The organism is Saccharospirillum sp. MSK14-1 (genome assembly GCF_003054965.1).
Classification (GTDB): Bacteria; Pseudomonadota; Gammaproteobacteria; order Pseudomonadales; family Natronospirillaceae; genus Saccharospirillum.
Genome location: NZ_MIES01000002.1, coordinates 1 through 113614, shown reverse-complemented (window position 1 = coordinate 113614; position 113614 = coordinate 1). Strand labels below are relative to the sequence as shown.

The window sequence follows — 113614 nt, the reverse complement described above, 5'->3', positions numbered from 1 at the left end:
ACCTGGTGGTTTTCAAACTGTCTGAAAGCAGTCGATCGGCGGGGGTTTTTACAACGAACGCCTTTTGCGCTGCGCCGGTACATGTTGCCAAGGCGCATCTGCAAGCGCAGGCTCCTCGATTGTGGCTGGTCAACACCGGTAACGCCAACGCTGGAACCGGTGCTCGTGGTATGACAGACGCTCAGGCCAGCTGCACCGAACTGGCTCATCTGGCGAGTTTGCCAAGTGAGTCGGTGCTGCCATTTTCGACCGGTGTGATTGGCGAATATCTGCCTATGGACCGTCTCTTGGCCGGTTTGCCTGCGGCTCTGGAAAATCTCCAGTCTGATAATTGGCAGGCGGCAGCCAGCGGTATCATGACAACCGATACACGCCCCAAAGGGTTATCACACCAGCTTGAGCTTGCGGGTGGTCACACCGTCAGTATTACCGGCATCGCTAAAGGTTCGGGCATGATCAAGCCCAATATGGCAACCATGCTGTCTTTCGTGGCAACAGATGCCAAAATCGCTCCGGCATTGCTGGACAGTTTGTTGCGCCAGGCCACTGAGGCCAGCTTCAACCGGATCACCGTCGACAGCGATACGTCAACGAACGATGCGTGTATGCTGGTCGCGACCGGCGAATCTCAAGCCGATGAAATAGATTCAGCACTACATCCGTCCTATCAGCCATTTCTGGAAGCCTTAACGCGAGTCATGCGTGGCTTGGCACATGAGATTGTGCGTGACGGTGAAGGCGCTACCAAATTTGTTGAAATTGCCGTTGAGCAAGCAGGTTCCACCGAAGAAGCATTGGCGGTTGCTTATACCATTGCACATAGCCCGCTGGTGAAAACCGCCCTAACGGCCTCGGATGCAAATTGGGGCCGTATTTTGGCCGCCGTTGGGCGCAGTGGCTTAAAAGAACTGGACGTTAGTCAGATCGATATTTGGCTGGATGAGGTTCAGATCGTGGCCCAGGGTGAGCGTGCAGCGGATTACACCGAAGCGGCGGGCAGCCAAGTCATGCAGCAGGAAGAGCTGAGCATTCGTGTTTTGCTCGGTCGTGGAGAGGTTGCTGATCGGGTTTGGACGACGGATTTGTCCTACGAATACATTCGCATCAATGCTGAATACCGGACTTAAGAGATGACCAAGCGAATTGTTCATGTCGCTGTCGGGATGGTGTTAGATGGCGACAATGTCTTAATTGCCAAGCGTGGCAATCATCAACATCAAGGCGGTTTGTGGGAGTTTCCTGGTGGCAAGGTTGAGCCCGGCGAAACCACTCCTCAGGCATTGAAGCGGGAGCTCGCTGAGGAGGTCGGATTGAATGTCGACCCCGTTCGGATGATCGAATTAACCTGCCTGGAATTTGATTACGGCGATAAGGCCGTACGCTTGGACACCTGGATTTGTCGGCAGTTTTCCGGTCAAGCAAGTGGGCTGGAAGGCCAGTCGGTACGTTGGGTGCCGGTTGCAGAGCTAGCGCAGTATGACTTTCCACAAGCCAATCAACAGATGATTGAACAACTGCAGGCCTATCTGGCCAAATAACGCTGACGTATATTAATCGTTCTCACCGTTATCCGGCGGCAGATCATCGCTGAGCAGCTCTTCAGCAGCCGGTTTTCCAGCAATTCGATGCCCTTCACTCGCCCATTCACCCAAATCGATCAGCCGGCAACGTTCGCTGCAGAATGGACGGTGGGGGTTAGATGCATTGTATTGAGTGACCTTGCGGCAGGTCGGGCAAGGAACTTCAGTCGTCATGACGTTTGCCTGTTTCGGAGCTTGGGGTGGGGAGTTTTGCCATAATTTCCTGGTGCAATGCAACAAGGGCGTTTTCCAGATCAGCCAGCGTGCCACTGTTGTCGATGACGTAGCTGGCACGAAGTCGCTTATCAGCACGGCTCATCTGGCGTTTAATGATGGATCTTGCCTGTGCCTCGTCGCTGTTATCACGCGCCATGACGCGACTCACCTGAATCTCTTCTGGAACATCGATCAGGATGCTCGCCTCACAGCCCTTATCCAGATCGTTTTCAAACAATAAAGGAGCAACCAGGATTGCGTAAGGCGATGTTTGAGCCGCAAGCTGCTGTGTCATTCGCTTGCGTATCAATGGATGCAGCAAAGCTTCTAGCCAGAGTCGCTCCGGTTCGTTGGTAAAAATACGCTCGCGCAATCGACCCCGGTTCAGTGTGCCATCCGCCATCAACAGATCCGGTCCAAAATGCTCAACAATTGATGCTAATGCGGGTTCGCCAGGCTCCACTACTTCCCGGGCGACGTGATCAGCATCGACACAGCCGATGCCCAAACGTTCAAAAATGGCGGTCGCCGCCGATTTTCCCGAACCAATGCCGCCGGTCAGACCAATGATCATACTAAGGTACCCAAATACCACTGGCTGAGTGTTTCACCCCAAAACACATAGACCAAAGCGGCTCCGCAAAGATAAGGGCCGAATGGAATGGGCAGTTGTCGGTCACGTCCATGCACGACGATGGCGCTAACCCCAATGATGGCGCCGACGATGGCCGCCAGCATGATGATCAGTGGCAAACTCGCCCAACCAAACCAAGCGCCAAAGGCGGCGAAAAGTTTGAAATCACCGTAACCCATACCGTCTTTGCCGGTCAGTAGCTTAAAGGTCCAGTACAAACACCACAGCGATAAGTAACCAGCAGCAGCACCGATGACTGCATCTTCCAAAGGCACAAATGCATGGTTGATGTTGATCAGCAGGCCTGCCCAAAGCAATGGCAGCGTGAGGCTGTCAGGCAACAGTTGGTGATCGATGTCGATCGCCGTCAGTACCAGCAATACCCAGAAAAACGCCATCAAAAACAGTGTCTGTGCACTGGCACCGAAGTGCCAAGCCACCGCCACCGCTAACAGACTCGCGGCGGCTTCCAGCAATGGATAGCGCACAGCGATGGAGGCTTTGCACTGAGAACAACGGCCTCTGAGTATGAGGTAACTGAGCAGCGGAATGTTTTCCCAAGCACGAATGACATGGTTGCAATGAGGACAGTGTGACGCTGGCTGCATCAGGTTGAAGGTTTCGCTGGGTGACGATTCCCGACCCTCCATCTGCGCTGTTTCACGTGCCCAAACACCTTGCATCATGATTGGTAGGCGGTGAATAACAACGTTTAAAAAACTGCCAAAAATCAAACCGGCTATCCCGGCAAATACCAGCAATACGGGTGTGCTGGCTTGTAAAATATCTAACAGATTCATTAGCCGATGACCGCTCCCATGCGGAAGATGGGTAGATACATGGATACTACCAAACCACCGACCAACAGTCCCAGTACGGTCATAATTAAAGGTTCCATAATGGCGGTCAGAGCCGACACTTGTTGGTCAACATTGTCCTCATAGATGGCAGCCGTCCTGGCGAGCATGCTATCCAGAGTGCCCGATTGCTCTCCGATGCCGACCATTTGTATCAGCAGTACCGGAAAGCACGTGTTTTGTTGCATGGCGACGGCTAACTCAGTGCCGGTTTCGACGGCTTTGGCCGTGTTATTGATGGCTTGGGTGTAGACTACATTGGTCGACGTTCCAGCGGCCGACTGCAATGCCTGAACTAAAGGAACTCCTGCCGCAAAGGTGATCGACAGTGTTCGTGAAAATCGCGCCATCGCCGCCTGATGCAATAATGGGCCGAAGACGGGCAATTTTAAGCTGAGCTGTTGCCAGACATGGCGAAAGCGCGTTGATCGATGCATGAGCAAACGAATAGCACTCACAGCAGTAACGGACAGTAGTGTCAGTGCCAGCCAGTAGGATTGGAGTCCTTGTGAAAGGTTCATCACGATGCGTGTTGCCGTCGGTAACGGCGCACCAAAACTGGTAAACAGATTGGCGAAGGTGGGTACTACTTTAAGCAACAACAGTATGGTTATGGCCACAGCAATGATCAGAATGGTGGCCGGATATGCTAGGGCACTCCGGATTTTTTTTCGCAGTTGTTCGGTTTTTTCCTGGTGCAAGGCGAGGCGCTCCAGCATGACATCGAGCGCACCTGCCAGTTCACCCGCTTCGACCAAAGCGCAATAAAGTGAACTGAAATGATGCGGGTGTTGGCGCAAAGCAGCAGAAAGTCGGTTGCCTGCGGCAACCTCATGGCTGATCTGACTCACCACTCGAATTAAGCGCTTGTTGCCCAGACCATCCAGGAGAATATCGAACGCTTTCATCAACGGAACGCCGGCCTTTAATAAGGTGGCGAGTTGACGCGTCAGGGCAGTAATGTCACTCCCTTTGATCGACGATCGAAACGCGGTCAGATGAGCGTTCTGTTTGCGCAGGTGAATCAGTTTGATCAGACCTTGTCGTCTTAATTGAGCTCTGGCCATAGCGGCTGACGAACTGGTGATGATGCCTTGTTGCTGTTTGCCTTGGCGATCAATACCCAAGTAATCAAACTGTCGAACCGGTTGTGTCGAGGTTGCCATTCTACCTCCGCTCAATCATTGAGAGTCACTCGATAGACCTCTTCCAAGCTGGTTTCACCCGCCAGTGCTTTACTGAGTCCAGCCTGTCGTAACGTTCTGAAACCAGCTTTTGCAAAGGTCCTATCGATATCGGTTGTGTGGTTGATAGACAACAAATGTTGTGCGAGTTCGGCAGAAAAATTCACCACCTCGTAGATCCCTGTTCGTCCTTTGTAGCCACCATTGCAGTGGTCGCAGCCAACGGCACGAAACAGTTGATCAGAGCTGAATTGATGATCATCAATGCCCGCGTCGAGAAGGTGTTGTGAGTCGAGTGATGCCGGCTTTTTGCAGTGATCACACAACTTTCTAACTAAGCGTTGCGCGATGATCATGCGAATACTGGATACAAGATTAAAAGGGGCAACGCCAATATTGAGCAGCCGAGTAAAGGTATCGGCAGCGCTGTTGGTATGCAAAGTGGACAACACCAGGTGGCCGGTTTGAGAGGCTTTGATGGCGATGTTTGCGGTTTCTAAATCGCGGATTTCACCGACCATGATGACGTCAGGGTCTTGACGTAAAAGCGCTCGCAGAGTCGAAGCGAAGTCCAAACCAAGTTTAGTATTCACATTGACCTGGTTGATCCCATCCAAATGAATTTCGATGGGGTCTTCCGCCGTAGAAATATTGATGCTTTGCTGATTAAGAATATTCAGGCCGGTATAGAGTGAGACGGTTTTCCCAGAACCGGTTGGTCCAGTGACCAGTATCATTCCCTGTGGTTTCTTTAAAGCGGAGAGAAACGAGTGTTGTTGGTTCTCTGTCATGCCCAGTGTCTCGATATTCAATCGGGTCTTAGATGAATCGAGAATGCGCAGAACCACTTTTTCACCAAAGAGAGTGGGCAGTGTACTGATGCGAAAATCCGTGGTGCCTGAAGCCTGAGTGGTTAAGCTAATACGACCATCCTGCGGCAGGCGCCGCTCAGAAATGTCTAAGTTGGATAGTATCTTTAGCCGCGCCGCCAGCTTGGGTCCGAATGCCGATGGTGGATGGGCGATATCTTGAAGCACACCGTCTATGCGAAAGCGAATCCGGTAATCGTTCTGATAAGGTTCGAAATGCAGGTCAGAAGCACCCTGTGTAATTGCAGCTGTCAGCATTTGATGGATGAATCGAACAACCGGTGCATCGTCTTTATTTTCAAATCCACGATGATCGGTCTGATTGAAATCGGTTTCTTGGGTTTGGGTATCTTCGAGTAATACATCGGTTGTTTTGTTTAAACTGCGCTGCAGCATCTTCTCAAGGCGATCACCTGCCATGACAAATGCGCGGACAGGCAGGCCTGTATGGAAGCGAACTTCCTCTAACGCTTGAAAGTCGGTTGGATCAGCGATGGCAAGGCACAGTTGTTCATCGCGCAATGCCAATGGAAAAACGGTGTGCTTCTCTAATAGAGGGGCGGAAATTAATTCGAAAGGTGCTTGATCCAGATCGAATTCAGCAAGGTTGCACAGAGGTAAACCGAATTCTTCAGCGGCAATCTCCGCCAGCTGTTGAGCGGGTACCTGCTGTTTTTTAAGAAGGTAAGACATCAGGCTGAGTTGTGTTTGACGGGCTTGCTCCAAAGCCGCCAGCGCCTGAGGCTCATCCAGCAGATGCGCCTGCACCAGTCGATGTGCTAAACCATTGAGTTGATTCATCATAGACAATCCTTTGTCCGGGTATGAATAAACCCTTTACCTACTGTTATTCCAGTATCGTTCAGTCAGTAAACGGCTAAGGGTTTTATATCCGATGACGAGAGGGGAATTGAATTCGACAGGGCAACTTATTTTAAGGATGTGATCCAGTGCACTCTTTATTGGCGAGAGCGGCGTTTACCTCTTTAAGTAAGCCTTGGCATGATCAAGGACTTGAAACTGTCACGTCGCAATGGACGCAATGTGATGCCTAGCTGTTCAAGGAGAAACCAATGCATAAGCAACAGGGATTTACGTTAATCGAGTTGATGATCGTCGTTGCCATCGTCGGTATTTTGGCGGCGCTGGCGGTACCCACTTACCAAGATCACATTGCTAGAACACAAGTTAACCGAGTGTATGGTGAGCTGACGGCGCTGAAATCGAATGTCGAAGATCGGTTGATGCGCGGCGACACCGAATTTGAAACGCTGGATGAGATTGGCGGGCAGGTATCGTCGTTGGTCGGGGATGACAATTACGATATTGATTTTAATGCGCTGGGTGACGGATCCGGGTATTTGAGAGCGACCATGGGGGGTGATACCTCAGTAACAATCAATGGCACTGTTTTGTCGCTGGAGAGAGCGCACGACGGTTTTTGGGAGTGTGTGATTTACACTGCTGATGTACCTGGCTGGAAGGATGATTTCGCACCAGGTAGCTGTAACACTGAGAAAGAATTGCCAGTGTGAAGGAATAGAAAGCCGCTGTTGAAAATCATCGCGGCTTTTTTGAAAAGGTTATTTATCCGCGGGTTGCATGATTAGCCTCAAACTCAGATCCAGTGCCTGAACATGTTTGGTAATAGCACCAACAGAAATAAAATCGACCTGAGCACCCGCCGCTAAATCAGCGTTCAGTCGGTCCAGATCGAAGTTCCCTGAGCTTTCCAGTTTGACACGACCCGCCGCGCGTTCGACGGCTCGACGTGTTGCGTCGGTGTCGAAATTATCCAGCATGACAATGTCCGCACCGGCGTCTATGGCTTCATCCAATTGAGTCATCGTTTCCACCTCAACTTCTACGGCAACCTCAGCATGCAACGCCTTGGCGTACTCAATGGCCGGTCGAATACCGCCACAGGCCATGATGTGGTTTTCCTTAATTAAAAACCGATCATAAAGTCCCAGCCGATGATTCTCACAACCTCCCACTAAGGCGGCGTACTTTTGCGCCAGCCGTAAACCTGGCAGCGTTTTTCGGGTGTCGAGAATAGTGACCGGTGTCTCGGCAACACGGCTGGCGTAATGATGGGCGGCGGTGGCTGTGCCGCTCAAGGTCTGCAGAAAATTCAACGCGCAACGTTCGGCGGTTAAAATGCTGCGCGCACTGCCGCTTATGTCGACCAGAGTGTCGTTAGGCTGCACGTGGTTGCCGTCTTCGACATACCAGCTGAGCTGGATCTGATCATCAATCTGACGGAAGGTTTCGGTAAACCACTCCCGGCCACATAACACACCCGCTTCTCGAGTAATGACAGAGGCTTTAGCGGCCGTTTCCAGAGGAATCAATTGCGCGGTGATGTCACCGTTACCGAGGTCTTCTTCCAGTGCAAAACGAACGGTACGGTTCAGGTGGTCCTGAAGTGTGGCGGCGTATGAAGTATCGGCGATGAACATCGTATTTCCGCGGTTGTCGAGTGTGGCGGCATTATAGAGATGGCAGTGAGCGCTTCGCAATCGGCTGACGCCGGTGTTAATCTGACGCCCATGTTTGCAATCGGGAGCTTTGCAAGATGACCTTTGTGGCAGCGTTGCTGGCCTGGCTGGTGTCACTGAGTGTGACCGCCCGGCGCTTGCCTGGTATCGATTCCATGCACTCTACTCTGGCCATATTGGTACGCCGCCTAGGTGGTAGTACAGCGGCCTTATTATTGATTGTATTTTTACCAGCCGTTCTCGTCTGGCTTTTGTTGTGGTGGGCGCACCTGTGGTGGTTAACCCCTCTGCTGGGGTTTGTGGTGCTGGTGCTTGCGTTTGGCCCGGGCGATCAGGCTGATCAACTGCAGGCTTATCGAACCCTTCAGGACGAAGGTGACCATGAAGGCGCTTATCAGTTGGCGGTTTCAACGCTTGGAATGCCCGAGGGGCTTTATGAACGCGGGCCCAAGCAGATGGATCAGGGGTTGAAGCAGGGCATTGCTTATCAGCTCTTCCAACGCTTTTTTGTCAGTCTGTTCTGGTACGTCGCCTTTGGCGTGCCGGGCGTCATCATGTCTTCTTTGTTGACCTTGGTTCAGCCGATTTTCCGCGGTGAGCCAGGTGGTCCGCTGGCATTACAACTCAGTCATGCCGTGAATTGGATACCGGTGCGTTTGTTGACGCTGAGTCTTGCGCTGGTAGGTAACTTTGCCCAAGGCTTCGCCATTTGGGTGCGTCGGTTGAGAGAGTTCGAATACGCTGATCGCGCTTTGCTGGCCTCGGCTGTCCGGTCGTCGCTACCGGGAGAACCTCATGAGCAAAAACCCGAGGATTTGCTGTTACTGATCAAACGGGCTCAGGTGCTTTGGCTGGTGGTTCTGGCCGTCTTCATTATCTTTTCTTGGTAATTCACGAAGGTTTGTCAGTCTGCTCGATGCGCCACAGAAGGCTCATTGGGCAGAGTGCCCCCTTTTGATATTAGTCAAAAACAATCACGGTTATAGCAAGGCAAGGCTTGATTCAATCGATAAAGCCGCCATCCTATGCGCCAGTCGAATTTCTCCCACGCTTTTAAATGGACGGATACTCCGCTATGAGCACTCAACACCATGAACTGATCATTCTTGGTTCCGGCCCGGCCGGCTATACCGCTGCTGTCTACGCGGCTCGAGCTAACCTGAAGCCGGTGGTTATTACTGGCATGCAGATGGGCGGTCAGCTGACCACCACGACCGAAGTGGAGAATTGGCCGGGCGGTCATGCTGAGTTGCAAGGGCCGGAGTTGATGGAGAAGATGAAGGAGCACGCTGAGCGCTTCGATACAGAGATCATCTTTGACCATATCCACTCCACCAACTTGAGTGAAAAGCCGTTCCGTCTGGAAGGTGACCAGGGTGTCTACACCTGCGATGCGCTGATCATTACCACCGGTGCCAGCGCGCGCTACCTGGGTTTGGAAAGCGAAACCGCCTTCCAGGGTAAAGGTGTCTCTGCCTGCGCCACCTGTGATGGATTCTTCTACCGTGGCAAAGAGGTTGCGGTGGTTGGCGGTGGTAACACGGCGGTAGAAGAAGCGCTGTACTTGGCTAACATCGCCAGCAAAGTGCATCTGATCCACCGTCGTGATGCCGTTCGTTCCGAAAAAATCCTGGCTGACCGACTGATGGAAAAAGAGAAGGAAGGCAAGGTAGTGTTCCACTGGAACAACACCCTGGATGAAGTGCTGGGTGACGAGATGGGCGTTACCGGTGTTCGTCTGAAGAATACGCTCGATAGCTCAACGTCAGAGCTGACGCTGGATGGTGTCTTTATCGCCATCGGCCATACGCCAAATACTCAGATCTTCGACGGCCAGTTGGATATGGAAGGGGGTTACATTAAGGTCAATTCCGGCCTTTCCGGTAACGCTACCCAGACCAGCGTCCCCGGTGTTTTTGCGGCCGGTGATGTCATGGATCATATCTATCGCCAGGCCATTACCTCAGCCGGTACCGGCTGTATGGCGGCGCTGGATGCGGAGAAATACCTTGATAAGCTTAAGCACGCTTGAGTGGATTCGGGAATAAAAAACGCCGGCTGATGCCGGCGTTTTTTATGGGCGTAAGACGGCGCTTACTTCGGCAGATTGACGTTCACTTCCAGCACCGAGTGACTGCCATCGTCGTTTAGATCGACTTGGACCTGATCCGGATCGACCTGAACGTACTTCTCGATGACCGCCAGAATGTCACGCTGCATTGCAGGCAGGTAAGCCGGTGCATTGCGTTGACGGCGTTCGTGGCTGACGATCACCTTGAGGCGATCGCGGGCGACATCCGCCGACCGGGCCTCTTCCTTGTCGCGAAAGCGGTCGAAAAATGCCATCTCAGCCTCCGAAGACCCGTTTGAAGAAACTCTTGCGCTGAGCTTCCAGGAAACGGTGCGGTTTGTCCTCACCGAGAAAACGATCGACGGTATCCAAGTAGGCTTGGCCAGCGTCACTTTTTTCGTCCAGTACAACCGGCATGCCTTTATTGGAAGCATTCAAAACCGACTGGCTTTCCGGGACCACACCGAGCAGTGGCACCGCGAGGATTTCCTCAATGTCCGGAATGGTCAACATCTCACCACGAGCCACGCGTTCGGGATCGAAACGGGTGATCAGCAGGTGTTCTTTTACTGGATCAGCCCCCGTTTCTGCCCGCAGACTCTTGCTTTGCAAGATGCCCAAAATACGATCGGAATCGCGGACCGATGATACTTCCGGGTTGGTTACGACAATGGCCTCATCGGCGTAATAGAGCGCCATCTGCGCACCCTGTTCGATACCGGCTGGGGAGTCACAGATGATGTACTCAAACTGCTCGGCCAGTTGGTCGAGAATGGTTTTGACGCCATCGCGGGTGAGCGCATCTTTATCGCGCGTTTGTGACGCCGGCAGGATATACAGCTGATCGCAGCGTTTGTCTTTGATCAGTGCCTGGTTGAGGCTGGCATCACCCTGGATAACGTTAACGAAATCGAACACCACGCGGCGTTCGCAGTTCATGATGATGTCGAGGTTGCGCAGGCCGATGTCAAAATCGATGACCACAGTTTTGTGGCCTTTCAGAGCCAGCCCCATGCTGATGGCAGCACTGGTGGTGGTTTTGCCCACGCCTCCTTTGCCGGAGGTTATGACGACGATCTTGGCCAAGATGCGGGTTTCCTGTTTCCGTTGATTCCATAAATAAGGATGCATTCACAAACGGCGGGGAATGCATCCTTGCAGTGCTCAGAGACTACCAAGGAAAAGCCGAGGCTTCAGTAGCTATCGACCCTCAGTTCGTCGTCGAGACGGTAAATTCGTGCGGCACTGCCCGATTCCGGCAGATCATCTCGCACCCGATAGACACCAGCAATAGCCACCAGATCAGCATCCAGGTGCTGACACACAATTTCGGCGCTGGTCAAACCCTGAACGCCCGCCAGAGCGCGTCCACGCAAGGCACCAAAAATATGAATGTTGCCATCCGCAATGACTTCCGCGCCGGCACTGACCTGACTCATCACCAGCAAGTGGGCATCGCGCGCATAAATCTGCTGACCAGAACGCACCGGCTGAGTTATCACCTGAGTGGTTAAGGCCGGTGTCGCCGAGCGTGTTTTCGCCGGCTTGTCCTGTTCGTCCTGCCAGGCCAGGTTGTAGTGATCACACCAAGGCAACAGCGCCGCTTTGGGACCGGCGAGCGCAAACACCACCAAGCCTCGTTCTCGGGTTTCGGTCAGCAGCATCGACAGTGCGGTTTCGTCCAATTGCTCAACGACATTGCTCAGATCCAGCGCCACCGGCGCTCGCTGAAACAATGCCGGCGCCTGCGTTAAGGTGGCACTGAGCCGTGCGTTCAAATCCGCTTTATCCAGGCTTTCGATGCGCAGTCGCTGCACCGGCAGCATGCGAGCGCGAACGTGCAGTGGTTGGGCGGTGGTCATGCGTGTTGGTCCAGATAGTCTTGTAAGGCCACTTCACGTTGGCGTTGGTGTTGACGATCAAGCAGCAAAGTGGGCTCGGCAGCGCGGCTGTCACAGTCGGTGAGCGGACAGCGTTCACAGCTTTCATGAACATCCATTTCCGGTACATCGGCATCGCGCCAAAAGGCGGCGACATCGCGGAAACGATCGTCGATCAAAAAGCCTAAAGCCATGGCGGTGTTGCTGTTCTGTTCCAAGGACAACGGCCTGACCACCGCAAAATTAAAGAAGGTCTGGTCCTGATGAATAAAGCGACTGCGTTGCGCCGCCACCAGTAATTGAGGTGTTTCACCGCTGCGCTGACGGTCGCTGACTTCTTCAAGCAACTTCATCGCCACCCAGCGCCGGCAGTGGTGCTCATTGGGGCCAAAGCCGCGCGGTGAAAACACATTGGTGGTGTTGAGTTCTTTAGCAATGTTGTAGCGACGGCTATCCGCTGGATTGTGCAGGCGCATGTAGTGCATCTGGTGCAGACCAAACTGATGCGGCATCAATTGTGACATCCGGTACAGGAACATTTCCGGCGTGGCGTCGTAACGCTGCATCAAGGTGACCAGCGCGGCGCCATCAAAACGCGGTTGGGCCAGCCAGGTACGCAGGTCTTCAATCAACGGCGCTTCGGGAATCAATAAAGCACTGGCGAAGTAAGACGCTTTAAAGTTGTTGAAGACCTGTTCGAAAGATTCAACCTTGATCCATGACGAGGTCAGTGAGCGCTCGGCCATGGCCAGGTAGCGGAAGCCGAGCTCTTTGGCGAGCAGGAATTGGCGCTGCTGATTAGACAGACGTTCATTAACCACCAGTAAACGCGGCGAAACACAGATCGATCGAAGCCCAGTCAGTTCTGGGCGGGCTTCGAAATGGTCGTATTCAACGGCACAGCGATAATCGTCGTGCAGACGTTGAGTGAGCCAATCCAGATCCAGACGCTGATCTGCGCTCAGTTGGTGATCAGCCCGGAATTGCTGCGCCTGTTCTTCCAGGTCCGCAAAATAATTCAGATGCATTTTCTGATAGGAGCGCAGCGCCGCCAGCAGAAAGTGCTCGACCTGCATGTCGTAACCACGACCAATTTCCAGCAAAGTCCGCACAAAAGCCCCGGCTTTGGACGGTGAGTCGGTGACCAGATCGAACAGGTCGGACAGGCCGATGCCAAACTGCTGCAGCGGAAAGTCTTTGAATAAGGGAGAGTCGAGCAGGGCGGTGATGGGGTTCAGTTCTTCATCAAGCTGCATCGACACCAGATCGTCGTAGCTTTTGCCCAACCCTTCGGCCAACAGGATGATTTTTTCGGGTTTGGGGTATTTTTTGCCTTTCTCAATTTCGCTGAGATAGGAAATCGACAGCTCAGTCCGCTGCGCCAATTGTTTCAGCGATAAACCCGCCGCTTGGCGGTATTGTTTGACCTTGATGCCCAGAATGAAGCGCAGGCTCTCGCTATTGATCGTCATCTAAAAGTTCGCTGCTGGCGAAAGGTGGCGTGCATTTTAGAGTCCCGTTCGACGTAAGTGAACCATTGTGACACCGCGATGACGCTCTTTACGCCACAACATTTCGTAACATAAGCCTGTTCAGGCTGAACTAGTCTCATAGAAGCGTGTCACCGCCTGCGGGCAGCGGGAGGGTCGCTATGGGCTATTGGTGTTGTTTGGGGTTGCTGCGCTGGTGGCATTTCTGGCGGTTGCCGGAAACGCCTCATTCTCGGCGGGTGCAAAGTGCTCGTCATCAAATTAAGGTTGACTGGGTCCGACGCCTTTGGTTGCTCGGTTTGACGCTGGTCTGGCTGAACCCCTCACCGCCCTTTGCAGTGTTCGCCTTTCTGGTCCTCACCTTTCTGTCCTTCGTCGTCCTGGATGAAACCGCCTGACGCTCAACTGCGTATAGGTCGGCCAATAGCCATTTTCCGCATGAGAGGTTGTGATGCCTGAGTCCCGGGTTCGTGCCGATGAGCGCTGTGCGCTGTTTCCACTGGACGCGCTGTTATTACCCGATGCTACTTTGCCTTTGCAGATTTTCGAACCGCGATATCTGATGATGGTGTCGCGCTGTATGCGTGAAGACGACGGTTTTGTGGTGCTGCTCGGTGAGCCTGAGCCGGGACACAAGGTGATCGGTTGCTGGGGTAAAATCATCGATTTCGGTCAGCTCGACAACGGCCTGTTGGGCATAACCGTGGCGGGCTTGTGTCGGGTACAGGTGTCTGACGTTGATAAAGACGCCACTGGGCTTTGGTGGGGAAGCGTGCAGCCGTTAGAAGAAATCGCGGCTGACGAGCATGCCGTCGCCGACTGGCAGCAACATTATCAGCCGTTGCTGGAGGCGTTGCTCGACCATCCTTATCTGGCCAATCAAGTGGGGATTGATCTGCAGCGCCCGTTAAGTGCACTGCACCAATTGATGGGGTGGTTGCCATTGGAGCGGCGTATGAAACAACGGTTGCTGGATGAGAACGATCTGGTCGAGCGCTGTGTGCAACTCGACCGGATGTTATCAGACATGGCGGGCGTCGATGTCTAACCCAGTGCGTAGTTCTGGCTCGCCGATGGAAAAACCAACACCAGATAGGCTGTGAACGTCAGAACAATCAACCACCAAAAAGCCGCCGTGCCCGGCAAGTGGAATCGACGGGTACTGACTTGGGCATAGGCCAATCGTCCCAGTGCCGCGCAAAACAGTGCCAGAGCCAGACCGGCTAAGACATCAGATAACCAATGCACACCCAGCCAGACTCGCGAAAACGCCATAATCAACATCATGACGCCAGCCGGCAGATAAAACTGCCAGCGCTTTTCCATGGGGCGACTTTCATTGGCGATCGCCGACATCAGTGCTAGATAAAGCGCAAAACCAGAGGCGTGCCCGGATGGGAAAGAATCGCCTGGCGGTAAAATGGCCACCCAGTTCGGGCGCGGCACATCGAAAAACGCTTTGAGCTGAAAAATACCCCATTGCGCGAGCGTGATGGTGATCAGCAGTTGTGCCGGTAGCCAATAAAAACCTTGTAAGAAGAACCAGAGCGCAAACATCAAGCCGGTGATTGCCAGAATTTGCGGATCACCGAGCAAGGTAAAGCCAATAAAGAAATTGTCAGCGATCCCACTGCGCCAGGTCGGTACCTGGAGGTTGAGCAGACCATCCCAGACCAGGGGCCGTGCCAGCACCAGCCACAACAGTGCACTGCCTGCGGTCAGGGCGAGCATCACGGCAGGAAAGGGCAGGCGGGGCGACAGCTGGTTTAACCAGGGCCAACGCTGCAACACTCTGGGGTGCTGGGGGTGAAAGTGATGATACAGCACCATAAAGGCGAGGAGTCCAACTGTCGCGAGTAGAACCAGCACGATCAGACTGCGTTCTGCCAATGACCGGTGCTGCACCAGCTCGACCACTTCTCCGGTTATAAAGCCGGGCAGCATGTAGGCTGGTGCCCAGGCTAGAACCGAGCCTAACGACAGCAATACAAATTGCCGGGGTGGCATGTTCAGCGTGCCGGCAATCAACGGTACAACCGGCCGCAATGGGCCTACAAAGCGACCGATCAGTACGCTGAGCCAGCCCCAGCGACGAAAAAACCATTCGCCTTCACGCAGCCATTCGCGATGGCGCTGCACCCATCGAAAGTGGTCCATGCGATGCTGCAATCGGTGACCGATAAAAAAACTCGACAGGTCTCCGGCGCAGGCACCCATGCCGGCGGCAATCAGCACCAGCCAGAGTGATATATCGTTGCTTTGTGCCAGAGCGGACAGGCTGAATAACACCACAACGCCCGGGACGATGACGCCAATCAGCGCAAAGGATTCGATGAATGCGGTGACAGAAATGGCCGCCAGAATCAGCCAGGGACTTGCTTGCAACCAAACAGTCATGAGTGTCCTTATCAGTAAGCGGGCAATGGTTCCGGTGACTGACGCGTCTGTGGTCAGTGAAGGACCGGGTGCGGGCTACACAATGAATATCCTTGTAACTAGCGTCGCCCGGGTGGTGATTGGGCGGCTCTAGTCGCTATAATGACGGCATTGTTATCCTGGACTGTCAAGCACGCACGGCGATTGCGCCAGGAATATCATTAATCGACTTAATGATTGAAAACCTAAGTCCGAAAATCACAGTGTGAAAATCAGAATTTAGAAACCAGAGTAACGTCCTCATGAATGTCAGCCAATATATGCACGACCTGGGTCGTAATGCGCGAGCCGCTTCTGGTGCTCTGGCGCGCGCCAATACCGGTCGAAAAAATCAGGCGTTACTGGCCACCGCCGAAGCCATCGGTCAGCAGCGCCAGGCACTGCAGCGGGCCAACGCGGCAGACCTCGCCGCCGGTCGCGAGCGCGGTCTGGATGCCGCCATGCTTGATCGTCTGGAACTGACCGACGCGCGTTTGGACGCCATGATCGAAGGGTTGCATCAGGTCGCGGCGTTACCCGATCCGGTCGGTGGCATCACCGATCTCAACTATCGGCCCAGCGGCATTCAGGTTGGCAAGATGCGCGTGCCTTTGGGTGTTATCGGCATCATTTATGAGTCGCGTCCGAACGTCACCATTGAAGCGGCCAGCCTGTGCATCAAATCCGGCAACGCCGTTATCTTGCGCGGGGGCAGTGAAGCCATTCAGTCCAATCAAGCGCTGGCCGGTTGTATCCGTGCCGGCTTGGCGGCTGCCGGGCTGCCGGAAACACTGGTGCAGGTGGTGGAAACCACCGACCGGGCCGCTGTGGGTGAATTGATCACCATGCCCGACTACGTCGATGTCATCGTGCCACGCGGTGGTAAAAGCCTGATCGAACGTATCAGTCGTGATGCTCGGGTGCCTGTGATCAAGCATCTCGATGGCATCTGTCATGTCTATATTGATGATGAGGCCGATGCCGAAAAAGCACGGGCTATTGCTGTGAATGCGAAGACGCATCGTTATGGCGTCTGCAATGCCATGGAAACGTTGCTGATCGCAAAGTCGCGCGCGGCAGAGTTGTTGCCTGCGCTGGCGGATGCTTTTAGCCGCCATGGTGTGGAATTGCGCGGCTGTGAGCAGACGCGTGCGCTGATCGATTGCACCGCCGCCAGTGAAGACGACTGGTCTACGGAATACCTGGGACCGATTCTGGCGGTGCGTATTGTCGAAGACCTGGATCAAGCGATTGAACACATCAATACCTATTCCAGTCAGCATACCGACAGCATCGTGACTGAGAATTACACTCTGGGTCGTCGCTTTTTAACGGAAGTGGACTCTGCTTCGGTGATGATCAATGCCTCAACCCGTTTCGCCGATGGCTTTGAATACGGTCTGGGCGCAGAGATTGGTATTTCCACCGATAAGATTCACGCTCGCGGACCGGTTGGTCTGGAAGGGCTGACCTCACAAAAATACATCGTGCTTGGAGACGGCCAGATTCGTGAGTAATCGGCTCATGGCTGTCTTTGGCGGCACCTTCGATCCTTTTCATCGAACGCATGAATGGCTGTGCCAGGCGGTGCTGGCGAATACCGACGTCAGTCAGTTACGGCTGGTGCCTTGCCAATTGCCGGCCTTAAAGGCGGCTGCTCAGGCGTCGCCAGAAGACCGGTTGGGTATGCTGCATGCCTGGGCAAAAACGCAACAGGCGGGCGACCGCTTGGTGATCGATCGGCGCGAGCTGGACCGACCGGGTCCCAGCTACAGTCGCGATACGCTGGCGGCGTTGCAACAGGAGTTTCCCACTTGGCGCCGAGTCTTCGTCATGGGCGCGGATGCCTTTGCATCGCTGGCGCGCTGGGATGGCGTCGACGATCTGATCCGAAGTACGCATTTCTGGGTGTTTCCGCGCGGCAACGAGCCCATCATTGTGCCTGAACTGCCGCTGCAGCAGGTGCAGCAACTCAGCGACCTCGATTTGGCAGGCGGCTGTTGGTTGGCTGGCCCGGCGACGGGCTCGGAACTCTCATCGACCAGCCTCCGTCGAGGCGAAATGGACTGGCAGGCAGAATTGCCTGAACCGGTTTATCACTACATCAAGACGGCGGGTTTGTACCGTCCGTCCTTTCATTGAATCGTCAATCCTCCTTGCGAGATTGCAAACTGGAAAACCGCATGACCGAAACCAAAACCGCCAACGCTCAACCAGAAGGCCTGATTGAAGCTGTGGTCGAAGCGCTCGAAGACATCAAAGCACAGGACGTTCAGGTGATTGATGTCGCCGAAAAAACCAGCCTGATGGACACTCTGATCGTCGCCTCTGGTACCTCACGTCGTCATCTTTCGGCGGTGGTCAATTCCGTGGCTGAAGATTTGAAAAAGAAAGGCTTCATTGCTCGAGCCCAGGAAGGCAGTGGTGCCGGTTCAGACTGGGTACTGCTCGATTTCACCGACCTGGTGTTGCACGTTATGCTGCCAGAAACACGCGCTTATTATGATCTGGAGCGGCTGTGGTCCGGTGCTGGTCCGCAAAGTTCTGAATCGCCTGAATGAAATTACGCGTGTTGGCCGTTGGGCAGAAAATGCCGGCCTGGGTGAAAGACGGCGTTGCTGAATACAGTAAGCGCCTGCCCCCGGAAATGCCGTTGGAATGGGTCGAGCTCGCGCTCGGTCAGCGTGGTAAGAACCGGCCGGTTGAGCAAGCCATGGCACAAGAAGGTGACGCCATGCTGGCGGCCATCCGTGCCGATGACTGGGTTGTGGCGCTGGCAGTGGATGGTAAATCCTGGTCAACGCCCGACCTGGCTCGGCAATTGGAAAACTGGTGGCAGGAAGGCCGCGATATCTGTCTGTTAATCGGTGGTCCGGATGGGCTTGATCCCCGTGCGCTGGCGCGCTCTGATCAACGTTGGTCCTTGTCGGCACTGACGTTACCGCACCCTTTAGTGAGGGTGTTGTTGAGCGAGCAGTTGTATCGAGCCTGGACCATCACCCGTAACCACCCGTACCATAAGTAAGCTTAACTTCAGCGAATGATTGGTAGTCATGAGTAATAGCCGCCCATGTTGAATACATCACTCGACAACCGGGAACAGGAACGTCGGTTGTTTTTAACCAGGATGTCGGCGGCAGCCATTGGCGTCTGTCTGATGATGCTGATTCTGATCACCCGTCTGTTTTATCTGCAGATTATTGAGAACGAGCAGCACGAAGCACGCTCGGAAAATAATCGTCTTGAGGTGCTGCCCATTGCGCCAACCCGGGGTCTGATTTACGACCGCAATGGCGATTTGCTGGCACGCAATCAGCCCAGTTATACGCTCAGTGTGGTGGTTGAACGCACACAGAATATCGATGCGCTGATGCAAGAAGTCAGTGAGTTAGTGGACATCACTGACGATCAGAAAGAGCGTTTTTATCAGCGTTTGTCATCCTATCGCCGTCCGTTTGAACCCATTCCGTTAAAACTGAATTTGAATGAGCGTGAGATTGCCATTCTGGCGGCCAATCGGGTTTTCCTTGAAGGGGTTCAGGTTCAGGCGGAATTGATTCGGCATTACCCCTATGGTGACGCCTTTGCCCATGTACTGGGTTATGTCGGTCGGATTAACGAAGAAGAACTGCGCTCGGTGGATCTGGGGCGCTATGCCGGTACCCGCTATATTGGTAAGCAAGGGGTGGAGCGGGAATACGAATCTTCCTTGCTGGGGTCGCCGGGTTTTCAGCGGGTAGAGACCAATGCACGTGGTCGTATTTTAAGTGTGATGGAGCGCCAGTCGCCGGAGCCGGGTTCCAACCTGCACTTGTATCTGGATCGTCGTTTACAGCAGAAAGCAGTGGAATTGCTGGGTGACCGACGCGGAGCCATCGTTGCGATCGAACCGGAAACCGGTGGCATTCTGGCCATGGTCAGCCAGCCAGGGTTTAACCCCAATCTCTATGTGTCTGGCTTCCCGCTGGACTTATACAACACCTTGCGCGCGTCGGAAGACAAACCCTTCCTGAATAGGGCCATTCGGGGGCAGTATCCGGCGGCGTCTACCATTAAACCTTTTATCGGGTTGGCGGGTGTCGATCAGAATTTTGTGACGTGGGATTACAGCATTGAAGATCGAGGCTGGTTCCAATTGCCAACCGACGATCGTATTTACCGCGACTGGATTCGCGGTGGTCACGGTGAGGTGGATATGACCACCGCCATCGCTCAGTCCTGTGACGTCTATTTTTACGAGCTGGCCTACAAAATGAAGCTCGAAACCATTCACGATACCTTGGATCAGTTTGGTTTTGGCCGGGTCACCACCGCTGATGTCTACAACCCTGAGCCCGGCATTAATCCGACCCGGGATTGGAAAAAAGACCGTCATGGTTTTGCCTGGTATGCCGGTGACACCATTAACCTCAGTATCGGTCAGGGTTACATGCTGACCACACCGATGCAGTTGGCCGTCGCCACCGCCGTCATGGCCAACAAGGGCCATTGGGTCACGCCTCGGCTGCTGCGCTACAGCAATGACAGTCAGTTGCTGGATGACATTCCAGAACCGCCGGAAGACGTCGTGCTCAACGATGAGAGCAACTGGGATCGCATGCACAATGCCATGCACGAAGTGGTGCAAAGTAACCGAGGCACGGCACGCGGTTCGGGTCTGGGAGCGAGTTATGACTGGGCCGGTAAGTCCGGCACCGCTCAGGTAATTGCCATTGAGCGGGACGAAGACGGGAATGCGGTTGAGGATGTGCCCGATCGTTTCCAGGATCACGCTTGGTTTAATGCCTTTGCGCCGATGGAAAACCCCAAAATCGCCGTGGCGGTTTTGGTTGAAAACGGTGGCGGTGGCAGTGGGGTCGCAGCGCCGATTGTCCGTCAGCTGTTTGATTTTTATCTGGGATTGGAGCCGAACACATGAGTTTGATGGATTCTGTTCGCCTCACGCCGGATCATCGGATGGATCGGCCACGCAGCCTTTGGTTGCGACTGCATATCGACCCCTATTTATTAGTGGGTTTGCTGTTGATCTGTGGCGGTGGTTTATGTGTGCTGTACAGCGCCACCGGTGGTAACTGGGATGTGGTGCTTCGACAGATGGTGCGCCTGGCCGTTGGCTTTGGTGTGCTCTTGGTGGTTGCTCAATTTGACCCGAATTTTTTCCAGCGTTGGAGCTTGGGCTTATTCCTCATTGGGGTGGGTCTGCTGGCCGCGGTACCGATGCTGGGGACGCATGCCATGGGCGCGCAGCGTTGGTTAACGATCCCGGGACTGTTTCGATTTCAGCCAGCGGAAATCATGAAGCTGGCGCTACCGATTATGCTGGCGTGGTATCTGTCGCGTTATGGCGTGCCCCCTAAGTACCGACATTTGTTTGTCTCTGTCATTTTGCTGGCTATACCGGTCGGGCTGATCGTCGAACAACCCGACCTGGGAACCGCTTTGTTGATTGCCGCCTCCGGCATCTTTGTGATTTTTCTGGCGGGGCTAAGCTGGAAGTTGATACTGGCGCTGTTTTCTCTGGCAGTGGCTATGCTGCCGGTGCTGTGGATTTACGGCATGCGGGAATATCAACGCCAACGGGTATTGACCTTGTTTAATCCGGAGTCGGATCCGTTGGGGGCGGGCTGGAACACCATTCAGTCCATTACTGCCATTGGCTCAGGTGGCTTGCAGGGCAAGGGTTACATGCTCGGTACCCAATCGCAGCTGGACTTTTTGCCGGAAAGTCATACTGATTTTATTGTCGCTGTACTCGGTGAAGAACTGGGTTTTCTGGGTCTATTGTTGTTGCTCGCAGCCTACGCCTGGGTTTTATTGCGCGGTATGTTGGTCGCGGTCCGTGGCCGCGATAACTTCTGTCGGTTATTGGCAGGTAGCCTGACGCTGACCTTCTTTATTTACGTATTTGTAAATATCGGCATGGTCTGCGGCATCCTACCGGTGGTCGGTGTACCCTTGCCGCTGGTGAGTTACGGCGGTACTTCCATCGTAACGCTCCTGGCCGGGTTCGGCGTACTGATGTCGATCAGTACCCATCCACGTTAGGCTGAACGCTCCGCCGACGGCGGGGCCCGACCAGAAGGACGACCAATGTTCAGAACGACCTGCCGCTTAATGCTGATCGGTTCGATCGGCGTATCTGTAGCACAAGCCAATAGCCTGATTGACCACCCTTTAAGCCGTGAAGTGATAGACCGACTGGTGTCTGAACACCAGTTCGATCGTGCGGAAATGGAGAGCCTTTTTTCCGAAGGCGAATACCTGGAACGCAATGTCGAGTCGTTGGCCAACCCGGCCGAACGCACTCAGGCCTACCATCAATATCGCCCCATGTTCATCACCGATGCCATGATCGAAAACGGTCGGCAGTTTATGGTTGAACAGGCCACCTGGCTGGCAAAAGCAGAAGCTCAAACCGGTGTGCCACCGTCAGTGATTGCGGCCATTATTGGGGTAGAGACGCGTTATGGTGGATTTTTGGGTCAACACCGAACCTTTGATGCGCTGGGCACTCTGGCGGTCACTGAAGGGCGACGCGCCAACTATTTTCAGCGTGAATTGATTAACTTTATGGGCATCAGTCGAGATCAGGGGTTTGCCCCCAGGTCCGTCAATGGTTCATACGCGGGCGCCATGGGTTATCCGCAATTTATGCCTTCCAGTTATCTGGCCTATGCCGTCGATCTGGATGAAGACGGCGATATCGACATCTGGAACGATCCGGTCGACGCCATTGGCTCCGTTGCTAATTACCTGGGCGAACACGGTTGGCGCCGAGGTCAGTTGATTGCCACTCGAGCGCGGGTCAGTGGTAACTATCAAAGCGTTAAAATGAACAGCTTTGATCGTGACCAGCATCTGGTCGATGTCCGCCGTCAGGGTTGGGAACCGTTGGAAGCATTGAGTGATGATGCGCATGTCCATCCGATTCGCCTGGACGGCGATGACGGCGCAGAATTCTGGTTGGGTTATCGCAATTTTTGGAATATTTCGCGTTACAATCGATCCATCGTGTACACCATGGCGGTGTACCAGTTATCCGAAGAGCTGCGCTTGGCTGTAGCAGAGGAGGCTCAATAATGGCGTCGACGCGCCTGCTGATCGTGGTTTGCCTATTGGTACTGACTGGCTGTTCAACACAGTACAGTTCTGGTGTGCCACAACAGAGTAATGCGGGCCGTTATTCCATCAGTCAGGACAGAGGGCCGGATCAGACGCAGGCATTGAGCGCAGACGACATTGTTATTCCGACCCCTCGGATCGAACCCTTAAGTCCGCGTGGCAATGCCAGTCCTTATGTCGTCAATGGTCAGCAATACCATGTGCTGGCCAGCGCCGACCAGTATGTCGAAGAAGGGTTGGCGTCCTGGTATGGCGCTAAGTTTCACGGCCATACCACATCCAATGGCGAAGTCTTTGATATGTACCAGATCAGTGCGGCGCATCGTTCATTGCCACTGCCAACCTGGGTTCGTGTGACCAACCTTGAAAACAATAAGAGCATCATTGCGCGGGTCAATGATCGCGGACCGTTTCACCCTGGTCGTGTTATCGACCTATCCTATGCCGGGGCGGTGAAACTCGATTACGTCCATAAAGGCACCGCACGCGTTCGTGTTGAGGCGTTACACGAGGCGGCCATGGAACAACCGTCGTATTTCGTGCAATTAGGGGCATTCAGTGAGCGCCCATCTGCTGAGGCATTACGCAATCGATTGTCGGGTCAGGTCAGCGACAGCGTCAGGATTGACCACAGTGATTTGTTCCGCGTTCGCATTGGGCCGGTTCAGTACGATCGTGCGTTGGAGCTGCAACAGCAACTGACCAGTCCTGAGTTGGGGCGGCCTTTGTTGGTGGTGGCTAACTGACTTAATGGTTGTGGCCGACTGACCGGTCCCTTTCACTTTGCTTACACTTTCACTTAGCTTACAACCGCCGAGGTGATTTTACTGGTCGCCTTGGTACAATGCCGGCCTGCGGCCGGTGTCGCCCTCTTTGGGTGGGCCTCTTTACCCCAATAAAACCAGCCATCTTGGATATAAGGACAGTGTTCGTGTTGAAACGCCGTTTCAAACCCCGTGTCGTCATCGTTGCATCTGTTTGCCTCGCTTTTCTCACCAGCATCGCCAGCCCACTTCAGGCGGAACCCATTATTCCGGCACCGCCGCAATTGGCGGCGTCTTCCTATATTCTGATGGACGCGGCGACTGGTCAGGTGATTGTTGATGAGAACTCCGAACAACGCCTGCCGCCAGCGAGCCTGACCAAATTGATGACCAGCTACATTGCGGAACGAGAAATTATTGAAGGCCGCATGAACCTGGACGATGAAACGTTGGTCAGCGTTAACGCTTGGCAGACGGGTGGTTCACGGATGTTTATCCAGGAAGGTCGCTATGTCTCCATGGAAGACCTGCTGCGCGGCATCATCATCCAGTCGGGGAACGATGCGTCAGTGGCCATGGCAGAGCACATTGCTGGCAGCGAAACCAACTTTGCACAGATGATGAATTCCTATGCTCAGCGCTTGGGCATGTCGCAGACGCACTACGAGAACGCGACCGGCTTGCCGTCGTCAGAGCATTATTCTTCAGCACGGGACATTGCCATTCTGTCGCGCGCCATTATTTATAACAACGCTGAGTACTACCCGCTCTACGCCGAACGTAATTTCACCTACAACGGCATTACTCAGTCCAACCGGAATTCACTGTTGGGCCGCAATCCCAGTGTGGATGGACTGAAGACCGGGCATACCGAAGAGGCGGGTTACTGCTTGGCCGCCTCGGCAGCGCAAGAAGGAATGCGTCTGATCAGTGTGGTCATGGGCACCAATTCTGACGAAGCACGCAGCCAGGAAACCCAAAAGCTGTTGGCGTATGGTTTCCGTTATTATCAGACGGCTCAATTGCACCAGGCCAATACCTCACTTTATGAAGCGCGTGTCTGGGCCGGTGAGGCTGATCAGGTGAATCTGGGCCTGGAAAGCGATATGCGGTTAACCATCGCGCGTGGTGCAGAAAGCGATCTGACCACGGTGCTGAACATCAACCCGGTTATCAAAGCCCCCATTCAGAGCGGTCAGGTACTGGGTGAACTGGTGGTTCGACAAAACGGCGAAGAAGTGGCACGCCGTCCGTTGCTGGCGCTTGAGCCGGTTGAGTCAGCGGGTTTCTTTGCACGAATTTGGGACTATATTCTATTGTTCTTCTTTAACCTCTTCAGCGGTGATGGTGAATAGTGTCGCAGCCCGAAGCTCCTAAAATTGAATTCCCCTGTGACGACTACATGATCAAAGTGGTCGGTGATGCCGAGGTCGCGTTGCGCGATTTCGTGCATCAGGTACTGGTGCGCTACGACGCCAGCCTGACGCCCGACTCCTTTACGTCCAAACCCAGTCGCAATGGTCGTTTCGAGAGTCTGACAGTCTTTATGCGAGTCGAACAAGAAGGGCACTTAAGCGAGTTGTTCGACATTCTGAAAGCCGATGATCGCGTCAAGATGGTGATCTGATGACGGCAGATGTACTGATTCGCGATCTGGGCCGGGCCGACTACGAACCGTGCTGGCACGCCATGCAATCGTTCACGGAACAACGCGATCAGGGCAGTCAGGATGAAATCTGGCTGGTTGAACACGACCGGGTGTTTACTCAGGGTCAGGCTGGCAAGGCTGAGCACCTGCTGATGCCGGGCGATATTCCTGTGGTCCAGGTTGATCGCGGTGGTCAAGTGACTTACCACGGCCCGGGCCAGCTGGTTGCCTATGTCATGCTGGATTTGAAACGCTTAGGCAGTGATGTCCGCCGCTTGGTGTCCGCTTTGGAAGATTCAGTGGTCGAGGTATTGGCGGAGTATGGCATCACCGCGGCAGCTCGACCGGATGCGCCTGGCGTCTATGTCGGCGAACGCAAGATCTGTTCACTGGGACTGCGCATTAAACGCGGTTTCAGTTACCACGGTTTGGCACTGAACCTGGATATGGATCTGGAACCCTTTGGCCGCATCAATCCATGCGGCTATCAAGGCATGCAAATGACCCAAATGGCGGATTTCAACGTATCTGTTGATCGCGCGTCTGTGCAGCGACGCTGGGTTGAATTGTTCTGTCAGCGCCTCGATTTGCTACCTCACTGGCACAGTGCCGAACGATCTCAACGCCAGGCAGGATGAAGCCGGTCGCTTAGCCGCCGCAGCGTTGTTATTATTAGCCTTCGCAGTTTCACAGTTATGAGCCCGCCAATATGAGCGAAAACCGCATTCCCGTTGTTCAAGTCGAAAGTGGTCGCAAGTTTGTGAACCATAACGGCGTAACGGCCATCAAGAACGGCATCAAGACCCACAAAGAGGCGCGACGCAACACCGAGCGTAAGCCTGAGTGGCTGCGCGTCCGTTTGTCGACCGGACCGGAATACGAGGCGGTTAAGGGCATTGTTAAGGAGCATCGCTTAAGCACCGTCTGTGAAGAAGCCATGTGCCCGAATATTGGTGAGTGCTGGAGCGCCGGTACGGCAACCATCATGCTGATGGGCGATGTCTGCACCCGGGCCTGTAAATTCTGCGCAGTGGATACGGGTAACTCCCATGGTTGGCTGGATCCGGAAGAACCGGAAAACACCGCTCAATCCGTGGCGCTGATGGGCCTGAACTACATTGTTCTGACGTCGGTTAACCGCGATGACATTGAAGATGGCGGTGCCGCGCATTATGCGGCTACGGTGAAGCGAGTGAAGGAAGTGAACCCGGAGACCGCAGTGGAAGCGCTGACACCGGATTTTCAGGGCAAGCTGTCCGATGTAGAAGTAGTGGTGGATTCCGGCATCGAAGTCTTCGCTCAAAACGTTGAAACGGTCCGTCGACTGACCCATCCAGTACGCGACCCGCGCGCCAGTTATGAGCAGACTCTGGCGGTATTGGAACACGCCAAACGTTATAAGCCGGCCGTCTTGACCAAAACCAGTCTGATGCTGGGGCTGGGTGAAACCGACGATGAAATCATTGAAGCCTTGGATGACTTGAAAGCCATTGGTGTGGATATCGTAACCTTCGGTCAATACCTGCAACCTTCACTGAACCATTTGCCGGTTGAGCGTTATGTCACCCCGGAAGAATTCCAGAAATATCGTCAATGGGGCTTGGAACGTGGCTTCCTGGAAGTAGTTTCCGGTGCCTTTGTGCGCTCCAGCTATCGCGCTGAGCAAGTGCTGGAAAAGAATAACGTCGGTTTGGGTTGACCGTTCCTTGCGGTCAACACAGCTCACCCAGTACACGAGACATTTCGTTGACCCGGGCCAGGCTGGCGTCATCCAGGCGCTCCAACCAGGGAAATAAGGACGCAAAGTTCGCGTTTTGAATTTGCCGGTACAGGTAGATGGGTGTTTCTATCGACAACTCCAGTGGGCTTCTGCCGATCGCCATCCAAAACCGCATAATCATGTTAACGCTGTACTGCGGGCACAACTCCGGCGTTTCGTATTTCCGATAGGCCGCTGTCGATATCCCCATTAATTGAGCCACCGTTTCTCGAGACATCCCCTGAGCGCTGCGATACTCACGCAACCTTTCTGCGATGGATCGATAGTAGGGGTCGCGTAGCAATTGATGGCTGAGGCTGTCACGCAAGAGATCCAGGCTGGCCAACGGATTTTCGGGGGAATCGTATTCGCGCAGCAGACCTTTTATCACTGAATGCAAGGCTTCCAAGGCCCACTCCGGGGCGCGATTTGTAAAATAGAGCACCGGTATCCAGGTCGGTTTGAAGGGTAGCTTCAACCACTGTTGGTAGGGCGTACCGTAAAACAGCCAATGGGTTGGTAGACCGGTTTCCAGTGACCACAGCATGGCTGAATGCAATCGAGGCAAGTCCTGGCCCGCTTCGTATTTGCGATATTGGCTGAGTGATACTTGTATGCGCTCGCTTAGGTCGCGCTGCCCCAATCCCAGAGAAGTGCGGACCATGCGCAGATTTTGACCAATTTGAAGCGACAGATTGTCTTCCAGTGCAGTGTAGTCAGGTGGATCTCCTTCAGGCATCCGAAAGACTTCGGTCGGTGGTGCTTGGTTTATAAACATGGCGTTTTGGGACATTATTTTGGCTACCTTTGTGACTGTACCACCACCGTGGGCCATTGCAGAATAGATCTGCGCGCTGAAGGGAGTCTGGCGCCGTCACAGGGAAGTGATATCTACCTGTTCCAGGGATTAGGCCGGGAAGGCCACTACAGTCACCGTCAGGTCTCTCCACTTGACCCTCCAGTATTATCTTCGTCCCCTTTCTCGTCCGTAGTTGATACGGGCGAGGCTTTATGTCGGTTCTCGTCTATTCCTTCACCTGGAATGCTGTTTATATATACAGTATATTGTGCGGGCGGATAAAGCAGCAGTGGGGCGGTGTTGGCGTTGCGGAAAATTATCCATATCGATTGCGATTGTTATTACGCGGCTTTAGAGGTGCGAGACTTCCCGGAATTGCGTGGTTTTCCCGTGGCCGTTGGCGGCCAAGGTCCCCGAGGGGTGTTGTCGACCTGCAATTATGAGGCTCGCGCTTTTGGGGTTCGTTCGGCGATGCCAACTGCTCGCGCCCGCGCTATGTGCCCCGGTCTGATTATCCAACCTTCCCGTTTCGACGTTTATCGTTCGGTTTCCCGTCAGATGCGCGCGATCTTTGCGCGTTATACCGACCAGATTGAACCTTTGTCGCTTGATGAAGCCTACCTGGATGTTTCCGACAGTACAGCCTTTGCCGGCAGTGCGACTCGTTTGGCGGAGCATTTACGCCATGAAATAAAGCAGGAGCTGGGAATCACGGTCTCAGCCGGAGTCGCGCCCAATAAATATCTGGCGAAAATCGCGTCTGATTGGCACAAGCCGGATGGCCTGTGCGTGATCACACCGGACAAAGTGGCGGAGTTTGTGCAGGCCTTACCTGTGGAACGGCTATTTGGCGTGGGGCAAAAGACGGCCGAACGGATGCATCAGTTGGGTTTTCGAACCTGTGGCGACTTGCAGCAAGCCTCACTGATGACGCTGATTGATGGTTTTGGTCGTTTTGGCCCACGGCTTTATCAGTTGGCGCGCGGTGAAGATGAGCGACCCGTGCGGACCGAGCGCTTTGCCAAATCGCTCAGTGTTGAGCACACCTATCCGACAGATTTGTCCGATGAGACGACCTGCCTGCAGCAATTGCCAACCTTATTCGAGGAACTGCAAAGACGACTGGCCAAGCGGACTCAGACCGGAGCGATTGAACGGGTGTTTGTGAAGATGCGATTTCGCTCGTTTCAGCAAACCACGGTAGAACGCGCCTTGCCGGTTACTGAGGCTTCGTTTACAACGCTGATGACTGAAGCCTGGTCTCGTCGTGGAGAACCGGTGCGCCTGCTCGGCTTAGGTGTTCGCTTTGCCGAGCAGGCATCGAATCAGCAATTAGCGTTGTTCGAAGGTTTGACCGGTGGTGGTGTAAATGCGGTCCATCAATCGCCCGTTGAGTTCGACGAGGCGGTCACCGAGCAATGAGCGAAGTTGCTGGTAGGCCGGTGTCTGCGACACATAAGGGTAGTACTCAGCCTGGGTGATGAAGAGTTTGAAATCATCCGGGCGTTGTAACCAGAAATCACTGTAAGCAGTATCATAACTGGCTGGGTTGCTCAGTTGTCGCAACAGGTCCGGCGCGATGGCTTCCCACAGACCGGCGACAATTTCCTGCTTATTGCGGAAATAGTAATAAATGGAAGGCGCCGCGCAGCCGGTCTCCGCTGCAATTTTACGCAGCGATAGTTTGGTGATGCCTTGTTGGGATAAGACATTGCGTGCCGATTCGAGGATGTTTTCTTTCTTTATCATGGCGCCAATACGTCCGAGTAAACAGCGTTTTAAAATCTAGCAGTGGATTTCACTGGTCGCTAAATTTCGCTTCGTGTTGTTTTGTAAAGCGCCGCGCAAACAGCGCCATACTCGGTGCAGGCGGATTGGCTGGACGGGCCGAATGGAGGGCTTGTTGAGCTTTAAACGCTGGCTTACTGCATGTGTTGGGCAGCGCTGAGGGTGCTGACCAACCGCCCCAGTTTTTGCCATTGTTGACGTTCGGAGCGGGTTTCACTGTGTTCGACCTTGTGCAGAATTTGTTCGTTCAGAACCTCAGGTTGTTGTGTTTGCTCTTGTGCTGGTGTGGCGAGACTCATTAGGCGACCCGCTTCGGGTACGGAAATGAGATCGTAACGCAGCAGGCGCTCCGACAGTCGGCTAAGATTGGCCGCTTCATTGCCGCTTGCAACGGACAGATTTGGGCTGTTGCTGGCAATCCACTCCATGATGACGATGCCCTCGCTCAACGATACATCGTCATCTGCCAGTTCGTCGCCGGACGCATTCTCGGCTGCTTTGCCCGCTTCAGCCGCTTTATTGGGCGTATCCAGATGACTGAGTTGCTGGTGTGTCTGGTAGCGTTCCAGGCCTTGCAAGCTGAGGCTCATTCCGATCTCCATTGCGATGCATCGTGTTGCTGAATCGCTCTATCGCAAGATGTGTGCCGAGCCGGAAGTGTATGAATTACAGGCATAAAAAAAGCGCCCTGGAGGCGCTTTTTTTTATGGGATCGGATCAGGCGTCGCGGAAGTTGCGTTCCTGACGTTCCTGGCGCTGTTTTTCTTCAGCGCAGAGCGTTGCGGTCGGACGCAGCAGCAAACGGCGCACGCCAATGGGTTCACCGGTCACTTCGCAATAACCGAAGTCGCCAGAATCGATGCGCTTGATGGCATCATCGATTTTGGGCAGCAATTTGGTTTGACGATCCAGGAAGCGCAAATTCATACGGCGCTCTTCCTCGATGCTGGCTTTGTCCAGCTCGTCGGGTTCGTTTTCGAACTTGGTCAGCGTTTCCCGAGCTTCTTTCAGCGCGGCACGGACTTCATCTGCCTGTTCTTGTAACAGATTTCGGAAGAACGCCAGCTGCGCTTCGTTCATGTACTCCTCATCGGGAGCTGCCAACAACTGTTCTTCAGTCAGCATATTCGATTCCTGTGCTGTCGCTTGGTGACCCTGCGCAAGGGCGTTCCAAGGGGCTGGGCCGCTGTTCAAAAATTGGCCGCAGTCGTCAAAAGAGGGCACATCATATATCATCACCCAGGCGGTTAAAATAGCTTTTTTCCTGTAGATTCAAGCCCTTGGAGTAGCAGTTAATGGAAGGTGTGTATCGGCTGGTGATGTCCTGTCCGGACCGGGTTGGCATTGTTGCCCGGGTCAGTAATTTTCTGGCGCAATACAATGGCAGCATCATGGAAGCCAACCATCATGCCGACCTGGAACAAGGCTGGTTTTTCATGCGCAATGAGATCAAAGCCAGCTCTTTGCCCTTCGGCGCGGATACGCTGGCAGAAGTTTTTGCGCCGATTGCCGACGGTCTGAATATGCAATGGCGCATCACCGATTCGGCCATCAAGCCGCAGGTGGTGTTGATGGCCAGTCGCGACAGCCATTGTTTGGCGGACATTCTCAACCGCTGGCACAGTGGTGATCTGGATTGCGATATTCCTTGTGTGATTTCCAATCACGATGATTTGCGCAGCCTGGTGGAATGGCACGGTATCAACTTCCACCATGTGCCGGTCGATCCAGCCGACAAAACCCCGCATTTTGCGGAAGTCGAACGGCTGATCGAACAGTATCAGGCCGATACTGTGGTGCTGGCGCGCTACATGCAGATTTTGCCACCGGCATTGTGCGGCAAGCTGCCCTATCGAATTATTAATATTCACCACAGCTTCTTACCCTCCTTTATCGGTGCCCGGCCTTATCATCAGGCCCATGAGCGAGGCGTTAAGCTGATCGGTGCAACCTGTCACTATGTCACAGAAGAGCTGGACGCCGGCCCGATCATCGATCAGGACGTGGTCCGAGTGACACACCGTGATCGCATCGACGACATGGTGCGACTGGGCAAGGATTGTGAACGAACGGTGTTGGCGCGTGGTTTGCGCTGGCATCTGGAGGGCCGGGTATTGGTCCATGGTAATAAAACAGTGGTGTTTAATTGATGATGCGCAGTGGTGTTTATTTAGCGGTCGCCGCCGCCGTTGTTCCGGCGTTGGCCCAGGCAACAGACAGTCGCTTCACCGGGCAATTTCAGGTTCAGGGTGATTATCAGGAAACCGCCGAGCGCGATGGTAAGTGGTCATTGTCGACCGCTCAGTCCTGGCTGGGTCTTGAAGCCGTCGAGGAAATTAACGGGACTCGTTACCTCGGTGTGGCTGAGGCGAATGTGGATCCGCTGGCTGACACCGCCGAGGCTCGACAATTTTACTTGAGTATTGAGCAAGTGCTCTATCAGGTCCGCGCTGGTCGGGCCGCAACGCTCGAGCATCGCTACCTGGCTGAACCGGTGAATCTGATGCAAGGCGCGGGCGATAACAGCTCTGCGGTTGGTCAGCACCTGGAAAACTATGCGGACCGGCTGATTCAGCTAGACCTTAACAGTCGCGAAGCCGGTTTTTTTTCCGCCGAATGGCAATTGAAGGAAGCCGAAGCGGAAGACACCCTGTCCGCCTGGACGGTGGTGACCGGTTTGTATACGGCCGAAGGCCAGGCCAGTCTGAGTTATCATCAGGATGAGGTGGACGATGCCGGTCGCTTTGGCGTTGCCATGCGTTGGGCGGATGGTCCTTGGGCGTTGTCAGCCAGCTATTTGTTCCGCGAGGACCCGTTGGCCTGGGACATTGGTCTGGACTATCAAGTCAGCCAGATTGTATCCCGTGTTGCCTACGGTCGTGATGAGACACCCGGTGGTGAAGATTATTGGACGCTCGGTTTTGAGCAACTGTACAGCGTCAATGTGAGCAACTTTTTTGAAGTCCGCTGGGAGCCTGAGCAGGAAAGCTTGCTCGGCCAGCTCGGATTCCAGTTGCGATTGTAGCCGTCTAAAAGACCGGCTCGACGGGCAGCCCGGGCATCGGCAAGGTGTTCAGTGGCTGCCCACCACTGTGCTCGGTTGCCTGAGGATAGGCGCGGCGCATCAGGTTGTAATAACGCCGGATGTTGGCGACATAGACCACCGGCTCGTGTCCGCGCGCATAACCGTGTTCGGTCCAGGGATACCAGGCCTTTAGCGCCAGTTTTGGCAGATGCTGACGAACGTCGATCCAGGAATCGGGGTCGCCATCCTGGGTTTCGGTAATGCGCCGAGCATCTTCAAGGTGACCAGGCCCTACGTTGTAGGCCGCCAGGGCCATCCACGTCCGATCCGGTTCGGAAATACGCTCTGGTAACCGCGATTTGATCAGGGCTAAAAAGCGACTGCCGGCTTCAATACTCTGGTCCGGGTCCAGTCGGTTGCTGATGCCCATGTCTCTGGCTGTTTGCAAGGTCACCATCATGATGCCGCGAACCCCAGTGGGCGAGACGGCGTTCGGCCGCCAGTGACTTTCTTGATACCCCACCGATGCCAGTAAGCGCCAATCCAGGCCGGTCGCATCCGCCTGGGCGCGGAAGCTTTGCTCGAAGTTTGGCAAGCGCGTTCGCATGTGGCGCTCGAAAGTGACGTTACCGACGTAGTCGAAGTCGGCGGTGTGGCCTAGATGTCGATCTTGTAGGCGATTCAGCCGACCGTTTTCACTCAACGCCGTAATGGCATTGTTGACTCGATCAATCAGCGAATGGTCGGTTTGATCACGAAACAATGGACTGATCGGCCGGGGTTGATCATTCAGTGGGCTGAACCACTGGTTAGGAAAGAAAGGGCGTTGCACCAGGAAATCGCGCCGATCCATGACCGCCATCTCCAGTTCGCCTAGCTCAATGCGAGTCATCAGTTCCGCGGCCGATTCACTGCCTTGCGGCGCCAACTCGGCGTTGTTGGATTCGCTCAGCTGCGCCAGTACCCAGTCGTGGGCAAAGGGATCGAGGAGGGCAACTCGGTTGGTGGTCGGTCGTTCATCGCGCCGCCCCATGGCACGCACCAGGCCGACACGCGAATTCAGATAGGGCGTGCCGGCAATGAATTGATGAGCGTCGGTCAGGGTTGTGCCGGGCAGTGCGAGATCGACGGCACCACTGGCGAGAGCGCGGTAAAGATCGGCGGTATCGGTTACCGAAAACAGCTGGACGTTGACGTTCAGATCATCGGCCAGTTGTTCCAGCAGGTCGTGTTCCAGGCCCACATATCGCTGATCCTCAGGCCAATAGATGCCTTCGCTTTCTCGAACAGCGACCACCAGCGAGCCACGCGCTTGAACGCGTTCCCAGTGATTACGCCATTGCAGTCCGTGCAACAGAAGCCACACAACCAATAGAACCGGCAGGGCGATCAGGGCCAGGCGCAGGCTGTTGCGGACAGGATTTGACCAGAAAAAGACCATAGAAACATCATCGGCCAGAGGTGGTACGACGCTGCCATTCTAGCTGCTTTTCCGCTACTATACGCGCCGTTTTTCTCCCCCCTTACGAACAGGCCGTCCTGTCATGCTGACACTACGTGGAACCCCAGCCCTTTCGTCATTTCGCCGCCAGCGTTTGCTGGAACGCTTTCGCACCGCTTTGGCGCCCGCGTTGGCGGATAAAATCACCGATCTTTATGCCGAGTACCGACATTTCGCTGACCTGTCGCAGCCGTTAGATGTGCAGCAACACAGCGTATTAGAAGCCTTGCTGCACTATGGTCCAAGCAGCGAGCAGCAGGATGTGGACGGCCCGGCGCTGTGGGTAATACCGCGTTTGGGAACGCTGTCGCCCTGGTCCACCAAAGCGACCGATATTGCCCATAACGCCGGCCTGCATTCGGTAAAACGACTGGAGCGCGGTATTGAGTACCGTCTGGTCACTCAGTCGGAATTGAGTGACGAGGAACGCCTTGCCGTGGGGGCGGTGTTGCATGACCGCATGACCGAAAGTTTGCTGCTGGACGAACCGGAAGCCCAGATGCTGTTTGGCATCCAGGCGCCCGCCGCCCTGGGTCGTGTTGCTGTGCAAAGCGGTGGACGTGACGCTTTGGTTAACGCGAATCAGGCACTGGGGCTGGCGCTCGCTGACGATGAAATCGATTATCTCGTGGATGCCTACCTCGGCCTGGAGCGTGACCCGACCGACGTTGAACTGATGATGTTCGCCCAGGCCAACTCCGAGCACTGCCGCCACAAAATTTTCAACGCCACCTGGACCATTGATGGTGAAGAACAGCCATGGTCGCTGTTCAAGATGATTAAGAACACCTACGAGCACAACAGCCACGGCGTGCTGTCGGCTTATAAAGACAACGCGTCAGTTGTGGAAGGGTTTAAAGCCGGGCGTTTTTACCCCGATGCCGACCATCATTACCGCTACCACGAAGAAAACATCCACATCCTCTTTAAAGTGGAAACCCACAACCACCCGACTGCCATTGCTCCCTTTGCCGGTGCGGCGACGGGCGCCGGTGGTGAAATTCGCGATGAAGGCGCTACCGGAACCGGGGGTAAACCTAAGGCGGGTTTGGCCGGTTTCAGCGTCTCCGATCTGAACATTCCTGGCTTTGTCCAGCCCTGGGAAAGCCAGTACGGTAAGCCCGGTCGGATTGTGTCGGCGCTCGACATCATGATCGATGGTCCGTTGGGCGCGGCGGCCTTTAACAACGAATTTGGTCGTCCCAACCTGCTCGGTTATTTCCGGACGCTGGAAATCACAGCACCGGGCGTCGCGGGCACCGAAGTTCGTGGTTATCACAAGCCGATAATGATCGCTGGCGGTTACGGCAATATTCGCGAAGATCATGTCGACAAAGCTTGGGACGCCATTCCTGAGGGCGCGCAACTGATCGTGCTCGGTGGGCCCGCCATGCAGATTGGTCTGGGCGGCGGTGCCGCGTCCTCCGTCGATTCGGCCGAAGGTAACGAAGATCTGGACTTTGCCTCTGTACAGCGCGGCAATCCGGAAATGGAGCGCCGCTGTCAGGAGGTGATCGACCGTTGCTGGCAGCTGGGTGCCGATAACCCCATCGCCTTTATTCACGATGTCGGCGCCGGTGGCTTGTCGAATGCCTTTCCGGAACTGGTGAATGACGGTGGCCGAGGTGGTCGTTTCGAGCTGCGTGACATACCCAATGACGAACCCGGTATGTCGCCGTTGGCGATCTGGTGTAACGAAAGTCAGGAACGCTATGTATTGGCGGTAACGCCAGAAAAACTCGATCAATTTGAAGCCTTGTGCGCGCGCGAGCGCTGCCCGTTTGCGGTCATCGGTGAAGCCACGGCCGATCGTCGCCTGATGGTCACCGATCGCCACTTTGGTGAAACGCCGATTGAAATGCCGCTGAACATTCTGCTGGGCAAGCCACCGCGTATGGAGCGTTCATTTGAACGCGCGGACTTCGAACGCGACAGTTTCAACAGCAAAGGCCTCGACCTTAATGACGCCGCCGAGCGCGTGCTGCGGTTACCGTCGGTGGCCAGTAAGAGCTTCCTGATCACCATCGGTGACCGCTCCATTACCGGTCAGGTGGCGCGCGATCAGATGGTCGGCCCGTGGCAGATTCCAGTCGCTAACGCCGCTGTGACCACCAGCAGTTACGACAGCTATACCGGTGAAGCCATGTCGATGGGTGAACGCACACCCGTGGCCTTGCTGGATGCCCCGGCTTCCGGTCGTCTGGCGGTTGCCGAAGTGCTCACCAACCTGGCTTCCGTCGCCATTGGTGACATGAGCCAGGTGCGTTTGTCCGCTAACTGGATGGCGGCTGCCGGACATCCGGGTGAAGACCAGGCGTTGTACGACACCGTCAAAGCCGTTGGTCTCGAACTGTGTCCGGCGTTGGATTTGACCATTCCGGTCGGCAAAGACTCCATGTCGATGCGCACCACCTGGGAAGAAAACGGTCGTACTAAGGCGGTAACCGCGCCCTTGAGTCTGATTGTCTCGGGCATGGCGCCGGTGACCGATGTGCGTCGCACCGTCACACCGCAATTGCGCACCGATCAGAGCGACACCGATTTGATTTTGATCGACCTCGGCCGTGGTCAGAATCGTTTGGGCGGTTCAGCGCTGGCGCAGGTGTATCGCAAGGTTGGGGATGTGCCCGTCGATCTGGACGATCCAGAAGATTTGAAAGCCTTTTGGGCCGTGATGCAGGGGCTGATCAGCGACGGTTTGTTGCTGGCCTATCACGACCGCTCCGACGGTGGTTTGTTCACGACGTTGGCGGAAATGGCCTTTGCCGGGCGCACCGGGATCGATATTGATCTGGGCCGGGTCAGCGATGGCGACCACGCTGCCGCTTTATTCAGTGAAGAGCTGGGCGCGGTGATTCAGGTTCGCCGTGAACAGACCGAGACCGTTCTGCAACAACTGACGGCCGCCGGACTGGGTGAATGCAGCACCGTTATTGGTCACTGCAACGATGACGATTTTGTGCGCTTTGTGGTCGAAGACGACGAAGTGCTGGTCAAAGCCCGTACCGACTTGCTGCGCTTGTGGAATGAAACCAGCTATCGCATCCAGGCGCTGCGCGACAACGCCGACTGCGCGCAACAGGAATATGACCGCTGGCTCGATGCCAATGACCCGGGTCTGCATGTTGATCTCAGCTTCGATCCGTCCGATGACATTGCCGCTCCCTTGATTGGTGGCGCCCGGCCGCCGGTGGCGATACTGCGCGAGCAGGGTGTTAACGGTCAGGTGGAAATGGCGGCGGCCTTTGAGCGCGCCGGTTTTGATGCTGTCGATGTGCACATGAGCGATCTGTTGGCCGGGCGCACCCAGCTTAGCGATTTCCGCGGACTGGTCGCCTGTGGCGGCTTCTCTTACGGTGATGTGCTGGGCGCTGGTGAAGGTTGGGCCAAGACGATTCGTTTTAACGCCGGGGTGCGTGACGCCTTCCAGGCTTTTTTCGAAAATCCGAACACCTTCAGTCTGGGGGTGTGTAACGGCTGTCAGATGATGTCCAACCTGCACGATCTGATTCCCGGCACCGAGCACTGGCCCCATTTTGTGCGCAATGCTTCTGAACAGTTCGAAGCGCGTTCGGTCATGGTGGAAATTCCGGAATCACCGTCGCTGTTCCTGTCAGGTATGGCCGGTTCGCGCCTGCCGATCGCGGTCGCACACGGTGAAGGTTTGGCGGAATTCCGTGATGAGGCGCATCGCCAACAGGCCGCCGAGAGTGGCTTGGTGGCTTTGCGATATGTCGATAACCACGGCAGTGCAACGCAACGCTATCCGTTCAACCCCAATGGCTCGCCCGACGGCATGACTGGCTTCACCAGCGCCGATGGCCGCGCCACCGTGATGATGCCGCACCCGGAACGCGTATTCCGGGCGGTGACCAACTCCTGGAAACCGGATGACTGGCGTGAAGACGGTGGTTGGCTGCGCATGTTCCGCAACGCCCGGCACTGGCTGGGGTAGGGCATGATTGGCGAGCTGCTGCTGGTCTTTGTTGTGACAGCGCTGGTGCTCGGCGGCGTTGCCTTAGCGTTGGTCTTTGGCAGCGCGCCGGTTTACCGGCCGACGGCGGAGTCAATCCAGACGCTGATGACGTCCTTGCTTGATGGTGAGGCTGATGCCCAGCAGTGGCAGTTCTTTCTCGATATGCCGATTCGTCACGACCCAGAACTGGAAAACCTGCGTCTGGAATGTGCACAGATGCAAGAGCAGTACGGGCGCCGGCCGCGAAATGGCAAGGCGCGCCTGGATGAAGCCGGGCAAATCCGTTTGCGCCATAAGTTGCATCAGTTAGAGCAGCGTGGGTCGCGAACTTTTTAGGCGTTCAGTCAGTGGACGCCGTTTCTAGAAAGCCTTCCAGAATGCGCATAAAAGCGCGGGGTTTTTCTGCGTGTGGCCAATGGCCGGCGCCTTCGATGAGCTTGGCTTTGGCGTTGGGAAAGCGTTCTTCGATGGCGGGTTGGTCGTCCTGGCCAATGTAATGGCTGTCCATGCCTTTAATGAAGAGCGTCGGACCGTTGTATGGCTGCTGAAAATCCGGTGCTTTGGCGATACCGTTATAACCGGTTTTAAGCCGCTCCAGATTAAAACGCCAGGCCAGTTGTTTGTCGTCGTTTCGGTACAGGCTTTTGAGCAGGAATTGGCGGATGCCGAGGTCGCGTACACCGTTTTCCATCAAGGCTTTTTCCACGCTGCGTCGATCGCTGTGCTGGTTCAGCTCAACAGCATCCAGGGCAGCGAAAATATCCTGGTGATGCGGTGGGTAATCGCGCGGAGCGATGTCGACAATCACCAGTTTTTGCAGCCAGTCGGTATCGCCTGACAACGCCAGTTGCATGGCGGTTTTACCGCCCATGGAGTGACCCAGCAGCAGGCTTTTGTCGATGTCGTTCGCGCTCATCCATTCGCGTACGGCGGCGGCGAACGAGGGGTAATCAAGCTCGTCGGTCCAGGGCGATTGGCCGTGATTGGGCAGGTCAAGGCAGTGTACGCGGTAGTGTTCAGACAACGCCTTGGCCACACTGCGCCAATTATCGCCGCTGCCAAACAGGCCGTGCAGAATGATCAGATTGGGGCCTTTACCCAGGCTATGGCTGTACAGCATAGTGCGCTCTCATTTTCCTGTGTTTTGTTGAGGCAAAGTTTTGGAATGCCGTTCTGGCTGCGGTGCCTGTTGCATCGCACCATCCATCAATACGCCCTATTACGGTATGCCTGATGGCAAACCGGCGGGCGTGCGCTGCACGCACTTATTGCCGGATTATCGCTGTGGCATTTTTGGCCAACCGGAGCGACCGGCGGCCTGTGCCGCCTTTCAGGCTGAGCCCGATTTTTGTGGTCGTGACCGCGTTGAGGCGCTGCGCATTTTGACGCAATTGGAAGCCGATTCCTCGCCTTAAGCAAAGATGGCTCTGGCGCTGGCCGCCAGCTGATACAACTGACTGATGATCTCATCGTCACGATCGGCGGGAATATCCAGTCGGTTAAAGGCGGCAATGGTGTGCCAGTCTTTGTTGCTCCAGCCACTGTTACCATCGTTGTGCGCCATCAGGTTAGCCACCATCACCAGGTCGACCAGGTCGCTCTGTGCCGGTTGGCGATCAAACTGACGGTATTCAATGGGAATACCGCAGAAGCTGGAAGGGAAGTCCCAGCTTTGCAGAATGATTTGTCCCAGGCTGCCATGCAGTTGATCGATAACGTGGGTCAAGGTGGCATCGTCGGCAATCAACTCAGGGTGTGATTCGGTATAGCTGAGAATGGGCAGCGCACCGAGACGGTGAATCAACCCGGCCAGTAGGGCTTCGTCGGCGCTGGCAGCACCGGTGTGACGCGCCAGCACCGAGGCCAGGGCGGAGACATCGCCCGTTAAACGCCACAATTGGCGCAGACGCTGGTCAATCTGAGGGTTGCTGGCGCGGAACATCTGTTCCATAGCCAGGCCGATGGCCAGGTTGCAGCTGTAATTCATGCCCAATCGACTGATCGCCATCGCCAGATCGCGAACTTCCTGAGGCGCACGCAACAACGGACTGTTAACGACCCGAATGATCCGCGCACTCAAGGCGCTGTCCTGACTGATGATATCCACCAGGTCTTTGATGGTGGCGTCGGGGTTTTCTGCTGTGCTGCGAATTTGCAGCGCCACTTCGGGCAAACTGGGTAGGAACAGTTGGTCGCTGTTTAAAGCGTCCAAGATGTCTTGATTGACGGTATCGACCAGGCTGCTCATCGCTTATGCGCCCATCCTGCAAACACAACGGACGGATGAGTTTAACAGTTTCGGTCGAACACTGAACATCGATCAGTCTCACACCACCGATAACGCGCATTGACGATCTTCATCAACGAACATCGGTGGCGGCGTTTCAATGTTACGAATCACCGCCAGACCTTCACCGCCGGCATCCGTGCAGACCCAATTGACCCATTCTCCAGCCGGACCTTTTTCGCCGAGCACATCGGTACTGCTGGGCGTAACGTCACCTTGCCAACGCAGATGAATCAGACCGCGTTTGCTCTGACCTTTGTAGTGCAACCTTGCGACCACTTCCTGACCGGTGTAACAGCCTTTGCGAAACGAGATGCCACTGACGTCTTCCAGCCCCAGCATCTGCGGCACAAACTGCCCGCTTTGATCGGCCTGCACCCAGGGCTGGGCGGCGGCGATGTCCAGTTGCTGCCAGGTGGTGGCTGGCTCGATGTGCTGTTGTTCGATGCGTTCCAGCCAGTCTTCGTAGCTATCAGCACGGGCATCCAGCCACAGTTGGGCGCGCCCATCGGGCAGTGCAAACGCAAAATGCCCCTGGCGCAGCCAGACACCGTTATCGGCGGCCAGGCCGAACCAGTTGTTCAGCAGCTCGTCGGTACCTTCACCGGCGATGCCCAAACCGTGATAATTGAGGCGGTCATCGATGAGCTGTGAGCCTCGGAAGAACGGAATGTATTTGCCCAGATGTTGCTGCAAGGCCGCTGCTGTTGTGCTGTGCAGCACCAGTTTGATGTGGGTCGGCTCGGGTTCGACCAGCACATTCCAGACGTTGCTGACCGCCCGGCCTTTGGGCGTGCAGAAAGCGCCGGGTAGGGCGCCCGTCTTGTTTAACAGGCGGTAGTCCTGAGTGCCCTGGCCTTGCAGAAAGTTCAGGGCGTCGCTGCCCTGCAGGCCAATCAGGCTCAGGTGCTCCAACGGGTAGAAATGAGGCTCTTGTGTCGGCGTGCGCATCGGTGTCGGCTCGTTTGGCTTGCTGTTACAATGGCGCGGCCCGCAATCGGGCCTGGGTCATTCATTCTTTGGGCTGAGCTTGGACTTTTAAACGTGGAACCAACAGAAAAAGCTGCATTGGAACATCGTCGTCTTTGGTGGCACAGCCGCCGGGGCATGTTGGAACTGGATGTGTTGCTGGTGCCTTACACCGAAACCGTCTACCCAACGCTCAGTGCCGATCAGCAACGCATTTACCAGCGCCTGATCACCTGCGAAGACCAGGATTTGTTCAATTGGTTTTTGGAGAAATCCAAGCCTGACGATCCTGAACTTGCCGCCATGGTCCGTCAGATTCTGGATCGTGTTCAGCCCGATTGAGTGTCGCTTGCGGCCATCCCGCCTGGCTTGGCTGGTGGTTTGGGTGCCGGCACCGACGGCCGCCTTTCTGGCTATGCTGGCTCACCGTCCGATCGGGTTGAGCCTGGCCATTGCCGCAGCGGTGCAGTGGGCGTTGTGGCACATTCGCCCGCAGAACCCGCCGGCTCAGCAACTGCGCTGGCAGGGTGATCGCCTGACGCTGTTTGATGCGCAACTCCACGGCGATGAATATCTCTGGAACGGCCGTGGTCGGCGGTCAGCCTGTTATCTGCGTTTGCATCTGAAGCAAGAAAACCAGGGTTTAAACCGTGTGTTAATGATTTGGCGCGACAGCGTTGATGACCCCAGTTGGCGAGCCTTGAACGCTTATTTTCGCATTCACACCAAGGCCGTTCAGGCGCAGCGTCAGCTCGACTGAGCGCGATCGGTGCGCGGAGACAAGACGGTCATTTCCGCTCGCTCACCAGTCTGCGGATAGCTGCGGGTAAAATGCAGGCCACGGCTTTCTTTGCGCGATAGCGCCGATTCGATGATCAATTCCGCCACCACGATCAGGTTACGCAATTCCAGCAAATCGCTGTTTACGCGGAAGCTGGCGTAGTAATCGTGAATTTCCTGCTTGAGTAAATGCACACGACGGCGGGCTCGCTCCAGGCGTTTGTCCGATCGGACGATACCCACGTAGTCCCACATAAAGCGCCGAACTTCATCCCAGTTGTGGCTGATAACGACCTTCTCATCGGAATCGGATACGCGCGATTCATCCCACAGCGGCAGCTGATCGGCGTCGAATTGCGGCAACGTCTGTGCGATGAGGTCATCGGCCGCAGCACGCGCGTAGACAATGCACTCAAGCAGTGAATTCGACGCCAGTCGGTTGGCGCCATGCAGACCGGTGTAGGCGCACTCACCGGCGGCGTAGAGGCCGCTAAGATCGGTGCGCGCCGACAAATCAGTACGAATGCCGCCGCAGGTGTAGTGCGCAGCGGGCACCACCGGGATGGGTTCGCGCGTCATATCGTAGCCGTAGCTCAGGCAGCGTTCATAGATGGTGGGGAAGTGCTGGCGAATAAAGTCGGCCGGTTTGTGGCTGATGTCGAGCAGCAGATGATCGGCACCCAGGCGTTTCATTTCATGGTCAATGGCACGGGCGACAACATCGCGCGGTGCCAGTTCGGCGCGTTCATCAAAACGATGCATAAAGCGTTCGCCATTGGGCAGTTTCAGCAGACCGCCTTCGCCGCGCACGGCTTCGGAAATCAAAAACGACTTGGCGCGTGGGTGATAGAGGCAGGTGGGATGAAATTGATTGAATTCCATGTTCACCACCCGGCAGCCGGCCCGCCATGCCATTGCAATGCCATCGCCGGTGGCACCGTCTGGATTGGACGTAAACAGATAGACTTTGCTGGCGCCGCCTGACGCCAGGACAGTGGCCCCAGCGCCAACGGTGATGACCTGATCGTTGCGGGTATCGAGCACATAAGCGCCGAGGCAGCGATCGTCCTGTTCGTCCGGTCCGAATACCTTACGATGGGTAATCAGATCAACCGCGACGTGATGTTCCAGCACGTGCACATTGGCGCGCTGGCGCACCTGACGGATCAGGGTTTCGGAAATGGCACGGCCAGTGGCATCGGCAGCGTGGATAATGCGCCGGTGGCTGTGGCCGCCTTCGCGGGTCAGGTGGTAATCGACCTCTGAGCCATCCTGATGGGTAAAGGGGACACCCTGATCGATCAGCCATTGAATGGCGCTGGCAGAGCGTTCAATGGTATGGCGCACCGCCTTGGGTTCGCACAAACCGCCGCCCGCATTGAGCGTATCGGCAACGTGGTCCTCTACTGAGTCGACCTTATCCAGTACCGCCGCTACGCCCCCTTGTGCCCAAGCCGTGGAGCCAGTACCCAGTTCGCCTTTGCAGATCAGGTAAATATTGAGGTGGCGAGGCAGGCTGAGTGCCAGCGTCAGACCGGCGGCACCAGTACCGATCACCAGAACATCAGCGGACAGACGGGAAGCCATGCAACCACTCCGGCAATAATGGGCGGACCGGGAGTATACCCAAGCCGGGCCGCTTTCCGATAATCTGGTCTCGGTTTGAACTTTTTTGTCGCCACCCCGTCCATAGGGAAAGCGTTTCAGGAGTAGCGCCATGGCCGAGCGCCAGGACGCCGATCAAATACTGGTCGACAAGGCCCGCAAGGGCGACAAGCGAGCCTTCGATTTGTTGGTGTTGAAATACCAGCATCGGGTCGCGACGGTGATTACGCGCTACCTGCGTGACCAGGATGCGGTGGCCGACATTGTTCAGGAAGCCTTTATCAAGGCTTATCGGGCGTTGCCTAATTTTCGAGGGGATAGCGCCTTTTATTCCTGGCTGTATCGGATCGCGATCAACTGCGCCAACAGCCATCTGGATGTCAGTCGGCGCCGACCCAGCCAGGATGGTCTGGATATCGATGTTTTGGTGTCGGCTGACGAACTGGCCGATCTGGCGACACCGGAGCGGTTGCTGGTCCGGGAACAGATGGAGCAACGCTTGCAATCGACCTTGAATGGACTGCCAGAGGATTTACGGGTCGCTGTGACGCTGCGTGAATTCGAAGGTCTTAGTTACGAGGACATCGCACGTATCATGGATACGCCCGTTGGTACTGTGCGCTCGAGAATTTTCCGCGCCCGCGAGGCGATCGAAGTGGCGTTGGATGTGCCGGTGGGTGTTACTAAGGGCCGGGCGCGCCCGACCGATTCTGCGCGAGGTTAACGATGAAACAGGATCGCATAAACGAAAGTTTTTCGGCTTTTCTGGACGGAGAAGCCAGTGAAATGGATATCCAGCGGCTGTTGAAAGCCATGGAGTCCGATCCGCAACGCCTGCAGGACTGGCATCAGCTGTCGCGCGTGCAGGGCGCTTTGCGGGGCGATGTATTGGTCGATGTGGCGGTGCAACCCGAAGCGGAGACGGAGCTGGAACAGCCGGCGCGCCAGCGACGCTGGCCGGTGCGTCTGGGCCAGGCTGGGTTGGCCGCCGCTGTTGCCTGTGTGGTGATCGTCGGCGCTCAATGGTCGGTACCGTCACCGTCGACAGCACCCGTCACTCAGGTTGCACAGAATGACGATGTGGCTGCCGCTCAGGCACGTTTTGAAGCACAGCAGCGTCTTAATGCCTATTTGCGTGAACACGCGGAGGCTGCCTCCTACAGCAGTGGTCATGCGGTGGCACCCTATCCGGTGGATTGGATGGAAGCAGAATGAGAACGGTCATAATCATCCTGGGACTGATGCTGGCCTGGCCGGTTCAGGCCATGGAGTGGCAATGGTTAAGTCAGATGCGAGATGCCATTCAGAACGCCAGTTATCAGGGTGAGTATTTGCATCGGCGCGGTGATCAGACCAGTGCTTATGCCATCGCTCACGCGGTTCGCGATGGCGAGCCGGTTGAGCGACTGCAGCAGCTCGACGGCGAGATGATTGAAGTCATCCGGCGCGGTAACCGGTTGGTGTGTTATTACCCGGCGGGTGCCGAAGATCAGCTGGCCCGACCGATACCGGCTGCGCCTTTTTCACAGGTCGGCCCGATGGCGCTGGATCGTCTGGCGCAAAGTTATCAGGCCGAAGCGATGGGGGAAGCGCGCGTTGCCGGCCGCAATGCCCGGGTGGTTACACTTACCGCCGATCCCTGGCGATATAAACATCGGCTTTGGCTCGATCGTGAGACCGGTTTGTTGTTGCAGTCGGAAATTCTCAGCAGCGATGACGAAATTCTGGAGCAGTTTCGTTACACCCGGCTCAGTGTCGGTGGTCCGGTTCCGGATTCGGCCTTGCAACCCACCTTGAGTGGGGCCAATGGGCGCCAGCAAGCGCTGGTGCAGCCGCCGATGCCTGCCCCGGATACGGACGCCTTCGTGACCGAACTGAGTTGGATGCCACCGATGTTCAAACTGACCATGGCGGCACGCGATGCATCCGCGGATGGCTGGTTGGAAAAGCGCGTGTACAGCGATGGACTGGCAACATTTTCTGTCTTTATTGAGCCGGTCATGGCCGCCGAACCTGACAGCCTGGTGCGCATGGGCGCCACCACGGCGCTGATGAGCGAAACCGACGGTCTGACGGTGACCGTCATTGGTGAAATTCCCCGAGCTACCGCTGAGCGATTGCGCGACTCTGTCAGCCGCCTACAATAGGCGGCGGTTTTTCATTCAGGTCAGTCTCTTGGTCGAAGAAAACGGCACAGTGATTCACAGCGATGCCGATCGTCTGATCGTGGCGGTGGTGCAAAGCAGCGCCTGTCAAAGTTGCCGCGCCCGCCAGGGTTGTGGCCAGGCGGTGCTCAGTGGTCTGGGTGACGCTGAAACCCAATTGGCCAAAAATCATTTTGAGTTAACGCCCCACACCGATATCCAGGCCGGTGATCAGGTGCGCCTGGGCATTGCTGAAGACAGCCTCAGTCTGGCCGCGGCCTGGATGTATCTTTGGCCGTTGTTGGCCGCCTTCATTGGGTTGTTCGGTGGTGCCTCACTCAGTGTCAGCGAAGGCTGGCAACTGATGTTCGCCGTCCTTGGTGGCAGCGCCGCGGTCGCCGTGACACGAATGCGCTTTAAACGTCCGCAACAGCGCTGGGAGCCGCAAATCCTCGCCGTTCATTCCAATGTAAAGGCCCAGTCTTCATCACTCTCTGCGCCGGTCGTCGAGCCGTAAAAGAGACGTAAACCCGGCTGTGACGGCGTTTGCATTTTTGTCGCCTAGCCTAATATGCGAAGCCTCGTTAGAGGACACAACAGGAGTAGGGTTTTATGTTCAAGCGAACCTCCATGTGCGCGGCAGCTGTTTTAATGGCTGTGTTCGCCGTCCAGTCAGTGGCAGAAGGTCTGCCTGACTTTACCGAACTGGTCGAGCGTAATTCTCCCTCGGTCGTAAAGATCACTACCACGACCGAAGTGACGCAGACTCGTTCATCTGGCCAACAACAGGAAGTGCCGGAAATCTTTCGTTATTTCTTTGGCGATCAATTGCCCGATAACTTCAACTACCAGCCCAATCCACGACCGCGCCAGGGTTTGGGTTCCGGATTTATCCTCTCGGAAGACGGTTACATTCTGACCAACAATCATGTGGTCGATCACACCGATGAAGTGACGGTCACGCTCACCGATGGTACCGAATACGAAGCCGAACTGATTGGCACCGACCCACAGTCGGACGTCGCTCTGCTGAAAATCGACGGCAGCGATCTGCACGCCGTGAAAATCGGCAGCAGTGAACAACTGAAAGTGGGTGAGTGGGTGCTGGCCATCGGCTCGCCATTCAATTTCGACTACTCCGTGACCGCCGGTATTGTCAGCGCTAAAGGCCGCGCGCTGGGCGGAGCCGATCGGTATGTGCCCTTTATTCAAACCGACGTGGCCATTAACCCGGGTAACTCGGGGGGGCCTCTGTTTAACCTCGATGGCGAAGTGGTTGGTATTAACTCGCAAATCTATACTCGCTCAGGCGGTTTTATGGGCGTGTCCTTTGCCATCCCGATCGATATCGCCATGGACATTGCCGATCAGCTGAAGGAAACCGGCACCGTTGAACGCGGTTGGCTGGGTGTGGAAATGTACCCGCCGTTTAACGAAAACCCAGAGCTGGCCCAGTCCATGGGGCTGGATCGCGCCGAAGGTGCACTCGTAGCCCGAGTCTTTGACGGCAGCCCGGCAGCGGACGGTGGCATTCAGACCGACGACATCATTCTGTCGTTCAACGACCAGCCGGTACGTCGTTATTCCGATCTGCCGCCCTTGGTTGGCCAAGTCCGTCCGGGAACCACGGTGGAAGTTGAGGTATTGCGCGGTGGCGATCGCCGTACACTGGATGTCACCATCGGTGTGCTTAACGAGCAGGAGCTGGCGGCCGGTAACCCACAGCAACCCACCTCAGACAATCCGCTGAACATCATTGTTGCCGATGTGGAGGGCAGTGATGGCGTGCGTGTTGAGCGGGTTCTGGCGGGTCCAGCATTGGAAGCCGGGCTGCGCGATGGCGATATCATCACCATGCTCGGTGGCGAATTTATCAACGATAAAGAAGAGTTCGACCGCCTGGTGACCCAATTGCCAGATAACGGCGCCGTAGCGGTACGCGTGCTGCGTGGCAACAACATCGTCTATCTGGCCATTCCGACCGATTGAGCCTTATTGGCCGAGCCCCGACCGCCCGAATGGTCGGGGCTTACATGGTCTTCCGGGGTCAGTTGTTGTAAACTCGCTGCCCCATTTTTCAAGCTGAGTATAGGCTTCTGTGAGCAGCGATCTCTCCCACATTCGCAACTTCTCCATCATTGCCCATATCGACCACGGTAAATCCACCCTCGCGGACCGGTTCATCCAGGTTTGTGGTGGACTGAGTGACCGTGAAATGGCCGAGCAGGTGCTCGATTCAATGGAGTTGGAGCGCGAACGCGGCATTACCATCAAGGCGCAAAGCGTAACGCTCGACTACACCGCGCGTGATGGTCGGACCTATCAGCTCAATTTTATCGACACCCCCGGACACGTCGACTTCGCTTACGAAGTGTCGCGCTCGCTCTATGCCTGTGAAGGCGCCTTGCTGGTGGTCGATGCGGCTCAGGGGGTTGAAGCCCAATCCGTGGCGAACTGTTACACCGCCATCGAGCAGGGCCTGGAAGTGGTCCCGGTGCTCAACAAGATGGATTTGCCTCAAGCCGAACCTGAGCGTGTGGCTCAGGAAATTGAGGAAATCATAGGCATCGATGCGATGGACGCGGTTCAGGCATCGGCCAAAGCCAATATCGGTATCGAAGACATTCTCGAACAGTTGATCGAACGGGTGCCGGCGCCGGAAGGCAATCTGGATGGTCATCTGCAGGCGCTGATCATTGATTCCTGGTTCGATAACTATCTGGGCGTTGTCTCACTGGTTCGCGTTCGTCATGGCACGCTGAAGCGTGGTGACAAAATCTGGATGAAGAGTACAGGTCGCACCCATGTGGTCGACAAGCTGGGTATTTTTACACCCAAAATGCGCGATCTGGATGTGCTGCGTGCCGGCGAAGTTGGTTTTATCTGCGCCTCGATCAAAGACATCAAGGGCGCGCCGGTCGGCGATACGATCACTCATTCCAGCACACCGGACGTAGAACCGGTACCGGGTTTCCAAAAGAGCAAACCGCAGGTGTACTCCGGACTGTTTCCGGTGTCTGCCGACGACTATGAAGATTTCCGCACCGCCCTGGAAAAACTCAGCCTGAACGATGCGTCCCTGTTCTATGAACCGGAAAGCTCGGATGCCTTAGGTTTTGGCTTCCGCTGTGGCTTCCTGGGCATGCTGCACATGGAGATTATCCAGGAGCGGCTTGAGCGCGAATACGATCTCGATCTGATCACCACGGCACCGACGGTGGTGTACGAAATTCTCAAGACCGATGGCGAAGTCATCTCAGTGGCTAACCCGTCGCAATTGCCAGCGGTCAACAACATTGAAGAATTCCGTGAACCGATTGTGCGCGCCAACATTCTGGTGCCGCAGGAACACGTCGGTAACGTCATCACCTTGTGTGAAGAACGCCGCGGCATGCAGAAAGACATGCAGTATATGGGCGGTCAAGTCTCAGTGGTGTATGACTTGCCGATGGCAGAAATCGTCATGGATTTCTTCGATCGTCTGAAGTCGGTCAGCCGTGGTTTCGCCTCCCTGGATTTCGCCTTTGATCGTTTTGAAGCGGCCAACCTGACTCGTATGGACGTTCTGGTCAACGGCGACCGCGTCGACGCGCTGGCCGTGATCATGCACCGTGAACACGTTCAGCGTCGTGGCCGCACGCTCTGTGAAAAAATGAAAGAACTGATTCCTCGCCAGATGTACGACGTGGCCATTCAAGCCGCTGTCGGTAATCAGGTCGTGGCTCGCAGTACCGTAAAAGCGTTGCGCAAAAACGTCACCGCCAAGTGTTATGGTGGTGACGTCAGCCGTAAGAAGAAACTGCTGCAACGCCAGAAGGAAGGTAAGAAACGTATGAAGCAGGTGGGATCGGTCACGATTCCCCAGGACGCGTTTCTTGCTGTACTTAAAGTCGATAGCTAAGGAAGTCGAAGCGGATGAATGTCATCGTCATATTTTGGGCCTGCCTGGCATTGACCCTGGGTTTGGCTGTGTTGACGCTGGTGCGTCACCGAGCCCGCCTCAAAGCGGTGGTTGAGCGCACTGACTGGACCGAAGACGAACTCAAAGTCTTGTTCGAGCCAGGCAAGGACGAAAAAGCGCTGGGCTATTTGTTGCTGCTGTTGTTGTTATGGCTGGTTGTACAAACCATACAGGCGAGCTTTGATTTTGCGCTGGTATTGACCGCCTCTGTTGCCACCACCGGTGCGGTTTGGCTGGCCGATATGTACTGGTTAAGACCACTGCGCCGTCGCGTGTTGGAAAATGCCGCGGCCAGCATTGATGGCTTTGATCCGAAGCATCCGCCGATGGTCGCCGAGCCGGGAGTGATCGATAACAGCCGTGCGTTTTTGCCGGTGCTGTTAGCGGTATTCCTGTTGCGCAGCTTTATGTTTGAGCCCTTCCGAATTCCTTCCGGCTCGATGAAACCGACGTTGGAAATTGGCGATTTTATTCTGGTCAATCGCTTCACCTACGGCCTGCGTATGCCGATCAGTAATGACATTGTCATTCCGGTTAACGATCCCGAGCGCGGCGATATCGTGGTGTTTAATCCGCCACACAAACCCAGCATCAGCTACATTAAACGGGTGATAGGGGTGCCGGGTGACCGCATTCAATACGATTACGGTCGTCGTATCCTGACCTTGAACGGTGAGCCGGTAGAGCTGACGTTTGATCGTCGGGTGACCGATGATGAAGGTCGCTATATTCGCTATACCGAACAACTGGATGGCAAAAATCACGCGGTCTATTTGAATCAGGCAGGGCCGAGCCGCCAGCCTTATGAATGGTTGCCGTCTGAGGGCGTCGTGGTTCCCGAAGGTCACTATTTTGTGATGGGGGATAACCGTGATTCCAGCCTCGACGCGCGCTATTGGGAAGGGCTGCGCCGTGGTATGCAGGGCGACTTCAGCAACAGCGGCGACAACGCCTGGGGGTTCGTTGATGAAGACGAGATTCTGGGTCAGGCGGTGGGTATCTGGATGCATTGGCGATCCTTCTTCGATGGCCCCAGTTTCTCGCGTTTTGGCGGCATTGAATAATCGCCGTTAGTGCCGAGCGGGTGGTAAAAGATTCACGGCGGTAGGAGTCGATAGCCATGTTAATGTCCCGTCGCAAACAGTCTGGAATGAGTTTGTTCAGTCTGGTGCTGGTTGCCTTGTTAATGGCGCTGGCAGCGCTCTGGCTGGTGAAATTGACGGGTCCATACTGGCAGCAATTTAAACTGGATTCCCATCTGAGCCAGGTGGCCGACGAGTTGCGCGGTCGAAATCCGACAGAAGCGGTTATAGAGCGACGCTTAGACCGGTTTCTGAATCAGGAAAACATCGACCTAGATCCCGCCGCCATTATTCAGTTGAATCAGAACGATGCGTCAGTGCAACTGGTGCTCGACTACGAAAAACGCATCGACATCTTTGGCAACATTGATGTCATTCTCAGCTTTCACGAAGAATACGGACTCTGAACGGTGTCACTTGCACTCGACCGTCTGAGCCAGCGGCTCGGTTATCGCTTCAACGATGAAGCACTGCTGACGCAGGCGCTGACACATCGCAGTTTTTCCCGCCAGAACAATGAGCGGTTGGAATTTCTTGGCGATGCCATTTTAAATTGCACCATCGCGCAACAGTTGTTTGAACAATTCCCGCGCGCGAAAGAAGGTCAGTTGTCGCGCTTGCGCGCGCACCTGGTCAAAGGGGAGACCCTTGCTGAACTGGGTCGTGAATTCGACCTGGGTGACTGCTTGCGACTGGGCAGTGGCGAATTGAAAAGCGGTGGTTTCCGCCGCGATTCCATCTTGGCCGATGCTGTCGAGGCCATCATTGGTGCCATCAGTCTGGACAGTTCGCTGGCCGACGCTCAGACGACCATTCAGCGCTGGTACGAAAACCGGTTGTCGGATCTGAACCTCACCGACAACATCAAAGATTCCAAAACCCGGCTGCAGGAATTCTTGCAGTCGCGCAAAGCGCCGCTGCCGGTCTATCGTGTGACGGATGTCAGCGGTGAAGCACACGATCAAACTTTTACGGTCGACTGCGAAGTCGAAGGGCTGGAGCAACCCACCGTTGGCGAAGGCAATAGCCGCCGTATCGCTGAACAGGAAGCGGCTCGTGCTGCGCTCCAAGCCCTGGGAGAAACGATTAAGTGAATAAAGATCAGGCTCAGACACGCTGCGGTTACGTGGCCATCGTCGGCCGTCCAAACGTCGGCAAATCGACGTTGATGAACCACATTCTCGGCCAGAAGGTGTCGATCACCTCGCGCAAGCCGCAAACCACTCGGCACCAGGTGTTGGGTATTCATACCGAAGGCGATACTCAGTTGGTTTTCGTTGATACACCCGGTATGCACCGTCAGGAAGAGCGCGCCATTAATCGCCATATGAATCGCGCGGCGGACTCTGCGTTAGCCGATGTGGATGCAGTGGTGTTGGTGGTCGATCGCACCGTCTGGACCGACGAAGATCAGTGGGTGCTCGATAAGCTGAAACGCGTTAAAGCGCCGGTGATTCTGGTCATTAATAAAGTCGATCAGCTCGACGATAAAAATGCCTTGCTGCCGCATATTCAGACGCTGAGCCAGAGTTTTGAATTTGATGAAGTGGTGCCGCTGTCGGCATTACGCGGTCAGAACCTCGATGCGTTGACGCAAACACTGGCTGAACGTTTGCCGGTCAGTGAGTTTTTCTACCCCGAAGATCAGATCACCGATCGCAGCGAACGTTTTATGGCGGCGGAACTGATCCGTGAAAAATTGATGCGTCAGCTCGGTGCGGAATTGCCCTATTCAATGGCGGTGGAAATTGAACAGTTCAAACACGACGGTTCGATTTTGCACATTCACGGATTGATTCTCGTCGAACGTCCGGGCCAGAAAAAAATTGTTATCGGGGATAAAGGCGCGCGCATTAAAAAAGTCGGTCACGACGCTCGTCTGGATATGGAACAACTGTTCGATGCCAAGGTGATGCTCAATCTTTGGGTCAAGGTGAAAGGCGGCTGGGCCGATGATGATCGCGCCTTGAAGAGCCTGGGCTATCTTGAGGATCGATGAAACCGCATCGGGCGCCGGATCAACCGGCCTTCGTGTTACATGCGCGTCCTTACCGCGAGCAGCATTGGCTGCTTGACCTCCTCACGCCGGATCAGGGGCGGCTCAGAGCGGTTGCGCGTGATCCACGCCCGGAAACCTTCCGCCGTTTGCGCATCCGCCTCAGTGGCAACACCGAACTGAAGCGTCTAGATGACTGGCAATATGTCGAGCCCTTTCGCCTGGGGCAAGGGAACGCTTTGTTGCAGGCGCTGTATCTGAACGAGCTCTGTGTGCGTCTGGTGCCGCCGTTTCAGGCGGGTGAGACGTTCTTTGGTGTCTATACCAGTTCGTTGCTGTCGTTGGCCGACCCGGCGCGACAAACGCCGACGCTGCGTTTTTTTGAGCGTCGCTTGCTGGAGTGGGTTGGGGCCGGTATTGATTATCGGCAGACACTCGACAGCGGCGACTGGATTGTTGCCGACCACGAATATCGCTTTGATCCGGCCTTTGGTTTTTGCGCGCGAGGCCTTCAGCGCTCCATTCCCGGACAGGCCATTCTTGCGATGGCAGAAAACGACTGGCTGAATCCAATGGCTCAAAGCTGGGGCGAGGCGGTGCATCGCGCTCGGCTTGATCATGTGTTGGAAGGCCGTAGTTTAGTCAGCCGTCAGTGGTTGAGTTCGGCGCAATCGGACACCGGCCAGGTTAAGAGGCAATCATGATTCGGGGAATCGGTACGGACATTGTCGATATCGAGCGCATCCAGGCGGTACTGGAACGTCAAGGTGAGCGCTTTGTACGTCGTATACTGACGGCCGCTGAACAGGCTGAATATCAGCGTCGTGGCGAGCCGGTTAAGTTTCTGGCGAATCGTTTTGCCGGCAAGGAGGCGGTTGCCAAAGCGCTGGGTACCGGTATTGCCGATGGCGTCACCTTTCAGCACATTGAAATTTTGCCGGGTAAACGCGGCGCGCCGGAAGTGCAGTTAACCGGTCGGGCTGCGCAGTTGGCGCAGGGTGATCAGGTGCTGTTGAGCTTGACCGATGAACGCCGCTCCGTGGTGGCGTTCGCTTTATTCCAAACCTTGGTGGGTGGATCTTAACCGGTTCGCTGTTTAGGCGGCTGTGAGGACGCAAGGGCGTCAAAAGCGCCAGACCAGTCGGTTTGTTCGGCCCAGTTTTGTAACTCGGTCAAAGCATTCAGCAATAACCTCATTGCTTCATCCAGGCTGTCGTACTGACCTTGTTTCAACAACACTTCGGTGTGGCGGGCGGTTTGCTGAACGCGCGGTACACCGCAATAGTGGGTAGCACCATGCAAGCGATGGACTTCTTCCAGTAAGGCCTTATGGTCGTTCTGTTCGTGCAATTGTTGCAGGCGTTGGCGATCGCTTTCCAGATTACTGATCAACATGGCGAACATGTCTTTGGCCAGGTCCAGCTTGCCGCTGGCTCGTTCCAGGCCTAACGGCAGGTCAATGATGGTGGCACCTTGTAAAGCCGCATGATCGATTTCCTGAGGTGCATCTTCGTCGGGCAAACGCACCGTGGTGCCGTCTTCGCCAGCCAGCTCTGTCAGTCCGGTCCACTTAAACAGTGTTCGCTGCAATTGATCTTCGTCGATCGGTTTGGTCAGATAGTCATCCATGCCGCTGTCGAGCATGGCCTGGCGTTCTTCCGCTAAGGCGTGGGCGGTTAGGGCGATGATTGGAATATGGCGCATGGGCGCTTCTTGTTGACGAATCCGCCGCGTCGCTTCCAGGCCGTCAATGCCGGGCATTTGAATGTCCATAAAGACCAGGTCGTATTCGGTGTCGCGCAGCACTTCCAGCGCTTCTTCTCCGCTGCTAACGCCTTCAACTTGAACGCCCAGGCTGTTCAGCAGGGTGACAATCAGTTTGAGATTGGCGGCATTGTCATCCACGGCCAGTACGCGTGCCGAGGCATGTTGGCGGGGTTTATTGGCGGTGTCTTCGTTGCTGTCAAACTGGTCAGGATGCAGAACCTGGCGCAGTGCCTGGTAAAGCTGGGTATCGCGAATGGGTTTCGACAAATAGTGGTTCGCGCCTTGTTCAATCAGTTGATGACGAATGTCGCGATCCTGATGGCTGCCCAGCACCAGAGTTGGGCATTGCCAGCGGCGTTCCAGATCGAGAATTTGCCGGTACAGCTGATCGTCAACGGTTTTACCGCTGACATCGATCAGCGCCAGATCTGGGCGTTGACTATCGGATTGTTCCAGCCGGGCCATCAACTCATCCAGCGTTGCCATATCAAAACAATTCATGCCCCATTTTTCAGCGTCGTGGCGCAAGGCGAGGCGAGACATCTCACGGTCTTCGACAATGGCCAGGGTGTAACCGGTTAAGGCGTCTTGGCGCGGCGGTTGCTGGCTGTCTGGTACAACCTGAGCCTTGATGCTGAACCAGAAAGTAGAGCCTTCACCTTTGCTGCTTTCCAGGCCAATGTCGCCGCCCATCTGTTCGACCAGGCGTTTAGATATCACCAGGCCCAGTCCGGTGCCGCCGAATTCGCGGGCGGTGGATGAGTCCGCTTGGGCAAATGCCTGGAACAGCGCTTTTTGCTCAGATCGCGACAGGCCGATGCCGGTGTCCGTTACGCTAATGCGTACCGTCAGTTTGTCGCCCTGCGCCTGCTCGACCATGGTGCGTACCACGATGCTGCCAGTCGGCGTGAATTTAATGGCGTTACTGACCAGGTTGGTCAGCACCTGCTTGAGCCGCAGTGGGTCGGTAACGACCTGTTCGGGGACATCGGCGTAAAACAGTGAGACCACTTCCAGCTGCTTGGCCTGGGAGGCGGGTGCCAGCATCACCAGGACGTCTTCAATGGTTTCGTGCAGGTTGGTGGAACGGTTGTCCAGCATTAACTTGCCCGCTTCGATCTTACAGAAGTCGAGTACGTCGTTGATGATGGTCAGCAGCCCCTGGGATGACGACAGAATGGTGGACACATAGTCGTCTTGTTTTTGCGTCAGGTTGGACTTGGTCAGCAAGCGGGCAAAACCGATGATGCCATTGAGCGGTGTGCGGATTTCATGACTCATATTGGCCAGGAATTCGGTTTTCACCTGGTTGGCTTGCTGGGCTTCACGGCGCGCCATGTCCAGTTCGATGTTCTGGATTTCGATGGTTTCTAACGTCTCACGCAGATCCTGAGTGGCCTGGTCGACGTTGGATTGCATTTCCTCGTAGGCTTCTTTCAGTGTGCTGGCCATGGCGTTGATGCCGCCTTCCAGTTCACGCAGCTCACCGCTGGCATTTTCTTTGATGCGAGCATCCAGGTTGCCTTCGCGAATGGCGTCGACCGTGTCGATCATATTGTGCACCGGCCGACTGATCTCACGGCTCAGCCAGAATGCCAGGCCGGATACCACGAGCAGCCCACCAAACAGAATAATGCTGTTAATCAGAATGGTCCGGTAATGGGCCACGCGGGTGTTGGCGTAATCAAATTCGACTTCCAGCCAGCCCAGCGGTGCTGACGTCGCCACCCGCAATTGCAAGTCTGACATTTGCTGAACGGGCACCAGATACCGTTTGGTTTCGGACGAATCGAACGTCGACAGCCGATCGGTCTCTAAAATGGGGTAGGGATAGGCGGGGCCGACCATGGATGGGCCCGAGTGCAGCGTCTCACTGCCAAAACGGTCGAACAGTCTGACAGAGCGGGCGTCTCGTTCATCCAGCGCCCGACGCAACAACGCCAGGATCAGTTCGTGATTGTCGTTGGCCACAGGCATCACCAGGCCATCGGCGAGACGTTGCACCGCCGTTTCTGTCCGTTGATGGAAGGCCTGGCGTTGTTGTTTTAGGTCGCCTTGGGTAAACCAGGAAGTAAAGGCAATGCCCAGCACCACCGCAGGCGCCAGAGCAATAAAGAGGATGCGGTTCTGTAAACCGGAAGCGCGCATGGCAAAGATCCAGAATAACGTAAAGAGACTGTAATCCCCGGCGCACGGGGGGTCAATCAGGCCGCTAACCCCTCATTCATGGGGGTGCGAAAGCCAGCTGAGCGTCGTCGACAAGGTCGGCCTTAGGTTTGGCACTGAATAGGCAGTATTATAGGCGCACCAAAAACGTCAGGAGGCCAGCATGCCGTCTTACCCGACGATTGAAGATTATGTCGGAAACACCCCATTGGTCCGGTTGCAGCGCATGGGCGCCAACGGCTCCAATATCATTCTGCTAAAGCTTGAAGGCAACAACCCGGCAGGGTCGGTTAAAGATCGACCGGCCATGAGCATGATCCAGCGTGCAGAAGCCCGGGGCGACATTCAGACAGGCGATACCTTGATTGAGGCGACCAGCGGCAATACCGGTATCGCTCTGGCAATGGCGGCGGCCATTAAGGGTTACCGAATGGTGTTGATCATGCCGGAAAACCTCAGTGAAGAGCGCCGCGCCAGCATGCGTGCCTACGGCGCCCAGATCATCAGCGTGACTCAGGAACAGGGAATGGAGTATGCCCGGGACCTGGCACTGCAAATGCAAAGCGAAGGCCGGGGTCTGGTGCTGGATCAGTTCTCGAACGCCGATAATCCGCGCGCGCACTATGAATCGACAGGCCCTGAAATCTGGCGGGACACCCACGGAGAGGTGACCCATTTTGTCTCATCCATGGGCACCACAGGCACCATCATGGGTGTGTCGCGTTATCTGAAAGAGCAGAATCCGGCGGTTCAGATTGTGGGGCTGCAACCCAGTGAAGGGTCGCAGATTCCTGGCATCCGGCGTTGGCCGGAGGCCTATTTGCCGAAGATTTTTGACGCCAGCCGGGTGGATCGGATCATCGATATTGATCAGCAAGACGCCGAAGACACAATGCGGCGTCTGGCTGCCGAGGAAGGCATCTTTGCCGGTGTTTCCTCCGGCGGCTCGGTGGCCGGCGCGTTGCGTCTGGCCGATGAGGTTGAAAATGCCGTTATCGTCGCTATTGTCTGCGACCGGGGAGATCGCTATCTCTCCACCGGCGTATTTTCAGGATAAGCAGCTGCGGCCCGGGTTGACGGCCCGGTCGCTCGTTCGAATCGGATGGGTTCGGGCGCACAATGAAGAGACCTAGATGGTAAAGGTACGGGAAGACCAGCCGGTATTCAGTGACGGCACCGTCGATCTGGAATCCTGGTTGGATCGCATAGAAAACAAAGCGCCGCTGATTGACAGTGATGAGCTGGTGCGCGCCTGTCGCATCGCCCGTCTGGCCGAGCAGGAAGCCGACGAGAAAAAAAATCATTGGGGCGAAGGTGAGTCCGCCTATCGAACGGGTCTGGAAATGGCCGAGATTCTGGCCGATTTGAACCTGGATCAAGAGGCGCTGATTGCTGCCATTCTCTATCGCACCGTGCGTGAAGAAGAACTGCCACTGGATACGGTACGCGATCAGTTCGGTCCTCAAGTCGCCTCGCTGATTGAAGGCGTGCTGCGCATGGCCGCCATTCATACCCAACACAAATCCACACGAGCGTCGGTACTGGGTTCAAACGAAACTCAGGGTGAAGCCGTGCGCAAAATGCTGGTGGCGATGATCGACGATGTCCGCGTCGCCTTGATCAAACTGGCCGAACGGACCTGTGCGATTCGCGCGGTTAAGCACGCGCCAGCGGCGCGCAAATACAAAGTCGCCCGGGAAGTATCCGATATCTACGCGCCTTTGGCCCATCGTCTGGGCGTGGGGCAGTTGAAGTGGGAATTGGAAGATCTGTCGTTCCGCTATCTTGAACCACAGGACTATAAAAAAATCGCCAAGCTGCTCGATGAAAAGCGGCTCGATCGTCAGCACTACATTGAAAACGTTCAGTCCATTTTGCAGGCTGAAGTTGAGGCCGCGGGCATCCAATCGGAAATTCAGGGCCGCGCTAAACACATCTATTCGATCTGGCGCAAAATGAAGCGCAAATCGATCAGCTTTAGTCAGGTTTACGACATTCGTGCTTTTCGAGTGCTGGTGCCTGACGTGCGCGATTGTTACACCGTACTCGGTATTGTGCATTCGCTGTGGCGACACATACCTCGCGAGTTTGATGACTACATTGCCTCGCCCAAATCCAATGGGTATCGCTCATTGCATACGGCGGTGATTGGTCCGGAAGGCAAGGTCGTGGAAGTGCAGATCCGCACACACGCCATGCATGAAGACGCCGAACTGGGTGTCTGTGCGCACTGGGTTTATAAAGGCACCGATGCCAAGGGCAACACCCATTCGCGCGGCTATGAAGAAAAGGTTAACTGGTTGCGTCAGGTGCTGGAATGGCACGACGAGCTGGGTGGCATCGAGGAAATGGTCGAAGAGCTCGGTTCGGATGTAGAGACCGACCGTATTTATGTGCTGACACCCGAAGGGCATGTGGTCGATCTTGGGCGTGGTGCGACCCCCATTGATTTCGCTTATAAAATTCACACCGACGTCGGAAACCGGTGTCGTGGCGCTAAGGTGAATGGCCGAATTGTACCGCTGAATCATCAACTGAAAATTGGTGATCAGGTATCCGTTTTAACCGGGCGCGAACCCAGCCCGAGTCGGGATTGGCTGAATCCGGACCTGGGTTATGTCCATTCCAACCGGGCGCGGGCCAAGATTCGGCACTGGTTTAAATCGCTGGATCGAGATCAGAATCTGGCGGAAGGTCGCGCCATGTTGATGCGTGAATTACAACGCTTCAATCTTCCCAAGCTGGACATGGATGAAGTGGCGGTGCTGGTTAATTATAACAACGCCGACGATATGTACGCCGCCATCGGTGCAGGTGATTTGCGCTTGATGCAGGTGGTGCATGTTGCCGAAAGTCTGGCGAATCCAGACCAGCCCGATGAAATTCAACTGGGCGAAGTGACGGAGCATAAATCCAGCGGTGATCTGGTGATTCATGGTGTTGGCAATATGCTGACGTCGATTGCCAATTGCTGTAAGCCGGTGCCCGGCGACCCGGTGGTGGGTTTTATTACCATGGGTCGGGGGGTGTCGATTCACCGCCAGGATTGCGTCAATTTGTTGCAGCTGAAGAGCCGCGAACCCGAACGCATTATCGAAGTCAGCTGGGGTGGTCGCTCGCGTCGTACTTACCCGGTGGACATTACCATTCTGGCCTACGATCGAACCGGTTTGCTGCGCGACATTATGATGGTGATGGCCAACGCCAGCTTGAACGTGACGTCGGTAAATACGTTGTCGAACAAAGATGAAAGCCAGGCTGATATGAAGCTGACATTGGAGATTGAAGACATTGATGCGCTGGGTAAAGTCATGGCGCAATTGTCGAAAATTCCCAACGTGGCAGATGTTCGCCGTGCCTTTCATCAACCCCATTAAGAGTCTGTTATGAGCGAACGCCGCTACGGCTACGACGACCTCAAAACATTAATGCAACGATTGCGCGATCCAATTGATGGGTGCCCTTGGGATCTGCAACAGGATTATCGTTCGATTGTTCCGCATACACTGGAAGAAGTGTATGAGGTCATCGACACCATCGAACGCGGTGATTACCCGCACTTACGTGAAGAGCTGGGTGACTTAATTTTCCAGGTGGTTTTTTACGCGCAGATTGCGCGCGAAGAAGAACGCTTCGATCTCGACGATGTGATCCACGATCTGGTGGTCAAGTTGCTGTATCGCCATCCGCATGTATTTCCCGAAGGAACACTGGACAGTCGCGTCGATCCAGAGCAGCGGCCGGAAACTGAAGCGGTTAATCGCAACTGGGACAAACTCAAAGATCAGGAAAAAGTGAACAAGCCACAGACCAATGGTTTGCTTGATGATATTCCCCGAGCGCTGCCAGGTTTGTTGCGTGCACGAAAGCTGCAAAGCCGGGCGGCCCGCGTTGGTTTTGACTGGCCATCAACCGATGAAGTCTACGCCAAAATTGATGAAGAATTGGGTGAGCTGCGTGAAGCCGAGGTCAGTGGCGATGCCGACGCGATTGAAGACGAATTGGGTGATGTGCTGTTTGTCATGGCCAATCTGGCGCGACATTTAAACGTTGATCCCGAACAAGCCCTGCGTCGTACCATGGCTAAATTTGAACATCGCTTCGGTCACGTTCAGCAACAGGTTCGAGCCAGTGGTAGCGACTGGTCGGCGTTCAGTTTGGAACAGCTGGATGTGTTTTGGGAGGAAGCCAAGCAGCGTCCGCCTGAACCGTCTGGTTAAGCTAATCGACACTGTTTAAGGCATAAAAAAAGCCCGGCTCAATGAGCCGGGCTTTTGCGTTTTGGTCAGGCCGTTTTGGCACGTTTTTTCAGCAACGGTTTCAGGTAGTAACCGGTAATGGAGTTTGGATTTTTACTCACCTCAGCCGGCGTACCTTCGGCAATGATCTGCCCACCTTTACTGCCACCTTCAGGCCCCAGATCGACGATCCAGTCAGCAGTTTTGATGACGTCCAGGTTGTGCTCAATCACCGCCACGGTGTTGCCGTCATCACGCAAGCGATGCAGCACGGCCAACAATTGTTTGATGTCGTGGAAGTGCAGGCCCGTGGTGGGCTCATCCAGAATATAGAGTGTGCTGCCGGTATCTCGTTTTGATAATTCACGCGCCAGTTTAACGCGTTGAGCTTCACCACCGGACAGGGTGGTCGCACTCTGGCCCAGCTTAATGTAGGTCAGGCCGACGTCGATTAAGGTTTGCAACTTGCGCGCCAGTGCCGGTATCGCATCGAAAAATTCGCGGCCTTCTTCAATGGTCATTTCCAACACTTCGTGAATGTTTTTGCCCTTGTAGCGAATCTCCAGCGTTTCGCGATTGTAGCGGCGTCCGTCGCAGACATCGCAGGACACATAAACGTCGGCCAGGAAGTGCATTTCCACCTTGATCACACCATCGCCCTGGCAGGCTTCACATCGGCCGCCTTTGACGTTGAAACTGAAACGCCCCGGTTGATAACCACGTGAACGCGCTTCCTGAGTGCCGGCGAATAATTCACGAATGGCAGTAAAGGTGCCGGTGTAGGTGGCCGGGTTGGAGCGCGGTGTGCGGCCAATGGGGCTTTGATCGATATCGACCACCTTGTCGAAATGGTCCAGACCTTTGATGTCTTTATAAGGCGCTGGCGAGAGGGTGGTGTTTTTGTTCAGTTTGGCCGCGGCCAGCGGATACAGGGTTTGGTTGATCAGTGTTGATTTTCCGGAGCCGGACACACCGGTGATGCAAGTCAGCAAGCCGACTGGCAGGTTCAGAGTCACGTCTTGCAAATTGTTACCATGCGCACCGGTGATGGTGAGCTGACGTTTGGCATCGGCCTGCGTCAGCTTAGCAGGAACGGCAATCGCTTCTTGGCCGTTGAGGTATTTGCCGGTCAGCGATTTCGGGTTGGCCATGATCTCAGCCGGTGTTCCGGCCGCCACAATTTCACCGCCATGCACACCGGCACCTGGGCCGATATCGAGCACATAATCGGCGGCGCGAATGGCGTCTTCATCGTGTTCCACCACCAAAACGGTGTTACCCAGATCGCGCAGATTGGTCAGGGTTTGCAACAGCCGATCGTTGTCGCGTTGGTGCAGGCCAATTGAGGGTTCATCGAGAATGTACATCACACCGACCAGACCGGCGCCTATCTGGCTGGCTAAACGAATACGCTGAGTTTCACCACCGGACAGCGTATCGGCGCTGCGATCCAACGTCAGATAATCCAGGCCAACGTTGACCAGAAAGCTCAGTCGTTGACCAATTTCGCGCAGAATTTTGTCAGCGATTTGCGCTTTGGAGCCGGTCAGATTCAGGGTGTCGAAATAGTTCAGCGCATCGCCGATGGCCATGTGCGTTACTTCGGGCAGGTTGATGCCATTGACGAAGACATGGCGTGCACTTTCTTTCAAACGGGAACCGTGACAGCCCGGACAATCTTGTTCGGTCAGGAACTTGGACAGTTCTTCGCGCACCATCTGGCTGTCGGTTTCGCGGTAGCGCCGTTCCATATTGGGCATCACACCTTCAAAGGTGTGCTGGCGGCTGTATACCGCACCACGGCTGTTCACATAAGAGAATTCGATCTCAGTGTTGCCACTGCCTTCTAAAACGATTTTTTGAAACTTCTTGGGCAGTTTGCTAAAGGCTACGTCGATATCGACGCCGTAATGTTCGCCCAATGCCTGTAACTGGCTGAAGTAATAGACGGCGCGACGATCCCAACCGGAGATGGCGCCTTCGGCGAGTTTCAGGCTCGGATCGCGCACCACTTTGCCGCCGTCGAAATAGTGTTTCATGCCCAGACCATCGCACTGTTCACAGGCGCCGGCCGGGTTGTTGAAGGAAAACATGCGCGGTTCGAGTTCGGCGATGGCATAGCCACACACCGGGCAGGCAAAGCGGTCGGAGAACAGTAGATCCTCACCATCGCCGTCCATCCATACCACCTTGGCGGTACCGCCGGACAAGGTCAGGCAGGTTTCGAACGATTCGGCCAAGCGCAGCTTCAGGTCGTCACGCACTTTGAAGCGATCGACCACGGCTTCAATACTGTGCTTACGCTTTTTATCCAGCGCCGGGACTTCGTCCAGATCCATTACCGTACCGTCGACACGAACGCGCACAAAACCCTGGCCGCGCAGTTCGTTGAACACGTGTAGGTGTTCGCCTTTACGGTCGTCGATCAGCGGCGCCAGCATCATCAATTTGGAGCCTTCCGGCTGGGCCAATACCTGATCGACCATCTGACTGATGGTCTGGGCGGCCAGCGGTTCATCATGATGTGGGCAGCGCGGTTCGCCAACTCGGGCGTAAAGCAGACGCAAATAATCGTAGATTTCGGTGGTGGTACCGACGGTCGAACGTGGGTTGTGACTGGTGGTTTTTTGCTCGATGGAAATGGCCGGTGATAAACCTTCGATGTGATCAACATCGGGCTTTTCCATCATCGACAGGAACTGGCGGGCGTAGGTCGACAGTGATTCGACATAGCGCCGCTGACCCTCGGCATAGAGCGTATCAAAGGCCAGTGAGGATTTGCCGGAACCGGAGAGACCGGTCAGTACGACCAGTTGATCACGCGGGATTTCCACGTCGATATTCTTCAGGTTGTGGGTACGAGCCCCCTGGACGGTGATTTTGTCCATCTGTTCCTCTTGGCGTTACGGCTGCGGTCAGACACAAAAGCGAAAGTGTACTGTATGTATGTACAGAACCCAAGCGGCGCCACCGGGTCGATCTTTTCTGATAAGATGCGCGCCTTCGCACTCAGTTGGATACGCAGACAGCCCCGTCATGGCTTTCAATTCCCTGGAAAAACGCGCGCTCTTCGGGCTGGGAACACTCTATGCCGCTCGTATGTTGGGGCTGTTTATGGTGTTGCCGGTGCTGACGCTCTACGGCCAGCACTTAGTCGGCGCCAGCACTCAGACACTGGGGTTGGCGCTGGGCATTTATGGTGTCACTCAGGCGCTGTTACAAATTCCTTTAGGCATGTTGTCGGACCGATTCGGTCGTAAGCCGGTAATTCTCGCCGGACTGTTGGTGTTCTTTGCCGGTTCGGTGCTGGCGGCGTTGGCCGATGATGTGATCTGGCTGATTGTTGGTCGCGCCTTACAAGGCAGTGGCGCCATTGCCAGTGTGGTGTTGGCCTTGTTGGCTGATTACACCCGCGATGGTGAACGCACTAAGGCCATGGCGATCGTCGGCGCTGTGATCGGTGGATCCTTTGTCTTGGCGGTGATGGTCGGGCCCTGGCTGGCGGGTGGTTTTGGCTTGGCTGGACTGTTCTGGGCGACCGCTGCGCTGGCGTTGTTGAGCATGCTGATTCTGCTGTGGTTGCCGCAACCACCAGCGCCGGTGGTGCATCGCGAACGTCAGTGGCGAGGCAGTCAGTTGGGCGCGGTGTTGCGCGATCGTCAGCTAACGCCACTGAGCTTGGGCATTTTTTGTCTGCACCTGACCATGACTGCCTTGTTTGTTGGCCTGCCGGTGATGCTGACGCGTCAGGGTGTGGCGCAGGGGCATCTGGGCTGGATATACGCGCCAGTGATGGTGCTGTCGTTTGTCGCTATGGCGCCGTTGATTATGATTGCCGAGCGCCGTCGCTTGCATGTGCCCGTGTTGCTGTTTGCCGCGGCGCTGGTGTTGCTGGCAACCTTATTGCTGGGTTTGAACCGCTGGGTTGTTTTGAGCGTTGCGCTGACCTGGTTGTTCTTTGTGGGCTTTAATCTGATTGAAGCCAGCTTGCCGTCCTTGCTCAGTCGTCGTGCTCCGGCGGATGCGCGCGGCACCGCGATGGGATTGTTTTCCACCGGTCAGTTCCTGGGCGCTGCCTGTGGTGGTGTCCTGGGCGGTTGGGCCTTCAGTCGCTTCGATCAGGTCGGTATAGCGGTGTTGGGCGCGACCCTGATGGCACTGTGGATGGCGGTGCTGTGGCTGGCTGAGCGCAGCCCGGCTGAGCATCGCTCCGACACTGGGGCTGGGAGTGATTCCACATCGACGGCAAGCCACAATTGACCACGGCAGAGTCCGCCGTGATGATACACACAATTCAGAAGTAAGAGGCGGCCCGGACGGCTGCTATCAAGCGCTTAACCTACAGGATATTGATCATGGCTAAAGGTACGGTAAACAAGGTCATCATTCTCGGGCGGCTGGGGCAGGACCCAGACGTTCGGGCAACCGCATCAGGCACTCAGGTGGTTAACCTGAATGTGGCAACCAATGAGCTGGGTCCGCAGGACGAGCAGGGCAATCGCCAGGATCAGACCGAATGGCACCGCATTGTCATTTTTGGTCGCATGGCTGAAACCGCTGCCAATTATCTGCATAAAGGGTCGCTGGTTTACATTGAAGGCCGTCTGCAGACGCGCAAATGGCAGGACCAAAACGGTCAGGACCGTTACTCCACTGAGATCGTGGCCCGGGACATGCAGTTTGTTGGTGGCCGTAATGACGGTGGCTCCGGTGGCCAGTCCAATCAAGGCGGTGGTTTCGGTGGCGGCCAGTCTAATCAAGGCGGCGGCTTTGGTGGCGGTCAACCTCAATCGCAACCTCAGGGCGGTTTTGGCGGTCAGCAGAACACTGGCGGCTATGGTGGCGGTCAACCCAATCAGGGGGCTGGTTTTGGTGGTGGTCAGCAGCCGGCACCCAGCCAGCCAGCGCCACAGACCGGCTCGCAGCCGGGCAATAACAATTTCGACGACTTTGACGACGATATTCCTTTCTGAGGTCGCTTTGTGAACATTTTGGTGACCGGTGCTGACAGTCAGGTGGGTCAGGCCTTAAAGCGTTTGTTGATCAGTCGGGAAGTCGCTTTTGTCGCCGTTGAACGAAGCCAGTTAGATATTACCGATCCGGCCGCCATCGCGGCTTGTCTGGACGAGATGTCGCCGGATTATCTAATTAATACCGATGGGTTAAACGACGCCAATCTGGCCCAGCAGGATTCGGTGGCCAGTTTTTCACTCAATCGTGATGGTCCGGCTTTGTTGGCGCAGGCCTGCGCTCAGCGCGGTATTGGTATGGTGCAATTGTCATCAGAGCGTGTATTTGATGGCACCAAAGCATCGGCCTATGTGGAAACCGATACCCCCAATCCGCTGTCGGTACTTGGCGACAGTCAGTGGTCGGGTGAACAGGCGATACGTGCGGCCTGCCCGCAACATTTGATTGTGCGGACGTCCTGGGTATTCGGCCCGGATGGCAATAATCCGTTGACCCGGCTGCTTGATCAATTAACCGATCGTTCGGTACTGAGTCTGTACAACGATCAGCAAGGCTGCCCGACACCCGCTGCCGATCTGGCACGGGTGATTTTCGCCATGCTGGAACAGGTTGATTGCCACGTGGATCCGCCGCTGTGGGGGACTTACCACTATGTGGGCAGTGACCGCACCGACTGGCGAACCTTTGTTGAAACCGTGGTCAAAACCGCGAAATCCTATGTCGATGTCAGCGTCGAGCAGCTCTCGGAAATGGCGTTGACCGATGCGCCGGAAACGCCGGTGCAACGACCGGTTAACGCCGAGTTGAGTGCTCGTAAAGTGTTGGCGACCTTTGGCATTAAGCAACAGCCTTGGCGCCGTGGTATTCAGGATGCCTTAAAAGCTCTGTATGAGAGTCAGGTAGAGGATACCCAGTGAGGCTGATACGCACCCTGATGCTGGTCCTGGTGGTGGTCGCCGCTGCGCTGGCTGGTTCGTTCTGGTGGCTGACGGAAAGCGACGATGCGGTACCTCGTACCATTATCCCGCTCAGTGATCTGCGCAAATACCGCCAATGGTTGGAAGACTATCATCCGGCTCGCCTGGTCAGTGGTGAAACCTATGGCATTGTCGTCGCCGAGGACGATATTCAGAAGCTGGCCATTTTGCTGGCGTCGACTCAGCCACGCCTGGCGCACTCTCAGTTTCACGCCGATGTCTCTGAAGAACAGCTGACTCTGGATGTCTGGTGGCCCACTGGGGTGCTGGATCGTTATCTGCCGCTGCAATTCCGCTGGCGCCCGCAAGCGCCGTTTTATCTGGACCAGTTGAGTATCGCGGGTGTTCGTTTGCCGTCTTATCTGCTGGAGCGCGTTAATCTGCGCCTCGCAGCGATTCCTTCCGTCGCAGACGCCGAACGTTTGTGGCGTCAGCTCAACCCAAGTGTGACTCTGTCCGAGGGGCAAATCGCTGTAGAAGTGGTATGGGATGACCCGATGATGGCTGAGTGGATGCAACGCTTTGCACCTTTCTGGTCGGACCCTCGCCAGGTCGAACAACTGCGCGATGAAGTGCTGTGGTTGGGTGACTGGTTTGAGCAGCAGGATGCATTTCGTATCCCACTGCGCGTGGCCATGCGGGCTATGTTGTCGCGGCCGGACTTTAACTGGGATGAGCATGCCCCGGCGATGCTGGGTGCGCTCAGTTATGCCGCTCTGGGATCGTCATCCGGGCTGATTCCTGGCGAAGACTTGCCCGCGTTGCCATTTAAGCGACTCACGCTGCAGGGGCGTTACGATCTGGCTCGACATTTTGTGCTGGCGATGTGGTTGGGCACTCAGATGTCGCCTCAGTCGGTGCTGGAGTTGGCGGTGTATAAAGAATGGTCTGACGCGCTCACACGCCCCACCGGATTCAGCGCCGAAGACATGGTGGCTAATGTTGCGGGCCTGGAAATGTTAGTCTGGTTGCAGTCATTGTCGGCACAAGAACGTAAAGAAATCGGCCCGCTGACCGATGACAGTCTTATGCCGCCGGAAACATTCTGGCAGCCCTGGATGCAAGAAGGCGAAGTTCTGACCGAAACCCAACTGCGTGAGCTGGTGTCGTCAACACGCGACTGGCTTGCCGGAAGCCCCTTGTATCGGCCCTGAGGCCGGGCTGTAGCGACCGGTTTATCGAAGAGTACTCCTGAGCGTCAGTCGTCAACTTCGGTTGGACGTAGCGGGAGTCAGTGGAGGATGCCTGGCGATGGCCAGTATCGAATTCAGCAAGTTACGCTTGACCACCGGTCTGAGTATGAAACTCGAGGTGGAAGGCGGTGACAGCAAGCGTCACAACATCAATCTGATCGGCTATATTCCCGGGCGTACCGTTCTGGTGACAACCCCCTTGCTGGGCGAGCATCGGCCTTTACTGTTGCGTAAGGATCAAGGTGTGATCGTGCGCTTTTTCTCCAATAAGAGCGCCTGTGCGTTTCGCACTCAAGTTGCCCATATCTGTACCACTCCGGCGTATTACCTGCACCTTGCCTGGCCCGACCGTGTTGAGGCCGGTGAGATTCGTAAAGCGGAGCGGGTGCTGGCCAATATGCAGGTCACCATCGTCAATCAAAGCAGCACGACGGGTGAACGGGGTACCGGTGCGATTGTCGACTTATCGACCACCGGTGCGCGCTTGGAAACGCTGCAGGCATTGGGTAAGCCGGGCGATATTTTGTTGCTGACCTCGAAAGTGACGGTGGGCCATGTCACTCGAGTTATTTCCATCGAATCGCAGATTCGAGCGGTGCTGGATCGACGCGAACTGGCCAACAGCGCGGCGGCTTACGGGATCGAATTTAAATACGTATCTGACATCGACTTTCTGGCGCTGCAGGCGTTCGTTAACGCCCAGATGGCGCGCGGCGCTGAGCGTTAATGCCGGCGACCGTCTCAGTTGTCGCGTGCGATCGCCAGTTCAGCCAGGCTCGCCAGCGCTGTCTTGTAAGGACTTTCCGCGAAACCATCGAGCTGTTGCAAGGCGTCTTCCACCTGGCGGTGGGCCTGTGCTTTAACGTAATCGATGGCGCCGCAGCGGTGTACGATGTCGAGAATGGCGTCTAGGTCATCCAGGCCGCCTTTGCGGATGGCTCGCCGAATCAATTGAGCCTCGCTCTCAGAGGCCTTCTGCATGGCGTGAATCAGCGGCAGCGTGGGTTTGCCTTCGGCTAAATCATCCCCGACGTTTTTCCCCAGCTTGGCAGCATCACCGTCGTAGTCGAGCACATCGTCGATCAATTGAAACGCCAGGCCAAGCTTGAGTCCATAGGTCGCCAGTCGTTCGCAATCGGCATTGTTTTGCCCGCTGAGCAGTGCACCGGTTTCGCTGGCGGCCTGAAACAGAATGGCGGTTTTGCCTTTGATTACATCCATATACTGAGCTTCTGTGACATCCGGGTTGCGCACGTTCATTAACTGCATGACTTCGCCTTCAGCCAGTGTTCGAGTCGCAACCGCCAAGCGATTCATCACCGACATCTCGCCAATCTCGACCAGCAATTCAAAGGCGCGGGCATAGAGGAAGTCACCCACCAATACCGAAGGCGCATTGCCCCAATTGGCGTTCGCGGTGGGTTTGCCTCGGCGCATATCAGAGGTATCGACAACATCGTCGTGCAATAAGGTGGCGGTATGGAGGAACTCGATAACGGTTGCCAGCTTGTGATGGCGGTCGTCGATGCCGCCACACAGGCCAGCACTGAGCAGTGTCAGTAACGGGCGCATGCGCTTGCCGCCACTGGAAATGATGTGATCGGCAATCTTTTCGACCAAAGGGACTCGGGATTCCAGTTGCGCCAGTATGGTTCGGTTAACAGCGGCGAAGTCATCGGCAACGACAGTGAAAATGGCGTTCTGGTCCATGTGGCGATCGGGTCCTGCTCTGGCTGGATAGGGCGGCTAGCTTAACAGGGCGGAGCGACGGCGTCAGGCTGGACTGACTGGGTTGAACAGTTTCGTCGCAATCGGGACAAAACGGGCTTGCGCAGCAGGGGGGTTATCCGTACAATTGCGCGCCCTGATCGATCCGCTTCATTCCCTGTCATAGGGTGCTCCCAGCGTAGGCGTTGCCTTTAGCAGCAGGTTTTAAGTAATGAGGTCGGTGCGGGTCGGACACATTCAGATGGAGAATCCCATGTACGCTGTAATCGTAAGTGGCGGTAAACAGTACCGCGTCAGTGAAGGCGACACGCTGAAACTGGAAAAAATTGAAGCCGAAACCGGCGCTAACATCGATTTTGATAAAGTGTTGCTGGTAGCGGATGGCGATAAAATCACGGTGGGCGAGCCTGCTGTGAAGAGCGCCAAGGTTTCTGCCGAAGTGGTGGCTCATGGCCGTCACAAGAAGGTGAAAATCCTGAAGTTCAAACGCCGTAAGCATCACATGAAGCAGATGGGCCACCGTCAGTGGTTCACTGAAGTTAAGATCACTGGTATTTCAGCATAACGGAGAGAAACCATGGCTCACAAAAAAGCAGGTGGTAGTACTCGTAACGGTCGCGATTCCGAAAGTAAACGCTTGGGCGTGAAAGCCTTCGGTGGCGAAGCCGTTTCTGCTGGCTCTATCATCGTTCGTCAGCGTGGCACTCGTTTCCACGCCGGCGATAACGTTGGCATCGGCAAGGATCACACCTTGTTCGCTAAAGCCGACGGTAAGGTGGAATTCACCATCAAGGGCAAAGAAAAGCGCAAGTTCGTCAACATCGTCGCTTAATCGACGGTTCTAACGCTCTTGCAAAAAGCCCTGCCTTGCAGGGCTTTTTTTATGTCCAGCGATGGACGCTAGACTGTCATAATCAACGTATCAAAATGCCGCGCCAGTGGCGCACACCGCATTCAACCAGAGGTTGCAGCGAACGATGAAATTTGTGGACGAAGCCAGTATCAGCGTCGAAGCCGGTAAAGGTGGCAGTGGCTGTGTCAGCTTTCGGCGCGAAAAATTCGTCGAGAAAGGCGGCCCGGATGGTGGTGACGGTGGTCACGGCGGCAGTATCTGGGTGAAAGCCGATGATGGCGTTAACACCCTGATCGACTATCGCTTTACCCGTCGCTATAAGGCGGAAAACGGGGAGCCGGGCAAAGGCCGTGATATGACCGGTCGCGCCGGTAAAGACACCACCTTGATTCTGCCGGTTGGCACGACGGTCATCGACGCTGATACCGAAGAGGTGCTGGCCGATCTGCGCAGCGCCGGTGAAACCGTGAAAATTGCCCAGGGCGGCTATCGCGGCGTGGGCAATACCCGTTTTAAATCCAGTACCAACCGCGCACCGCGTCAGTTCACCAAAGGCACACCGGGTGAGTCGCGTAATTTGCGTCTGGAATTGAAAGTGATTGCCGACGTCGGTTTGCTGGGTTTGCCCAATGCCGGTAAGTCGACCTTGATCCGCTCGGTCAGTGCGGCCAAACCCAAGGTGGCCGATTATCCTTTTACCACCATGGTGCCGAATCTCGGTGTGGTGCGTATTGATGATTCGCGCTCCTTTGTGATGGCCGATATCCCGGGTCTGATTGAAGGCGCCTCCGAAGGCGCTGGCCTGGGCATTCGCTTCCTGAAGCATTTGGTGCGTACCCGTGTCTTATTGCATCTGGTTGATCTGTACCCGGTGGATGAATCCGACCCAGCGGTTAATGCCCGTGTCATTGCCGAAGAACTCGAAGCTTTCAGCCCGGCATTGGCACAGCGCGAACGTTGGCTGGTGCTGACGAAAACCGATCTGTTGCCGGACGATGAACGCCAGGCGCGCATCGATGCGGTGATTGACGCCTTGGATTGGGACGGCCCGGTATTCGCGGTTTCGGCGTTGTCCGGTGACGGCACCCAGGCGTTAACCGCTGAGTTAATGAATTGGTTGGAAGCCGATGATCAGGCGCTGGCTGACGATCCGGAACGATTGGAAGCCGACGTTGCCCACCGCGATGAAGTGGAACGCGAAGCCCGTGAGCGCATTCAGTTGCTGGCTCAGCAGCGTCGTGCCAAGCGAGCCAAAGATAACGATGACGACGATGATGACGATCACGAGGTCGAAATCATTTATGCGCCTTGAGCGCAGCGCTATGATGCCGCTGTCTAACGCTTAGAGGAGAACGCCGGTGGGCAGTTCCCGGCAACGACATTCGGCGCTGACCAAGGGTCAGCGTTGGGTGATAAAAATCGGTTCGGCTTTGTTAACCAACGATGGTCGTGGCCTTGATGAAATCCGCATTCGCCAGTGGGTGGCTCAGATGGCCAGTCTGCGCGAGCAGGGTGTGGAAATCGTTTTGGTGTCTTCCGGCGCGGTGGCCGCTGGCATGAATCGGCTGGGCTGGACGACTCGTCCGGAGTCAATGGAGTTGTTGCAGGCTGCGGCGGCTGTGGGTCAGACCAAACTGGTGCAGACTTATGAGGAAGATTTCCAGCAACACGGTCTGCACAGCGCCCAAATTTTGCTAACGCACGACGATCTGTCTGATCGACGTCGTTACCTCAACGCGCGTTCAACGTTGCGCGCCTTACTGGCATTGCCAGTGATTCCAATCGTTAACGAAAACGACACCGTCGTGACCGATGAAATTCGCTTTGGTGACAACGATACGCTTGGCGCGCTCGTTGCCAATCTGGTCGAAGCGGATGCGCTTATTTTATTAACCGATCAAGACGGTTTGTTCGACGCCGATCCTCGTACCAATCCCAATGCCCGCTTGATTGAGCATGCGTTAGCCAGTGATCCGCGCCTGGCCGGTATGGCCGGCGGCGGCGGCGTTTTAGGTCGCGGTGGAATGGCCACTAAGGTGCGTGCAGCGAGTCTGGCCTCACGCAGTGGTGCGGTCACCGTGATCGCCGGTGGCCGGTTGGACGATGTCCTGCTGCGCATTCGCGCGGGTGATGCGCTGGGTACCGAGCTGATTCCGGATATGGAACCCCTGGTGGCGCGCAAACAGTGGCTCGCTGGTCAGTTGCAGACCAAAGGTGAAATATCGCTCGATGCCGGTGCCTGCCGGGCATTGTTGGAGCAAGGTAAGAGCTTGTTGGCGGTTGGTGTTACTGCCGTTAAGGGGCGTTTTCAGCGGGGTGAATGCGTGTCTTTGCTGGATGAATCCGGACGCGTGATTGGTCGTGGTTTGTGCAATTATGACAGCGATGACGCGACGCGGTTGATCAAGCAACCGTCGCGCGAATTTGAGCGCATTTTGGGCTTTATGGCCGAGCCGGAGCTGGTGCACCGCGATAATCTGGTATTGCTATGACGGCTATCCATGACGAATACCGGCGCTGTGGTTGGTGCAGCGGTGACGCCCTTTATCAGGCCTACCACGATCGGGTTTGGGGGCGGCCGGTTCGCGACAGTCGCGAACTCTTTGCCAAGCTCTGTCTGGATGGCCAGCAAGCTGGGTTAAGTTGGCTGACGATCTTAAAAAAGCAAGATAACTACTATCGTGCCTTTGCCGATTTTGACCCTGAGGCAATTGCCGCTTTCAGCGATGAAGACCTCGCTGAGCGACTCACTGATCCGGGCATTGTGCGTAATCGACTTAAAGTGGAATCCATCCGTCGTAACGCGCGAGCCTATTTGGCGATGATGGACGCCGGCGAAGATTTTGCCGTTTTTCTGTGGTCATTTGTTGGCGGTCAGCCAATCATTAATCGTTGGCAGCGTTTGGATCAGATTCCGGTCTCTACCGATGAAGCGCAAGCCATGTCCAAAGCACTGAAAAAACGTGGCTTTAATTTCGTTGGGCCAACCATCTGTTACGCCTTTATGCAGGCCACGGGCCTGGTCATGGATCATTTGACGGACTGCCATTGTTTCGAGGCGTGCGATGCCGAAGCAAGGGCTTTTGCGCCCGTTGTGGCAAAGTCATGACTTTCGACGGCTGCGCTTAATCGTGCAAAACCGTACAATCGCGCCGTCGAAATTGGCTATTGAGTTTTATTGATGCGGCATAAGCCCCCATTTTTGCCCCCGGCGCTGGGATTGCTGGTGATGCTTGCCATCTTTGCGCTGCATTTCATCATGCCACTGGGAATCTTATTTCCGTATCCCTGGAATTTTATCGGCCTGCTGCCGGTCGTTATCGGCGCCTTGTTGAATATCGCCGCAGACCGTGAGTTGCAGCGGGCCGGTACAACGATCCAACCCTTTGAACGCCCGACCTCCTTGGTCGATCGGGGCGTTTATCGTCTCAGCCGTAATCCCATGTATCTGGGGTCCATTAGCATCGCCGTTGGTCTGGCCATCTGGGTCGGCTCACTGTCTTCCTGGGTCGTGCTGCCGGTGTTTATATTGGTGCTGTACTGGGTGTTTATTCGTTACGAAGAGCGAGTGCTCGAACAGGAGTACGGTGCCAGTTATCAGGCATATTGCCAGCGGGTTTGTCGTTGGTGTGGCCGTTGCGAAGATCGCCAAGAGCGCGATCGTTAAGTAGCATGGGCACTTTGCTGCTCAGGCTTCGCCAAGGATAATTTCAGCATGTGGTTTCGTTTACTTAACGTCTATGAACGCCTGATCACCGAGCGTGCGCCCTGGTTGATGCTGGCTCTGGCCCTGGTTGTGGGCTTTCTGGGTTATCAATCGCGGCATTTTTCGCTGGACGCATCGGCGGAAAGTCTGCTGTTAGAAAATGACCCTGATCTGGAATTATTCCGCACCATCTCCGAACGATATGGTTCTCAGGAATTCCTGGTCCTGACGTTCACCCCCGAAGATTCACTGTTCACAGAACAATCACTGAATACATTGAGTGAGTTGCGCGATGAACTGCGCCAGCTGCCGACGGTCGAATCGGTGGTATCGGTGATGGATGTTCCATTACTGTCTAATCCGCCGGTACCGATGACCGAATTGGTCAGTAATATCAAAACGCTTGAAGATCCCGAAGCCAATCTGGACATGGCGCGTTCGGAACTGGCTAACAGCCCGCTCTATGTCAATCTGCTGTTGAATCTGGATGCCAATACCACCGCATTGCAGATCAATTTCCCGCGCGATGAGATTCAGGACCGGCTGCTTGAAGAACGTGAAACGTGGCAGGCGTTACGCGACAGCGACTCGCCAGACTTCCGAGAAGAAACGCTGGAAGCGGTAGAGCTGGCGTTGCAGGAACGCCGCGATGAGCGCTCTCAAGCCATTGGTGGCGCCATCGATTCGGTGCGTTCGATCATGACCGAGTACGACGAATACGGCGAGCTGCACTTAGGCGGCGTACCAATGATCGCCGATGACATCATTCGTTTTGTGCGCAGCGACTTAATTACCTTTGGTCTGGGTGTGCTGTTCTTATTGATTGCGACCCTGACGGCAATTTTCCGTCATCCGCGCTGGGTGGTCATGCCGATGATTTGCTGTGGTGTGGTGGTGGTTGCCATGCTCGGTATTCTCGGTTGGGGGCGCTGGCCGGTGACGGTGATCTCCAGCAATTTCATTTCCCTGCTGCTGATTCTGACGCTGTCGATGTCGATCCATTTAATCGTTCGATATCGCGAATTGTTGCGTCGTCATCCGGACTGGGAACAGCCGCAATTGGTCACGACGGCCGTGCGCCGCATTGCGGTTCCTTGTCTTTATATGGCACTGACCACCGGTGTTGCCTTTGCCTCTTTGTTGTTCAGCGGCATACGGCCGGTTATTAACTTTGGTTGGATGATGTCGCTGGGCATCGGTGTCGCCTTTATCGTCACCTTCTTATTGTTCCCGGCGATGATGGTCTTGCTGGGTAAAAATCAACGCACGGGTGAAAGTCGCAGTGGTGGCGCCGCCAGTCGCTTTTTTACCCGCCTGACACTGCGTTCAGGAGGTTGGATCTGGGTGGCGAGTATCGCTTTGGCGGGATTGACGCTCGTGGGTGTATCGCGCCTGGTGGTGGAAAACAGCTTTATCGATTATTTCGGTGAGAACACCGAAATTTATCAGGGCATGACGGTGATCGATCAACGCCTGGGCGGCACCACACCCTTGGAAGTGTTGATTAATTTCCCGGGCGAGGCGTCGTTGCAACCGGCTGAAGGCGTCAGTGAATCGGACTTGGACGAGGCCGCCGAAGACATGGCGAATATGGAGCCGTCGTCCGATGATGGGTTTATCGATGACTCCGAAGGTGCTTTTGTCGAAGAAGACTTTCTCAGCATGGATGGCGGCCAGGTCGGGTCTTTCCAAGACGACTTTGGTGGCGAAGACGACCCTCAGAAATACTGGTTTACCAGCGATAAAGTTGAACGCATTCGGGCGCTGCATGATTACCTGGATGCCCAGCCGGAAACCGGCAAGGTCATTTCACTGTCGACCATGGTGACCATCGCTGAATCCTTTAACGACGGCGAACCCCTGAGCAATATTCAACTGGCACTGCTGTACTCGGTCATACCCGCAGAATTTCGTGCGCTGGTGATCGACCCTTATGTCTCGGTTGAGCACAACCAGGCACGCATCAACGTGCGCATTCTTGATTCAATGGATGGTCTTAAGCGCGACGCCTTGTTGGAACGCATTGAAACCGATGCGGTAGAACAATTGGGTTTTGCACCCGACGAAGTGCAGCTCAGCGGTATGATGGTGTTGTACAACAACATGCTGCAAAGCCTGTTCGATTCGCAGATTAAAACCCTGGGCGCGGTCTTTGCCGGCATCATGCTGATGTTTTTATTGCTGTTCCGCAGCCTGAAGCTGAGCCTGATTGCGATGGCACCGAACCTGCTCGCGGCCGGTTGTGTGTTGGGTATTATGGGTTGGTTCGGCATTCCTCTGGATATGATGACCATCACCATTGCAAGCATCACCATTGGTATTGCAGTGGACAATACCATTCATTACATCGTGCGTTTCCGGCGTGAATTTGCCAAAGATGGTAAGTACGTTCGCGCCCTGAAACGCAGCCACGATTCGATCGGTAAAGCGATGTACTACACCTCCTTGACCATCATTCTGGGCTTTTCCATTTTGATGTTGTCGAACTTCCGGCCGACGTTGTATTTCGGTTTGCTGACGGCACTGGCGATGGTCGTGGCGCTGGTTGGCGCACTGACCTTGTTGCCGCGTCTGATCGTGCTGTTCCGGCCGTTTCCAACACCGCAGAACCTGACGCCGTCCGACGATTAAGACGGACGGCGTACCGGTTCAGAATGCGGATGAGCCAACAGAGTCGGGTCGAGTAGCGACGCCAGCTCCTCCTGTGACACATCGGTCATCTCAGCGGCCACCTCAATAATCGGGCGTCCATCTTTATAGGCCGCCTTCGCAATGTCGGCGGCTTTTTGATAACCCACCACCGGATTCAGTGCGGTCACCAGAATGGGATTACGGTGCAACGGTTCTTCGATGGACGTCTTATTCACGGTGATTCCGGCAATGGCTTTATCGGCCAGATGTTGGCAGGCCGTTGTCATCAAAGCCATACCTTGTAACAGATTGCGAGCGATCAAGGGCAGGCTGACGTTCAGCTGGAAATTACCCGATTGCGCGCCCAGCGTAATGGCTGCATCAAAGCCAATTACCTGATACGCAGCCATCAAAACCGCTTCGGGAATCACCGGATTGACCTTACCGGGCATGATCGATGAACCCGGTTGCAGTGCCGGTAATTCCAACTCAGATAACCCCGCCAATGGCCCGGAGTTCATCCAACGCAAATCGTTGCTGATTTTAATCAACGTCGCCGCTAAACCCTTCAAATGGGACGATAATTCCAACGACGCATCCTGGCTGCTGATGCCGTAAAAGGCGTTGTTGTGCGGACAGAAATCGCTCTGCAATTGCTGGTTTAGGTGAGCACAGAAACGTTCGGCGAAACCCTTGGGCGCATTGATGCCGGTGCCGATGGCCGTGCCACCTTGCGGCAATGCTTTCAGTCGGGTCAGACATTGCTGCAGTCGGCGTTGACTGGTACTTAACGCTTCGCTCCAGGCGGAAAATTCCTGCTCCAGAGTCATCGGCATGGCATCCATTAAATGGGTGCGGCCGGTTTTAACGACATCGCGAAACGCCTGACCGCGTTCATCAATCACATCGCGCAATTGGGTAATGGCAGGCAGTAATTCACTTTCCACTGCCAGGGCACTGCTGATTTGGATGGCCGTGGGAATGCTGTCGTTACTGCTTTGGCTGGCGTTAACGTCGTCGTTGGGGTGGATCGTCAACCCGCCAGCCTGATTGGCCAGGTAAGCGACCACCTCGTTGACGTTCATATTGGTGCTGGTGCCAGAACCGGTCTGGAATACATCGATGGGGAATTGCGCATCGAAATCCAGTGAACGGGCTTTTTCGGTAGCGGCGACGATGGCATCGGCGCGCTCTTGTTCCAGCGTTCCTAATTCGGCGTTAGCACGCGCCGCTGCCGCTTTGAGGCTGAGCAGGGCGTCGATGAAAGCGTTTGGCAGGCGTTCGCCGGAAAGTTGGAAGTTATCCAGAGCGCGAGCAGTCTGGGCACCATAGAGGGCATCGTCAGGAACCTGCAGTTCCCCAAAGCTGTCGGATTCGGTACGCATGACAGAAATCTCCACTGCAATTGATACAGCCAAGATTTTGGGGGTGAACGTGGCAAGTCAAGGGCGACCGGTGTCGCCCTGAAGAGATAAAGGGGTTTAGAGGTCGGCCTGACTGTCGAGGCGATTGACTTCGAAGGCACGCACCCGACGGTTATCAGCGTTGATCACGCGCACCATCAAGTCACCCAGGGTGATGGATTCATCCCGCTTCGGAACCTTGCCGAATTTATGCATGACAATGCCACCGATGGTATCGAATTCTTCATCGCTGAATTCGGTTTGGAAGTGATCATTGAAATCTTCGATCGGTGTCAGAGCCTGGACCAGGAAGCCGCCGTTGCCGTTGGGGCGGATGTTGGCGTCGACGGCGTCATCGTGCTCGTCTTCGATTTCACCGACGATTTCTTCCAGCACGTCTTCGATGGTGACCAGGCCAGCGGTTTGGCCGTATTCATCGACCACCACCGCCATGTGATTGCGGTTAGAGCGGAAATCTTTGAGCAGAACGTTGAGGCGTTTGCTTTCGGGGACGAAATTCACTGAGCGAATCAGGCTGGTCAGCCGAGCCTGCATTTGGTCGAGTTTGAAGCCCGTTTGCAGACCGAGACCCAATAAGTCTTTGGCCAGCAACACACCGACGACTTCGTCAGAATTTTCGCCCAACACCGGAAAACGGGAGTGGCCGGATTCGACGATTTTTCCCAGCCAGTCTTCGATGGTTTCGTCGGTTTCGACACTGACCATCTGCGAGCGGGGAATCATGATGTCGCGCACATGCATGTCAGAAACGTTCAACGCGCCTTCGATGATCTTAAAGGCTTCATTGTCCAGGATGTCTTTATCCTGAGCGTCTTTGAGGACGCTGAGCAGATCTTCGCGATCCTTGGGTTCCCCGGTAAAAGCGTCTGCCAGTCGATCCAGCCAGGATCGCTTCCCGGGGTTGCTACTCGTGGGTCGTTCGTCGCTCATGGCGCCATTGTTCCTCTGTTGTTACCGGACCAGCCCGGTGGTTTGGCCCTACAGACTGTCGGTGGCGTCCGGCAGCAAGTAGGGGTCGGGCAAGCCTAGATCGGCCAGCACACGACGTTCAATATTTTCCATGATGTCAGCGTCTTGCGGGTCAATATGGTCAAAACCGAGCAGATGCAAGGCGCCGTGAATCACCAGGTGAGCCCAGTGTTGCTCAGTCGTCTTACCTTGCTCGGCGGCTTCGCGTTCCAAGACCGGTACGCAAATGACCAGATCGCCTAGCAAAGCCTGTGCCTGTGCGTCGTCAATGCCCGGCGGCAACTCAAACGGGAAGGACAACACGTTGGTGGGCTTGTCTTTGCCGCGATAGTCTCTATTCAGGCTCTGGCTTTCCGGTTCATCGACCATGCGAATACACACGCTGGCGTGATCGCGATAACCGGCCAGCACCTGTATCAGCCAGCGCTCAAATTGGGCCGGTTGCGGCAGATGTTCGCCGCTCGTGGCCCGTTGCAGGTCCAGGTCGAGTTTCATGCCTGCTCGTGCGCGTCGTAAGCATCAACGATGCGTTGCACCAACGGATGGCGCACCACATCTTTGGAGCCAAATTGAGTGACGCTGATACCGTCAACCCCGCCTAATACGTCCAGCGCATGCGCCAGACCAGAGCTCTGGCCGCGCGGCAGGTCGATCTGCGTCGGGTCGCCGTTGATCACCGCGGTGGAACCAAAACCGATGCGCGTTAAGAACATCTTCATCTGTTCGCGCGTGGTGTTCTGGCTTTCATCGAGAATGATGAAGGAGTTACTCAGCGTGCGGCCGCGCATATAGGCCAAGGGCGCGACTTCGATGACGTTGCGCTCAATCAGGCGATCGACCTTCTCGAAACCGAGCATCTCGTAGAGAGCGTCGTACAGCGGACGCAGATAAGGATCGACTTTCTGGCTCAGATCGCCGGGTAAAAAGCCCAGTTTTTCGCCGGCTTCGACCGCAGGTCGCACCAGGACAATGCGTTTGATCTGGTCTTTGCTCAGCGCATGGACGGCACAGGCAACCGCCAGGAAGGTTTTACCCGTACCGGCTGGGCCGACACCAAAATTGATGTCGTGCGTCAGCACATTGTGCACATAGCCGCGCTGGTTAGGTCCTCGCGGTTTGATGACCGACTTGGGCGTGTGCAGCACGTAGAGTTTCTGATCGTGCGTCTGCTCTTCCGGTTGCTTCAGTGTTTCCACTTCGGAAGCTTGTAGAAAGAGGTTGATGGTATCCGGCAGCAGATCACGTCCGCCTTTGGTTTCGCGGTACAACCGTCTGATGATGTCTTCAGCGGCTTGCGCAGAACCATCGTCACCCTGAACTTCAAAGCGATTGCCACGATTGAGCACTCGCACGTCCAGGCGTTCTTCGATCTGCTTGAGGTTATCGTTAGCCAGGCCACAGAGGCTGGCCAGTCGCTGGGGGTTGTCGGGTTGCAGCTCGAATTGACGCTGACCCGATGCCGGGGCGTCGAGCCCGGCCAGGGACGGGTTAGTCAAAGTAGGTGAAGTCCTCTAATGGGAGTTGGGTCTCGGTCAAGGATACGCCGCGGTACGAGGCTGTCAAAATGCCATTCGTCTAAAAAACGTTCGTTTTATAGCGCTTGGTTTGATCCAGCCACTCATCAGTACGCCAGGTCGGCGTTGACGACCTCGCCGCGTAATGAATTGGAGTACGCCTCGGTGATTCGCACCTGGACAAACTTTCCGACCAAATCGTCTTCACCATCATAGCCAAAGAAAGTTGGGCGGTTGTTTTCGGTGCGACCCTGCAGCTCGTTCGGGTCTCGTTCAGACGGACCAGTGACCAGCACGATCTGGGTAGAACCAACCATGCGACGACTGATCTGTTGCGCCTGTTGAGTAATGCGTTCTTGCAAAATGGCCAGCCGCTGCTTTTTCACCGCTTCCGGCGTGTCGTCCTCCAGGCCAGCGGCCGGTGTGCCAGGACGCGGGCTGTAGACGAAACTGAAGCTGTGATCGAAGCCGATGGTCTGAATCAGGTTCATCGTCGCTTCAAAATCGGCCTCTGTTTCACCGGGAAAACCGACGATAAAGTCCGATGAGAAGCTGATGTCCGGGCGGTTCGCGCGAATACGCTCCATCTTCTCGACGTATTCAGTCGCGCTATGACCGCGCTTCATCGCGGCCAGAATATTGTCGGAGCCGCTTTGTACTGGCAAATGCAGGTGACTGACCAGTTCCGGTACGTCTTTAAACGCATCAACCAGTGAATCGGTGAATTCCACCGGATGGCTGGTGGTGAAGCGAATGCGGTCGATGCCGTCGATCTGCGCCGCCAGGGTGATCAGTTCGGCCAGGTCGGCCTCGCCGCCGTCGTGGCGGGGGCCACGATAGGCGTTGACGTTCTGGCCAAGGAAATTGATTTCACGCACACCCTGAGCCGCCAAGTGCGCCACTTCGGCGATCACATCATCGAACGGTCGGCTGACTTCTTCGCCTCGCGTGTAGGGCACGACACAGAAAGTGCAGTACTTGGAGCAACCTTCCATCACTGAGACAAAAGCCGAGACGCCATCGCTCTTCGGCGCGGGCAGGTGATCAAATTTTTCAATTTCCGGGAAGGTGACGTCGACCATGGCAATGCGATTGCTGCTGGTCGGGGACTGATTGTTGGCACCATCGAGCATGGTCGGGAGGCGGTGCAGTGTCTGCGGGCCGAAGATCATATCCACATAAGGTGCGCGCTCGGAGATGGCTTCACCTTCCTGAGAGGCCACGCAGCCACCCACGCCAATCTTTAAATTGGGGTTTTTCGCCTTTAAGCGTTTCCAGCGACCGAGTTGGTGAAACACCTTGTCCTGCGCTTTTTCGCGAATGGAGCAAGTGTTCAGCAGCAAGACGTCGGCGTCTTCGGCTGAGTCGGTCAGCTCATAACCGTGGCTGTCGCCGAGCAAATCAGCCATGCGGGCTGAGTCGTACTCGTTCATCTGGCAGCCATGGGTTTTGATAAACAGCTTTTTGGTCATGAGATCCGTGGTGGTCTTCGTTGTCAGTGCATATTGGGGGCGGCGATTATACGCCTTCATCCGCTTCGACCCAACCATCGATTACGATGGTTTTTGAGGGTCTCTGCGGGGTGTTGGCAGGCATTGAATACGCGCATCAGCGCATCCATATTGAGCGCAATCCCATTCCTATTGTAATGAGGCTGCATGACCACGCCCCAAGCCATTTACCGTGTGTCCTTTATTAATCAGGACAAGGTTTACGAGATTTACTGTGCGCGCATCTTTCAAAGCGAACTCTATGGGTTTATCGAAGTGGAGGAATTGTTGTTTGGTGAGCGCAGTCAGGTGTTGGTCGATCCCGGTGAAGAGCGGTTGCAGAAGGAATTCAGCGGCGTCAAACGCAGTTTTATCCCAATGCACGCCATTGTGCGCATCGATGAAGTGGAGAAAGAAGGGGCGGCCCGCATTCGTGACAGCAAAGGCGGGCCGGTGATTCAGTTTCCAGCCAGTGGACCGCGGCGCTCGGAATAACCGCCGTCTTTACCGGAAGTTGCCAGTATCCGGCTGGAACTCGACCCCTGCCGGACTATACTGATTCCAAAGAGCGCTGCTTCGAGTGCTCACAGGCCAGGTGAGGTAAGAGCCATGTCCGCATTATTGCTCGTTGTCAGTTTGATTGCGTTGGCGGCACTGATGATTGCGCCGACGTCGTCCCGGACACCGGAGCCGATTCGTTTACCGGTTGAAGATCAGCGTCAGCAACGTCGCCCACGCCGTTAATCCTATGACCTCGGCCGCTGCTGACCCACAGCGCCAGCAGCGCCAAACCAACGACCAGTGGTACGGTCACCCAGATCAGCGTGTTCCAGCCAAACTGGAACAAAAACCAGCCAGCACCGAGCGATGCAATCGCCTGGGTGCCAAACACCAGAAAATCATTCACCGCCTGAACCCGAAAACGCTCCTTGCCAACATAGGTGCGCGGCAGCAAGGCGGTGCCTGCCACAAACAGAAAATTCCAGCCGATACCCAGCAAAATCAGTGAGCCGCCGTAGTGGCCCAGGCTGCGACCGCTTAGACCAACCACGACCATGCCGGCGTAAATCACCAGGCCGGTCACCATCAGCACCTGCGGTCCGAAGCGACGGATTAGAGTGGCGGTTGCCAGCGATGGCAAAAACATGGCCAGAATATGCGCCTGAATGGCGCCTTTGGTCATCGACAGGCTGTGATGATCGAACTCATGCATGCTGATTGGTGCGGCCGTCATCACCAGACTCATAACACTGTAGGCGACGGCACCGGATAGTAGCGCCAGCCACAGCAGTGGTTGAGCCAGGAGCCGGGCCCAGGGGCGACCGTCAGCGTCGGCGGATTCAGCGACCATAACCGGGTCGCGAAAGCCAAAAGCCAGCAAACAGGTGCTGACCAGTTGCAGAGCCGCTAACAGCAAAAAGGAACCGGCGTATGGAGCCGCCGTCAGCGACTCCCCGCGGGCGCCTGCTTCCGGCCCGACGATGGCGGCGAAGATGCCGCCGAGCAATAACCATGAAACAGCTTGGCCATGGCGCTCAGAAGTGACGCTTTCCATAGCGGCAAAGCGGTACTGGTTAACGAAAGCAATGTTAAAACCCAGGCAGGCGGTGGCCAGCAGCAACAGCCCAAAACTGGCCTGGTTCAACGCCAGAAAACCCAGTAAACAACCGAAAATTGAGACGGCATTGCCACTGAGAAACCCCAGCCTGCGCCCGAATTTTTGCATCAGCAGTGAGGCGGGCAGGGTGCTGAGTGCGGTGGCAAGAATCAGCACAGCCACCGGTAAGGTGGCTAACTGAGGACTGGGTGCTAAGCGAGCACCGACCAGGCCACCGATCAAAATGACGAGTGGCGCGGATGTCATGGAGAATGCTTGAGTAGCAATCAAGATCCAAAGATTACGGGGAATGGCTGACATCGGGGCTTCCAAACAGGGTAGAGCGCCAGACTAAAGCTTCTCGCAGCGTTAAGGTCAAGCAAAGCGTTGGCGACTTTTTGACCGCTGCGTATAATCGCCGCGCGATGAAACTTGGATACTAGAAGGTGGGCGCCTTAATGCGGTTGGTGAGACATCAATACATCCTGGCACTGTTAGGCGCGGTTGCATTGCTGTGGTTGCCCGCTCGTGCCAATGACGTCGCGTTACTGGAAACCGATCTGCCGGATCTGACGCAAATTGCGGATGTTGCTACGAAAAAGTCGCAATTCATTGAGTTTTTGGCGCCTCGTGTTCAGGCTGAAAATCAGCGTATCGAGGCGGAGCGCGCCTGGTTATTGCAGATGCGTGATCAGGCAAACGCGGACGTGCCGTATCAGTCCTGGCAGAAAACTCTGTTGACGCGCCTGGGCCGCTATTACGAAGTCGAGGCCGCCCCTGGCACCCAGGACTATTTTGAACACATGTTGCACCGCGCCGACATCTTGCCGGTGTCACTGGTATTGGCTCAGGCCGCTAAAGAAAGCGGTTGGGGTACCAGTCGTTTTGCCACTGAGGGCAACAATTTATTTGGTCAATGGTGCTTCCAGACCGGATGCGGCCTGGTACCGACTGGTCGCCCCGAAGGCGAGCGTTATGAAGTCAAAGCCTTCGACAGCATTGCTCAAGCGGTGTCGGCTTACTACCGCAATGTGAATACGCACGAACCCTATCTGGCGTTGCGCAATATTCGCTCTGAATTGCGCTACTTGTCGTTGCCATTGGAAAGCGACACTCTGGCCTGGGGGCTGGAAAGTTATTCGATTCGCGGCGAAGCCTACATTCGTGAACTGTCCGAATTAATTGACTACAACGATCTGAAACAGCACGACCTGCCTGCCTATTACGCCCTCAATTGAGCCAAGGGGAAGTGATTCAGAAGCTCTCTACCTTGTGCCCATGAGGGAAAAACCGTACAAAGGTGCCTTTGCCAGCCAAGGTGATGTTTTATGTTCAGTGGCATTGTCCAGAATTCCGCTCCGGTGCGCATTGAGGCGCGCCATCAAGACTTATGGACGCTGTCTGTACCGCTGACTCCTGCCCAACGGGAAGGTCTGACGCCCGGTGCCAGTATTGCGCTGAATGGCACCTGTTTGACGGTCACTCAGGTCGACAATGCCGGCCGTGCTCATTTCGATGTGATGATGGAAAGCCTGAGGGTGACCAATCTGGGGGATCTGAACGACGGCGACCCAGTGAACATCGAGCGCGCTGCCCGCTTTGGTGATGATATCGGTGGACACGTCATGTCCGGGCATATTCAGAACATGGTGCCGGTGCTGGAGATTGAACGGCCCACCAATAATTGCGTGATCTGGTTCGGCATTACCCCTGAGCAGCGGCGTTATCTGTTTTCCAAGGGCTTTGTCGGCCTCAATGGCTGCAGTCTGACCATTGGTGACGTGCTTGAAGATCGTTTTAATGTCTTCCTGATTCCCGAGACGCTCAACGTCACCACCTTTGGTGAAGTGACCGTTGGGGATCGCATCAATTTAGAAGTCGACGCCCAGACTCAGGCCATTGTCGATACCTTAGGACGCATGCGCGCAGCGGGTGAATTGTGATTGTTGAACAGGCACCCTCATCGGAACTGATCTGGCAATGTGTCGACTTTGACCAGCTTGATATCCGCACACTCTATGAACTGCTGGCCTTGAGAATGTCGGTCTTTGTGGTCGAACAGAATTGTCCTTACCAGGAATTGGACGGCAAAGACCAACAGGCCTGGCATGTACTGGGCTACCGCCAAGGGCAATTAGTCGCCACGACGCGCATTCTGGCGCCAGGCGACAGCTATGACGGCGCAGCGAGCATTGGCCGGGTGGTCAGCGCGCCGAGTGAGCGTGGTACAGGCCTGGGTCAGGCGTTGATGCAAGAGTCCATAACCGCCTGTCAGCGACTGTTTCCGGAGTACCCGATCCGCATTGGCGCTCAAGCACATTTGGAGGCCTTCTACGGTCGCTTTGGTTTTATGACCAGCAGCGCGGTCTATCTTGAAGATGGCATTGCCCACATCGAAATGACCCTCGCTGCGGGTGCATAATGAGTGCTACTTTCCCTTCGGTCTGACAAGAGGTGGCCGTGGATATCCCAGCCTTCCACCAAGCGTTAACTGACCACATCCCCCCGTCGCGGTTGATAACCGATGCGGCCCGGCGGTTCGCGCTGGGCACCGATGCCAGCTTCTATCGCATGACGCCACAGTTGATTGTTCAGATCGACAGCGAAGCGGAATTATTGATCGTATTGGAGCAGGCTCGGCGATTTTTGGTGCCGCTGACATTTCGGGCGGCGGGCACGTCGTTGTCCGGTCAGGCGGTAACCGATTCGGTGCTGGTGATGCTGACGTCGAACTGGCGCGGTTGCCGGATCGAGCCGCTCGGCGAGCGAGTGCACTTGCAACCTGGTTTGATCGGCGCTCAAGCGAATCGAAAGTTAGCATATTTTGGCCGCAAGATCGGCCCGGATCCGGCCTCAATCAATGCGTGTCAGATAGGCGGTATTATCGCCAATAACGCCAGCGGTATGTGTTGTGGCACCCGCCATAACAGCTATCACACCCTGGCCGGCATGCGTCTGGTGCTGGCCGATGGAGGGGTTCTCGACAGCCTCGACCCAGACAGCGTTCGAGCATTTCGACGCAGTCACGCCCGCTTGTTGAAGGGGATATCAGATCTATCGCTGCGCCTGAACCGCAGTTCAGAGCTGGCCGAGCGCGTGCGCCATAAGTATCGGTTAAAAAACACCACAGGCTATGGCCTGAATGCGTTGCTCGATTTTGAGGACCCGATCGACATTCTGACGCATCTGATGGTGGGTTCAGAAGGGACCCTCGGTTTTGTCAGTGAAGTTAGCCTGAACACCGTGCCTGACTGGCCACATCGTGCATCGGTCATGGTGGGTTTTGATAATCTGAGCCATTGCGCCGAAACCGTCAGTCAACTGAAGGCGGCGCCGGTGGATGCGGTGGAGTTGCTCGACAGCCGGGCAGTGCGTGCTGTGGCCCATATGGATGGTCTGCCTGCCTTTGCCCGGCGATTACCGGACCCGGGTGGCCTGCTGTTGCTGGACGTGCGGGGTGAAACCCTCGAGCAGCTCGATCTGCATTGTCAGGCCGTACAGGCAGTGCTGGATAGCGCAGGCGTTAATCACAGCACCGGCTTTACCCGTGATAAGCGCCGTATCGACGCCTTCTGGACCCTGCGTAAGGGCACCTTTCCGGCGGTGGGCGCTCACCGTGCCGTTGGCACAACGGCGGTGATTGAAGATGTTGCATTTCCGGTAGAACGTCTGGCCGAAGGCGTCGCGACTTTGCAGGCCTTGTTCGATCGTCACGGCTATGAAGAGGCCATCATTTTCGGCCATGCGCTGGAAGGCAATCTGCATTTTGTGTTCACTCAGGGGTTTGATGACCCCTCCGAAGTTCGTCGCTACGAAGCCTTTATGGCCGATGTTGCCGATGCCATTACCGGTACGCTGGGTGGTTCGCTCAAAGCTGAACACGGTACTGGACGAAATATGGCGCCTTTTGTTGAGCAGGAGTGGGGTAAAGACGCTTATAAGCTCATGAAGGCGCTGAAGAAACTCTTTGATCCGCAAGGTTTGCTCAACCCCGGCGTGATCATTAACGACGATCCTCAGGCCCATCTGCAGCATCTCAAATTAATGCCTCAGGCTGATCGCCTGGTCGATGCCTGTATTGAATGTGGCTTCTGTGAGCCGGTGTGTCCGTCACGTGAACTGACCTTAACGCCGCGACAACGCATCAGTCTGCATCGTGAAATGCAGCGACAAAGGCGGGAAGAAGGCCTGGCCGATGGCTGGCAGGACCGCTTTGATCACCAGGCGGTTGATAGCTGTGCTGCCACGGGTCTGTGCGAAGCTCAGTGCCCGGTGGGTATTAATACGGGCGAATTGGTGTTGAAGCTGCGCGCTGAACGCAACCATCGTTATACCCGACTGGCCCGCGCCATGGGGCGTCACTATGCGGCGCTGGCCAGCATTACCCGAGCCGGCTTATGGACGGCGCGGTCGATGCAACGCCTGACCGGTCCGCAGCGACTGGAGCGTTGGTCTGGGGCTGTTCGCAAGCTCAGTGGTGGTCGTACACCTTTGTGGTTGTCGACCTTACCTGGCCCAGCACGCCCGGTTTATGCGCCCAATCGAACGACCCGCCCCAGTGATCGAGAGGTACTGGTGTATTGGGCCTCTTGTGTTTCCCAGACATTTGGTGCGGCGTTGGATGATCAGAACCGGTCCAGTTTGCCGGCTTCGGTGTTGAGCGTGCTGCGTAAAGCGGGGCTGAATGTGGTGATGCCGCAGCCAACGCGCGGTCTCTGTTGCGGCCAGCCGTTTCAATCCAAAGGGCATTTCAGCATTGCGGAACAGCAGCGGCAGGAACTGGTGGACGAGTTGTGGGAGATTTCCAGCGGTGGGCGTTTCCCGGTATTGGCCGATACCAGTCCGTGCAGTTTGCGAGTGCGGGAAGCCGCCAGTGAGCGCGGTATTCAGTTCTATGACAGCGTTGATTTTATTGACCGCTTCTTACTCGATCGCTTGCATATCGAGCCCGATCCTCAGCGCGTGGCGGTTCACACCACCTGCAGTGTGCAGCGTCAGGGTATCGCGTCCAATCTGGCGCGAGTTCTTGATCGGCTGACACCAGACTGGGTGCAGCCCGATGGCATGGCGTGTTGTGGGTTTGCCGGTGACAAAGGCTTTACCCAGCCAGAACTTAACGCTTCGGCATTACGTGGGCTGGGCGACGCTGTCAGTGGCTGTGCCTATGGCATTTCCACCAGTCGGACGTGCGAAATTGGCCTGAGCCGCCACAGTGGTCTGACGTATCTGTCGTTGTTTGAGGTGCTGGATCGGTTGTCACAACCGCGAGAAGAGACCGCCGCCGTTTAAGCGGCGGTCCAGTTTCAGGCTTTCAGAAAGGGATTGAGAATCCAGCCCAACGGACCCGTCAGTTTAACCGGGGCTTCAACCACCGACAGGATCAGGCAGTCTTCGTGAGCGTCGGCTTGAGGGGAGTGGGTGTCTTTTCCGCTGCGGCGAATAAAGTCGCCCTCAGCATATGAACCCAGCTGATCTGAAAAACCGCCTTCCAAAACCACGCTGATTTCTTCACCGCGATGCTGATGATTCGGCACTCGGCCGCCGGCCTTCATATGATGCAAGCCGATGATCAGGTCGCCGTCGTCCAGCAAACGCGTAACGCGCAGGTTCTTCATGGGCTGATTCCAGTCCAACTGTTCCAGTGAATCAGGCATCAAAGTGGCCAGCGCTCGCGGAAAACGCGAGGGCGCCTGCGGCTTAGCCGCAGGCGCCGAAGACGGCGCTGGTTCGCGTTCAATACGCTCCATCAAGCTCGCAAAAGCCGTATTGGCCACGGGAGCCGGAGCTTGTTGTTCAAACAGAACAGCGCTGGTGCTTTCCAGTTCGCTGAGCATTTGCCGACACTGTGTGCAGTAGTGCAGATGCACCGAGATGGCGATGCTGACGCCGGCACGGCAGCTTCCGGCGGCAAACTCCACGAGCTGGTCGGGATGTGGATGCCACTGGGTCATAGGTCAAACGCCTCCAAAGAGAGTTTTAATTTCTTCATAGCCAGTCGAACCCGGCTTTTAACGGTTCCCAGAGGTAAATCCATTTCTTCTGCCACTTCCTGGTGACTCTTGTCCTCCATAAATACTTTGGCCATCACCTGACGCTGATCGACCGGCAAGTCAGAAAGGCGATCTCGTACCTGATCTTGCACGCGCGACTGACGCACTTCACCGAACAAGTCAGAATCGGCTTCTAATTCCCAGATGTCGTCAGCCGGCAAATCATTTTGGTGTTTGCGCAGACGGCGCAGCATGTCGATGCGTTGGTTACGCGCAATGGTGAAAATCCATGTGGAAGCCGCCGCTTTACGGCGATCGAAGGTGGCGGCTTTGCGCCACACCGCCAACATAACTTCCTGCACCAGTTCATCGGGCAGGTGATCACCGCTGCGGTTTAAACCGGAAGACAGAGCGAACGCTTTGATCAGCGGTGCGAAATGATTGAACAGTTGTTCGAACGCCGGAACGTCCTGGCGGCGAGCGACGGCTTCAAGGCAGTCTGACCACTGTTGAGCCGCCTGGCTGGCTTCAGTCATGTTGCTGGCTTTCTTGGCTGAAAGTATCGAGATTACAGGGGCGCCCGCCATATGAGAACCTGTTGTCGGTTGATATGGCAGCGATTTACGTTGATCCATGGCCATTGGATCACTGCAATGGCCAGACTCCGATCAGGATTGCTCGGACAGGCTTTCTCGAATCCACTTTAACAGCCGTTTGCTCTGCTTACCGGCGCGAACCGGCGCATCGTCAATGTCCTCTGGCTGTTCTTTGCGTGCAGCGCGCACCAAAGCGCGGAAGGCTTGTCGCTCGGTCTCGGGGAACTGCTCGAACCAGGCGGCTTCTGCATCGCTGTCGCGCAGTAAGCGACTGCGCCATTGTTCGGCCTGATTTTGCTCGCGTAAGAAAACTTCAGAAGACGGGTCGAGCCGGTCCAGCGCCAGTTGAATGCCGTCGATGTCTTCATCGCGCATCAATTTGCCAATGTATTGCAGGTGGCGACGACGGGCCTCGTTTTGAGTAATGCGGCGGCTCTCATCAATGGCGGCCTGCAGCGTCTCGCTGGTAGGCACGGTCGCCAATTGATCGGCGCGCAGCGTGAGCAAACGCTCGCCAATGGCTTGCAGGCGATGCATTTCCTGTTTCATCTGGGTCTTGCTGACCCATTCGATGTCTTGGTCGTCGTTGTAATCGTGGTTGTGGTCAGACATGAGTAGCGCGGTGTCTCCGCCGGGCCAGGTTTGCAATCGCTGTTTACAGCAGGAACAGGGCGGCCAGGCTTAGGAAAGTCAGGAAGCCGACGACATCGGTGATGGTCGTCAGCACGACGGTGCCGGCCAGGGCCGGATCAATGTGCAGCGATTTTAGAAGAAAGGGCAGGGTGGCACCAGCACAGACGGCCACCAACAGGTTAATAACGATGGCAGCGGCGATCACCAAGGCCAGGTCTGGGTCCTGATACCAGCCGATGGTGATGGCACCAATGATGCTGGCCCAGAGCACGCCGTTCACCGCGCCTGAGCCCAGTTCGCGGCTGATCAGCCAGCCCAGGTTGTCGCGTTTGACGTGACCCGTGGCCATGCCGCGAATCATCACTGTCAGCGTCTGGCTGCCGGCGATACCGCCCATGCTGGCAACGACCGGGCTGAGTACGGCCAGCGCGACAATCTGCGCGATGGTGGCTTCGAACTGGCTCATCACCGCGGCGGCGATAAAGGCGGTCAGCATGTTGATGCCCAGCCAGACAGCGCGCGTGCGGGTGGTGCGGATGACCGGTGCGAAGATGTCGTCTTCTTCGTCCAGACCGGCCATGCTCATCACAGTGTGGTCAGCACTGTCCCGTATCACATCGACGACGTCGTCAACGGTGATGCGGCCGAGCAAGGTGCCGGTGTCGTTGACCACGGGCGCGGAAACCAGATCGAGGCGTTCGAACCGGCGCGCCACCTGATCTTCGTGCAGGCTGGCCGGAATGCCCTCGATGTCGTCCTTCATGATCTCCCGCACCTTGGTTTGAGGCGCGTGAGTCAGCAGTTTGGTGATCGGCAGCAGGCCGACATAGCGGAACTGACGATTGACCACCCAGAGCGAATCCAGATGATCAGGCAGCTCCAGACGACGCAGATAACGCAACACCGTTTCAAGAGTGACGTCTGCGCGCACCGTGATCAGGTCGGTGTTCATCAGACCGCCGGCAGTGTCTTCCGGATAAGCCAGCAAGCCTTCGACGGTCGCCCGATCGGACGGCGGCATCAACGACAGAACCTGGTGCGTAACCGGTTCTGGAATCTGTTGCAGTAAGTCGGCGAGGTCGTCGTGGTCGAGATCCTGAGTGGTCTCCAGAATCTCGTGGGCGTTCATCTGCGCCAGAAACGCTTGTTGCAGGTCTTCATTCAGGTGCGGCAGCACCGCGCCTTGGCGTTCCTCACTGAGGAAATCCCACAGCAATTCCCGAATTCGGCCCGGTGAGGACTCAAGAATATGGGCCAGGTCAGCTGACGCGAGGTCTTCATCGCAGTAGCGCTGTACCCGATCCAGATCGCCCGCTTCCAACGCCTGTAACAGAGCGGCGCGGTCGTGGTCGTGCTGTTCCAGGTGCGGCGTGGTTGGCATGGGGTGTCCCGGTTGCCGAGGTAAGCGATCGAGGAGGAGTGTAGCCTTTAGTTCAAACGGGAATAAAGAGGTCGATTGGTAATCCTGAAATGAAAAACAGGCACAAGCCCGTTATTCAGCTTCGCCAAAGCGATCCTGCACCAACGCCAGGATGGCGGTCCAGGCTTCGGCGGCATCGGGACCATCGATGTCTACCGTCAGGTCGCTGCCTTGACTGGCGGCCAGCATCATCACCGACATGATGCTTTTGGCATCGGCTTCACGACCGTCCTTGCGCAGAGTGATGTGGCTTTCATATTGGCCTGCCACGCCCACCAGTTTGGCGGCAGCGCGCGCGTGCAGTCCCAGTTTGTTGATGATAGTGAGTTGTTCTTGAATCACGCCTGGTCATTTCCCATGTCACGGTGGCGCAACTGAACGTTGGCGTTGCCACTGGCAAAGGTTTGGTGCAGCTGCTCGGCCAGGAAGACACTGCGGTGCTGACCGCCGGTGCAGCCGATTGCTACGGTTAAGTAGGAGCGTTGGTTGGCTTCGTATTGATGCAACCAGCGGTCGAGGAAGCGGCGGATGTCTTCGAACATCTCAGTAACCGCCGGGGAGGCTCTTAGGAACGCCTGAATGGGTTCGTCTTTGCCAGTAAACATGCGCAGCGATTTATCCCAATACGGATTCGGCAGGCAACGCACATCGAACACGAGGTCGGCATCACGCGGTACGCCGTGTTTAAAACCGAAGGATAGAAACTGCAGCGCAATGCCGCCTGGTTTATCGATCAGTCGCTGGCGAACCTGATCGCGCAGTTCCTGCAATGACAAACCACTGGTGTCGATTTTCAAGCTCGCCAGGTTGGCCACCGGAGCCAGTAATTCGCCTTCCACAGCGATGGCTTCCGCTAACGACCGGTCGGCGTTGGTGAGCGGGTGCTTGCGTCGTGTTGCGGAGAAACGTTGCAGCAATATGGTTTCTTCGGCATCCAGATAAAGAATGTCCGGCTGCAATGTTTCCGGCAGAGATTTCAAAATGGCTGGCAAGCCACTGATGGCATCTGAAGCAACCCGCGCGTCGATACAAACGGCGACGTCCGGCTGAGCGGCACTGGCCGTCATCCAGTGAACCAGTTCGGGCAGCAGCGCTGGCGGCAGGTTGTCGATGCAATTGAAGCCGGCGTCTTCGAGCGCGTTCAGGACGGTACTCTTACCCGAGCCTGAGCGTCCGCTGATGATGACCAGCCGGAAGTCGGAATGAGCCATGGTGATTAGAGGCCCTGGATAAAGTGCTGATACAGGGTCTGGCTGTCAGTCGCCTGGCGCAGTGATTTAACCAGGCCACTGTCGTTGAAGCGTTCAACCACTGCGGCAAGCAAATTGAGGTGGTCGTCGGTAGCGGCTTCAGGGACCACCAGAACAAACAACAGATCGACCGGCTTTCGGTCGGGCGATTCAAAGTCGACGGCTTCGTCAAGTTTGGCCAGCGCAGCAATAGGGCGGTCAATCTGAGCCAGGCGACAATGAGGCACGGCAATGCCCTGGCCTAAACCGGTGGATCCCAGGCGCTCACGGGCAATCAGTTGATCGAAAAGATCGACTTCACCGACCCCGTCGAGTGAGGCGGCTAATCGTTCGGCGAGACTTTGCAGAACGCGTTTCTTGCTGACGCCAAACGCGCCTGTATAGGCGCGTTCGACACTGAGGACCTGGTCCAGTTGAATCATGGTTAACGAGAGTTCCCGTGCATGCGGTCGACCGTTTTTTCCTTGTGCTTAAGCAGTTGGCGATCGAGCTTGTCAGTGATCATGTCGATGGCGGCGTATAAATCATCGTGTGCAGCGTCGGCGTGCAACTGAGCCCCCTTGATGTTGAGCGAAGCTTCCGCTTTTTGCCGGTTTTTTTCAATACTGAGCGTTACCTGGACGTTGCCAATCTGATCGTAGTGCCGCTCCAGCTTTTCCAGCTTGGAGGCAACATAGTCGTGGAGAGCTTCAGTAACTTCGACGTGTTGACCGCTGATGTTGACTTGCATAGTCCGCTCCTCGTGCAGTGACAATGATTCAGGCCATGGGGTGGCCCGCTTCCTTCAGGTCTATCCCTCGATTCAGTCTAGCTCCTGATTCAATCTTTGCGGTGAGTCGCGGCCACTTCAAGTTGGTGGTCGCACAATAATATGATCTAAATCAAACTCTTACGTTCGTTTGACGGGGGTATGTGCATGGCCTCTCGGTACTTGGCGATGGTGCGTCGCGCGACCTTGATGCCCTGGTCACCCAGTAAGGTGGCAATCTTGGAATCGCTCAGCGGTTTGCGCGGGTTTTCAGCCGCAACCAGCTTGCGAATGATGGCGCGAATGGCGGTACTGGAGCACTCGCCGCCACCTTCAGTACTGACGTGGCTGGAGAAGAAGTATTTGAGTTCAAAAATGCCGCGGGGCGTGTGCATGTATTTTTGAGTGGTGACCCGCGAGATGGTGGATTCGTGCATTTCAACGGCCTGGGCCACATCGTGTAAGACCAGTGGCTTCATGGCTTCTTCGCCGTGTTCAAGGAAGCCGCGCTGATGTTCAACGATATTGGTGGCGACCTTGAGCAGGGTTTCGTTACGGCTTTGCAGACTTTTAATAAACCAACGCGCTTCCTGAAGGTGATCTTTCAGATAGGTGTTGTCGCTGGAATTATCGGCGCGTTTGACCATGGAAGCGTAGGATGCATTGACCCGTAATTTTGGGGCGATGTCTGGGTTTAATTCGACCAGCCAGCGATTGTTTTTCACGTCTTTGCGCACGATGACATCGGGGACGACGTACTCGTCTTTGCCGCTTTCGATCTGGTTGCCAGGCCGTGGGTTCAGGCTTTGAATTAACAGAATAACGTCGCGCAGTTCATTTTCTTTCAGGCGGGTTTTGCGCATCAACTGTGCGTAATCCCGTGCGCCCAGCAGATCAAGATGATCTTTGACGATTTTCAGGGCATCGTGGCGACTCGGTGTTTCTTCCGGTAGTTGGTTGAGCTGAATGCTCAAACAGTCGGACAGGTCACGCGCACACACACCGGCGGGATCGAAATGCTGAACGCGGCGCAGTACCGCTTCCACTTCGTCCATTTCCAACGGGTCGTCTTCGGTCGAGAGGGTGTCATCCAGACCTTCAAATATTTCCTCCAGCGTCGACTGCAAATAGCCTTCGGCATCGACACTTTCGATGATGGATTCGGCGATCAGTCGATCGCGATCCGTCATGGTAGTGAGGTTAAGCTGCCAGTTCAGGTGATCCCAAAGCGAATCGGTGGTGCCGTAGACGTTTTCAAAATTGAAGTCGTCATCGCCGGACGGTAAACCGTGACTGGTCGGGGTGTGGGTGTAGATATCATCCCAGGAAGAATCGACCGCTAAGTCATCGGGAATGTGTTCCTGGATTTCCATTTCCTGACGATTATCGGAATTGTCGGTCAGGCTTTCCGCTTTGCTGCTATCGCCGTTTAGAGAGTCACCATTAAGGGATTCGCTGGAATTGGCAGTGTCGTGTTCGCCGTCATTGCTGTTGCCGCCGTCGTCTTCGCGAACTTCCAGCATCGGATTGGTTTCCAGCGCCTCCTGAATCTCCTGCTGTAAGTCCAGGGTCGACAGCTGCAGGAGACGAATGGCTTGCTGCAGTTGCGGCGTCATCGTCAACTGCTGACTCATTTTGAGTTGTAAGGAGGTCTTCATAGAGGTGTTAATACGCCTTTGGGCCTGTTAATTACAACGAGTCCTGACGGGAGATTGCCGTCATAGCCGGAACTGGTCGCCTAAATATACCTCACGCACGGTGGCGTTGTTGAGTACATCCTCAGCTGTTCCTTCAGCGATGATATGTCCGTTGCCAACGATATAGGCTTTTTCGCAGATATCGAGCGTTTCGCGCACGTTGTGATCGGTGATCAAAACGGCAATACCGCGATCGCGCAGATGATGAATGATGCCTTTGATGTCACCCACGGAAATCGGGTCGACACCGGCAAAGGGTTCGTCGAGCAACACCACGGCCGGTTCCATGGCCAGAGCGCGGGCGATTTCAACGCGTCGCCGCTCGCCACCGGACAGCGCCATGCCGAGGCTGTCGCGGATATGGGTGATGTTGAACTCTTGCAGCAGCGATTCCAAGCGGTCATGACGTTCACTGCGCGACAGTTCTTTGCGCGTCTGCAAAACGCCGAGAATGTTATCAGCGACACTCAGCTTGCGAAAAATGGACGCTTCTTGCGGTAAGTACCCAATGCCATGACGAGCTCGGGCGTGCATTGGCAATTTTGAAACGGCGGTATCCCCGATGTAGACCTCGCCGTTATCCGCCGGTATCAGACCAACGATCATATAGAAGCAAGTGGTTTTACCGGCTCCGTTGGGACCGAGCAGGCCGACAATTTGACCCGGTTCAACGCTCAGGCTGACATCGCGCACAACCGGGCGTTTGCGATAACTTTTAGCCAGATGTTTTGCGTGCAATAAACTCATTCAGTCCACCGCTCCTGGCTGAATGACCCAGGTTGCCTGCGGGGCTTCCGGGTTTTCGGTTTGACTGCGAACAGAACGCACGCTGAGCGTTTCCTCGACCAGATTGTATTGAATGTATTCCGCCTGAATTTCACTGTCGTTCTGTTCCAGGCGACCACCACCTTCGGTAATGATGATGTCTTGCTGCGGCCGGTATTCGATGCGCTGACCCTCAACGCGGATCAGTGGTTCTCCGACATTCGGTTGTTCCTGGTAGCGCGCGGGTTCGCCACGTGCCTCTAAAAACTCAATGATGCCTGTGGCCGGGTCTCGGGTGACATCCAGCGTGTCCGCCCAAACTTCCAGGCTGCCTTGTTTGAGGTGCACGTTGCCTTGGAAATGGGCTTCGCCGCTGCCACTGCGAAACGCGCCTTGGTCGGCCTGAATGGTCATCGGCTGATTGCGATCTTCCGGCAACGCCAGAACCGCCGTGCTGCACAGGCAGACTGCAGTGGCAATGAATGCCTTGCGCCAACGCCGCTTGGAATCAGTCGACTTCATAGTGAATGACTACCTCAGATTGCAAAGTAAGGACGGGATCATCCGTCGTCAGGTCTGCATTAAATCCTACGCCGGTGGCAACCTGCGGACCCTGGGTGAGTCTAACAGGCTCAGGGGTGCTGACGAAGTCGCCATTTTGCGTGACCTGGAGCCAGTCGGTGGCCAATTCCCAGCGACTGATATCGCTCAGTTCGTGAACACGGACCGTGTCTTCGAAAATGGCATCGCCGTTGTTGAACAAGGTGGCGGCCTGAGAACGAATGGTCCAATCCGGACCGTTATCACGAATCAGGCGTACGTTTGGCACCGTTATCTGGCTGTTGCCACTGTCCTGATAGTAAGCGAAGGAGCTGGCGACGGTATAAAGGCTGGGCCGGCCGTCGGTATCATAACGGGTCTGTTGAAAAGTGCGTATGAACAGGTCCGGTGGATCATCGGGTAACTGCAGTTCGGTGGTGAAGCTCGGTGAGGTTTCAGCAGGATGCCACCAGATAATGGCGGCTAATATCAGCAGACCGGTTGCGATGGGCAACAGCGTTCGCAATCGAGGCATCAGGCGACACCTGCGCGCAGAATGTCGTGCATGTGGACAATACCCACGGGGCGGTCTGCATCCACAACCACCAGGGCTGTTATCTTGCGCGATTCCATTTCAAACAGGGCTTCGGCTGCCAGATGGTCAGAAGAAATGGTTTTAGCACCGGCGTGCATGACGTCGGCGATCGGCGTTTGATGCAAATCGATACCCGCGTCCAGAGTGCGGCGTAAATCACCATCGGTGTAGACGCCAAGCAGTTGCCCGTCGCCATCCAGAATAGTGGTCAACCCCAGGCCCTTGCGGGTCATTTCCAACAGCGCATCGCGTAACGGCGTTGTTGGTGCGACCGCTGGAAAGGCTTCGCCACTGTGCATGATGTCGCCGACCTTCAGCAGTAGCTTGCGTCCCAGGCTGCCGCCGGGATGTGAAAAAGCGAAATCGTCAGCGGTAAAACCGCGGGCTTCGAGCAGGGCAATCGCCAGGGCGTCGCCCATGACCATGGTGGCCGTGGTCGATGACGTCGGCGCTAAATTGAGTGGGCAGGCTTCCTGTTCAACGCCGCAGTAGATGTGAGCATCGGCAGCGCGACCCAGAGTGCTGTTGGGGTTGCCGGTCATACCAATGAGGCGTGCGCCCAGACGTTTGATCAGAGGAATCAGGGTGATGACTTCACTCGACTCACCGGAGTTAGATAACGCAATCACCACATCGTCGCCAGTAATCATACCCATGTCGCCATGGCTGGCTTCACCCGGGTGAACAAAGAACGCCGGGGTGCCAGTACTGGCCAGCGTAGCCGCCAGTTTGTTGCCAACGTGTCCGGATTTGCCCATGCCAGTGACCACTACCCGGCCTTTACAGACCAACGCCAGATCGCAGGCGCGCTCAAAGCCGGCATCGAGATGGCCACTCAGTGACTGCAGAGATTCGATTTCCAGCCGCAGGGTGCGTTGTGCCGATTCCAGGTAATTGACGGTAGCGTGCATAGAGCGTTTCTTGCCCAAGGGTTCTGAACTGGCGGGCTAGATTACCACAAAGCCGAGCGGTCTGAAGTTGTTGGTAAAGCCCCAAATTGTGCGCAGTATCATCTTTGCTGACCTTTGGCCTCTCGCACCGATGGCGCATCGCCTCTAGAATAGGCGGCGCATACCGAAAGGAGAAATGAATGAGTGTTATGCGAAGTGTGTCGGTTGTGTTGATCGGTGCCTGGTTGTCGCTCAGTGCAACGGCAATGGCCGAAACCTTTACGCCCAGTCAGTCGGCCGAACAGAGCGTGATCGACGGTGTTGAGCAGGTATTGTCGGTTGTCGAAAAATACAACAACGGCAATGCCGGTGATCGCCAGGCCTACCTGAATGAAGTCGCCGAAGTGCTGGAACCCCTCATTGGTTACACTGTGATCGTCAGCCGTATTATGGGCGACACCTTGCAAAACGCGACCAACGAACAGAAGCTGCGGTTTCTGGAAGTGTTCAAACGTTCCATGATTAACACCTACGCGGGCGGCCTGTATAACTTTGGCGCCTTCGAAGTCCGTCTGGTGGAAGATCAGGACAATGATGGCGATACCGTGCGTAATACCCGGGTTCGGCTTGAAGCCGTGTCCCCGCAAGGGCAGCGTTATCCCATGGTACAGAGCGTCTACTACAGCCAGTCTTCCGACGGCTGGAAAATGCAGAACGTCATTTTCAACGGCATTAATCTGGGCGTGACCTTCAAAACCCAGTTTGACCAGATTTACCGTGAGCAGGGTGGTGATCTGGATGCGACCATCGACGAATGGGAGCGCATCACTGCCGAATCGTTCGAAGCCAACCAGTTCCAATAAGCACGGCATAAAAACGGAGGTCGAGTGGCCTCCGTTTCTCCATTTCGATTTGCCGTCGCTTTCCGTATAATCCCCACCCCTTTTTATCGGATTCAACGCAGAGAGACCTATGTCAGCCGACGATGTGAAAGCTATGCTGGTCGCGGCCCTGCCGGACGTCGACTTTGAAGTCGAGGGCGCAGGCGCCAAATTTTCTGTTCGTGCCGTGGGTGACCTCTTTGCCGGCAAGCGTCCGGTTCAACGTCAACAGCTGATCTACGGCGTGTTGAACGACAAAATCGCCACTGGCGAAATACATGCGGTCACCATGGCCCTCTATACACCGGATGAATGGTCCGCCGCGGAGAAATAAACCTTGGATAAATTATTGATTACCGGCGGCACCCGCCTGGACGGTGAAATTCGCGTTTCCGGCGCTAAAAACGCTGCCTTGCCGATTATCGCTGCAACCCTGTTGACCAAAGAGCCCGTCACGGTGCGCAACCTGCCGCACCTGAACGACATCACCACCATGATTGAACTGCTCGCCTGCATGGGCGTTGAAGTGGTCATTGGTGAAGACATGAGCGTCGAAGTCACTGCTGGCACCATTCGCAACATGACCGCACCCTATGAACTGGTGAAAACCATGCGTGCGTCCATTCTGGTGCTGGGCCCGTTGCTGGCGCACTTCGGCGAAGCCAATGTCTCTTTGCCCGGTGGTTGTGCCATCGGCAGCCGCCCGGTCGATCTGCACATTCGTGGCTTGGAAGCCATGGGCGCGCAGATCGATGTCGAGGACGGATACATCCGTGCGCGTAACAACGGTCGTCTGAAAGGTGCGCGCATCTTCTTCGATAAGGTCACCGTGACCGGCACCGAAAACATTCTGATGGCTGCCGCTCTGGCGGAAGGCACCTCGGTGCTGGAAAACGCGGCCAAAGAACCGGAAGTGGTCGATTTGGCCAACTGCCTGATTGCCATGGGCGCCAAGATCACCGGGGCCGGTACCGACACCATCACCATTGAAGGCGTTCCCAGCCTGCATGCGGCTGACTACTCCGTATTGCCGGATCGTATCGAAACCGGGACTTACTTGGTGGCTGCTGCCATCACCCGCGGTCGCATTCGACTGCGCGAAGCCGATGCCTCCACCATGGATGCTGTTCTGGTCAAATTGCGTGAAGCCGGAGCCCGGGTTGACGTGGGTGATAACTGGATAGAACTGGATATGGAAGGGCGTCGTCCGAAAGCTGTGGACGTTACGACCGCACCCTACCCGGCGTTCCCAACCGATATGCAGGCGCAGTTCACCACCTTGAATGCCATTGCCGAAGGTACTGGCACCGTAGAAGAAACGGTGTTTGAGAACCGCTTTATGCACATCAATGAACTTGAGCGCATGGGAGCGGATGCCCGCATCAAAGGCAACACTGTGGTGATTACCGGGCACGAAATCCTGACGGGTGCACCGGTTATGGCCACCGATTTGCGCGCGTCGGCGTCGTTGGTGCTGGCCGGTCTGGTCGCTTCTGGTTCCACCCTGGTGGATCGCATCTACCACATCGACCGCGGTTACGAATGCATTGAAGAAAAACTGGCTCAGTTGGGCGCAACCATTAAACGGGTTGCTGGCTAACAAGCCTCTGGCCTACCACGGACGGTCGGCCACCTTGATACCCTTGCCAGCCAACCTCGCCCTGTTACGAGGCTAATTCACCGAAGATCAAGAGCATATTGTCCGAGCATGGTTAACCCCGCAGATCAGATCACCATCGCCTTGTCGAAAGGTCGCATCCTTAAGGAAACGCTGCCGCTGTTTGCTGCAGCCGGTATCGAGCCATTGGAAGATATTCATACCTCGCGCAAGCTGATCTTCGAAACCACGCGCGCGGACGTGCGCTTTATCGTGATTCGTGCCACCGATGTGCCCACTTACGTGGAATACGGCGTCGCCGATCTGGGTGTGGCCGGTAAGGACGTGCTGATGGAGCACGGCGCGGAAGAAATGTATGAATTGCTCGATCTGGAAATTGCACGCTGCCGACTGATGACTGCGCGTCTGGTCGATGCCAAGCCAGTGCCAGGCCGGATGAAGGTAGCGACCAAGTTTGTCGACGTCGCCAAACGCTACTTTGCCGAACAGGGTCGCCAGGTTGATGTCATCAAGCTGTACGGTGGTATGGAATTGGCGCCGATCATGGATTTGGCGGATTGCATTGTCGACATCGTTGATACCGGCAACACCTTAAAAGCTAACGGTTTGGAAGCGCAGGAACACATTGCCGATATCAGCAGCCGGCTGGTCGCGAGCCGCTTGGCGTTGAAATTGAAAGACGAGCGTCTCAACCCCATTGTCGAAGATCTAGGTCGCGCTGTTGCTGATCGCAGGAAGGCTTCTGAATGAGTACCTTGTCATTGCGTCGTTTGGACGCTCAATCCCCGGAATTTTCCGCTCAGCTGGATCAATTGCTGGCGTGGGAGTCGGTGTCTGACACTCAGGTTCAGCAACGGGTGGCAGACATCATTGCCGATATCCGTGCCCGCGGTGATGCGGCTTTGTTGGAACTCACTGCCCGTTTTGATCGCTTTGAGGTCAACAGTATTCATCAATTGATGCTGGGAGCGGACGCCATTCAAGCCGGTTTCGATCGCTTGCCCGAAGCCCAGCAGGATGCGCTAAAAACCGCTGCCGAGCGTGTTGAAAGCTACCATCAACACCAGTTGGGTGAGAGCTGGCAGTATCGCGAAGCCAATGGCACCTTGCTCGGCCAGCAGGTGACGTCCATGGATAAGGTCGGCATCTACGTACCCGGAGGAACGGCGCCGCTGGCGTCTTCGGTGATCATGAATGCTATGCCAGCGCGGGTTGCGGGCGTCCGTGAAATTGTCATGACAACGCCCGCGCCGGATGGTCAGGTCAGCGACTTTGTCTTAGGCGCTGCCCATGTTGCCGGCATAGATCGCATCTTCCTGATTGGTGGCGCGCAAGCGGTAGCGGCGTTGGCGTATGGGACTGAAACGGTGCCCGCGGTCGATAAAATTGTTGGTCCTGGCAATATTTATGTGGCTACGGCCAAGCAGCAGGTCTTTGGTAAGGTCGGTATCGATATGATCGCCGGTCCCAGTGAAATTCTGGTCGTTTGTGATGGCAAAACCGATCCGGACTGGATTGCATTGGATCTGTTCTCTCAAGCCGAACACGATGTCGATGCCCAATCGATTTTGATCAGCCAGGACGGCGCCTTTCTTGATGCCGTCAGCGAAGCCATTGAGCGCTTGCTGCCAACCCTGGAACGGGCCGACATCGTGCGTCGATCGCTAAGCGAACGCGGTGCATTGATTCAAGTGGCCGACTTGGCTGACGCACCGGAACTGATTAACCGCATTGCGCCGGAGCACCTGGAGTTGTCGGTTGATGACCCAGAAAGCTGGTTGCCATCGATTCGTCATGCCGGCGCGGTCTTCCTGGGACGTCACACCCCGGAGGCTTTGGGTGATTATTGCGCCGGGCCGAACCATGTTTTGCCGACCAGTGGCACCGCGCGTTTCTTTTCTCCTTTGGGTGTTTATGACTTCCAGAAACGCACCTCTCTCATCGGTGTGTCACCTGAGGGTGCTAAAACGCTGGGCGCTGTTGCGTCGATATTGGCGCGCGGCGAGCAGCTGACGGCTCATGCTCGCAGCGCTGAAAAACGTCTGGACGACTGATTTAATGACCGATCGTAAAACCGACTGGCAAGACAAAATTGATGCCCGCGTACAACGTTGGGTCCGCGATGATATTCGTAAGCTTGCGGCCTATCCCGTACCCGATTCCAGCGGGCTTTTGAAGTTGGATGCGATGGAAAATCCCTTCACCTGGCCGCCAGAATTGCAGCAGCAATGGCAGGCTGCGCTGGCCGATGTGCACGTTAATCGCTACCCCCACCCAGAGGCGCCGGAAGTGAAGCAGGGCTTGCGTCGGGTGATGGACATTGATGAGCGCTGGGACCTGTTGCTGGGCAACGGTTCAGACGAACTGATTCAGTTAATCGCTATGGCGGTGGCGGGCAAAGGCCGTACGTTGATGGCGCCGGAACCGAGCTTTGTGATGTATCGCATGATCGCTCAGTATCTGGGGATGGATTATGTCGGTGTGCCGCTGACTGAGCGTTTTGAGATCGACTTGGAAAGCATGCTGGCTCGCATCGATAGCGAACAACCGGCGTTGATTTTTTTGGCTCAGCCGAACAATCCCACTGGTAACCTCTGGGGCGATGAGAAACTGCGCCGCATCATCGAAGCTGCACCCGGTCTGGTGGTGATGGATGAAGCCTATACCGCCTTTACTGACGCGGACTATTTATCCTGGTTGGATGACTACCCGAACCTGCTTATTTTGCGCACGCTCTCGAAAGTGGGCTTGGCGGGTTTACGTTTGGGCATGCTGATTGGCGACCCCGCCTGGACGACGGAAATCAATAAACTGCGCCTGCCGTATAACATCGGCAATCTGGTGCAGGCGGCGGCGACATTCGCACTCGATCATTTTGAAACCTTCGAACAGCAAACCCAGGAGCTGGTCAAGCAGCGCGCTGATTTAACCCAGCAACTGAAAGCCTTGCCGCAACTGACGGTCTACGATAGCCAGGCTAATTTTGTCTTGGTACGTACTGAAAGCGGACGCGCCGGTGCCATTCATCAAGGTTTGAAAGACGCCGGTGTGCTGATCAAAAAACTCGATGGCAGCCATGCGATGCTGGCGGATTGCCTGCGGATTACCGTGGGCAGTAGCCGTGAAAACGCACGCCTTCTGGTGGCGTTAACCCCCTTGCTGTAACGATTATTGGGGGCGTTCGCTGAGCGTTACCTGAGCTTCATAAAGACGCTGGCCGCGTAATAACGCCAGCGTTAGTTGCTCGCCCGGTTTGTGTTCAGCAATGCGACCCACCGCTTCGGCCCGACTGGCCAGCGGCTCACCTTCAATACTCACCAACCAATCACCGGCTCTAACACCTGCCCGTGCTGCCGGGCTATCGGCCATCACATCGACCACTTCCCACGCAGGCGTAGGTACAGCGAAGCGCACGCGTTGACTCGGTGGAACGGGTCGCACATCAATGCCCAGGTAGCCATGCATGACAGCGCCTTGTTCAATGAGTTGGCGTGCAATGTCCAACGCATGAGCGTACGGAATGGCAAAACCGATGCCCTGAAAACCGCCAGTGTTGGAAAAAATGGCGGTGTTAATACCCACCAGTTCGCCGTAGGCATTGATCAAAGCGCCGCCACTGTTGCCTGGGTTGATGGCCGCATCGGTTTGGATGAAGTCAGCAAAGCGCGTCAGTCCAGGTTGATGTCGCCCTGTCGCTGAAATAATGCCCATTGATACCGTTTGGCCAACACCAAAGGGATTACCAATGGCGAACACCAGGTCTCCCACCCGGGCCCGATAATCGGTATTTACGGTAATGGCCAGAGTGTTGTGGGCATCGACTTTCAGGACGGCCAAATCGCTGTCCGGGTCCAGTCCCACTAGCCGTGCCTGATAGTTTTTGTCGCCAGCTGCTTCGACAATGATTTGTTCACCTTGAGCGATGACGTGGGCGTTGGTCAGAATGTGCCCTTGATCATCCAGCACGATGCCCGAGCCGAGACTGGTTTGCTGCTGCGGTTGCGGTGGCAAAAACTGCGAGAAAAACGGGTCGTCCAATAACGGATGGCTTGGCCGTTCCACTCGGCTGTTACTGTAAATGCTGACCACGCTGGGTTGCGCCCGAGCAATAACATCGGCATAGCTGGCGAGAGTGGGCACCGCTTCCGTTGCGGTTAATTCAGGCTTGGACGACAGCGATGGCCACAGTACCACCAGGCCGCCAATGATCAGGCCTGCCAAGACGGGGGCCAGCCAGATACGCACACTTTGAGGTACACTCATGGCGTTACATTCACATCCTTAAATTCGTGCTTTTCTGAGCGCAAAGATAACCTTGAATCGGAGTGTATCATGACGCTGCATCGCGACGACCTGGTGGCTTATTTGGACGACTATCTCGACATCGGACGTTTTCAGGATTACTGCCCCAATGGCTTGCAGGTAGCCGGTCGGTCTGAAATCCGTCGTATCGTTACCGGAGTCACCGCCAGCCAGCGGTTGATCGACGAAGCCATCGAACGCCAGGCCGATGCCATCTTGGTCCACCACGGTTATTTTTGGAAAGGTGAACCGGTACCGATCACCGGCATCAAACGCAATCGTCTTGCTGCCTTATTGGCCAATGACATTAATTTGCTGGCGTATCATCTGCCATTGGATGCGCACCCAGACGTCGGTAATAACGCTCAGTTGGGTCAGTTAATGGGATGGACAATTGAAGGCACGCTGGGTGACAGCTTGGTCTGGCATGGCCGGGTCGATGGTGCTGAAACCGGCGCTGGCTTACGGCAATCTCTCAGTGAAGCGCTGGACTACCAGGTATTGCACATCGGTGAAGACGAAGACGAAATTGAAACTGTGGCTTGGTGTACCGGGGCAGCACAGGGCTATTTGCAGATGGCGATCGATGCGGGTATCGATGCCTTTATTTCAGGTGAGATCAGCGAGCCGACGGTGCATTTGGCGCGCGAAAGCGGAGTGCATTATTACGCCGCCGGACATCACGCTACTGAGCGTGGTGGTCCCGAAGCGCTGGGTTGGCATTTAGCCCAGCGCTTCGGTTTGAACGTCGAGTTTGTCGACTTGCCAATTCCGGTCTGATCAGTCGTCCAGAATGTCGTGCTGGCGCAGCAGGCTGATCACGGCCGACGGTGATGCGTCGTCAACTTTAAAGCCGAAGGGCGCATCCGTGGTGCCTGCGATGATGGCGATCAGGCCGGCGGCCTCAACATAAGGCGCAACAGCCAGCGCATCTTCTGGACGCACGATGACGCTGGTGTGGCCCAGATCGTACAAGGCTCGTTCCAGCTCGACGGCGCGTTCGGCGGCGTCTTCCACATCCAACACCACCGATACCGGTTTTTGGCGATAGCGCGCGGCGCGTTCGGCTTCAGTCACCGGGTGGTTGTCGCGCGACTGAGCCGCCGCTTCAATCATGCCGGCGCCAACGGTGACGTTGCTCAACCGATCGATGACGATAAAGGCACCGGTTCCTGCGATCTGACCATATGGGTCGGCGACAACAGGTTTGTTCAGCTGAATGGTGACATCACCGATGCCGTTTAGCGGCAATTCATCGGCTGCGCTGTCGACCAGTGTATTGACGTCGATTTGGCGGTGCAGCGCACTGAATGTACCCGTTGCCGTTTGCGTGCCGACTTTGAAATCGTACTGTCGGCCAGGCACCAGTGCATTGTCGTGCATCCACACAACCTTGGCTTGGAACGCTTGCGATACCAAGGGTTCATCGGTGACACCGATCAGCATGTCACCGCGGCTGACGTCGATTTCATCGGTCAATGTGAGCGTAATGGCCTGGCCGGGAAAGGCTTCGTCCAAATCCCCATCGAAGGTAACGATGCGCTCAACGGTGGAATTCAAACCCGAGGGCAGGGCGCGAACGGTATCGCCCGGCTTGATGGTGCCAGCGGCGATGGTCCCTGCGAAACCGCGAAAATCGAGATCCGGCCGATTGACGTATTGCACCGGCAGGCGGAAGTGTTCGGTGTTGCGATCGTGCGAAATTTCGATGGTTTCCAGCAGTTCCATCAATGGTGCACCCTGATACCAGGGGGAACGTTCACTGCGGCTGACCACGTTGTCGCCATCCAATGCCGACAATGGCACAAAGTGAATTTCCGGCAGCTTTAATTGCTCGGCGAATTTCAAATAGTCGGCTTTGATTTCTTCGAAGCGCGCTTCACTGAAATCAACCAGGTCCATTTTGTTTACCGCCACGACGATGTGCTTCAAACCCAGCAAGTGCGCGATGTAACTGTGGCGGCGGGTTTGTGTTTGCACACCGTACCGGGCGTCGATCAGAATCACCGCCAGGTCACAGGTGGAGGCACCGGTCGCCATATTGCGAGTGTACTGCTCGTGTCCCGGCGTGTCGGCGATGATGAATTTGCGCTTATTGGTGGAGAAATAACGGTAAGCAACGTCGATGGTGATGCCTTGCTCGCGCTCGGCCTGCAAGCCGTCAACCAACAGTGCTAAATCGATTTTCTCGCCGGTAGTGCCGGATTTTTTGCTGTCTTTTTCAATGGCGGCCAGCTGATCTTCATAGATCATTTTGGAGTCGTGCAGCAGTCGGCCGATCAGTGTTGATTTGCCGTCGTCGACGCTGCCGCAGGTCAAAAAGCGCAGCAATTCTTTGTGTTCGTGTTGCTTCAGGTAGGCGTGAATGTCCTGAGCGATCAATTCAGATTGGTGTGCCATTAGAAGTAGCCTTCCTGTTTTTTCTTTTCCATCGAGCCGGAGGAATCGTGATCGATGGCTCGGCCCTGACGTTCACTTGTCGTGGTCAGCAGCATTTCCTGGATGATATCCGGCAAGGTGTTGGCTTCGGATTCCACGGCACCGGTTAGCGGATAGCAACCGAGCGTTCGGAAACGCACCATCTTTTCTTGCACTTCTTCACCCGGTAACAGCTTCATGCGGTCATCGTTGACGTTGATCAGCATGCCGTCGCGTTCGACCACTGGTCGTTTATCGGCAAAGTACAGCGGTACGATGGGAATGCTTTCCAGGTGGATGTATTGCCAGATATCCAGTTCGGTCCAGTTCGACAGTGGGAATACGCGGATGCTTTCGCCACGGTTGATCTTACCGTTGTAGATATTCCACAGCTCTGGACGCTGATTTTTTGGGTCCCAGCGGTGGTTGCGGTCACGGAAGGAATACACTCGCTCTTTTGCGCGTGATTTTTCCTCATCGCGTCGTGCGCCACCGAAAGCCGCATCGAACTTGTACAGATCCAGAGCCTGCTTCAACGCCTGGGTCTTCATGATATCGGTGTGTTTTGCACTGCCGTGATCGAACGGGTTGATGCCCTGACGCACGCCATCCTGGTTTTGGTAGACCAGCAGTTCGAATTCATAGTCCCGCGCCATCTTATCGCGGAACTCGTACATTTCTTTGAATTTCCAGCCAGTGTCGACGTGCAGCAGTTTGAAAGGGATGCGGCCGGGAAAGAAAGCCTTGCGGGCCAGATGCAGCATCACCGCTGAATCTTTGCCGATCGAGTAGAGCATGACCGGGTTATCGAATTCAGCGGCGACCTCACGAATGATGTGGATGCTTTCCGCTTCCAGCTGTTTGAGGTGGGTGAACATTTGCTGTGCCATAGTCCGTCCAAAGAGGGTGTATCAAGCTGGACGCACTATAACAAAGCTATTTGTTATTGTTGTTACTGCCTTTAAGAATATTTCGATATATAACTATCGCGACTTTTTAGCCTTGTCGTCGGTCGCCGTTTCCACCTCGTCCTCGGTTTCTTCCGATGCGAAGGCCTCACGGCGCAGGCCATAAGCCTCTGACAGAGTCCCGATTTCGTCACCGCTTTTAGGCGCATAGTCGCGTGGACCGGTGTAGCTGGCGTTGGCCATTTCGGAATCCGGCGCCAGGCTCTGCAAGTCTTCACTGCCGGCGCGAGCCGATTCAAGGCGGTACTCCGGCGCTACCAGTTCGTCTGCACCCTGATCAAGATGGTTGCGAATGGCGTTATAGCTGACGGTCAGGCCATCGATCAGTTCGGTGGTGCGGTTGAAATGTTCGGTGACGCTGACCTGATAATTCTGATGTTGGTGCTTGAGGTCATCGAGTTGGCGTTTCAGGCTGCCGTTGTCATCACCCTGGCCTCGAGCCCAGAGCCGACCCACGACGATGCCTACGATCAAGGCGACGACCAGGGCCGCCAGCAGTGTCATCCAATCCAGTTGCAGCATGTGAGTCTCCAAAGTAATAGGCGTACGTTTGACCGTGTCGGTCATTTCTCAGCCTCTATTCTAACGATTGTCGAAGCGATTGGCAGCGATCAACTCGACAGGTTCGATCATTGATTGTCCGGGTCTTTCCCGTAAAATTCCCCGCCTTGTCCTCATCCGTGGAGTCATCGATGACCACACCCTGGGCCCGCTATCAGGCCGACCTGGAACAACCCGGCTTTTCTCATGATCCGGCTCAGGAAGATGCCGTCAAGGCATTGCAGTCCTTATACGACCAATTGCTGGCGCAACAGGAATCGCAGAAAAAGCTCACCGGTCGCCTCGGTCGTCTCTTTGGCCGCTCTGATGACCCGGTTCCAGGTCTGTATTTCTGGGGGGGTGTTGGTCGCGGCAAAACCTATCTGATGGACACTTTTTTCCAAACGCTGCCCTTTGACGACAAGGGCCGTATGCACTTCCATCATTTTATGCGTCGCGTGCATCGCGGTCTGAAAGAGCATAAAGGTAAGGCCAACCCGCTGGAATTGGTTGCTGAAGAAATTGCGCGTGAATCCCGAGTTTTGTGCTTCGATGAGTTTTTTGTCACCGACATCGGCGATGCCATGATTCTGGCCAATCTGCTCAAAGCGCTGTTCGAGCGTGGTGTCACTCTGGTGGCGACCTCCAATATTCCGCCAGACAATCTCTATAAAGATGGCTTGCAGCGCGCGCTTTTTATACCCGCCATTGAATTGCTCAAACGTCATACTCGCGTGCTCAACGTGGACGGTGGTATCGACTACCGATTGCGCACACTGACGCAGGCCCCCATCTTTTATTCACCCGTTGATGAGCAGTCGGAACAGGCTTTGAATTCGGCGTTTGAGCGATTGATCCCGGAAAAAGATGCGGTTGAAGAAGACTATGACTTGGACGTGTTAGGACGAACCATTAAAGCACGGCGTTATTGCGACGATGTTGCCTGGTTCGATTTCAGCAGTTTGTGCGACGGCCCGCGCAGTCAAAATGACTACATTGAATTGGCGCGCAGTTTCCATGCGGTTTTGATCAGTGGCGTGCCGGTCTTCAATGGTCGCAATGATGACAGTGCCCGCCGGTTTATCAATCTGGTCGATGAATTCTACGACCGCCAAGTGAAGTTATTAATGTCGTCCGAAGCGCCGATAGAAAATTTGTATAACGATGGACGTTTGAGTTTTGAATTCCAGCGCACCGTCAGTCGATTGCAGGAAATGCAGTCTGAGGAATTTTTAGCCAAGGAGCATCGCGGTTGATGTCACAGTCTTCGAAAGAGGTTATCGACCAAGGCCGTTTCAGCATGGGTGTGGTGATCACAACCTATAACTCGCCGCTGTGGTTGGAAAAAGTACTGACCGGATACGAGTGCCAGACCGACGGTTACTTTGAAACCATCATCGCCGATGACGGTTCAGATGATGAGACTCGTGCTTTGATTGATCAGTTTCGTGCCAGGGGCAAACTGAATATTCGTCATGTCTGGCATGAAGATAAAGGCTTTCGCAAAACTGAGATCCTTAATAAGGCGATCAAAGAAACCGATGTCGACTATTTGATTTTCACCGATGGTGATTGTATTCCTCGTGCTGATTTTATCGCGGTACATCGGCAAAACGCTCGACCGGATACGTTTCTATCCGGTGGCTATTTGAAGTTGACCATGCCGGTGTCGCAGCAGATCAGTCAGGACGATATCGAGCAGCAACGTCCTTTTGATCGTTCCTGGTTGCTTGCGCAGGGGCAGCCCAAGAACCACAAACTGTGGAAGTTGGTAAAGTCGGAAACGTTGGCGCGTTGGTTGAATCGTTTGACACCAGCCAAAGCCAGTTGGAATGGCATGAACAGTTCAACCTGGCGCGATGCCTTATTGCGCGTGAATGGCTTCGATGAGCGCATGCAATACGGTGGTCTGGATCGGGAACTGGGTGAACGTTTGTGGAATCTGGGTTTTCAGTCTCAGCGTGTTCGCTACCAAGCGATCTGTCTGCATCTTGATCATAAGCGTGGTTATTCCAAGCCTGAAATATGGGCGCGCAATAACGCTATTCGGGCTGATGTTCGTGAAAGCGGACGTTCCTGGACGCCGTACGGCATTGTGCCGGCGCAGGAGCAGGACGGCTGATGGGACCATCAATCGATCCGCAATTTGAATTGATATTGGGTAACTCCAATAAGCGTTTCTCCGGTGTGACCAGTACCCTGTTGCAAGTTTTGCAGGTGCAAAAGCAGCGCTGTTCGTTGGTCGTGCTTGGAGATCATCATCTGCCGGATGATGTGCCGTCGCTGGGCTTTTGGCAGTTGTTAAAGCTGGCACGAAAGCCGTTGGCCAATGGGCGTGTGCGGGTTTTTCATGCACGCCGTAACGACGAGATGATTCAGGCGTTGTTATTGAAGTGGCTGGGCGCGCGCATTCGTATCGTTTTCACCTCAACAGCACAGCGGCGCAAGACGTGGCTGACGCGCTTTCTGATGCGTCACATGGATGGACTGCTGTCGACTTGTACCGCCGCAGCGCGCTATATGCCAACTCCGCCAGACCAACTGATACCGCACGGCATTAATATTGAGCACTATGCGCCAGCTGATGATCGTCGTGCTTTATGGGAGTCTCTGTCTTTACCCGGTCAGTTTGGTATCGGCATTTTTGGACGGGTGCGTGAGCAAAAAGGGGTTGATCTTTTGGTGCAGGCTGCGTTGAAAGTATTGCCGGATCACCCAGCATTCAGTGTTGTCATTGTGGGTGGTTATGGATCGGATCAGCAGGCGTTTGTTGAGCAACAAAAGCGTCTGATTGAGGCGGCGGGCTTGTCGGAACGAATTGTTTTTACCGGTGAGCTGCCCTTTGCCCAAGTGCCTGACTACTTTCGTGCTATGTCGATAGTTACCGCTCTGAGTCGGAATGAAGGTTTTGGTTTAACCGTACTTGAAGCCATGAGTACAGAAGCGGCGGTTGTTGCTAGTGAAGCAGGCGCCTGGCCAGACATCATAGATGACGGGCGCAATGGGTATTTAGTGCCGGCGGGAGACTGGTATCAGGTCGCTGAGCGGCTGGAAATGTTGGTGACGGACGCGCAGTTACGCGCGCAAATCGCTGCAGCTGGTCGTCAGACAGTGTTAGCTAATTACACCGTTGAGCGCGAAGCCAATGCCTTGCTCGACTATTATTCTCAAATAGCGGCTGCCGACCATTGACAGCACCAAGTCCATCTCTATAATGCGCCTCCGCTGTCACCGACAGCCATCCTGAAGCGCTGTTCGAGTCTTCGAAGAGCGCGCCGCTAACAAGCTGATTCCTAAACGAATTTTGCAAATTAGAGTTGACAGGATGCGGCGCAGGCGTAGAATACGCGCCTCGCTTAAAACGAGCGCCAACAGCGCGGTTCGTTGATCTTTAACAGTATTGGAATCAAGTAATTCGTGTGGGCGCTTGTGGGTCGACCTATATGCCTTTCGAGGCAAACTCGATCGACAAGTGACCTGTCAGAAAATTCTGAGAGGCGTTGAAACTCTTTAGGGAGTTTCAGCTTGCGAACGAGTCATGAGTAAAGGCGGATCGTCTTCGGATGGTTTGCCAGACTTTAAACTGAAGAGTTTGATCATGGCTCAGATTGAACGCTGGCGGCAGGCCTAACACAT

115 protein-coding genes (1 of these 115 cut by a window edge) are annotated in these 113614 nt (G+C 55.5%); 69 read left to right on the top strand and 46 right to left on the bottom strand.

The window, feature by feature from the left end; genetic code table 11:
- A protein-coding gene (argJ, locus tag BGP77_RS00575; RefSeq protein WP_108162788.1) for a bifunctional glutamate N-acetyltransferase/amino-acid acetyltransferase ArgJ crosses the window boundary here: on the top strand, positions 1–1127 show its 3' portion. The gene continues 97 nt to the left of window position 1, outside the view; the window shows 1127 of its 1224 coding nt (coding positions 98–1224); its start codon lies beyond the left edge, outside the window; it ends in the stop codon at positions 1125–1127.
- Positions 1128–1130: 3 nt separating this feature from the next.
- Complete coding sequence (gene mutT, locus BGP77_RS00570; RefSeq protein WP_108162787.1) at positions 1131–1538, top strand: 8-oxo-dGTP diphosphatase MutT; 408 nt, start codon at positions 1131–1133, stop codon at positions 1536–1538.
- Between the two features lie 12 nt (positions 1539–1550).
- Here mutT and yacG read toward each other — a convergent pair whose 3' ends face one another.
- Genes yacG through pilB form a run of 5 tightly spaced genes read right to left on the bottom strand, consistent with a single transcriptional unit; the run spans position 1551 to position 6144 of the window.
- Positions 1551–1754 carry a DNA gyrase inhibitor YacG gene (gene yacG, locus BGP77_RS00565; protein ID WP_108162786.1) on the bottom strand — a complete coding sequence of 68 codons (204 nt, stop codon included), beginning with the start codon at positions 1752–1754 and terminating at the stop codon, positions 1551–1553.
- Positions 1744–2370: a dephospho-CoA kinase gene (gene coaE / locus BGP77_RS00560; RefSeq protein WP_108162785.1), complete on the bottom strand. Its 627-nt coding sequence runs from the start codon at positions 2368–2370 to the stop codon at positions 1744–1746. The genes yacG and coaE overlap by 11 nt, the downstream gene beginning before the upstream one ends.
- Positions 2367–3230, bottom strand: coding sequence for an A24 family peptidase (locus tag BGP77_RS00555; RefSeq protein WP_108162784.1), 864 nt, complete (start codon positions 3228–3230; stop codon positions 2367–2369). The genes coaE and BGP77_RS00555 overlap by 4 nt, the downstream gene beginning before the upstream one ends.
- Positions 3230–4453, bottom strand: coding sequence for a type II secretion system F family protein (locus BGP77_RS00550; RefSeq protein ID WP_108162783.1), 1224 nt, complete (start codon positions 4451–4453; stop codon positions 3230–3232). Before BGP77_RS00550 ends, BGP77_RS00555 begins: the two co-directional genes overlap by 1 nt.
- Positions 4454–4464: 11 nt before the next feature.
- Entirely contained in the window at positions 4465–6144 is a 1680-nt protein-coding gene (pilB, locus tag BGP77_RS00545) for a type IV-A pilus assembly ATPase PilB (RefSeq protein ID WP_199224153.1), read from the bottom strand.
- A gap of 269 nt (positions 6145–6413) precedes the next feature.
- Here pilB and BGP77_RS00540 point away from each other — a divergent pair, with 269 nt between their 5' ends.
- Positions 6414–6875 carry a pilin gene (locus BGP77_RS00540; RefSeq protein ID WP_108162782.1) on the top strand — a complete coding sequence of 154 codons (462 nt, stop codon included), beginning with the start codon at positions 6414–6416 and terminating at the stop codon, positions 6873–6875.
- 48 nt (positions 6876–6923) lie between these two features.
- Here BGP77_RS00540 and nadC read toward each other — a convergent pair whose 3' ends face one another.
- The gene (nadC, locus tag BGP77_RS00535; protein ID WP_108162781.1) at positions 6924–7802 is read right to left on the bottom strand and encodes a carboxylating nicotinate-nucleotide diphosphorylase; all 879 of its coding nucleotides are present in this window, start codon (positions 7800–7802) and stop codon (positions 6924–6926) included.
- A gap of 116 nt (positions 7803–7918) precedes the next feature.
- Between nadC and ampE the strand changes: the two genes are divergently transcribed.
- The gene (gene ampE, locus BGP77_RS00530; protein WP_108162780.1) at positions 7919–8731 is read left to right on the top strand and encodes a regulatory signaling modulator protein AmpE; all 813 of its coding nucleotides are present in this window, start codon (positions 7919–7921) and stop codon (positions 8729–8731) included.
- Positions 8732–8916: 185 nt separating this feature from the next.
- Positions 8917–9873, top strand: a complete 957-nt coding sequence (gene trxB, locus BGP77_RS00525; RefSeq protein WP_108162779.1) for a thioredoxin-disulfide reductase — start codon at positions 8917–8919, stop codon at positions 9871–9873.
- Between the two features lie 62 nt (positions 9874–9935).
- Here trxB and minE read toward each other — a convergent pair whose 3' ends face one another.
- From minE to BGP77_RS00505, 4 genes are all read right to left on the bottom strand, one after another.
- Positions 9936–10187, bottom strand: coding sequence for a cell division topological specificity factor MinE (gene minE, locus BGP77_RS00520; RefSeq protein WP_108162778.1), 252 nt, complete (start codon positions 10185–10187; stop codon positions 9936–9938).
- Position 10188: 1 nt separating this feature from the next.
- Positions 10189–10998: a septum site-determining protein MinD gene (minD, locus tag BGP77_RS00515; protein ID WP_108162894.1), complete on the bottom strand. Its 810-nt coding sequence runs from the start codon at positions 10996–10998 to the stop codon at positions 10189–10191.
- Positions 10999–11105: 107 nt separating this feature from the next.
- Complete coding sequence (minC, locus tag BGP77_RS00510) at positions 11106–11774, bottom strand: septum site-determining protein MinC (RefSeq protein ID WP_108162777.1); 669 nt, start codon at positions 11772–11774, stop codon at positions 11106–11108.
- Positions 11771–13264: a helix-turn-helix domain-containing protein gene (locus BGP77_RS00505; protein ID WP_108162776.1), complete on the bottom strand. Its 1494-nt coding sequence runs from the start codon at positions 13262–13264 to the stop codon at positions 11771–11773. Before BGP77_RS00505 ends, minC begins: the two co-directional genes overlap by 4 nt.
- Positions 13265–13443: 179 nt before the next feature.
- Here BGP77_RS00505 and BGP77_RS00500 point away from each other — a divergent pair, with 179 nt between their 5' ends.
- Both BGP77_RS00500 and BGP77_RS00495 read left to right on the top strand, forming a co-directional pair.
- A complete protein-coding gene (locus tag BGP77_RS00500) occupies positions 13444–13680 on the top strand; it encodes a hypothetical protein (RefSeq protein ID WP_108162775.1) in 237 nt (78 codons plus the stop codon).
- Between the two features lie 53 nt (positions 13681–13733).
- Entirely contained in the window at positions 13734–14330 is a 597-nt protein-coding gene (locus tag BGP77_RS00495; protein ID WP_108162774.1) for an LON peptidase substrate-binding domain-containing protein, read from the top strand.
- Here the strand turns inward: BGP77_RS00495 and BGP77_RS00490 are convergent.
- Positions 14327–15679, bottom strand: a complete 1353-nt coding sequence (locus tag BGP77_RS00490; protein ID WP_108162773.1) for a bifunctional DedA family/phosphatase PAP2 family protein — start codon at positions 15677–15679, stop codon at positions 14327–14329. The two genes, BGP77_RS00495 and BGP77_RS00490, sit on opposite strands and share 4 nt — an antisense overlap.
- A 281-nt stretch (positions 15680–15960) precedes the next feature.
- Between BGP77_RS00490 and BGP77_RS00485 the strand changes: the two genes are divergently transcribed.
- From BGP77_RS00485 to lipA, 12 genes are all read left to right on the top strand, one after another.
- A complete protein-coding gene (locus BGP77_RS00485) occupies positions 15961–17214 on the top strand; it encodes a glutamate-5-semialdehyde dehydrogenase (protein WP_108162772.1) in 1254 nt (417 codons plus the stop codon).
- On the top strand, positions 17207–17839 hold the full coding sequence (locus BGP77_RS00480; protein WP_146171154.1) for a nicotinate-nicotinamide nucleotide adenylyltransferase: 633 nt from the start codon (positions 17207–17209) through the stop codon (positions 17837–17839). Before BGP77_RS00485 ends, BGP77_RS00480 begins: the two co-directional genes overlap by 8 nt.
- A 41-nt stretch (positions 17840–17880) precedes the next feature.
- Positions 17881–18258 (top strand): ribosome silencing factor, encoded by a 378-nt coding sequence (gene rsfS / locus BGP77_RS00475; protein ID WP_108162770.1) that lies wholly within the window; start codon positions 17881–17883, stop codon positions 18256–18258.
- Positions 18255–18722, top strand: coding sequence for a 23S rRNA (pseudouridine(1915)-N(3))-methyltransferase RlmH (rlmH, locus tag BGP77_RS00470; RefSeq protein ID WP_108162769.1), 468 nt, complete (start codon positions 18255–18257; stop codon positions 18720–18722). The genes rsfS and rlmH overlap by 4 nt, the downstream gene beginning before the upstream one ends.
- Before the next feature lie 45 nt (positions 18723–18767).
- Positions 18768–20615: a penicillin-binding protein 2 gene (gene mrdA, locus BGP77_RS00465; RefSeq protein ID WP_108162768.1), complete on the top strand. Its 1848-nt coding sequence runs from the start codon at positions 18768–18770 to the stop codon at positions 20613–20615.
- The gene (rodA, locus tag BGP77_RS00460; protein WP_108162767.1) at positions 20612–21742 is read left to right on the top strand and encodes a rod shape-determining protein RodA; all 1131 of its coding nucleotides are present in this window, start codon (positions 20612–20614) and stop codon (positions 21740–21742) included. The genes mrdA and rodA overlap by 4 nt, the downstream gene beginning before the upstream one ends.
- Positions 21743–21787: 45 nt before the next feature.
- Complete coding sequence (gene mltB / locus BGP77_RS00455) at positions 21788–22777, top strand: lytic murein transglycosylase B (protein WP_108162766.1); 990 nt, start codon at positions 21788–21790, stop codon at positions 22775–22777.
- A complete protein-coding gene (locus BGP77_RS00450) occupies positions 22777–23565 on the top strand; it encodes a septal ring lytic transglycosylase RlpA family protein (protein WP_108162765.1) in 789 nt (262 codons plus the stop codon). Before mltB ends, BGP77_RS00450 begins: the two co-directional genes overlap by 1 nt.
- Before the next feature lie 185 nt (positions 23566–23750).
- The gene (locus BGP77_RS00445) at positions 23751–24938 is read left to right on the top strand and encodes a D-alanyl-D-alanine carboxypeptidase family protein (RefSeq protein ID WP_233252260.1); all 1188 of its coding nucleotides are present in this window, start codon (positions 23751–23753) and stop codon (positions 24936–24938) included.
- A complete protein-coding gene (locus BGP77_RS00440) occupies positions 24938–25210 on the top strand; it encodes a YbeD family protein (protein ID WP_146171153.1) in 273 nt (90 codons plus the stop codon). Before BGP77_RS00445 ends, BGP77_RS00440 begins: the two co-directional genes overlap by 1 nt.
- Positions 25210–25869, top strand: coding sequence for a lipoyl(octanoyl) transferase LipB (gene lipB / locus BGP77_RS00435; RefSeq protein WP_108162762.1), 660 nt, complete (start codon positions 25210–25212; stop codon positions 25867–25869). Before BGP77_RS00440 ends, lipB begins: the two co-directional genes overlap by 1 nt.
- Positions 25870–25940: 71 nt before the next feature.
- Positions 25941–26930, top strand: coding sequence for a lipoyl synthase (gene lipA, locus BGP77_RS00430; RefSeq protein WP_108162761.1), 990 nt, complete (start codon positions 25941–25943; stop codon positions 26928–26930).
- A 13-nt stretch (positions 26931–26943) separates the two neighbouring features.
- Here lipA and BGP77_RS00425 read toward each other — a convergent pair whose 3' ends face one another.
- The gene (locus tag BGP77_RS00425) at positions 26944–27729 is read right to left on the bottom strand and encodes a helix-turn-helix domain-containing protein (protein ID WP_158269226.1); all 786 of its coding nucleotides are present in this window, start codon (positions 27727–27729) and stop codon (positions 26944–26946) included.
- Positions 27730–28095: 366 nt separating this feature from the next.
- Between BGP77_RS00425 and dinB the strand changes: the two genes are divergently transcribed.
- Positions 28096–29211 (top strand): DNA polymerase IV, encoded by a 1116-nt coding sequence (dinB, locus tag BGP77_RS00420; protein WP_199224152.1) that lies wholly within the window; start codon positions 28096–28098, stop codon positions 29209–29211.
- Here the strand turns inward: dinB and BGP77_RS00415 are convergent.
- The 3 genes from BGP77_RS00415 to dksA form a co-directional block, all read right to left on the bottom strand.
- Positions 29122–29538, bottom strand: a complete 417-nt coding sequence (locus BGP77_RS00415) for a TetR/AcrR family transcriptional regulator (protein ID WP_108162759.1) — start codon at positions 29536–29538, stop codon at positions 29122–29124. The genes dinB and BGP77_RS00415 overlap by 90 nt on opposite strands.
- A 173-nt stretch (positions 29539–29711) precedes the next feature.
- Positions 29712–30167 carry a hypothetical protein gene (locus BGP77_RS00410; protein ID WP_108162758.1) on the bottom strand — a complete coding sequence of 152 codons (456 nt, stop codon included), beginning with the start codon at positions 30165–30167 and terminating at the stop codon, positions 29712–29714.
- A gap of 127 nt (positions 30168–30294) precedes the next feature.
- Positions 30295–30702 carry an RNA polymerase-binding protein DksA gene (gene dksA, locus BGP77_RS00405; RefSeq protein WP_199224151.1) on the bottom strand — a complete coding sequence of 136 codons (408 nt, stop codon included), beginning with the start codon at positions 30700–30702 and terminating at the stop codon, positions 30295–30297.
- Between the two features lie 170 nt (positions 30703–30872).
- Here dksA and purU point away from each other — a divergent pair, with 170 nt between their 5' ends.
- Positions 30873–31727, top strand: coding sequence for a formyltetrahydrofolate deformylase (gene purU, locus BGP77_RS00400; RefSeq protein WP_108162757.1), 855 nt, complete (start codon positions 30873–30875; stop codon positions 31725–31727).
- Positions 31727–32602, top strand: a complete 876-nt coding sequence (locus BGP77_RS00395; protein ID WP_108162756.1) for a porin — start codon at positions 31727–31729, stop codon at positions 32600–32602. Before purU ends, BGP77_RS00395 begins: the two co-directional genes overlap by 1 nt.
- Before the next feature lie 4 nt (positions 32603–32606).
- Here BGP77_RS00395 and mltF read toward each other — a convergent pair whose 3' ends face one another.
- Positions 32607–34043 carry a membrane-bound lytic murein transglycosylase MltF gene (mltF, locus tag BGP77_RS00390; RefSeq protein ID WP_108162755.1) on the bottom strand — a complete coding sequence of 479 codons (1437 nt, stop codon included), beginning with the start codon at positions 34041–34043 and terminating at the stop codon, positions 32607–32609.
- A gap of 103 nt (positions 34044–34146) precedes the next feature.
- Here mltF and purL point away from each other — a divergent pair, with 103 nt between their 5' ends.
- Entirely contained in the window at positions 34147–38058 is a 3912-nt protein-coding gene (purL, locus tag BGP77_RS00385; RefSeq protein ID WP_108162754.1) for a phosphoribosylformylglycinamidine synthase, read from the top strand.
- Positions 38059–38061: 3 nt separating this feature from the next.
- Complete coding sequence (locus BGP77_RS00380) at positions 38062–38415, top strand: hypothetical protein (protein ID WP_108162753.1); 354 nt, start codon at positions 38062–38064, stop codon at positions 38413–38415.
- Positions 38416–38419: 4 nt separating this feature from the next.
- Here BGP77_RS00380 and BGP77_RS00375 read toward each other — a convergent pair whose 3' ends face one another.
- Complete coding sequence (locus BGP77_RS00375; RefSeq protein ID WP_108162752.1) at positions 38420–39199, bottom strand: alpha/beta fold hydrolase; 780 nt, start codon at positions 39197–39199, stop codon at positions 38420–38422.
- Between the two features lie 40 nt (positions 39200–39239).
- On the opposite strand from BGP77_RS00375, the gene BGP77_RS00370 reads away from it, so the two are divergent.
- Positions 39240–39494, top strand: a complete 255-nt coding sequence (locus tag BGP77_RS00370; protein WP_108162751.1) for a YkgJ family cysteine cluster protein — start codon at positions 39240–39242, stop codon at positions 39492–39494.
- On the opposite strand, the gene BGP77_RS00365 is transcribed toward BGP77_RS00370, so the two are convergent.
- Both BGP77_RS00365 and BGP77_RS00360 read right to left on the bottom strand, forming a co-directional pair.
- On the bottom strand, positions 39491–40327 hold the full coding sequence (locus BGP77_RS00365; RefSeq protein WP_108162750.1) for an HDOD domain-containing protein: 837 nt from the start codon (positions 40325–40327) through the stop codon (positions 39491–39493). The two genes, BGP77_RS00370 and BGP77_RS00365, sit on opposite strands and share 4 nt — an antisense overlap.
- Before the next feature lie 78 nt (positions 40328–40405).
- Complete coding sequence (locus BGP77_RS00360) at positions 40406–41317, bottom strand: folate-binding protein YgfZ (RefSeq protein WP_108162749.1); 912 nt, start codon at positions 41315–41317, stop codon at positions 40406–40408.
- Positions 41318–41410: 93 nt separating this feature from the next.
- On the opposite strand from BGP77_RS00360, the gene BGP77_RS18155 reads away from it, so the two are divergent.
- Together BGP77_RS18155 and BGP77_RS00350 are read left to right on the top strand one after the other, a co-directional pair.
- Complete coding sequence (locus tag BGP77_RS18155; RefSeq protein WP_255414333.1) at positions 41411–41677, top strand: succinate dehydrogenase assembly factor 2; 267 nt, start codon at positions 41411–41413, stop codon at positions 41675–41677.
- A 7-nt stretch (positions 41678–41684) separates the two neighbouring features.
- The gene (locus BGP77_RS00350) at positions 41685–42095 is read left to right on the top strand and encodes a protein YgfX (RefSeq protein WP_108162747.1); all 411 of its coding nucleotides are present in this window, start codon (positions 41685–41687) and stop codon (positions 42093–42095) included.
- On the opposite strand, the gene nadB is transcribed toward BGP77_RS00350, so the two are convergent.
- Positions 42083–43702, bottom strand: a complete 1620-nt coding sequence (gene nadB, locus BGP77_RS00345; RefSeq protein ID WP_108162746.1) for an L-aspartate oxidase — start codon at positions 43700–43702, stop codon at positions 42083–42085. The two genes, BGP77_RS00350 and nadB, sit on opposite strands and share 13 nt — an antisense overlap.
- 130 nt (positions 43703–43832) lie before the next feature.
- Between nadB and rpoE the strand changes: the two genes are divergently transcribed.
- From rpoE to acpS, 12 genes are all read left to right on the top strand, one after another.
- A complete protein-coding gene (rpoE, locus tag BGP77_RS00340; protein WP_108162745.1) occupies positions 43833–44444 on the top strand; it encodes an RNA polymerase sigma factor RpoE in 612 nt (203 codons plus the stop codon).
- 2 nt (positions 44445–44446) lie between these two features.
- On the top strand, positions 44447–44935 hold the full coding sequence (locus BGP77_RS00335; protein WP_108162744.1) for a sigma-E factor negative regulatory protein: 489 nt from the start codon (positions 44447–44449) through the stop codon (positions 44933–44935).
- Positions 44932–45867: a MucB/RseB C-terminal domain-containing protein gene (locus BGP77_RS00330; protein WP_108162743.1), complete on the top strand. Its 936-nt coding sequence runs from the start codon at positions 44932–44934 to the stop codon at positions 45865–45867. Before BGP77_RS00335 ends, BGP77_RS00330 begins: the two co-directional genes overlap by 4 nt.
- A 28-nt stretch (positions 45868–45895) precedes the next feature.
- Positions 45896–46381, top strand: a complete 486-nt coding sequence (locus BGP77_RS00325; RefSeq protein ID WP_158269225.1) for a SoxR reducing system RseC family protein — start codon at positions 45896–45898, stop codon at positions 46379–46381.
- A 95-nt stretch (positions 46382–46476) separates the two neighbouring features.
- Positions 46477–47853, top strand: coding sequence for a DegQ family serine endoprotease (locus tag BGP77_RS00320; protein ID WP_233252259.1), 1377 nt, complete (start codon positions 46477–46479; stop codon positions 47851–47853).
- Between the two features lie 109 nt (positions 47854–47962).
- Positions 47963–49765 (top strand): translation elongation factor 4, encoded by a 1803-nt coding sequence (gene lepA / locus BGP77_RS00315; RefSeq protein ID WP_108162741.1) that lies wholly within the window; start codon positions 47963–47965, stop codon positions 49763–49765.
- Positions 49766–49779: 14 nt separating this feature from the next.
- The gene (gene lepB, locus BGP77_RS00310) at positions 49780–50889 is read left to right on the top strand and encodes a signal peptidase I (protein ID WP_370446817.1); all 1110 of its coding nucleotides are present in this window, start codon (positions 49780–49782) and stop codon (positions 50887–50889) included.
- A 56-nt stretch (positions 50890–50945) separates the two neighbouring features.
- Positions 50946–51314 (top strand): DUF4845 domain-containing protein, encoded by a 369-nt coding sequence (locus tag BGP77_RS00305; RefSeq protein ID WP_108162740.1) that lies wholly within the window; start codon positions 50946–50948, stop codon positions 51312–51314.
- Between the two features lie 3 nt (positions 51315–51317).
- On the top strand, positions 51318–52001 hold the full coding sequence (rnc, locus tag BGP77_RS00300; protein WP_108162739.1) for a ribonuclease III: 684 nt from the start codon (positions 51318–51320) through the stop codon (positions 51999–52001).
- Positions 51998–52906, top strand: a complete 909-nt coding sequence (gene era, locus BGP77_RS00295) for a GTPase Era (protein WP_108162738.1) — start codon at positions 51998–52000, stop codon at positions 52904–52906. Before rnc ends, era begins: the two co-directional genes overlap by 4 nt.
- Positions 52903–53607, top strand: a complete 705-nt coding sequence (locus tag BGP77_RS00290) for a DNA repair protein RecO (RefSeq protein ID WP_108162737.1) — start codon at positions 52903–52905, stop codon at positions 53605–53607. The genes era and BGP77_RS00290 overlap by 4 nt, the downstream gene beginning before the upstream one ends.
- Complete coding sequence (gene acpS, locus BGP77_RS00285) at positions 53604–53987, top strand: holo-ACP synthase (RefSeq protein ID WP_233252258.1); 384 nt, start codon at positions 53604–53606, stop codon at positions 53985–53987. Before BGP77_RS00290 ends, acpS begins: the two co-directional genes overlap by 4 nt.
- Here the strand turns inward: acpS and BGP77_RS00280 are convergent.
- On the bottom strand, positions 53984–56818 hold the full coding sequence (locus BGP77_RS00280) for a response regulator (protein WP_108162735.1): 2835 nt from the start codon (positions 56816–56818) through the stop codon (positions 53984–53986). The two genes, acpS and BGP77_RS00280, sit on opposite strands and share 4 nt — an antisense overlap.
- A gap of 181 nt (positions 56819–56999) precedes the next feature.
- Between BGP77_RS00280 and cysM the strand changes: the two genes are divergently transcribed.
- The 3 genes from cysM to mazG all read left to right on the top strand — a co-directional run bounded on the left by cysM (position 57000) and on the right by mazG (position 61056).
- On the top strand, positions 57000–57893 hold the full coding sequence (gene cysM / locus BGP77_RS00275) for a cysteine synthase CysM (RefSeq protein WP_108162734.1): 894 nt from the start codon (positions 57000–57002) through the stop codon (positions 57891–57893).
- Positions 57894–57969: 76 nt separating this feature from the next.
- The gene (gene relA, locus BGP77_RS00270; RefSeq protein WP_108162733.1) at positions 57970–60213 is read left to right on the top strand and encodes a GTP diphosphokinase; all 2244 of its coding nucleotides are present in this window, start codon (positions 57970–57972) and stop codon (positions 60211–60213) included.
- Between the two features lie 9 nt (positions 60214–60222).
- A complete protein-coding gene (mazG, locus tag BGP77_RS00265; RefSeq protein ID WP_108162732.1) occupies positions 60223–61056 on the top strand; it encodes a nucleoside triphosphate pyrophosphohydrolase in 834 nt (277 codons plus the stop codon).
- Between the two features lie 65 nt (positions 61057–61121).
- Here mazG and uvrA read toward each other — a convergent pair whose 3' ends face one another.
- Entirely contained in the window at positions 61122–63962 is a 2841-nt protein-coding gene (uvrA, locus tag BGP77_RS00260) for an excinuclease ABC subunit UvrA (protein ID WP_108162731.1), read from the bottom strand.
- A 148-nt stretch (positions 63963–64110) separates the two neighbouring features.
- On the opposite strand from uvrA, the gene BGP77_RS00255 reads away from it, so the two are divergent.
- The 5 genes from BGP77_RS00255 to BGP77_RS00235 all read left to right on the top strand — a co-directional run bounded on the left by BGP77_RS00255 (position 64111) and on the right by BGP77_RS00235 (position 68942).
- Positions 64111–65334 carry an MFS transporter gene (locus tag BGP77_RS00255; RefSeq protein WP_158269224.1) on the top strand — a complete coding sequence of 408 codons (1224 nt, stop codon included), beginning with the start codon at positions 64111–64113 and terminating at the stop codon, positions 65332–65334.
- A 95-nt stretch (positions 65335–65429) separates the two neighbouring features.
- Positions 65430–66047 (top strand): single-stranded DNA-binding protein, encoded by a 618-nt coding sequence (locus BGP77_RS00250; protein WP_108162729.1) that lies wholly within the window; start codon positions 65430–65432, stop codon positions 66045–66047.
- Positions 66048–66056: 9 nt separating this feature from the next.
- Positions 66057–66962: a sugar nucleotide-binding protein gene (locus tag BGP77_RS00245; RefSeq protein WP_108162728.1), complete on the top strand. Its 906-nt coding sequence runs from the start codon at positions 66057–66059 to the stop codon at positions 66960–66962.
- Positions 66959–68176: a hypothetical protein gene (locus tag BGP77_RS00240; RefSeq protein WP_146171152.1), complete on the top strand. Its 1218-nt coding sequence runs from the start codon at positions 66959–66961 to the stop codon at positions 68174–68176. The genes BGP77_RS00245 and BGP77_RS00240 overlap by 4 nt, the downstream gene beginning before the upstream one ends.
- Positions 68177–68273: 97 nt before the next feature.
- Positions 68274–68942, top strand: a complete 669-nt coding sequence (locus BGP77_RS00235) for a flagellar brake protein (RefSeq protein ID WP_108162726.1) — start codon at positions 68274–68276, stop codon at positions 68940–68942.
- 14 nt (positions 68943–68956) lie between these two features.
- On the opposite strand, the gene BGP77_RS00230 is transcribed toward BGP77_RS00235, so the two are convergent.
- Complete coding sequence (locus BGP77_RS00230; protein WP_108162725.1) at positions 68957–69925, bottom strand: polyprenyl synthetase family protein; 969 nt, start codon at positions 69923–69925, stop codon at positions 68957–68959.
- A gap of 271 nt (positions 69926–70196) precedes the next feature.
- Here BGP77_RS00230 and rplU point away from each other — a divergent pair, with 271 nt between their 5' ends.
- The 7 genes from rplU (at position 70197) to BGP77_RS00195 (ending at position 77133) form a co-directional block, all read left to right on the top strand.
- Positions 70197–70508, top strand: a complete 312-nt coding sequence (rplU, locus tag BGP77_RS00225) for a 50S ribosomal protein L21 (RefSeq protein WP_108162724.1) — start codon at positions 70197–70199, stop codon at positions 70506–70508.
- 12 nt (positions 70509–70520) lie between these two features.
- Positions 70521–70775, top strand: a complete 255-nt coding sequence (rpmA, locus tag BGP77_RS00220) for a 50S ribosomal protein L27 (RefSeq protein WP_108162723.1) — start codon at positions 70521–70523, stop codon at positions 70773–70775.
- Positions 70776–70920: 145 nt separating this feature from the next.
- Positions 70921–72108: an Obg family GTPase CgtA gene (cgtA, locus tag BGP77_RS00215; RefSeq protein WP_108162722.1), complete on the top strand. Its 1188-nt coding sequence runs from the start codon at positions 70921–70923 to the stop codon at positions 72106–72108.
- A gap of 46 nt (positions 72109–72154) precedes the next feature.
- Positions 72155–73288, top strand: a complete 1134-nt coding sequence (gene proB, locus BGP77_RS00210) for a glutamate 5-kinase (protein WP_108162721.1) — start codon at positions 72155–72157, stop codon at positions 73286–73288.
- Positions 73285–73905 carry a DNA-3-methyladenine glycosylase I gene (locus BGP77_RS00205; RefSeq protein WP_108162720.1) on the top strand — a complete coding sequence of 207 codons (621 nt, stop codon included), beginning with the start codon at positions 73285–73287 and terminating at the stop codon, positions 73903–73905. The genes proB and BGP77_RS00205 overlap by 4 nt, the downstream gene beginning before the upstream one ends.
- 72 nt (positions 73906–73977) lie before the next feature.
- Positions 73978–74463, top strand: a complete 486-nt coding sequence (locus tag BGP77_RS00200; RefSeq protein ID WP_108162719.1) for an isoprenylcysteine carboxylmethyltransferase family protein — start codon at positions 73978–73980, stop codon at positions 74461–74463.
- Positions 74464–74511: 48 nt separating this feature from the next.
- Positions 74512–77133, top strand: a complete 2622-nt coding sequence (locus BGP77_RS00195; RefSeq protein ID WP_108162718.1) for an RND family transporter — start codon at positions 74512–74514, stop codon at positions 77131–77133.
- Here BGP77_RS00195 and BGP77_RS00190 read toward each other — a convergent pair.
- The 5 genes from BGP77_RS00190 to miaB form a co-directional block, all read right to left on the bottom strand.
- Positions 77130–78518, bottom strand: coding sequence for an aspartate ammonia-lyase (locus tag BGP77_RS00190; protein ID WP_108162717.1), 1389 nt, complete (start codon positions 78516–78518; stop codon positions 77130–77132). The genes BGP77_RS00195 and BGP77_RS00190 overlap by 4 nt on opposite strands.
- 96 nt (positions 78519–78614) lie before the next feature.
- A complete protein-coding gene (locus BGP77_RS00185; protein ID WP_108162716.1) occupies positions 78615–79487 on the bottom strand; it encodes an HlyC/CorC family transporter in 873 nt (290 codons plus the stop codon).
- A gap of 48 nt (positions 79488–79535) precedes the next feature.
- Positions 79536–80021, bottom strand: coding sequence for an rRNA maturation RNase YbeY (gene ybeY, locus BGP77_RS00180; protein ID WP_108162715.1), 486 nt, complete (start codon positions 80019–80021; stop codon positions 79536–79538).
- The gene (locus tag BGP77_RS00175) at positions 80018–81022 is read right to left on the bottom strand and encodes a PhoH family protein (RefSeq protein ID WP_233252257.1); all 1005 of its coding nucleotides are present in this window, start codon (positions 81020–81022) and stop codon (positions 80018–80020) included. The genes ybeY and BGP77_RS00175 overlap by 4 nt, the downstream gene beginning before the upstream one ends.
- Before the next feature lie 125 nt (positions 81023–81147).
- Positions 81148–82512, bottom strand: a complete 1365-nt coding sequence (gene miaB, locus BGP77_RS00170; protein ID WP_108162714.1) for a tRNA (N6-isopentenyl adenosine(37)-C2)-methylthiotransferase MiaB — start codon at positions 82510–82512, stop codon at positions 81148–81150.
- Positions 82513–82698: 186 nt separating this feature from the next.
- Here miaB and BGP77_RS00165 point away from each other — a divergent pair, with 186 nt between their 5' ends.
- Complete coding sequence (locus tag BGP77_RS00165) at positions 82699–83025, top strand: DUF1820 family protein (RefSeq protein ID WP_108162713.1); 327 nt, start codon at positions 82699–82701, stop codon at positions 83023–83025.
- Positions 83026–83161: 136 nt separating this feature from the next.
- Here BGP77_RS00165 and BGP77_RS00160 read toward each other — a convergent pair whose 3' ends face one another.
- Positions 83162–84448, bottom strand: coding sequence for an MFS transporter (locus tag BGP77_RS00160; RefSeq protein ID WP_108162712.1), 1287 nt, complete (start codon positions 84446–84448; stop codon positions 83162–83164).
- A 137-nt stretch (positions 84449–84585) separates the two neighbouring features.
- Here BGP77_RS00160 and BGP77_RS00155 point away from each other — a divergent pair, with 137 nt between their 5' ends.
- From BGP77_RS00155 to BGP77_RS00140, 4 genes are all read left to right on the top strand, one after another.
- Entirely contained in the window at positions 84586–85365 is a 780-nt protein-coding gene (locus tag BGP77_RS00155) for a glucosaminidase domain-containing protein (RefSeq protein ID WP_146171151.1), read from the top strand.
- A 90-nt stretch (positions 85366–85455) separates the two neighbouring features.
- Positions 85456–86070 (top strand): riboflavin synthase subunit alpha, encoded by a 615-nt coding sequence (locus BGP77_RS00150; RefSeq protein ID WP_108162710.1) that lies wholly within the window; start codon positions 85456–85458, stop codon positions 86068–86070.
- Complete coding sequence (locus BGP77_RS00145) at positions 86067–86549, top strand: GNAT family N-acetyltransferase (protein WP_233252256.1); 483 nt, start codon at positions 86067–86069, stop codon at positions 86547–86549. Before BGP77_RS00150 ends, BGP77_RS00145 begins: the two co-directional genes overlap by 4 nt.
- Positions 86550–86587: 38 nt before the next feature.
- Positions 86588–89416 carry an FAD-binding and (Fe-S)-binding domain-containing protein gene (locus tag BGP77_RS00140; RefSeq protein WP_233252255.1) on the top strand — a complete coding sequence of 943 codons (2829 nt, stop codon included), beginning with the start codon at positions 86588–86590 and terminating at the stop codon, positions 89414–89416.
- 14 nt (positions 89417–89430) lie between these two features.
- On the opposite strand, the gene BGP77_RS00135 is transcribed toward BGP77_RS00140, so the two are convergent.
- From BGP77_RS00135 to BGP77_RS00075, 13 genes are all read right to left on the bottom strand, one after another.
- Positions 89431–90078, bottom strand: a complete 648-nt coding sequence (locus tag BGP77_RS00135; RefSeq protein WP_108162709.1) for a ChrR family anti-sigma-E factor — start codon at positions 90076–90078, stop codon at positions 89431–89433.
- Complete coding sequence (locus tag BGP77_RS00130; RefSeq protein WP_199224149.1) at positions 90075–90653, bottom strand: sigma-70 family RNA polymerase sigma factor; 579 nt, start codon at positions 90651–90653, stop codon at positions 90075–90077. Before BGP77_RS00130 ends, BGP77_RS00135 begins: the two co-directional genes overlap by 4 nt.
- A gap of 132 nt (positions 90654–90785) precedes the next feature.
- Positions 90786–91325, bottom strand: coding sequence for a ribosome biogenesis factor YjgA (gene yjgA, locus BGP77_RS00125; RefSeq protein WP_108162708.1), 540 nt, complete (start codon positions 91323–91325; stop codon positions 90786–90788).
- Between the two features lie 43 nt (positions 91326–91368).
- Entirely contained in the window at positions 91369–92727 is a 1359-nt protein-coding gene (gene mgtE / locus BGP77_RS00120) for a magnesium transporter (protein WP_108162707.1), read from the bottom strand.
- A 111-nt stretch (positions 92728–92838) separates the two neighbouring features.
- Complete coding sequence (locus tag BGP77_RS00115; protein ID WP_108162706.1) at positions 92839–93108, bottom strand: HPr family phosphocarrier protein; 270 nt, start codon at positions 93106–93108, stop codon at positions 92839–92841.
- The gene (gene rapZ, locus BGP77_RS00110) at positions 93105–93977 is read right to left on the bottom strand and encodes an RNase adapter RapZ (protein ID WP_108162705.1); all 873 of its coding nucleotides are present in this window, start codon (positions 93975–93977) and stop codon (positions 93105–93107) included. The genes BGP77_RS00115 and rapZ overlap by 4 nt, the downstream gene beginning before the upstream one ends.
- A 5-nt stretch (positions 93978–93982) precedes the next feature.
- Positions 93983–94438: a PTS sugar transporter subunit IIA gene (locus BGP77_RS00105; protein WP_108162704.1), complete on the bottom strand. Its 456-nt coding sequence runs from the start codon at positions 94436–94438 to the stop codon at positions 93983–93985.
- Positions 94439–94440: 2 nt separating this feature from the next.
- Positions 94441–94746, bottom strand: coding sequence for a ribosome hibernation-promoting factor, HPF/YfiA family (gene hpf, locus BGP77_RS00100; protein ID WP_108162703.1), 306 nt, complete (start codon positions 94744–94746; stop codon positions 94441–94443).
- A gap of 146 nt (positions 94747–94892) precedes the next feature.
- Positions 94893–96422: an RNA polymerase factor sigma-54 gene (locus BGP77_RS00095; protein WP_108162702.1), complete on the bottom strand. Its 1530-nt coding sequence runs from the start codon at positions 96420–96422 to the stop codon at positions 94893–94895.
- Positions 96423–96482: 60 nt separating this feature from the next.
- Positions 96483–97208 (bottom strand): LPS export ABC transporter ATP-binding protein, encoded by a 726-nt coding sequence (gene lptB, locus BGP77_RS00090; RefSeq protein WP_108162701.1) that lies wholly within the window; start codon positions 97206–97208, stop codon positions 96483–96485.
- The gene (gene lptA / locus BGP77_RS00085; protein WP_108162700.1) at positions 97209–97748 is read right to left on the bottom strand and encodes a lipopolysaccharide transport periplasmic protein LptA; all 540 of its coding nucleotides are present in this window, start codon (positions 97746–97748) and stop codon (positions 97209–97211) included.
- On the bottom strand, positions 97735–98301 hold the full coding sequence (lptC, locus tag BGP77_RS00080; protein WP_108162699.1) for an LPS export ABC transporter periplasmic protein LptC: 567 nt from the start codon (positions 98299–98301) through the stop codon (positions 97735–97737). The genes lptA and lptC overlap by 14 nt, the downstream gene beginning before the upstream one ends.
- The gene (locus BGP77_RS00075) at positions 98301–99272 is read right to left on the bottom strand and encodes a KpsF/GutQ family sugar-phosphate isomerase (RefSeq protein ID WP_108162698.1); all 972 of its coding nucleotides are present in this window, start codon (positions 99270–99272) and stop codon (positions 98301–98303) included. Before BGP77_RS00075 ends, lptC begins: the two co-directional genes overlap by 1 nt.
- A 179-nt stretch (positions 99273–99451) precedes the next feature.
- Between BGP77_RS00075 and BGP77_RS00070 the strand changes: the two genes are divergently transcribed.
- From BGP77_RS00070 to hisC, 6 genes are all read left to right on the top strand, one after another.
- Positions 99452–100114 carry a phospholipid-binding protein MlaC gene (locus tag BGP77_RS00070; protein WP_108162697.1) on the top strand — a complete coding sequence of 221 codons (663 nt, stop codon included), beginning with the start codon at positions 99452–99454 and terminating at the stop codon, positions 100112–100114.
- A 109-nt stretch (positions 100115–100223) separates the two neighbouring features.
- Entirely contained in the window at positions 100224–100466 is a 243-nt protein-coding gene (locus tag BGP77_RS00065) for a BolA family protein (RefSeq protein ID WP_108162696.1), read from the top strand.
- Between the two features lie 3 nt (positions 100467–100469).
- Positions 100470–101732, top strand: coding sequence for a UDP-N-acetylglucosamine 1-carboxyvinyltransferase (murA, locus tag BGP77_RS00060; RefSeq protein WP_108162695.1), 1263 nt, complete (start codon positions 100470–100472; stop codon positions 101730–101732).
- Between the two features lie 108 nt (positions 101733–101840).
- A complete protein-coding gene (hisG, locus tag BGP77_RS00055) occupies positions 101841–102500 on the top strand; it encodes an ATP phosphoribosyltransferase (RefSeq protein ID WP_108162694.1) in 660 nt (219 codons plus the stop codon).
- Complete coding sequence (hisD, locus tag BGP77_RS00050) at positions 102497–103804, top strand: histidinol dehydrogenase (RefSeq protein ID WP_108162693.1); 1308 nt, start codon at positions 102497–102499, stop codon at positions 103802–103804. The genes hisG and hisD overlap by 4 nt, the downstream gene beginning before the upstream one ends.
- A 4-nt stretch (positions 103805–103808) precedes the next feature.
- Entirely contained in the window at positions 103809–104915 is a 1107-nt protein-coding gene (hisC, locus tag BGP77_RS00045; protein WP_108162885.1) for a histidinol-phosphate transaminase, read from the top strand.
- 3 nt (positions 104916–104918) lie between these two features.
- On the opposite strand, the gene BGP77_RS00040 is transcribed toward hisC, so the two are convergent.
- Positions 104919–106013, bottom strand: coding sequence for a S1C family serine protease (locus BGP77_RS00040; protein WP_108162692.1), 1095 nt, complete (start codon positions 106011–106013; stop codon positions 104919–104921).
- A gap of 69 nt (positions 106014–106082) precedes the next feature.
- Between BGP77_RS00040 and BGP77_RS00035 the strand changes: the two genes are divergently transcribed.
- Positions 106083–106832, top strand: a complete 750-nt coding sequence (locus BGP77_RS00035; protein ID WP_108162691.1) for a Nif3-like dinuclear metal center hexameric protein — start codon at positions 106083–106085, stop codon at positions 106830–106832.
- On the opposite strand, the gene cysN is transcribed toward BGP77_RS00035, so the two are convergent.
- The 3 genes from cysN to BGP77_RS00020 form a co-directional block, all read right to left on the bottom strand.
- Positions 106833–108452, bottom strand: a complete 1620-nt coding sequence (gene cysN, locus BGP77_RS00030) for a sulfate adenylyltransferase subunit CysN (RefSeq protein ID WP_108162690.1) — start codon at positions 108450–108452, stop codon at positions 106833–106835. It lies immediately after the preceding gene.
- A complete protein-coding gene (cysD, locus tag BGP77_RS00025; protein WP_108162689.1) occupies positions 108452–109360 on the bottom strand; it encodes a sulfate adenylyltransferase subunit CysD in 909 nt (302 codons plus the stop codon). The genes cysN and cysD overlap by 1 nt, the downstream gene beginning before the upstream one ends.
- 93 nt (positions 109361–109453) lie before the next feature.
- Positions 109454–109960 (bottom strand): YhcB family protein, encoded by a 507-nt coding sequence (locus BGP77_RS00020; protein ID WP_158269223.1) that lies wholly within the window; start codon positions 109958–109960, stop codon positions 109454–109456.
- 170 nt (positions 109961–110130) lie between these two features.
- Here BGP77_RS00020 and zapE point away from each other — a divergent pair, with 170 nt between their 5' ends.
- The 3 genes from zapE to BGP77_RS00005 are packed head-to-tail and all read left to right on the top strand — an operon-like array spanning position 110131 to position 113170.
- The gene (gene zapE / locus BGP77_RS00015; RefSeq protein WP_108162687.1) at positions 110131–111234 is read left to right on the top strand and encodes a cell division protein ZapE; all 1104 of its coding nucleotides are present in this window, start codon (positions 110131–110133) and stop codon (positions 111232–111234) included.
- The gene (locus BGP77_RS00010) at positions 111234–112100 is read left to right on the top strand and encodes a glycosyltransferase family 2 protein (protein ID WP_233252254.1); all 867 of its coding nucleotides are present in this window, start codon (positions 111234–111236) and stop codon (positions 112098–112100) included. The genes zapE and BGP77_RS00010 overlap by 1 nt, the downstream gene beginning before the upstream one ends.
- A complete protein-coding gene (locus BGP77_RS00005; protein ID WP_108162686.1) occupies positions 112100–113170 on the top strand; it encodes a glycosyltransferase family 4 protein in 1071 nt (356 codons plus the stop codon). The genes BGP77_RS00010 and BGP77_RS00005 overlap by 1 nt, the downstream gene beginning before the upstream one ends.
- Positions 113171–113614 lie beyond the last annotated feature (444 nt).

Bases quoted from the DNA above. Each gene is read 5' to 3' on its own strand.
- mutT (WP_108162787.1), top strand. From the start codon at position 1,131: ATGACCAAGCGAATTGTTCATGTCGCTGTCGGGATGGTGTTAGATGGC.
- yacG (WP_108162786.1), bottom strand. From the start codon at position 1,754: ATGACGACTGAAGTTCCTTGCCCGACCTGCCGCAAGGTCACTCAATAC.
- coaE (WP_108162785.1), bottom strand. From the start codon at position 2,370: ATGATCATTGGTCTGACCGGCGGCATTGGTTCGGGAAAATCGGCGGCG.
- BGP77_RS00555 (WP_108162784.1), bottom strand. From the start codon at position 3,230: ATGAATCTGTTAGATATTTTACAAGCCAGCACACCCGTATTGCTGGTA.
- BGP77_RS00550 (WP_108162783.1), bottom strand. From the start codon at position 4,453: ATGGCAACCTCGACACAACCGGTTCGACAGTTTGATTACTTGGGTATT.
- pilB (WP_199224153.1), bottom strand. From the start codon at position 6,144: ATGATGAATCAACTCAATGGTTTAGCACATCGACTGGTGCAGGCGCAT.
- BGP77_RS00540 (WP_108162782.1), top strand. From the start codon at position 6,414: ATGCATAAGCAACAGGGATTTACGTTAATCGAGTTGATGATCGTCGTT.
- nadC (WP_108162781.1), bottom strand. From the start codon at position 7,802: ATGTTCATCGCCGATACTTCATACGCCGCCACACTTCAGGACCACCTG.
- ampE (WP_108162780.1), top strand. From the start codon at position 7,919: ATGACCTTTGTGGCAGCGTTGCTGGCCTGGCTGGTGTCACTGAGTGTG.
- trxB (WP_108162779.1), top strand. From the start codon at position 8,917: ATGAGCACTCAACACCATGAACTGATCATTCTTGGTTCCGGCCCGGCC.
- minE (WP_108162778.1), bottom strand. From the start codon at position 10,187: ATGGCATTTTTCGACCGCTTTCGCGACAAGGAAGAGGCCCGGTCGGCG.
- minC (WP_108162777.1), bottom strand. From the start codon at position 11,774: ATGACCACCGCCCAACCACTGCACGTTCGCGCTCGCATGCTGCCGGTG.
- BGP77_RS00505 (WP_108162776.1), bottom strand. From the start codon at position 13,264: ATGACGATCAATAGCGAGAGCCTGCGCTTCATTCTGGGCATCAAGGTC.
- BGP77_RS00500 (WP_108162775.1), top strand. From the start codon at position 13,444: ATGGGCTATTGGTGTTGTTTGGGGTTGCTGCGCTGGTGGCATTTCTGG.
- BGP77_RS00495 (WP_108162774.1), top strand. From the start codon at position 13,734: ATGCCTGAGTCCCGGGTTCGTGCCGATGAGCGCTGTGCGCTGTTTCCA.
- BGP77_RS00490 (WP_108162773.1), bottom strand. From the start codon at position 15,679: ATGACTGTTTGGTTGCAAGCAAGTCCCTGGCTGATTCTGGCGGCCATT.
- BGP77_RS00485 (WP_108162772.1), top strand. From the start codon at position 15,961: ATGAATGTCAGCCAATATATGCACGACCTGGGTCGTAATGCGCGAGCC.
- rsfS (WP_108162770.1), top strand. From the start codon at position 17,881: ATGACCGAAACCAAAACCGCCAACGCTCAACCAGAAGGCCTGATTGAA.
- rlmH (WP_108162769.1), top strand. From the start codon at position 18,255: ATGAAATTACGCGTGTTGGCCGTTGGGCAGAAAATGCCGGCCTGGGTG.
- mrdA (WP_108162768.1), top strand. From the start codon at position 18,768: ATGTTGAATACATCACTCGACAACCGGGAACAGGAACGTCGGTTGTTT.
- rodA (WP_108162767.1), top strand. From the start codon at position 20,612: ATGAGTTTGATGGATTCTGTTCGCCTCACGCCGGATCATCGGATGGAT.
- mltB (WP_108162766.1), top strand. From the start codon at position 21,788: ATGTTCAGAACGACCTGCCGCTTAATGCTGATCGGTTCGATCGGCGTA.
- BGP77_RS00450 (WP_108162765.1), top strand. From the start codon at position 22,777: ATGGCGTCGACGCGCCTGCTGATCGTGGTTTGCCTATTGGTACTGACT.
- lipB (WP_108162762.1), top strand. From the start codon at position 25,210: ATGACGGCAGATGTACTGATTCGCGATCTGGGCCGGGCCGACTACGAA.
- lipA (WP_108162761.1), top strand. From the start codon at position 25,941: ATGAGCGAAAACCGCATTCCCGTTGTTCAAGTCGAAAGTGGTCGCAAG.
- BGP77_RS00425 (WP_158269226.1), bottom strand. From the start codon at position 27,729: ATGCCTGAAGGAGATCCACCTGACTACACTGCACTGGAAGACAATCTG.
- BGP77_RS00415 (WP_108162759.1), bottom strand. From the start codon at position 29,538: ATGATAAAGAAAGAAAACATCCTCGAATCGGCACGCAATGTCTTATCC.
- BGP77_RS00410 (WP_108162758.1), bottom strand. From the start codon at position 30,167: ATGAGCCTCAGCTTGCAAGGCCTGGAACGCTACCAGACACACCAGCAA.
- dksA (WP_199224151.1), bottom strand. From the start codon at position 30,702: ATGCTGACTGAAGAACAGTTGTTGGCAGCTCCCGATGAGGAGTACATG.
- purU (WP_108162757.1), top strand. From the start codon at position 30,873: ATGGAAGGTGTGTATCGGCTGGTGATGTCCTGTCCGGACCGGGTTGGC.
- BGP77_RS00395 (WP_108162756.1), top strand. From the start codon at position 31,727: ATGATGCGCAGTGGTGTTTATTTAGCGGTCGCCGCCGCCGTTGTTCCG.
- mltF (WP_108162755.1), bottom strand. From the start codon at position 34,043: ATGGTCTTTTTCTGGTCAAATCCTGTCCGCAACAGCCTGCGCCTGGCC.
- purL (WP_108162754.1), top strand. From the start codon at position 34,147: ATGCTGACACTACGTGGAACCCCAGCCCTTTCGTCATTTCGCCGCCAG.
- BGP77_RS00380 (WP_108162753.1), top strand. From the start codon at position 38,062: ATGATTGGCGAGCTGCTGCTGGTCTTTGTTGTGACAGCGCTGGTGCTC.
- BGP77_RS00375 (WP_108162752.1), bottom strand. From the start codon at position 39,199: ATGCTGTACAGCCATAGCCTGGGTAAAGGCCCCAATCTGATCATTCTG.
- BGP77_RS00365 (WP_108162750.1), bottom strand. From the start codon at position 40,327: ATGAGCAGCCTGGTCGATACCGTCAATCAAGACATCTTGGACGCTTTA.
- BGP77_RS00360 (WP_108162749.1), bottom strand. From the start codon at position 41,317: ATGCGCACGCCGACACAAGAGCCTCATTTCTACCCGTTGGAGCACCTG.
- nadB (WP_108162746.1), bottom strand. From the start codon at position 43,702: ATGGCTTCCCGTCTGTCCGCTGATGTTCTGGTGATCGGTACTGGTGCC.
- rpoE (WP_108162745.1), top strand. From the start codon at position 43,833: ATGGCCGAGCGCCAGGACGCCGATCAAATACTGGTCGACAAGGCCCGC.
- BGP77_RS00335 (WP_108162744.1), top strand. From the start codon at position 44,447: ATGAAACAGGATCGCATAAACGAAAGTTTTTCGGCTTTTCTGGACGGA.
- BGP77_RS00330 (WP_108162743.1), top strand. From the start codon at position 44,932: ATGAGAACGGTCATAATCATCCTGGGACTGATGCTGGCCTGGCCGGTT.
- BGP77_RS00320 (WP_233252259.1), top strand. From the start codon at position 46,477: ATGTTCAAGCGAACCTCCATGTGCGCGGCAGCTGTTTTAATGGCTGTG.
- lepB (WP_370446817.1), top strand. From the start codon at position 49,780: ATGAATGTCATCGTCATATTTTGGGCCTGCCTGGCATTGACCCTGGGT.
- BGP77_RS00305 (WP_108162740.1), top strand. From the start codon at position 50,946: ATGTTAATGTCCCGTCGCAAACAGTCTGGAATGAGTTTGTTCAGTCTG.
- BGP77_RS00290 (WP_108162737.1), top strand. From the start codon at position 52,903: ATGAAACCGCATCGGGCGCCGGATCAACCGGCCTTCGTGTTACATGCG.
- acpS (WP_233252258.1), top strand. From the start codon at position 53,604: ATGATTCGGGGAATCGGTACGGACATTGTCGATATCGAGCGCATCCAG.
- BGP77_RS00280 (WP_108162735.1), bottom strand. From the start codon at position 56,818: ATGCGCGCTTCCGGTTTACAGAACCGCATCCTCTTTATTGCTCTGGCG.
- cysM (WP_108162734.1), top strand. From the start codon at position 57,000: ATGCCGTCTTACCCGACGATTGAAGATTATGTCGGAAACACCCCATTG.
- relA (WP_108162733.1), top strand. From the start codon at position 57,970: ATGGTAAAGGTACGGGAAGACCAGCCGGTATTCAGTGACGGCACCGTC.
- mazG (WP_108162732.1), top strand. From the start codon at position 60,223: ATGAGCGAACGCCGCTACGGCTACGACGACCTCAAAACATTAATGCAA.
- uvrA (WP_108162731.1), bottom strand. From the start codon at position 63,962: ATGGACAAAATCACCGTCCAGGGGGCTCGTACCCACAACCTGAAGAAT.
- BGP77_RS00255 (WP_158269224.1), top strand. From the start codon at position 64,111: ATGGCTTTCAATTCCCTGGAAAAACGCGCGCTCTTCGGGCTGGGAACA.
- BGP77_RS00250 (WP_108162729.1), top strand. From the start codon at position 65,430: ATGGCTAAAGGTACGGTAAACAAGGTCATCATTCTCGGGCGGCTGGGG.
- BGP77_RS00235 (WP_108162726.1), top strand. From the start codon at position 68,274: ATGGCCAGTATCGAATTCAGCAAGTTACGCTTGACCACCGGTCTGAGT.
- BGP77_RS00230 (WP_108162725.1), bottom strand. From the start codon at position 69,925: ATGGACCAGAACGCCATTTTCACTGTCGTTGCCGATGACTTCGCCGCT.
- rplU (WP_108162724.1), top strand. From the start codon at position 70,197: ATGTACGCTGTAATCGTAAGTGGCGGTAAACAGTACCGCGTCAGTGAA.
- rpmA (WP_108162723.1), top strand. From the start codon at position 70,521: ATGGCTCACAAAAAAGCAGGTGGTAGTACTCGTAACGGTCGCGATTCC.
- cgtA (WP_108162722.1), top strand. From the start codon at position 70,921: ATGAAATTTGTGGACGAAGCCAGTATCAGCGTCGAAGCCGGTAAAGGT.
- BGP77_RS00205 (WP_108162720.1), top strand. From the start codon at position 73,285: ATGACGGCTATCCATGACGAATACCGGCGCTGTGGTTGGTGCAGCGGT.
- BGP77_RS00200 (WP_108162719.1), top strand. From the start codon at position 73,978: ATGCGGCATAAGCCCCCATTTTTGCCCCCGGCGCTGGGATTGCTGGTG.
- BGP77_RS00195 (WP_108162718.1), top strand. From the start codon at position 74,512: ATGTGGTTTCGTTTACTTAACGTCTATGAACGCCTGATCACCGAGCGT.
- BGP77_RS00190 (WP_108162717.1), bottom strand. From the start codon at position 78,518: ATGCGTACCGAATCCGACAGCTTTGGGGAACTGCAGGTTCCTGACGAT.
- BGP77_RS00185 (WP_108162716.1), bottom strand. From the start codon at position 79,487: ATGAGCGACGAACGACCCACGAGTAGCAACCCCGGGAAGCGATCCTGG.
- ybeY (WP_108162715.1), bottom strand. From the start codon at position 80,021: ATGAAACTCGACCTGGACCTGCAACGGGCCACGAGCGGCGAACATCTG.
- miaB (WP_108162714.1), bottom strand. From the start codon at position 82,512: ATGACCAAAAAGCTGTTTATCAAAACCCATGGCTGCCAGATGAACGAG.
- BGP77_RS00165 (WP_108162713.1), top strand. From the start codon at position 82,699: ATGACCACGCCCCAAGCCATTTACCGTGTGTCCTTTATTAATCAGGAC.
- BGP77_RS00160 (WP_108162712.1), bottom strand. From the start codon at position 84,448: ATGTCAGCCATTCCCCGTAATCTTTGGATCTTGATTGCTACTCAAGCA.
- BGP77_RS00155 (WP_146171151.1), top strand. From the start codon at position 84,586: ATGCGGTTGGTGAGACATCAATACATCCTGGCACTGTTAGGCGCGGTT.
- BGP77_RS00150 (WP_108162710.1), top strand. From the start codon at position 85,456: ATGTTCAGTGGCATTGTCCAGAATTCCGCTCCGGTGCGCATTGAGGCG.
- BGP77_RS00135 (WP_108162709.1), bottom strand. From the start codon at position 90,078: ATGACCCAGTGGCATCCACATCCCGACCAGCTCGTGGAGTTTGCCGCC.
- BGP77_RS00130 (WP_199224149.1), bottom strand. From the start codon at position 90,653: ATGACTGAAGCCAGCCAGGCGGCTCAACAGTGGTCAGACTGCCTTGAA.
- yjgA (WP_108162708.1), bottom strand. From the start codon at position 91,325: ATGTCTGACCACAACCACGATTACAACGACGACCAAGACATCGAATGG.
- mgtE (WP_108162707.1), bottom strand. From the start codon at position 92,727: ATGCCAACCACGCCGCACCTGGAACAGCACGACCACGACCGCGCCGCT.
- rapZ (WP_108162705.1), bottom strand. From the start codon at position 93,977: ATGGCTCATTCCGACTTCCGGCTGGTCATCATCAGCGGACGCTCAGGC.
- BGP77_RS00105 (WP_108162704.1), bottom strand. From the start codon at position 94,438: ATGATTCAACTGGACCAGGTCCTCAGTGTCGAACGCGCCTATACAGGC.
- hpf (WP_108162703.1), bottom strand. From the start codon at position 94,746: ATGCAAGTCAACATCAGCGGTCAACACGTCGAAGTTACTGAAGCTCTC.
- BGP77_RS00095 (WP_108162702.1), bottom strand. From the start codon at position 96,422: ATGAAGACCTCCTTACAACTCAAAATGAGTCAGCAGTTGACGATGACG.
- lptB (WP_108162701.1), bottom strand. From the start codon at position 97,208: ATGAGTTTATTGCACGCAAAACATCTGGCTAAAAGTTATCGCAAACGC.
- lptA (WP_108162700.1), bottom strand. From the start codon at position 97,748: ATGAAGTCGACTGATTCCAAGCGGCGTTGGCGCAAGGCATTCATTGCC.
- lptC (WP_108162699.1), bottom strand. From the start codon at position 98,301: ATGCCTCGATTGCGAACGCTGTTGCCCATCGCAACCGGTCTGCTGATA.
- BGP77_RS00075 (WP_108162698.1), bottom strand. From the start codon at position 99,272: ATGCACGCTACCGTCAATTACCTGGAATCGGCACAACGCACCCTGCGG.
- BGP77_RS00070 (WP_108162697.1), top strand. From the start codon at position 99,452: ATGAGTGTTATGCGAAGTGTGTCGGTTGTGTTGATCGGTGCCTGGTTG.
- BGP77_RS00065 (WP_108162696.1), top strand. From the start codon at position 100,224: ATGTCAGCCGACGATGTGAAAGCTATGCTGGTCGCGGCCCTGCCGGAC.
- hisG (WP_108162694.1), top strand. From the start codon at position 101,841: ATGGTTAACCCCGCAGATCAGATCACCATCGCCTTGTCGAAAGGTCGC.
- hisD (WP_108162693.1), top strand. From the start codon at position 102,497: ATGAGTACCTTGTCATTGCGTCGTTTGGACGCTCAATCCCCGGAATTT.
- hisC (WP_108162885.1), top strand. From the start codon at position 103,809: ATGACCGATCGTAAAACCGACTGGCAAGACAAAATTGATGCCCGCGTA.
- BGP77_RS00040 (WP_108162692.1), bottom strand. From the start codon at position 106,013: ATGAGTGTACCTCAAAGTGTGCGTATCTGGCTGGCCCCCGTCTTGGCA.
- BGP77_RS00035 (WP_108162691.1), top strand. From the start codon at position 106,083: ATGACGCTGCATCGCGACGACCTGGTGGCTTATTTGGACGACTATCTC.
- cysN (WP_108162690.1), bottom strand. From the start codon at position 108,452: ATGGCACACCAATCTGAATTGATCGCTCAGGACATTCACGCCTACCTG.
- cysD (WP_108162689.1), bottom strand. From the start codon at position 109,360: ATGGCACAGCAAATGTTCACCCACCTCAAACAGCTGGAAGCGGAAAGC.
- BGP77_RS00020 (WP_158269223.1), bottom strand. From the start codon at position 109,960: ATGCTGCAACTGGATTGGATGACACTGCTGGCGGCCCTGGTCGTCGCC.
- zapE (WP_108162687.1), top strand. From the start codon at position 110,131: ATGACCACACCCTGGGCCCGCTATCAGGCCGACCTGGAACAACCCGGC.
- BGP77_RS00010 (WP_233252254.1), top strand. From the start codon at position 111,234: ATGTCACAGTCTTCGAAAGAGGTTATCGACCAAGGCCGTTTCAGCATG.
- BGP77_RS00005 (WP_108162686.1), top strand. From the start codon at position 112,100: ATGGGACCATCAATCGATCCGCAATTTGAATTGATATTGGGTAACTCC.